This is a genomic window from Streptomyces sp. NPDC090442 (assembly GCF_044769405.1).
GTDB lineage: Bacteria > Actinomycetota > Actinomycetes > Streptomycetales > Streptomycetaceae > Streptomyces.
Genome location: NZ_JBIVXW010000037.1, coordinates 1 through 97,857 on the forward strand (window position 1 = coordinate 1; position 97,857 = coordinate 97,857).

Annotated in this window: 85 protein-coding genes and 8 tRNA genes; 29 read left to right on the top strand and 64 right to left on the bottom strand. The window is 73.2% G+C overall.

Annotation, left to right across the window (positions count from 1 at the left end):
- Positions 1–307: 307 nt before the first annotated feature.
- Genes ACIQU6_RS25015 through pgsA form a run of 3 tightly spaced genes read right to left on the bottom strand, consistent with a single transcriptional unit; the run spans position 308 to position 3,056 of the window.
- Complete coding sequence (locus ACIQU6_RS25015) at positions 308–1,468, bottom strand: glycosyltransferase family 4 protein (protein ID WP_403483908.1); 1,161 nt, start codon at positions 1,466–1,468, stop codon at positions 308–310.
- On the bottom strand, positions 1,465–2,403 hold the full coding sequence (locus ACIQU6_RS25020; protein WP_403483909.1) for a phosphatidylinositol mannoside acyltransferase: 939 nt from the start codon (positions 2,401–2,403) through the stop codon (positions 1,465–1,467). The genes ACIQU6_RS25015 and ACIQU6_RS25020 overlap by 4 nt, the downstream gene beginning before the upstream one ends.
- Positions 2,403–3,056: a phosphatidylinositol phosphate synthase gene (pgsA, locus tag ACIQU6_RS25025; RefSeq protein ID WP_403483910.1), complete on the bottom strand. Its 654-nt coding sequence runs from the start codon at positions 3,054–3,056 to the stop codon at positions 2,403–2,405. Before pgsA ends, ACIQU6_RS25020 begins: the two co-directional genes overlap by 1 nt.
- A gap of 273 nt (positions 3,057–3,329) precedes the next feature.
- Here pgsA and ACIQU6_RS25030 point away from each other — a divergent pair, with 273 nt between their 5' ends.
- Positions 3,330–5,528 carry an elongation factor G-like protein EF-G2 gene (locus tag ACIQU6_RS25030; protein WP_403483911.1) on the top strand — a complete coding sequence of 733 codons (2,199 nt, stop codon included), beginning with the start codon at positions 3,330–3,332 and terminating at the stop codon, positions 5,526–5,528.
- A gap of 183 nt (positions 5,529–5,711) precedes the next feature.
- Positions 5,712–7,370: a hypothetical protein gene (locus tag ACIQU6_RS25035; RefSeq protein ID WP_403483912.1), complete on the top strand. Its 1,659-nt coding sequence runs from the start codon at positions 5,712–5,714 to the stop codon at positions 7,368–7,370.
- A gap of 101 nt (positions 7,371–7,471) precedes the next feature.
- Here the strand turns inward: ACIQU6_RS25035 and ACIQU6_RS25040 are convergent, their stop codons facing one another.
- The 6 genes from ACIQU6_RS25040 to ACIQU6_RS25065 form a co-directional block, all read right to left on the bottom strand.
- Entirely contained in the window at positions 7,472–8,668 is a 1,197-nt protein-coding gene (locus tag ACIQU6_RS25040) for a hypothetical protein (protein ID WP_403483913.1), read from the bottom strand.
- Positions 8,668–9,468, bottom strand: coding sequence for a polysaccharide deacetylase family protein (locus tag ACIQU6_RS25045; RefSeq protein WP_403483914.1), 801 nt, complete (start codon positions 9,466–9,468; stop codon positions 8,668–8,670). The genes ACIQU6_RS25040 and ACIQU6_RS25045 overlap by 1 nt, the downstream gene beginning before the upstream one ends.
- An 89-nt stretch (positions 9,469–9,557) precedes the next feature.
- Complete coding sequence (locus ACIQU6_RS25050) at positions 9,558–10,115, bottom strand: HIT family protein (RefSeq protein ID WP_403483915.1); 558 nt, start codon at positions 10,113–10,115, stop codon at positions 9,558–9,560.
- A 72-nt stretch (positions 10,116–10,187) separates the two neighbouring features.
- Positions 10,188–12,167: a threonine--tRNA ligase gene (gene thrS, locus ACIQU6_RS25055; protein ID WP_403483916.1), complete on the bottom strand. Its 1,980-nt coding sequence runs from the start codon at positions 12,165–12,167 to the stop codon at positions 10,188–10,190.
- A gap of 96 nt (positions 12,168–12,263) precedes the next feature.
- Positions 12,264–13,493, bottom strand: a complete 1,230-nt coding sequence (locus ACIQU6_RS25060) for a hypothetical protein (RefSeq protein ID WP_403483917.1) — start codon at positions 13,491–13,493, stop codon at positions 12,264–12,266.
- Positions 13,493–14,080, bottom strand: coding sequence for a DUF4365 domain-containing protein (locus tag ACIQU6_RS25065; protein WP_403483918.1), 588 nt, complete (start codon positions 14,078–14,080; stop codon positions 13,493–13,495). Before ACIQU6_RS25065 ends, ACIQU6_RS25060 begins: the two co-directional genes overlap by 1 nt.
- Positions 14,081–14,302: 222 nt before the next feature.
- Here ACIQU6_RS25065 and ACIQU6_RS25070 point away from each other — a divergent pair, with 222 nt between their 5' ends.
- Positions 14,303–15,028: an exonuclease domain-containing protein gene (locus ACIQU6_RS25070; RefSeq protein ID WP_403483983.1), complete on the top strand. Its 726-nt coding sequence runs from the start codon at positions 14,303–14,305 to the stop codon at positions 15,026–15,028.
- 119 nt (positions 15,029–15,147) lie between these two features.
- On the opposite strand, the gene ACIQU6_RS25075 is transcribed toward ACIQU6_RS25070, so the two are convergent.
- From ACIQU6_RS25075 to ACIQU6_RS25085, 3 genes are all read right to left on the bottom strand, one after another.
- Positions 15,148–15,219 (bottom strand) — tRNA-Val (locus ACIQU6_RS25075).
- An 82-nt stretch (positions 15,220–15,301) separates the two neighbouring features.
- Entirely contained in the window at positions 15,302–15,772 is a 471-nt protein-coding gene (locus tag ACIQU6_RS25080; RefSeq protein ID WP_403483919.1) for an SRPBCC family protein, read from the bottom strand.
- 86 nt (positions 15,773–15,858) lie between these two features.
- Positions 15,859–15,930: transfer RNA gene (locus ACIQU6_RS25085), tRNA-Val, on the bottom strand.
- Positions 15,931–16,308: 378 nt separating this feature from the next.
- On the opposite strand from ACIQU6_RS25085, the gene ACIQU6_RS25090 reads away from it, so the two are divergent.
- Both ACIQU6_RS25090 and ACIQU6_RS25095 read left to right on the top strand, forming a co-directional pair.
- Positions 16,309–16,722, top strand: a complete 414-nt coding sequence (locus ACIQU6_RS25090) for an SsgA family sporulation/cell division regulator (RefSeq protein ID WP_003959770.1) — start codon at positions 16,309–16,311, stop codon at positions 16,720–16,722.
- A 225-nt stretch (positions 16,723–16,947) separates the two neighbouring features.
- On the top strand, positions 16,948–17,514 hold the full coding sequence (locus ACIQU6_RS25095; protein ID WP_403483920.1) for a CGNR zinc finger domain-containing protein: 567 nt from the start codon (positions 16,948–16,950) through the stop codon (positions 17,512–17,514).
- Positions 17,515–17,588: 74 nt separating this feature from the next.
- On the opposite strand, the gene ACIQU6_RS25100 is transcribed toward ACIQU6_RS25095, so the two are convergent.
- Positions 17,589–17,744 carry a hypothetical protein gene (locus tag ACIQU6_RS25100; protein ID WP_274916978.1) on the bottom strand — a complete coding sequence of 52 codons (156 nt, stop codon included), beginning with the start codon at positions 17,742–17,744 and terminating at the stop codon, positions 17,589–17,591.
- 68 nt (positions 17,745–17,812) lie between these two features.
- A complete protein-coding gene (locus ACIQU6_RS25105; protein WP_403483921.1) occupies positions 17,813–18,268 on the bottom strand; it encodes a hypothetical protein in 456 nt (151 codons plus the stop codon).
- 173 nt (positions 18,269–18,441) lie between these two features.
- On the opposite strand from ACIQU6_RS25105, the gene ACIQU6_RS25110 reads away from it, so the two are divergent.
- Entirely contained in the window at positions 18,442–18,993 is a 552-nt protein-coding gene (locus ACIQU6_RS25110; RefSeq protein ID WP_403483922.1) for a DsbA family protein, read from the top strand.
- Between the two features lie 50 nt (positions 18,994–19,043).
- Here the strand turns inward: ACIQU6_RS25110 and ACIQU6_RS25115 are convergent, their stop codons facing one another.
- Genes ACIQU6_RS25115 through ACIQU6_RS25125 form a run of 3 tightly spaced genes read right to left on the bottom strand, consistent with a single transcriptional unit; the run spans position 19,044 to position 21,803 of the window.
- Positions 19,044–19,874 carry a GNAT family N-acetyltransferase gene (locus ACIQU6_RS25115; protein WP_403483923.1) on the bottom strand — a complete coding sequence of 277 codons (831 nt, stop codon included), beginning with the start codon at positions 19,872–19,874 and terminating at the stop codon, positions 19,044–19,046.
- A 37-nt stretch (positions 19,875–19,911) separates the two neighbouring features.
- A complete protein-coding gene (locus ACIQU6_RS25120) occupies positions 19,912–20,736 on the bottom strand; it encodes an aminotransferase class IV (RefSeq protein WP_403483924.1) in 825 nt (274 codons plus the stop codon).
- A complete protein-coding gene (locus ACIQU6_RS25125; RefSeq protein ID WP_403483925.1) occupies positions 20,733–21,803 on the bottom strand; it encodes a chorismate-binding protein in 1,071 nt (356 codons plus the stop codon). Before ACIQU6_RS25125 ends, ACIQU6_RS25120 begins: the two co-directional genes overlap by 4 nt.
- 177 nt (positions 21,804–21,980) lie before the next feature.
- Between ACIQU6_RS25125 and ACIQU6_RS25130 the strand changes: the two genes are divergently transcribed.
- The 5 genes from ACIQU6_RS25130 (at position 21,981) to ACIQU6_RS25150 (ending at position 22,449) form a co-directional block, all read left to right on the top strand.
- Positions 21,981–22,053: transfer RNA gene (locus ACIQU6_RS25130), tRNA-Gly, on the top strand.
- Between the two features lie 41 nt (positions 22,054–22,094).
- A tRNA-Cys gene (locus ACIQU6_RS25135) sits at positions 22,095–22,168 on the top strand.
- Between the two features lies 1 nt (position 22,169).
- Positions 22,170–22,241, top strand: a tRNA-Val gene (locus ACIQU6_RS25140).
- Between the two features lie 25 nt (positions 22,242–22,266).
- Positions 22,267–22,338: transfer RNA gene (locus ACIQU6_RS25145), tRNA-Val, on the top strand.
- A gap of 39 nt (positions 22,339–22,377) precedes the next feature.
- Positions 22,378–22,449, top strand: a tRNA-Val gene (locus ACIQU6_RS25150).
- A gap of 252 nt (positions 22,450–22,701) precedes the next feature.
- Here ACIQU6_RS25150 and ACIQU6_RS25155 read toward each other — a convergent pair.
- Positions 22,702–22,911, bottom strand: coding sequence for a hypothetical protein (locus tag ACIQU6_RS25155; protein WP_403483926.1), 210 nt, complete (start codon positions 22,909–22,911; stop codon positions 22,702–22,704).
- A 609-nt stretch (positions 22,912–23,520) separates the two neighbouring features.
- Between ACIQU6_RS25155 and ACIQU6_RS25160 the strand changes: the two genes are divergently transcribed.
- On the top strand, positions 23,521–24,909 hold the full coding sequence (locus ACIQU6_RS25160; protein ID WP_403483927.1) for a serine/threonine-protein kinase: 1,389 nt from the start codon (positions 23,521–23,523) through the stop codon (positions 24,907–24,909).
- 524 nt (positions 24,910–25,433) lie between these two features.
- Here the strand turns inward: ACIQU6_RS25160 and ACIQU6_RS25165 are convergent.
- From ACIQU6_RS25165 to ACIQU6_RS25200, 8 genes are all read right to left on the bottom strand, one after another.
- Entirely contained in the window at positions 25,434–26,255 is an 822-nt protein-coding gene (locus ACIQU6_RS25165; RefSeq protein WP_403483928.1) for a TrmH family RNA methyltransferase, read from the bottom strand.
- A 76-nt stretch (positions 26,256–26,331) separates the two neighbouring features.
- On the bottom strand, positions 26,332–27,573 hold the full coding sequence (gene cobA, locus ACIQU6_RS25170) for a uroporphyrinogen-III C-methyltransferase (RefSeq protein ID WP_403483929.1): 1,242 nt from the start codon (positions 27,571–27,573) through the stop codon (positions 26,332–26,334).
- A gap of 173 nt (positions 27,574–27,746) precedes the next feature.
- Positions 27,747–32,057, bottom strand: coding sequence for a nicotinate-nucleotide--dimethylbenzimidazole phosphoribosyltransferase (gene cobT, locus ACIQU6_RS25175; protein ID WP_403483930.1), 4,311 nt, complete (start codon positions 32,055–32,057; stop codon positions 27,747–27,749).
- Positions 32,058–32,292: 235 nt separating this feature from the next.
- Positions 32,293–33,513: a precorrin-6y C5,15-methyltransferase (decarboxylating) subunit CbiE gene (gene cbiE, locus ACIQU6_RS25180; RefSeq protein ID WP_403483931.1), complete on the bottom strand. Its 1,221-nt coding sequence runs from the start codon at positions 33,511–33,513 to the stop codon at positions 32,293–32,295.
- Between the two features lie 169 nt (positions 33,514–33,682).
- On the bottom strand, positions 33,683–34,318 hold the full coding sequence (locus ACIQU6_RS25185) for a GNAT family N-acetyltransferase (protein ID WP_383418039.1): 636 nt from the start codon (positions 34,316–34,318) through the stop codon (positions 33,683–33,685).
- A 319-nt stretch (positions 34,319–34,637) separates the two neighbouring features.
- Complete coding sequence (locus ACIQU6_RS25190) at positions 34,638–35,495, bottom strand: MetQ/NlpA family ABC transporter substrate-binding protein (protein ID WP_403483932.1); 858 nt, start codon at positions 35,493–35,495, stop codon at positions 34,638–34,640.
- Positions 35,496–35,597: 102 nt separating this feature from the next.
- Positions 35,598–36,332, bottom strand: coding sequence for a methionine ABC transporter permease (locus tag ACIQU6_RS25195; protein ID WP_403483933.1), 735 nt, complete (start codon positions 36,330–36,332; stop codon positions 35,598–35,600).
- Positions 36,329–37,381: a methionine ABC transporter ATP-binding protein gene (locus ACIQU6_RS25200; RefSeq protein ID WP_403483934.1), complete on the bottom strand. Its 1,053-nt coding sequence runs from the start codon at positions 37,379–37,381 to the stop codon at positions 36,329–36,331. Before ACIQU6_RS25200 ends, ACIQU6_RS25195 begins: the two co-directional genes overlap by 4 nt.
- A gap of 662 nt (positions 37,382–38,043) precedes the next feature.
- On the opposite strand from ACIQU6_RS25200, the gene ACIQU6_RS25205 reads away from it, so the two are divergent.
- Both ACIQU6_RS25205 and ACIQU6_RS25210 read left to right on the top strand, forming a co-directional pair.
- Positions 38,044–38,412 carry a hypothetical protein gene (locus ACIQU6_RS25205; protein WP_274916798.1) on the top strand — a complete coding sequence of 123 codons (369 nt, stop codon included), beginning with the start codon at positions 38,044–38,046 and terminating at the stop codon, positions 38,410–38,412.
- Between the two features lie 67 nt (positions 38,413–38,479).
- A complete protein-coding gene (locus tag ACIQU6_RS25210) occupies positions 38,480–38,866 on the top strand; it encodes a hypothetical protein (RefSeq protein WP_274919311.1) in 387 nt (128 codons plus the stop codon).
- Positions 38,867–38,913: 47 nt separating this feature from the next.
- On the opposite strand, the gene ACIQU6_RS25215 is transcribed toward ACIQU6_RS25210, so the two are convergent.
- Together ACIQU6_RS25215 and ACIQU6_RS25220 are read right to left on the bottom strand one after the other, a co-directional pair.
- Positions 38,914–39,402 (bottom strand): GNAT family N-acetyltransferase, encoded by a 489-nt coding sequence (locus tag ACIQU6_RS25215; RefSeq protein ID WP_376569379.1) that lies wholly within the window; start codon positions 39,400–39,402, stop codon positions 38,914–38,916.
- 204 nt (positions 39,403–39,606) lie between these two features.
- Positions 39,607–40,788 (bottom strand): glycerophosphodiester phosphodiesterase, encoded by a 1,182-nt coding sequence (locus ACIQU6_RS25220; RefSeq protein ID WP_403483935.1) that lies wholly within the window; start codon positions 40,786–40,788, stop codon positions 39,607–39,609.
- A gap of 327 nt (positions 40,789–41,115) precedes the next feature.
- Here ACIQU6_RS25220 and ACIQU6_RS25225 point away from each other — a divergent pair, with 327 nt between their 5' ends.
- A complete protein-coding gene (locus tag ACIQU6_RS25225) occupies positions 41,116–41,787 on the top strand; it encodes a lysophospholipid acyltransferase family protein (RefSeq protein ID WP_403483936.1) in 672 nt (223 codons plus the stop codon).
- A gap of 82 nt (positions 41,788–41,869) precedes the next feature.
- Here ACIQU6_RS25225 and ACIQU6_RS25230 read toward each other — a convergent pair whose 3' ends face one another.
- From ACIQU6_RS25230 to ACIQU6_RS25250, 5 genes are all read right to left on the bottom strand, one after another.
- Positions 41,870–43,840 (bottom strand): bifunctional metallophosphatase/5'-nucleotidase, encoded by a 1,971-nt coding sequence (locus ACIQU6_RS25230; RefSeq protein WP_403483937.1) that lies wholly within the window; start codon positions 43,838–43,840, stop codon positions 41,870–41,872.
- A 282-nt stretch (positions 43,841–44,122) separates the two neighbouring features.
- Complete coding sequence (locus ACIQU6_RS25235) at positions 44,123–45,751, bottom strand: MFS transporter (protein ID WP_403483938.1); 1,629 nt, start codon at positions 45,749–45,751, stop codon at positions 44,123–44,125.
- Positions 45,748–46,299 (bottom strand): TetR/AcrR family transcriptional regulator, encoded by a 552-nt coding sequence (locus tag ACIQU6_RS25240; protein WP_403483939.1) that lies wholly within the window; start codon positions 46,297–46,299, stop codon positions 45,748–45,750. The genes ACIQU6_RS25235 and ACIQU6_RS25240 overlap by 4 nt, the downstream gene beginning before the upstream one ends.
- Positions 46,300–46,455: 156 nt before the next feature.
- Positions 46,456–47,886, bottom strand: a complete 1,431-nt coding sequence (gene argH / locus ACIQU6_RS25245; protein ID WP_403483940.1) for an argininosuccinate lyase — start codon at positions 47,884–47,886, stop codon at positions 46,456–46,458.
- Positions 47,887–47,979: 93 nt separating this feature from the next.
- On the bottom strand, positions 47,980–49,182 hold the full coding sequence (locus ACIQU6_RS25250) for an argininosuccinate synthase (protein ID WP_403483941.1): 1,203 nt from the start codon (positions 49,180–49,182) through the stop codon (positions 47,980–47,982).
- Between the two features lie 249 nt (positions 49,183–49,431).
- Here ACIQU6_RS25250 and ACIQU6_RS25255 point away from each other — a divergent pair.
- Positions 49,432–49,505 (top strand) — tRNA-Pro (locus tag ACIQU6_RS25255).
- Between the two features lie 152 nt (positions 49,506–49,657).
- On the opposite strand, the gene ACIQU6_RS25260 is transcribed toward ACIQU6_RS25255, so the two are convergent.
- The 7 genes from ACIQU6_RS25260 to ACIQU6_RS25290 form a co-directional block, all read right to left on the bottom strand.
- Positions 49,658–50,200: an arginine repressor gene (locus ACIQU6_RS25260; RefSeq protein WP_403483942.1), complete on the bottom strand. Its 543-nt coding sequence runs from the start codon at positions 50,198–50,200 to the stop codon at positions 49,658–49,660.
- Between the two features lie 19 nt (positions 50,201–50,219).
- Positions 50,220–51,470, bottom strand: coding sequence for an acetylornithine transaminase (locus tag ACIQU6_RS25265; RefSeq protein WP_403483943.1), 1,251 nt, complete (start codon positions 51,468–51,470; stop codon positions 50,220–50,222).
- The gene (argB, locus tag ACIQU6_RS25270) at positions 51,467–52,420 is read right to left on the bottom strand and encodes an acetylglutamate kinase (RefSeq protein WP_403483944.1); all 954 of its coding nucleotides are present in this window, start codon (positions 52,418–52,420) and stop codon (positions 51,467–51,469) included. The genes ACIQU6_RS25265 and argB overlap by 4 nt, the downstream gene beginning before the upstream one ends.
- An 85-nt stretch (positions 52,421–52,505) precedes the next feature.
- A complete protein-coding gene (gene argJ, locus ACIQU6_RS25275; RefSeq protein ID WP_403483945.1) occupies positions 52,506–53,663 on the bottom strand; it encodes a bifunctional glutamate N-acetyltransferase/amino-acid acetyltransferase ArgJ in 1,158 nt (385 codons plus the stop codon).
- Between the two features lie 127 nt (positions 53,664–53,790).
- Complete coding sequence (gene argC / locus ACIQU6_RS25280; protein ID WP_403483946.1) at positions 53,791–54,819, bottom strand: N-acetyl-gamma-glutamyl-phosphate reductase; 1,029 nt, start codon at positions 54,817–54,819, stop codon at positions 53,791–53,793.
- Between the two features lie 90 nt (positions 54,820–54,909).
- Positions 54,910–56,487 (bottom strand): N,N-dimethylformamidase beta subunit family domain-containing protein, encoded by a 1,578-nt coding sequence (locus ACIQU6_RS25285; RefSeq protein WP_403483947.1) that lies wholly within the window; start codon positions 56,485–56,487, stop codon positions 54,910–54,912.
- 210 nt (positions 56,488–56,697) lie between these two features.
- Positions 56,698–56,889, bottom strand: coding sequence for a DUF1059 domain-containing protein (locus tag ACIQU6_RS25290; RefSeq protein WP_403483948.1), 192 nt, complete (start codon positions 56,887–56,889; stop codon positions 56,698–56,700).
- 310 nt (positions 56,890–57,199) lie between these two features.
- Here ACIQU6_RS25290 and ACIQU6_RS25295 point away from each other — a divergent pair, with 310 nt between their 5' ends.
- Positions 57,200–57,973, top strand: a complete 774-nt coding sequence (locus ACIQU6_RS25295; protein WP_403483949.1) for a LuxR C-terminal-related transcriptional regulator — start codon at positions 57,200–57,202, stop codon at positions 57,971–57,973.
- Between the two features lie 35 nt (positions 57,974–58,008).
- On the opposite strand, the gene ACIQU6_RS25300 is transcribed toward ACIQU6_RS25295, so the two are convergent.
- Together ACIQU6_RS25300 and ACIQU6_RS25305 are read right to left on the bottom strand one after the other, a co-directional pair.
- Entirely contained in the window at positions 58,009–58,470 is a 462-nt protein-coding gene (locus ACIQU6_RS25300; RefSeq protein ID WP_403483950.1) for a GNAT family N-acetyltransferase, read from the bottom strand.
- Positions 58,471–58,533: 63 nt separating this feature from the next.
- Positions 58,534–60,000, bottom strand: coding sequence for a PLP-dependent aminotransferase family protein (locus tag ACIQU6_RS25305; RefSeq protein WP_403483951.1), 1,467 nt, complete (start codon positions 59,998–60,000; stop codon positions 58,534–58,536).
- Here ACIQU6_RS25305 and ACIQU6_RS25310 point away from each other — a divergent pair.
- The gene (locus ACIQU6_RS25310; RefSeq protein WP_403483952.1) at positions 59,999–60,955 is read left to right on the top strand and encodes a DMT family transporter; all 957 of its coding nucleotides are present in this window, start codon (positions 59,999–60,001) and stop codon (positions 60,953–60,955) included. The two genes, ACIQU6_RS25305 and ACIQU6_RS25310, sit on opposite strands and share 2 nt — an antisense overlap.
- Before the next feature lie 184 nt (positions 60,956–61,139).
- Positions 61,140–61,349: a DUF1918 domain-containing protein gene (locus ACIQU6_RS25315; protein WP_403483953.1), complete on the top strand. Its 210-nt coding sequence runs from the start codon at positions 61,140–61,142 to the stop codon at positions 61,347–61,349.
- A 47-nt stretch (positions 61,350–61,396) separates the two neighbouring features.
- Here ACIQU6_RS25315 and ACIQU6_RS25320 read toward each other — a convergent pair whose 3' ends face one another.
- Positions 61,397–62,617 carry a glycoside hydrolase family 10 protein gene (locus ACIQU6_RS25320; protein ID WP_403483954.1) on the bottom strand — a complete coding sequence of 407 codons (1,221 nt, stop codon included), beginning with the start codon at positions 62,615–62,617 and terminating at the stop codon, positions 61,397–61,399.
- Positions 62,618–62,776: 159 nt separating this feature from the next.
- Here ACIQU6_RS25320 and ACIQU6_RS25325 point away from each other — a divergent pair, with 159 nt between their 5' ends.
- Both ACIQU6_RS25325 and ACIQU6_RS25330 read left to right on the top strand, forming a co-directional pair.
- Positions 62,777–63,646: a 3-hydroxybutyryl-CoA dehydrogenase gene (locus ACIQU6_RS25325; RefSeq protein ID WP_403483955.1), complete on the top strand. Its 870-nt coding sequence runs from the start codon at positions 62,777–62,779 to the stop codon at positions 63,644–63,646.
- A 411-nt stretch (positions 63,647–64,057) separates the two neighbouring features.
- Entirely contained in the window at positions 64,058–64,315 is a 258-nt protein-coding gene (locus ACIQU6_RS25330; RefSeq protein ID WP_403483956.1) for a hypothetical protein, read from the top strand.
- Between the two features lie 22 nt (positions 64,316–64,337).
- Here the strand turns inward: ACIQU6_RS25330 and ACIQU6_RS25335 are convergent, their stop codons facing one another.
- From ACIQU6_RS25335 to infC, 9 genes are all read right to left on the bottom strand, one after another.
- Positions 64,338–64,868 carry an NUDIX hydrolase gene (locus tag ACIQU6_RS25335; protein ID WP_403483957.1) on the bottom strand — a complete coding sequence of 177 codons (531 nt, stop codon included), beginning with the start codon at positions 64,866–64,868 and terminating at the stop codon, positions 64,338–64,340.
- A 48-nt stretch (positions 64,869–64,916) separates the two neighbouring features.
- Entirely contained in the window at positions 64,917–66,254 is a 1,338-nt protein-coding gene (locus ACIQU6_RS25340; protein WP_403483958.1) for a transcriptional regulator, read from the bottom strand.
- A gap of 210 nt (positions 66,255–66,464) precedes the next feature.
- Positions 66,465–68,990, bottom strand: a complete 2,526-nt coding sequence (pheT, locus tag ACIQU6_RS25345) for a phenylalanine--tRNA ligase subunit beta (RefSeq protein WP_403483959.1) — start codon at positions 68,988–68,990, stop codon at positions 66,465–66,467.
- Positions 68,990–70,114, bottom strand: a complete 1,125-nt coding sequence (pheS, locus tag ACIQU6_RS25350; protein ID WP_403483960.1) for a phenylalanine--tRNA ligase subunit alpha — start codon at positions 70,112–70,114, stop codon at positions 68,990–68,992. Before pheS ends, pheT begins: the two co-directional genes overlap by 1 nt.
- A 210-nt stretch (positions 70,115–70,324) precedes the next feature.
- Complete coding sequence (locus tag ACIQU6_RS25355; RefSeq protein ID WP_403483961.1) at positions 70,325–71,449, bottom strand: ATP-binding protein; 1,125 nt, start codon at positions 71,447–71,449, stop codon at positions 70,325–70,327.
- Positions 71,450–71,523: 74 nt separating this feature from the next.
- On the bottom strand, positions 71,524–72,387 hold the full coding sequence (locus ACIQU6_RS25360) for a TrmH family RNA methyltransferase (protein ID WP_403483962.1): 864 nt from the start codon (positions 72,385–72,387) through the stop codon (positions 71,524–71,526).
- A gap of 139 nt (positions 72,388–72,526) precedes the next feature.
- Positions 72,527–72,913, bottom strand: a complete 387-nt coding sequence (gene rplT, locus ACIQU6_RS25365; protein ID WP_274916763.1) for a 50S ribosomal protein L20 — start codon at positions 72,911–72,913, stop codon at positions 72,527–72,529.
- A 107-nt stretch (positions 72,914–73,020) separates the two neighbouring features.
- The gene (gene rpmI, locus ACIQU6_RS25370; RefSeq protein ID WP_006607578.1) at positions 73,021–73,215 is read right to left on the bottom strand and encodes a 50S ribosomal protein L35; all 195 of its coding nucleotides are present in this window, start codon (positions 73,213–73,215) and stop codon (positions 73,021–73,023) included.
- Positions 73,216–73,338: 123 nt separating this feature from the next.
- On the bottom strand, positions 73,339–74,034 hold the full coding sequence (gene infC, locus ACIQU6_RS25375; protein WP_403483963.1) for a translation initiation factor IF-3: 696 nt from the start codon (positions 74,032–74,034) through the stop codon (positions 73,339–73,341).
- Between the two features lie 327 nt (positions 74,035–74,361).
- Between infC and ACIQU6_RS25380 the strand changes: the two genes are divergently transcribed.
- Positions 74,362–74,748 carry a DUF1844 domain-containing protein gene (locus tag ACIQU6_RS25380; protein ID WP_403483964.1) on the top strand — a complete coding sequence of 129 codons (387 nt, stop codon included), beginning with the start codon at positions 74,362–74,364 and terminating at the stop codon, positions 74,746–74,748.
- A 67-nt stretch (positions 74,749–74,815) separates the two neighbouring features.
- On the opposite strand, the gene ACIQU6_RS25385 is transcribed toward ACIQU6_RS25380, so the two are convergent.
- From ACIQU6_RS25385 to ACIQU6_RS25400, 4 genes are all read right to left on the bottom strand, one after another.
- Complete coding sequence (locus tag ACIQU6_RS25385) at positions 74,816–75,580, bottom strand: MIP family channel protein (RefSeq protein WP_403483965.1); 765 nt, start codon at positions 75,578–75,580, stop codon at positions 74,816–74,818.
- A 102-nt stretch (positions 75,581–75,682) separates the two neighbouring features.
- Positions 75,683–76,414, bottom strand: a complete 732-nt coding sequence (locus tag ACIQU6_RS25390) for an SseB family protein (RefSeq protein WP_403483966.1) — start codon at positions 76,412–76,414, stop codon at positions 75,683–75,685.
- A 64-nt stretch (positions 76,415–76,478) separates the two neighbouring features.
- A complete protein-coding gene (gene mycP / locus ACIQU6_RS25395; RefSeq protein ID WP_403483967.1) occupies positions 76,479–77,648 on the bottom strand; it encodes a type VII secretion-associated serine protease mycosin in 1,170 nt (389 codons plus the stop codon).
- On the bottom strand, positions 77,645–78,955 hold the full coding sequence (locus ACIQU6_RS25400) for a hypothetical protein (RefSeq protein ID WP_403483968.1): 1,311 nt from the start codon (positions 78,953–78,955) through the stop codon (positions 77,645–77,647). The genes mycP and ACIQU6_RS25400 overlap by 4 nt, the downstream gene beginning before the upstream one ends.
- 214 nt (positions 78,956–79,169) lie before the next feature.
- Between ACIQU6_RS25400 and ACIQU6_RS25405 the strand changes: the two genes are divergently transcribed.
- Positions 79,170–80,426 (top strand): amino acid deaminase/aldolase, encoded by a 1,257-nt coding sequence (locus tag ACIQU6_RS25405; RefSeq protein WP_403483969.1) that lies wholly within the window; start codon positions 79,170–79,172, stop codon positions 80,424–80,426.
- A 34-nt stretch (positions 80,427–80,460) separates the two neighbouring features.
- Here the strand turns inward: ACIQU6_RS25405 and ACIQU6_RS25410 are convergent, their stop codons facing one another.
- The 4 genes from ACIQU6_RS25410 to ACIQU6_RS25425 form a co-directional block, all read right to left on the bottom strand.
- Complete coding sequence (locus ACIQU6_RS25410) at positions 80,461–81,750, bottom strand: haloacid dehalogenase-like hydrolase (protein ID WP_403483970.1); 1,290 nt, start codon at positions 81,748–81,750, stop codon at positions 80,461–80,463.
- Between the two features lie 77 nt (positions 81,751–81,827).
- Positions 81,828–82,628: a 3-oxoacyl-ACP reductase gene (locus ACIQU6_RS25415; protein ID WP_403483971.1), complete on the bottom strand. Its 801-nt coding sequence runs from the start codon at positions 82,626–82,628 to the stop codon at positions 81,828–81,830.
- Positions 82,629–82,672: 44 nt separating this feature from the next.
- Positions 82,673–84,046, bottom strand: a complete 1,374-nt coding sequence (locus ACIQU6_RS25420) for an aldehyde dehydrogenase family protein (RefSeq protein ID WP_403483972.1) — start codon at positions 84,044–84,046, stop codon at positions 82,673–82,675.
- Positions 84,047–84,055: 9 nt separating this feature from the next.
- On the bottom strand, positions 84,056–85,423 hold the full coding sequence (locus ACIQU6_RS25425; RefSeq protein ID WP_403483973.1) for a glutamine synthetase family protein: 1,368 nt from the start codon (positions 85,421–85,423) through the stop codon (positions 84,056–84,058).
- Between the two features lie 73 nt (positions 85,424–85,496).
- Here ACIQU6_RS25425 and ACIQU6_RS25430 point away from each other — a divergent pair, with 73 nt between their 5' ends.
- The 3 genes from ACIQU6_RS25430 to ACIQU6_RS25440 all read left to right on the top strand — a co-directional run bounded on the left by ACIQU6_RS25430 (position 85,497) and on the right by ACIQU6_RS25440 (position 88,625).
- Positions 85,497–86,228: a FadR/GntR family transcriptional regulator gene (locus ACIQU6_RS25430; RefSeq protein WP_403483974.1), complete on the top strand. Its 732-nt coding sequence runs from the start codon at positions 85,497–85,499 to the stop codon at positions 86,226–86,228.
- Positions 86,229–86,351: 123 nt separating this feature from the next.
- On the top strand, positions 86,352–87,830 hold the full coding sequence (eat, locus tag ACIQU6_RS25435; RefSeq protein WP_403483975.1) for an ethanolamine permease: 1,479 nt from the start codon (positions 86,352–86,354) through the stop codon (positions 87,828–87,830).
- 75 nt (positions 87,831–87,905) lie between these two features.
- Positions 87,906–88,625 (top strand): gamma-glutamyl-gamma-aminobutyrate hydrolase family protein, encoded by a 720-nt coding sequence (locus ACIQU6_RS25440; protein WP_403483976.1) that lies wholly within the window; start codon positions 87,906–87,908, stop codon positions 88,623–88,625.
- A gap of 19 nt (positions 88,626–88,644) precedes the next feature.
- On the opposite strand, the gene ACIQU6_RS25445 is transcribed toward ACIQU6_RS25440, so the two are convergent.
- Entirely contained in the window at positions 88,645–89,595 is a 951-nt protein-coding gene (locus ACIQU6_RS25445; protein ID WP_403483977.1) for a LysR family transcriptional regulator, read from the bottom strand.
- Between the two features lie 70 nt (positions 89,596–89,665).
- Between ACIQU6_RS25445 and ACIQU6_RS25450 the strand changes: the two genes are divergently transcribed.
- Positions 89,666–90,808 (top strand): TDT family transporter, encoded by a 1,143-nt coding sequence (locus ACIQU6_RS25450; RefSeq protein WP_403483978.1) that lies wholly within the window; start codon positions 89,666–89,668, stop codon positions 90,806–90,808.
- Position 90,809: 1 nt separating this feature from the next.
- Here ACIQU6_RS25450 and ACIQU6_RS25455 read toward each other — a convergent pair whose 3' ends face one another.
- The 3 genes from ACIQU6_RS25455 to ACIQU6_RS25465 all read right to left on the bottom strand — a co-directional run bounded on the left by ACIQU6_RS25455 (position 90,810) and on the right by ACIQU6_RS25465 (position 95,559).
- Positions 90,810–91,553 carry a helical backbone metal receptor gene (locus tag ACIQU6_RS25455; protein WP_403483979.1) on the bottom strand — a complete coding sequence of 248 codons (744 nt, stop codon included), beginning with the start codon at positions 91,551–91,553 and terminating at the stop codon, positions 90,810–90,812.
- Between the two features lie 270 nt (positions 91,554–91,823).
- On the bottom strand, positions 91,824–94,424 hold the full coding sequence (locus tag ACIQU6_RS25460) for an ABC transporter permease/substrate binding protein (RefSeq protein WP_403483980.1): 2,601 nt from the start codon (positions 94,422–94,424) through the stop codon (positions 91,824–91,826).
- Complete coding sequence (locus ACIQU6_RS25465) at positions 94,417–95,559, bottom strand: glycine betaine/L-proline ABC transporter ATP-binding protein (RefSeq protein WP_403483981.1); 1,143 nt, start codon at positions 95,557–95,559, stop codon at positions 94,417–94,419. The genes ACIQU6_RS25460 and ACIQU6_RS25465 overlap by 8 nt, the downstream gene beginning before the upstream one ends.
- 227 nt (positions 95,560–95,786) lie before the next feature.
- On the opposite strand from ACIQU6_RS25465, the gene ACIQU6_RS25470 reads away from it, so the two are divergent.
- Both ACIQU6_RS25470 and ACIQU6_RS25475 read left to right on the top strand, forming a co-directional pair.
- Complete coding sequence (locus ACIQU6_RS25470) at positions 95,787–96,701, top strand: 5'-3' exonuclease H3TH domain-containing protein (RefSeq protein WP_403483984.1); 915 nt, start codon at positions 95,787–95,789, stop codon at positions 96,699–96,701.
- Positions 96,702–96,781: 80 nt separating this feature from the next.
- Complete coding sequence (locus tag ACIQU6_RS25475) at positions 96,782–97,630, top strand: siderophore-interacting protein (protein ID WP_403483982.1); 849 nt, start codon at positions 96,782–96,784, stop codon at positions 97,628–97,630.
- Positions 97,631–97,857: the final 227 nt, after the last annotated feature.

Here is a 97,857-nt window from a genome sequence, read left to right on the forward strand (position 1 = left end):
CCTTGTTGACCCCCGGGCCGTCCGTCCCACCCCCGGTCTGCCCCCCCCTCCACGGGGTGGGGAGGGGCGGGTGGGGTGGGGGTGCCAGACGTAAAGCGAAGCAGTCTGGCACCCCCACCCCGCAGGCCCGTCACCGCACCCCAACAGCACCGCGCAGCGGATCGGCCCCGCGCAGCGGACCGGCAGCGGACAACTCGACCCGCCCCGCGCAGCGGACCGGCCCCGCGCAAGCGGACCGGCGCCGCAGGCGCAAAGAACAACAACCCGCGCGGCGGGAGAGCCAACAACGTGGGAAGCAACCCAGACGCTAGTCCCGCGTCAGCCAGCGCCGCGCCCTCGCGCCCACGCGCTCGTCCGTGGCCACCGCCGACGCGCCGGCGGCCACCGTTTCGTAGACGGCGAGGATGTCCGCGCCGACGGTCGTCCAGTCGAAGCGGCGGACGTGCTTCGTGCCGCGGGTGCTGAGCTCGGCCAGCCTTTCGGGGCGGTTGAGGAGGCGGATCGCGGCGGCGGCGAGCGCCTCGGCGTCCTCGTTGGCGAAGAGTTCGCCGGCCTCGCCCTGGTCCAGGACCTGGGCGAACGCGTCGAGGTCGCTGGCCAGTACGGGGGCGCCGGCGGACATCGCCTCCACGAGGATGATGCCGAAGGACTCGCCGCCCGTGTTGGGCGCGACGTAGACGTCCACGCTGCGCAGCAGGCGCGCCTTGTCCTCGTCGGAGACCATGCCGAGGAACTCGACCCGGGAGCGCAGTTCGGCGGGCAGGTCGGCGACCGCCTCCTCCTGGTCGCCGCGGCCGGCGACCAACAGGCGGGCGTCGGGGACCGCGTCGAGGATCGCGGGCAGCGCCTTCATCAGGATCGGCAGGCCCTTGCGGGGCTCGTCGATCCGGCCGATGAAGCCGATGGTGCGGCCCTGCCACTCCGGGCGCGGTTCGGCCCGGCCGAAGAAGTCGACGTCCACGCCGTTGGGGATGACCACCGCGTCACCGCCGAGGTGCTCGACCAGGGTGCGGCGGGCGTACTCGCTGACCGCGATCCGGGCGCTGATCTTCTCCAGCGCGGGCTGCAGGATCGGATACGCGGCGATCATGGCCCGGGAGCGCGGGTTGGAGGTGTGGAACGTCGCCACGATCGGCCCCTGGGCGGCCCAGCAGGCGAGCAGGCCGAGGGACGGGGACGCCGGCTCGTGGATGTGGATGACGTCGAAGGCGCCGTTCTGCAGCCAGCGGCGGACCCGGGCGGCGGAGAGGAAGCCGAAGTTCAGGCGGGCCACCGAGCCGTTGTACGGGACGGGGACGGCGCGGCCGGCGGGGACGACGTAGGAGGGCAGCGGGGTCTCGTCGTCGGCGGGGGCCAGGACGGAGACGTCGTGGCCGAGGCGGATCAGGTGCTCGGCCAGGTCGCGGATGTGGAACTGGACGCCGCCGGGGACGTCCCAGGAGTACGGGCAGACGATGCCGATCTTCACGCGGGCTCCGTTCCGGGGGTGCCGCCGCGGGGCTCCAGGTCGGCGAGCCACAGGCGCTGGAGCATGTGCCAGTCCTCGGGGTGGTCGGCGATGCCGGAGGCGAAGGCGTCGGCGAGCGCCTGCGTCATGTGGGCGGCCTTCTCGGCGCGGGTGCCGTTCTCCGGTACGTCGATCTCCGGGTGGACCCGGCCGCGCATGACGGGGCTCTCGTCGTACCAGAGGGTGACGGGGAGCAGCATCGCGCCGGTCTGGAGGGCGAGCATCGCGGGCCCGGCCGGCATCTTCGTCTGCTCGCCGAAGAACTTCACCGGTATCCCGGAGCTGGACAGGTCGCGGTCGGCGACCAGGCAGACCAGGCCGCCGGCGCGCAGCCGCCGGGCCAGGGTGCCGAACGCGGCGCCGCCGGTGTGCGGCAGCACCTCCATGCCCAGCCCCTCGCGGTAGGCGACGAACCGGTCGTAGAGCGACTCCGGCTTCAGGCGCTCGGCGACGGTGGTGAACGGGGTGTTGAGCTTGGTGGTGACCCAGACGCCGGCCAGGTCGTAGTTGCCCATGTGGGGCAGCGCGAGGATCACCCCGCGGTCGCTCTTGAGGCCCTCCTCCAGGTAGTGCACGTCCTGGGGAGCGAAACCGGCCTTTATCCGCTCGGGGCTCCACGCCGGCAGCCGGAAGGACTCCATCCAGTACCGCATGTACGAGCGCATCCCGGCCCGGGAGAGCTCGGTCAGCCGCTCCGCGGAGGCGTCCGGCACGACCCGGGCGAGGTTGGACTCCAGGCGCTGGACGCCCTTGCCGCGCCGCCGCCAGGCCAGGTCGGCGATCTGCCGCCCGAGTTGCACCGCGACGCCCTCGGGCAGCCGCTTGACGGTGCTCCAGCCCAGGCCGTAGAGCCCGTCCGTCAGCTTGTCGATGTCGATCAGGTTTCCGCGGCCCATCAGCCGTTCCCCCCTTGCGCGAGGGCGTCGGCCTCGGCCGACTCCCGTCGTACCGTCACCACGCGCTGGCCGAGGGTGACGGCGCTGCCCGCGGCGACCACCCACAGGGCGATCGGCAGCAGGATCTGCACACCCGGCACGCCGAACGCGTGCAGCCCGGACAGGCCGCAGGCGACCAGCGAGATCACCAGCCGCTCGGCCCGCTCCACCAGGCCGTTGACGGCCACCGGCAGCCCGATGGCCTCGCCGCGCGCCTTGGTGTACGAGACGACCTGGCCGCTGGCGAGGCAGAAGATGGCGACCGCGCAGAGCGCGAGGTTGTCGCCGCGCCCGGCGTACCAGAGCGCCAGCCCGCCGAAGATCGCGGAGTCCGCGACCCGGTCGAGGGTGGAGTCGAGGAAAGCGCCCCACCTGCTGGAGCGGCCCAGTTGCCGCGCCATGTTCCCGTCGACCAGGTCGGAGAAGACGAACAGCGTGATCACGACCGTGCCCCAGAAGAACTCGCCCTGGGGGTAGAAGATCAGGGCGCCGGCCACCACACCGCCGGTCCCGACGAGGGTGACCGCGTCCGGGCTGACCCCGAGACGGATGAGCAGGGCGGCGAACGGTGTGAGAACACGCGTGAAGAACGCACGCGCGTACTTGTTCAGCATGACCTTCCCGGAAGTCGATATGGGCCGCGCGGTCAAGGGGCCACCGGCTGGCCCATCGTAGCCAGGACGCCGCGGGGCACCGCGAAGGCATCGCGGCGCGGGGTGCTTCCCCGGGGCTCGGGCCGGTCGTCGCGCGCCGACCGGCGCGCCCGCGGGGCCAGGATGGCCGGGCGGCGCCTAGGGAGCGGCCGGCCCGCGCGCCATGTATGGACGCATCCTGAACCCGGTGGAAAGCTCGAATCACCGCAAAGTGTCGACCTGGAGGCGAGACACATGAGCGAGAAGTCGAGTACACACCCAGGAGCCGCCGGAAGGGCACCGGCGGCCGACCGGCCCGCATCCCTGCGCAACGTGGTGCTGGTCGGCCACAGCGGCTCGGGGAAGACCACCCTGGTCGAGGCGCTCGCGCTGGCGTCCGGCGCGGTCAACCGGGCGGGCCGGGTCGAGGACGGCGGCTGCCTGTCCGACTACGACGAGATCGAACACCGCCAGCAGCGCTCGGTACAGCTCTCCCTCGTCCCGGTCGACTGGGGCGGAGTCAAGATCAACTTGTTGGACACCCCCGGATACGCCGATTTCGTCGGGGAACTCAGGGCCGGCCTGCGCGCCGCGGACGCGGCCCTCTTCGTCGTCTCGGCGGCGGACGGGGTGGCCGGCGCGACCCGGATGGTGTGGGACGAGTGCGCGGCAGTCGGGATGCCGCGCGCCCTGGTCGTCACGCACCTGGAGGCCGCCCGCGCCGACTTCGACGAGATGACCCGGCGCTGCGCGGTCACCCTCGCCGGCGAGGACCCGGACGCCGTCCTCCCGCTCTACCTCCCGCTGTACGGCACCCCCGGCGCCGACGGGCACGCGCCCGTCAACGGCCTGATCGGCCTGCTCTCCCAACGGGTCTTCGACTACTCCTCGGGCGAACGCACCGAGCGCGCGCCCACCGACGAGGAACTCCCGCTGATCGAGACGGCGCGCAACCGCCTCATCGAGGGGATCATCGCCGAGAGCGAGGACGAGTCCCTCATGGACCGCTACCTCGCCGGCGAGGAGATCGACGTCAAGACCCTCATCGGCGACCTGGAGACCGCGGTGGCCCGGGGCTCCTTCCACCCCGTCCTGGCCGCCGCCCCGGCCGTCGACGGCGCCAAGCAGGGGCTGGGCACGGTGGAACTGCTGGAGTTGATCACCGGCGGCTTCCCCACCCCGTCGGAGCGCGAGGCCCCCGCCGTCACCGGCCCGGACGGCTCGCCGCGAGCGGGCCTGGGCTGCGACCCCGAGGGCCCGCTCGCCGCCGAGGTGGTCAAGACCTCGTCGGACCCGTACGTCGGCCGGCTCTCCCTGGTCCGGGTCTTCTCCGGCACCCTCCGCCCGGACGAGACGGTGCACGTCTCCGGCCACGGTCTGACCGACCGCGGCCACGAGGACCACGACGTCGACGAGCGGGTCGGCGCGCTCTCCGCGCCCTTCGGCAAGCAGCAGCGCCCGCTGCCCCAGGCCATCGCCGGTGACCTGGCCTGCGTGGCCAAGCTGACCCGTGCCGAGACCGGCGACACCCTCTCCGCCAAGGACTCCCCGCTGCTGATGGAGCCGTGGGAGATGCCCGACCCGCTGCTGCCGATCGCCATCCGGGCGCACAGCAAGGCCGACGAGGACAAGCTCTCCCAAGGGCTGGCCCGTCTGGTGGCCGAGGACCCGACGATGCGGCTGGAGCACAACCAGGACACCCACCAGGTGGTCCTGTGGTGCATGGGCGAGGCGCACGCCGACGTGGCGCTGGAGCGGCTGCGTTCCCGTTACGGCGTCCAAGTCGACACCGTGGACCACAAGGTCGCGCTGCGGGAGACGTTCGGCGGCGCCGCCGCGGGCCGCGGCCGGCACGTCAAACAGTCCGGTGGGCACGGCCAGTTCGCGATCTGCGAGATCCAGGTCGAGCCGCTGCCGGGCGGCTCCGGCATCGAGTTCGTGGACAAGGTCGTCGGCGGTGCGGTGCCCCGGCAGTTCATCCCGTCCGTGGAGAAGGGGGTGCGGGCCCAGGCTGCCCGCGGGATCGCCGCCGGCTATCCGCTCGTCGACATCCGGGTCACCCTGCTCGACGGCAAGTCCCACTCGGTCGACTCCTCCGACGCCGCGTTCCAGACGGCGGGGGCACTGGCGCTGCGGGAGGCCGCCGCGCAGACCACGATCGCGCTCCTGGAACCGGTCGCCGACGTCCGCGTCCTCGTGCCGGACGAGTATGTCGGCCCGGTGCTCAGCGACCTCTCCGGTCGCCGCGGGCGGGTCGTGGGCACCGAACAGTCCGGCGCCGGGCGCACGTTGGTCCGCGCCGAGGTGCCGGAGATCGAGGTCGACCGCTACGCCGTCGACCTGCGCTCGCTCTCGCACGGCACCGGCCGGTTCAGCCGCGGCTATCTGCGGCACGAGCCGATGCCCGGGCAGCTCGCCGCCAAGATGCGCGAACGGGTCGAGGTCGGCGCATAGTTAACGCTCGGTCAGCCGCCGTCCACAGGGGCCCTGTTGGGCCGGGGCGGCGGCTGTACGCTGGGACTCCTCGCTGCGCCGGGCGCCGTGCGCCACCGTGCGAACCGGCCGGCGCGGCAGGTGTGCGCGCAAGCGCAGTCGGGTAGAGCGCATCAGCGGGTACGCGCGGTGATGGGGGCGGTAGTGGCAGACGGCTTTGACTTCAGTCCGGGGGCGCAGGTCCCCATTTCGGGGGGCGCGGGACAGACCGCGGCGACCCAGGCGCTGGCCTCGGCCGCCTACCGGGACAGCCCGCTGTCGGACATTTCCAAGGCGGACTCCGACTCCGGCGCCTCCGACATCAAGAAGCCCAAACTGTCCCTGTTCGCACCCAATTTGGGCGAGGCGTTCTCGCGCGCCGTCCAGGTGCGGATGCTCGGCGGCGGCCGCGGCCCGCTGATCCAGTCCTTCGGGACGGAGCCCCAGACGATCGTCGAGCACTGCCTGTCGGCCACCCGCATCCGCAAGCAGCGCGACACCCAGCTGACGGTCCTGATGGTGGTGTGCGGGCTGCTGTTCCTGCCCGGGGTGCTGCTCTGGCTGGGGGCCTTCCAGCTCCGCAAGATGTTCTCCAAGGACGGCGAGGGCAACGGCATCTCCCTGTTGGGCGGCACGCTGTTGGCGCTGCTGGCCGCCGCCGGCCTGTTCTTCATGATCAAGCTGCCGTGGAACGGTTTCTGGCCGCTGTACGCCCGCGGCATGCTCGTCGCCCCGGTGGTCGGCTGGTGGCTGGCCAAGCAGATCTGCGAGCGGACCGCGGTGACCCTGCGGGAGGCGTGGAAGGGCCTGTTGGAGGGCGGCGGGGTCGCCGCGAAGATCCCCGAGGCGGTCCCGCAGGACCCCAACCACACCTCCGCCGAGACCCTGCGGCACAACCTCGCCAAGGTCTCCGCGGAGCAGCGCAGCAACGTCGTCTTCTACGCCGGCCCCAAGGGCATACTCGGGATGGGCACCCGCTGGGGAAGCTGGCAGTTGGCCGAGGAGCTCCGGCCGGCCCAAGAGGGCACCGAGATCCACCCGTTCCGCAGTTGGGACGTCATCCGCGCGATCCACGACCGGCTGCGCCTGCTGGAGCGCAGCCCGCTGCACACCGGCGGGTTCCAACAGCCGCCGTCCGTCCGCCACTGGATCGTCTCCCCGATCGGCGAGAACGCCAAGGGCGTCTCCCGCCCCGACGGCAGCCACGTCGACGGCTACGAGATCCGCGGGCACGAGATAGAGCGGATCTGCAACGAGCAGCAGTTCGGCAGCGGCGACCGGCACTACCTCGGCGTCCAATTCGTGCTGTGGGACGGCCAGTTGGTGCTCACGCTGCTGATCACCGTCACCGTCCTGCACGAGACGCTGCGCATCGAGGTCAGCGGCCACGCCCTGGGCCCGGTCAACTCCCTCTTCATGGGCAAGCCGTCGCCCAAGACCAAGCAGGTCGCCAAGGTCGTCCGGTTCTGGGAGACCAGGACCCAGACGCTGCCGCTGATCGAACCGTCCGAGGTGGTCCGGCTCGCCGCCCGCGCCCCGCTGACGTGGTTCCCCCCGGTACTGGACTTCCTCGGCGGCAAGTTGGGCCTCCCGGAGCCGTTCGGACTGCGCCACGTCTGGGCCGACAAGCCCTGGCGCCACCGCTTCATGGCCGATGACGCGCTGCGCGCCGCGACCCCGGTCCTGCGGGCCGTGCACACCGCCGCGATGGGCGTCCTGCGGGAGAACGGCGTCGACACCGAGCGCTTCGACAACCGCTCGCTGGTGCTCAGCGGCATGGTCCAGGGCGCGGAGCCGAAGAAGGCCGACGAGTACAACGCGTAGGAGGGTCCCGCACGCACGGACGGGCGCGCGCACGGCGGCAAAGCCGGGCGCGCGCCCGTCCGTTGTCCGTCCCGCTCCGTCGGCGGGCCGCCGCCGGGCGGTTAGCGGAAGATCCCGGTGTGCCCCAACGAGTACCGCCCCGGCTGCGGGTACACCGCCAGCCCGTGCGGCCCCTCCCCCACCCGGATCTTCGCCAACGTCTTCCCCGTCGCGGTGTCGAGCGCATAGACCTCGGAGTTGTACCGCCCCGAGAGCCACAGCACCTTGCCGTCCGACGAGACCCCGCCCATGTCGGGGCTGCCGCCGCCCTTGATGTGCCACTTGTCGACCAGGTCACCGGACGTGAAGTCCAGCAGCGAGATGGAGCCCTCGCCCCGGTTGGAGACGTACATGGTGCGGGAGTCGCGGCTGACGTAGAGGCCGTGCGCGCCCTTGCCGGTCGGCAGCAGCTTGGGCTTGCCGAAGGTGTCGCCGTTCAGGATCCACACGCCGTCGGCCATCATGTCGGCGACGTACCACGTCCTGCCGTCCGGCGAGATCTTCACGTCCTGCGGCATCGCGCCCTCGAACGGCAGCTTCTGCTTGCCGACCACCTCCATCTTCGCGGTGTCGACCTTGAGCAGTTCCCCGGAGAACTCGCAGGAGACGATGAAGTACTTGCCGTCGGGCGAGAAGTCGGCGTGGTTGACGCCCGCGCAGTCGACCGGCAGGGTCTTGCGGATCTCCATGGTGTGCGGGTCCCGGAACACCAACTGCCGGTCCATGGACGCCATCACCACCGCGTACTTCCCGTCGGGCGTGAAGTAGAGGTTGTACGGGTCGTGGACCTTCACCGGCTTGCCGGCCTTGCCGGTGGCCGGGTCGATCGGGGTGAGGTCGTGCCCCCGGTTGTTGTTGACCCACAGCGTCTTCATGTCCCAGGACGGCACCACGTGTTGCGGCTGCACGCCCACCGGGATCGTCTCGATGACCTTGTACGTCTTGGGGTCGATGACGCTGACCGTGTCGGAACCGGTGTTGGGCACGTACACCCGCGACGGGAAGTCCTTGACCTGCGGCGCCAGTTGGTTGGGCCGGTCCGCGGCGTACAGGTCGTGCGCGTTCAGCACCGGCGGCATGCCGGGCAGTCCCTGGACGACGGCCTTGTGGGGCGCGGCCGACGCGGGCCGCGCGGCGGGGGCGGACTCCCCGCCGCCGCTGCACCCCGCCGCCAGGGCGCAGGCGGCGACCAGCAGCGCGGCGCGACGGGTGGGGCGGGGGCCGGTCGGGCGGGGATGGGTACGGTTCCGGTCAGCCATCAGGTCACTAGCTCCGTTGTCGTCACCGCGCGCAGACCGCGCCGGCGGAGGCCGTCGAGGATCGGGGGCAGCGCGGCCACCGTGCCGGCGTGCCCGAGGTGGAGGCTGACGACCGAGCCCGGCCGGACGCCGTCGAGGACCGTGCGCTGGACGGCCCGGGCCCCGGGATCGTTCGCGTCGAGGGAGTCCACGTCGTACGACAGGACGTGCGGGTAGCCCGCCTTCCGGGCGAGCCGGATCACCTGCGGGGTGGCCCGTTGGGTCTGCGAGGGGCGGAACCAGCTGCCGATGCTGCCGGTGAGCCTGCGCAACCGGTCGGCGCACTGGCTGATCTCGGCGTACGCGGCATCCGCGGGCAGCGCACAGATGTTGCGGTGGTGCATGGTGTGGTTGCCCAGCTCGTGGCCGCCGTCGAGGATCCGGCGGGCCATCTCGGGCTGCTCGTCGAGCCAGTCGCCGACGGCGAGGACGGTGACCCGGGCGCCGGCCCGCTCGGCCTCGCCCAGCAGCGCCCGCCCCAGCTTCGGGTCGCCGCGGCCGTGGAAGGTGAGGGCCACCGCGTGGCCCGCGCGCGACCCGTGCTCGATCTCCGCGGGGAGGCCGGGCGCCCGGGTCGGCGGCCGGGCGGCGGGGTGCGGGGCGGCGGGCCGGCCCGTCCCCTGGGGGGCCGGCCCGCCGGGGGCCCGTGCGGAGGCGGAGTCGTCCGCCGACCGCTTCGGGTCACAGCCCGTCGTGAGTGCGCCGACGGCCGCGGCCGAGGCGGCCGCACGCAGCACGGAACGACGATCTAGGGAAGTCACCACCCCATTAGAGGCGGAAGAATTCCCGATCGGGGCGATTTGTACGGTTTATCAGGGTGCGTGTCGCCCCGTTCACCGGGGTGCGACGCCTACGCCGGCCAGGCCGCGGCGAGCATCGCCCGGGTGTCGGCGAGGAGCTGCGGCAACACCTTGGTGTGCCCGACCACCGGCATGAAGTTGGTGTCGCCACCCCAGCGGGGAACGACGTGCTGGTGGAGGTGGGCGGCGATCCCGGCGCCCGCGACCGAGCCCTGGTTCATACCGATGTTGAAGCCGTGCGCCCCGGACGCGGTGCGCAGCGCCGTCATCGCGCGCTTGGTGAAGTCCGCCAGCTCCGCCGTCTCCGCCTCGTCGAGGTCGGTGTAGTCGGCGACGTGCCGGAACGGGACGACCATGAGGTGCCCGCCGTTGTACGGGTAGAGGTTCAGCACCGCGTAGACCCGCTCCCCGCGGGCGATCACCAGACCGTCCTCGTCCGACTTCGCGGGAATGCTGCAGAACGGACAGCCGTCCCCGGCCCCCGGGCCGCTCGGCTTGTTCTCCCCCTGGATGTACGCCATCCGATGGGGAGTCCACAGGCGCTGGAACGCGTCCTGCGTCCCGACTCCGATCTGCTGTTCCGGCTCACTCGTCATGTGGCGAAGCATATTCTCCCGGGCCGGCCGGAGATGCGGCGAGGGGCGGTCCCCATGGAACCGCCCCTCGTCACGTCATGCGCGTCAGATCTGCGCGCGGCGCTCCACCACGTCCAGGAGCTTGGCCAGCGCCTCCTCCTTGGGGATGCCGTTCTCCTGCGAACCGTCGCGGTAGCGGAACGACACCGCACCGGCGGCCAGGTCGTCGTCACCGGCCAGGATCATGAACGGCACCTTGGCCTTCTGCGCGTTCCGGATCTTCTTCTGCATCCGGTCCGAGGAGGCGTCCACCTCAAGCCGCAGCCCCTTGGCCTTCGCCTCCTTGGCGAAGTCCTCCAGGTACGGGACGTGCGCGTCGCCGATCGGGATGCAGGTGGCCTGCACCGGGGCCAGCCACGCCGGGAAGGCGCCCGCGTAGTGCTCCAGCAGCACCGCGAAGAACCGCTCGATCGAACCGAACAGCGCGCGGTGGATCATGACCGGCCGCTGCTTGGAGCCGTCCGCCGCGGTGTATTCGAGGTCGAAGCGCTCCGGCAGGTTGAAGTCGAGCTGGATCGTCGACATCTGCCAGGTGCGGCCGATCGCGTCCTTGGTCTGGACGGAGATCTTCGGGCCGTAGAAGGCGGCGCCGCCCGGGTCCGGGACCAGCGGGAGGCCCTGCTTGTCCGCGACCTGACGGAGGGTCTCGGTGGCCTCCTCCCAGACCTCGTCCGAGCCGACGAACTTCTTCGGGTCCTTGGTGGACAGCTCCAGGTAGAAGTCGTCCAGGCCGTAGTCGCGCAGCAGGTTGAGCACGAAGGTGAGCGTCCGGTCCAGCTCGTCGGCCATCTGCTCGCGGGTGCAGTAGATGTGCGCGTCGTCCTGCGTGAAGCCGCGGGCCCGGGTCAGGCCGTGCACCACGCCGGACTTCTCGTAGCGGTACACCGTCCCGAACTCGAAGAGGCGCAGCGGCAGTTCACGGTACGAGCGGCCGCGCGCATCGAAGATCAGGTTGTGCATCGGGCAGTTCATGGGCTTGAGGTAGTAGTCCACGCCCTCGTCGAGCTGCATGGGCGGGTACATGCCGTCGGCGTACCAGTCCAGGTGGCCCGAGGTCTCGAAGAGCTTCCCCTTCGTCGCGTGCGGGGTGTAGACGAACTCGTAGCCCTCTTCCTCGTGGCGGCGCCGCGAGTAGTCCTCCATCACCCGGCGGACGATGCCGCCCTTGGGGTGGAAGACGGCGAGGCCGGAGCCGATCTGCTCCGGGACGGAGAAGAGGTCCAGCTCGGCACCGAGCTTGCGGTGGTCGCGCTTCTCGGCCTCGGCGAGGAAGTCCAGGTACGCCTTCAGCTCGTCCTTGGTCGGCCAGGCGGTGCCGTAGATGCGCTGGAGCTGCGGGTTCTTCTCGCTGCCGCGCCAGTAGGCGGCGGCCGACCGCATCAGCTTGAAGACCGGGATGTGCCGGGTGCTGGGCAGGTGCGGCCCGCGGCACAGGTCCTTCCAGCACAGCTCGCCGGTCTTGGCGTCAAGGTTGTCGTAGATGGTCAGCTCGCCGGCGCCGACCTCGGCGGAGGCACCCTCGGCGGCGTCCGCGGCGGAACCCTTGAGGCCGATCAGCTCCAGCTTGTACGGCTCGTCCGCCAGCTCCTCGCGGGCCGCCTCGTCCGACACCGCGCGGCGGGCGAACTTCTGGCCCCGCTTCTGGATCTCCTGCATCTTCTTCTCGATGCGCTTGAGATCGTCCGGGTGGAAGGGCTTCTCGACGTCGAAGTCGTAGTAGAAGCCGTCCTTGATCGGCGGGCCGATGCCGAGCTTGGCCTCGGGGAAGAGCTCCTGCACCGCCTGCGCCATCACGTGCGCGGCGGAGTGCCGCAGGATGTTCAGGCCGTCCTCGGAGGTGATCTCGACCGGCTCGACCTCGTCGCCGTCGGCCAGTGCGTAGGTGAGGTCCCGCAGCTCGCCGGCCACCCGCGCGGCCACGATGCTGCGCTCACCCTGGAAGAGGTCGGCGGCCGTAGTGCCCGTGGTCACCACGCGTTCTTCCCGCTCGGAATCGCGTTGGACGGTCACACGGACGTCTGACACCGGTCTCTCCTGACTCTTTACTCACTCAGCGTTTGCTGCGCCCCCGAATCGTACCGAGCCACCGGACCGCACCGCGAAACGGTTAACGCGGCCCGCTCAGGCGTCCGCCGGCGACCCCTCGCACGCCGCGTCCGGGTCGTCGAAGACCGCGCCCCCGGAATCCGCGGTGTCCACCGGGTCGGCGGGGTCGTCCAGGAGCGCCTTCAGCAGCCGGTCCCGGTCGGCCGGGTCGACCGGGACCGGCGTGACGTCCCGGGCCCCGGTGATCCGCCGGAAGCCGCCCCGGCTCTCCAGCCGGCCGCAGACCCGGACCGGCAGCCCGGCCAGGTGCGCGTGCCCGGCGATCCGGTAGTCCTCCTCCCCCAGGGCGGCCCGCACCTGCCGCACGTCCGCGCCGGAGATCACCCGCAGCCGCACCGCCCCCTGGCCGTCCGGCCGCTCCCGGCGCAGCCGTACGACGGTGCCGGTGACCCGCACCGGCAGCGACGGCTCGGCCTGGACGTAGCGCTGCGCGGCCTGTTGGAGGGCGGGCAGGTCGCCGGGCGAGAACTCGACGGGCTCGGGGCGGGCCGCGAACCCGGGCGGGGTGCCCGCCCCCGGCGACCACGCCAGGGCGATCCGCACCCCCTCCGCGCCCCGCACCAGCGCGATCAACGACTGCGCCAACTCGTGGCAGACGCCCAGCCCGACGGCGGCGTCGAACGCCTCCATGCCGCCGGTGGCCCGCTGGTAGTCGGTGGCGTCCCGGGCCGCGTGCAGCGCCCGTTGGAGCGCGGCGACCGCGCCCCGCCCGGCCGGTACGGGGACGAAGGCGGCCAGGTGCCGACCGGCGGGCGCCGGGCCGATCAGCACCTGCCCGAGGAAGCCCTCGGCGCGGCGCTGGTGGCGGGCGCCGTAGAAGCCGGCCCGGGAGTAACTGGCCAGTGCGCCGGCGGTCAGCATCGCCCGCGCCGCGCCGCGCAGTTGCTCCTGCGCCGCCCCGCGCGCCCCGCCGGTGCCGCCGTCGGGGATCTCGCGCTCCCAGCGGACCTCGTCGCTGGGCACCGCGAGCCCGACCAGCACCTCGCGGGCCGAGGGTGTGCCGCTGCGCGCCAGCGCGGCCAGCGCCTCGGCGAGCAGTTCGGCACTGTCCGGAAAGCGGCGGTCGTGCGGCACCAGGAGGCTGGTGCCGCCCACCCCACCCGGCGGTGTCCAGCGGGAATACGGGCCGGCGCCGCCGCCCCGGCGCCGCCAACCGTGCCGGGCCAACAGGGCGCCCAGCACTGCCGGGTCGAGCCGCGCGGGGTCCGGCGGCCGCGCGCCGTAGTCATCGGTCAGCCGGTCCATCAGGGTCTCCCTCCCGCCCCGACCCGCGTCATGATCTCGCGCAGCGCACGGTCGTCGAAGATCCGCGTGGTCGGGACCCGCACGGTGGTCCTGCGCCGGCCGGTCACCGGATGGCCGGCGAGGTTGATCCAGTAGCAGCAGTGCCGCAGTTCGAGGTGGTCGTGGCCGGCCCGCAGCCAGTCGTCCGGGTCCCGCGGGACCAGCATCACGACGAGGATCTTGTGCACCGCCACCGGGGTGCGGGCCAGCTTCACCAGGTGGTCGTTGTCGAGCGTGAAGGCAAAGGTGGGCCCCGGCGGGCGGGGGGCGATCTGGTAGGTGCACTTGAGCTGCACCTTGACGGTCACCTCGTCGTCGACGGTGTGACCGGGCGCGGCATGGCTGACGTGCCAGTCGATGCCGTTGTCCGGGAAGGGCTGCGCCAGCGAGCATCCGGAGGCGGCGGCGACCGCGTGCAGATAGCCCACTTGGAGCGTCTCCATGCAGGCCGTCGTGGCGAGTCCGCCGCGCTGCGGCGTGGTGGGGGGCGGGGGGTATCTGTCGCTGGTAGGGAACAGCCCGCCCGGTTCGGGCTGCGCGAGGGTCATCGCGGGTGCCTTCCGGGCTGTGCCGATCGTTGCGGGCGGGCGGCGGGGCCGGGGCCGGCGGGCTGCACCGCCGGACCGCGCGGTGCGCGCCACCCGTCACCTTGGTTGTCTCCGCGTCAAGAGGGCCGCAAACAAGGGCGGTTCGAGCCGACTGCCAGTCGGGTATCACCAGCACGGGTGACGTGCACCGTCATCCCCCGTACGACCGCGAGGAGTTGGATGATGCCGCGCTGGTATGACGGTCCGCTGGCCGCCTTTGACACCGAGACGACGGGCATCGACGTCGAGCGCGATCGCATCGTCTCCGCCGCCCTGGTGGTACAGGAGACCCCGCGCGCCGCGCCGCGCGTCACCCGCTGGCTGATCAACCCCGGGGTGGAGATACCGGAGGCCGCGCAGGCCGTGCACGGCCTGACGGCCGACCACCTCGCGCTGCACGGCCGTTGGCCTGCGCCGGTGTTGGAGGAGGTGGCCCGCGCGCTGGCCGCCCAGGCGGTGGCCGGCCGCCCCCTGGTGGTGATGAACGCCCCGTTCGATCTCACCCTCATGGAACGGGAGTTGAAGCGCCACCGCGCCAGCTCCCTGGCCACCTACCTGGGGGCGCAACCGCTGCACGTCCTCGACCCCCGCGTCCTGGACAAGCACCTCGACCGCTACCGCAAGGGCCGCCGCACCCTCACCGACCTGTGCGCGCACTACGAGATCGAGCTGACCGACGCCCACGAGGCGGCCGCGGACGCCATGGCCGCGCTCCGGGTGGTCCGGGAGGTGGGCCGCCGCTTCGCCGACCGACTGGCGGGGCTGGAACCGGCCGAACTGCACACCCGGCAGGCGGTTTGGTACGCGGCCCAGGCCCGCGGGCTCCAGGCGTGGTTCGCCCGCACCGGCTCCCCCGAGGCCGTCGACCCGCACTGGCCGCTCCGCCCCGAACTCCCCGCCGCCGCCTGACCCCGCCTCACCCAAGACCACGACACCACGACCGGAACGACCACCGCGCCGCCCACGCACGCACCGCCCCAACGCAGGGAGCCGGGCCGCCTGTTGGCGGCCCGGCTCCCTGATCCCGGTGGGCGATACTGGGTTCGAACCAGTGACCTCTTCGGTGTGAACGAAGCGCTCTCCCACTGAGCTAATCGCCCGAGTTTCCGCGGGGTTTCCCCTGCGAACGACCTGAACAATACAGGCCGCCGCGCCCTTCCATCAAATCCCTGTTCCGTCCCCTCACCCGCGGGCCAGCCAGGCCGCCAACCCACGCCGCCCGGCCCGCATCATCAGCGCGTGATTGATCCGGAACAGCGGCCGCCCCAGCCACGCCCACCGCCGCAGCGCCGGCTTGCGGACCTCCACGTCCTGCTCGAAGACCGCCCGGGTGCCGCTCTCCCCCGGCACGACCGTCCACCGCGCCCAGCCGTCCAGGTCCCCGCCCATCGCTATCTCCAACACCCCGGCCCCCGGATCCCGCACGGTCTCCCGCACCACCACGGCCAGTTCGTACGGCAGGAAGGACCGGAACCGCGCAGCACCACCGCCACCCTCCAGCGGAGCCACCGCCCGCACCTGCGGCCACCACCCGGGATAACTCTCGGCCCGCCCCAACACCGCATAGACCACGGTGGGCGGCGCACTCAGCAGCCAGACGTTACGGAAGCGGTAGCGGTGCAGACGACGCGGACGACCGGGCGGGGCGGACATGATCCCAGTGTGCTCCCCGCCGCTCGCACAGCGCCCAACAAACGCGGCGGCCCGGAGACTTGGAGTCTCCGGGCCGCCGTCCCGGGTGGGCGATACTGGGTTCGAACCAGTGACCTCTTCGGTGTGAACGAAGCGCTCTCCCACTGAGCTAATCGCCCGGGCGCATCGCCAACATTACCGCACGTCGGAGGCGTCTCCGACCACCCCGACCGCCCCGACGATCTTCGAGCGGCCACCCCGGGCGAGCACCACTCGCCCCGCACGAGGAAACACCCCCGTCGCACCCGGCACGCCGAGCCACCCAAGATCACCACGCGACGACCCGACACCCGTTACTCTGCGTATCCAAATCGTCAACGCGCCGCCAAGATCACCTGGCCGAAACACCGCCCAGGACGATCACGCAATCCGCCGTAAGAGGTACCAGAAGCCACCCAAAACCGTCAGAGGGGTTTACAACGGCACCGTAGGTGGCATGTCGATTTCGCCGACGTGCGAATCCCCGAGCGCACACTGAGCGAAAGGCCCTGGCGCTTATGAACACCACGGTCAGCTGCGAGCTGCACCTGCGCCTCGTTGTGTCGAGCGAGTCCTCACTGCCTGTACCCGCGGGCCTGCGGTATGACACGGCCGATCCGTATGCCGTGCATGCCACCTTCCATACCGGAGCCGAGGAAACGGTTGAGTGGGTCTTCGCCCGCGACCTCCTCGCCGAGGGCCTGCACCGGCCCACGGGCACTGGAGACGTCCGCGTCTGGCCGTCCCGGAGCCACGGGCAGGGCGTCGTCTGCATCGCCCTGAGCTCCCCGGAGGGGGAAGCCCTCCTGGAGGCCCCCGCGCGGGCGCTGGAATCGTTCCTGAAGCGGACCGACGCCGCCGTACCGCCCGGTACGGAGCATCGGCATTTCGATCTCGACACCGAGCTCTCCCACATCCTGGCGGAGAGCTGAGACGCAGCACGCACACCCATCGCATCCGCCCGCTCACCATTGCGACCGTCCAACTCGGGGAGACGGCGCAGGACCGACAAGTTCACACGGCACACTTTCGGCGCCGTCGCCGCGGAGCACCGCGGGGACGGCGCCGAAGCCCGTTCCAGGCGCTAGAGTCGGCGACCATTCGCCAACGACACCGGGGCGGCACCGGCCGACCCCACCCGGCCAGGGAGCGGAACCGTGCTGATCACCCATGACACCCGGTGCGCGCTGGACGCGGTCGTCGATCTGCTGAACACCGCGCCCGAAGGCGACTCCCCCGGCGCCCCGGACAGCCTGACCGACCTCGCGGCCCTGCAGGACTTCGTCCGGCGCAACGCGATCAGTGACGTGGGCGCGCTGGGGCCGGACGACCTGGCGGCCGTGCGGGCCGTGCGGGCGCGGTTCGCCGGGGTCTTCGCCGCCGACGACGACCGCACCGCGGCCGCGCGGCTGAACACGCTGGTCGCCTCGGCGGGCACCACCCCGCGGCTGACCGACCACGACGGCTACGACTGGCACGTCCACTACTTCGCGCCGGGCGCCTCCGTCGCCGACCATCTGGCCGCGGACGGCGGGATGGCGCTGTCCTTCATCCTCGTCGCCGGGGAGCGCGAGCGGCTGCGGCACTGCGAGGCCCCGGACTGCCGGCACGCCTTCGTCGACCTCTCCCGCAACCGCTCGCGGCGCTACTGCGACAGCCGGACCTGCGGGAACCGGCTGCACGTCGCGGCGTACCGCGCCCGGCGGCGGGAGGCGGCGAGCTGAGCGACCGCGGCGCGGCCGCCCGCCCTTCGGCAACGGGGTCCGTCCGACCCGCTCCGACACGCGCCCGTCGGCGTTCAGAGGATGTAGAGGTCGTGTACCGCGCCTAGGAGGAGCAGTAGGCCGATGATGGCGAGGAAGAGCATCAACGGCGGCTGGGACAGCGCGAAAAGACAACCGCGCGGTTCGGCGGACGGGGCGTCGTCTTGGGCGAGGGCGCACTCATCGTTCATCTCGTGCGCATCATCGCGCAGATGATCGTCCCGGAATCCCCAAAAGCCCTGTCAGCAGCGGGAGTTCATCAAATCCCGTGCTTTTTCAGGATCGCTTCGATGTCCGAGAAGTCATCCTTGGGGGCAACGTCCGTGCCCGGGGCCGCGGCGGCCTTCTGGGCCTTGGGGGCCTTCCGGCCGGAGCCGAGGGAGGGCGCGGAGGCGGCCGGCGCCACCGCCGGAGCCCCGGAATCCGTCGCGGCCCGGCGCTCCTTGCGGCCCGGTATCCCGCGCCGCCGCTCCGCCAGCCTGCCGATCGCGAACAGCACCGCGGAGAGCGCGAGCACCCCGAACCCGGCCCAGACCGTGGGCTTGAGGACGATGCTGGTGACCCAGTCGATGACGCCCGTCATCACCAGGCCGATCGGGATCAGGGCGAAGGCGGCGATCCGGGTCGCGGCCAGGAAGCGCTTTCGGTAGGCGGTCAGCGCGGCAATACCCAGGCCCGCTGCCGATACCGCGGCACAGACTGTCGAGGTCAGCATCCGGTCCTCCTGCCGGTCGAGGGGGCGAGCGGTCGTTCCGCGCTCACCTCCATCCTGCCCTCTCGGACCCCTCGCAGGCCATGTTCCGACCACGACCTCAGGGAGATCTCGGGGTCTCCCTCCTCCGCAGGTCCGGGTTCCTGGCCAGCGCGGCGGGCTGGAACACTGGCCCCATGAACGACGCCGCCGTCTCCGGCCCCCACCATCCCGCCAGCCCCGCCAGCCCCGTCCTCGACGTGTGGTGCGACCTGCAGTGCCCGGACTGCGCCACCGCCCTGACCGACGTACGGGCGCTGCGCGAGCGCTTCGGCGACCGCCTGGAGATCCGGCTGCGCCACTTCCCGCTGGCCAAGCACAAGCACGCCTACGCGGCCGCCCAGGCCGCCGAGGAGGCCGTAGAGCAGGGTCGGGGCTGGCCGTACATCGAGGCGGTGCTGGCGCGGACCGAGGAGGTGGGCAGGCGCGGCGAGCAGGCGCTGCTGGACGCCGCCGGGGAACTCGGACTGGACGCCGAGGAGATCGACACCGCGCTGATCGACGGGCGGCACCTGCTGGTGGTCGACGCCGACCAGGCCGAGGGCAAGGCCATCGGGGTCACCGGCACCCCGACGTATGTGGTCGGCGGCGAGCGGTTGGACGGCGGCAAGAGCCAGGAGGGCCTGCGGGCCCGGATCGAGGAGCTCGTCGAGCGGCTGCTGGGCGAGCAGGACGACGCGGTGGGCTGACGCGCCGCGCGACGGCGCCGAAGCGGCCCGGAAGGGGCGCTCCGGGCCGGTCAGAGGATCGGCTTCCAGAGCCGGTAGGCGGACGTCCGGTAGCCCAGTGCGCGGTACAGGCCGAGCGCCGGGACGTTGTCCGGGGTGACGTTGAGCGCCAGGGAGGAGCGTCCCGCGGCCTGGGTCTCGCGTTCGGCGACGAGCATCAGGCTGCGGCCGTGCCCCTCCCCGCGGCGCTCGGGCACGACCCGCACGTCCATGACGTAGCCACCGGGCTGCCCGGGGAGCCGGAGGGCGAGCCAGAGGGTGCCGACGTCGACGCCCTCGTGGACGAGGACCCGTAGTACCTGGCCGGCGGTGGCCGCACCCTCGGGGAGCAGGGCGTCGTGCCTGCCCGGGGAGATCTCCTCGGCGCGCTCACGGGGCATCCCCTGGGCGGTCTCCTGCCGGACGTGCTCGGCGATCGCGGCGTCCCGCCAGGCCGCGAACTCGGCGTCGGCCAACGGGCGATCGGCGCTGCCGTCCGGGAGCGGGCCCGGGCGGGTCAGGGGCCGGGACATGATGCGGCTGCGTTCGGTGTAATTGAGGGCGGCCGAGAGGCGTACCGCGGCCTCCGCCTCGGCGGGCACGGTCAGTTCGATCTGCCGGCAGCCCCAGCCGCGCAGCACCTCCTCGGCGGCCAGCGCGGCGACCGTGGCGCGGCCGCGGTGCCGGTCGGGGGCGTCGACCGTCAGGGCCTCGATCCGCCCGGCGGTCGGCCCGAAGCGGGCGTCCGTGGCCAGCTGGATCCCGCCGACCCGGCGGCTGTTGACGCAGATGTCGTAGGGGCGGGACCGGCGGCCGTCGTCGTGCCGTACCTCGGGGCCCGCGGGGCGCAGAGTAGTCGTCACGAGGACTTTCTACTCGCCCGCCCGCGGCCCGTCATCATCAGCGCGGGTCGAAGTCCGCGGCCGATTCCCGTTCGAAGATCCGCATCGCCTCGGCGGTCACCGGGCCCGGCCCGTCGGCGAGTTGGCGGCCGTCGATCCGGGTCACGGCCTGGACGTCGCGCAACGTGGAGGTCAGGAAGATCTCCTCGGCGCTCTCCAGGGCCGCGAGCGGCAGGTCGGTCTCCTTGGCGCCGGCCCAGGCGATGGTCAGGGCGCGGGTGATGCCGGCCAGGCAGCCGGAGGCCAGCGGCGGGGTGTGCAGTTCGCCGTTGAGGACGACGAAGACGTTGGAGCCGGTGCCCTCGCAGAGCGCGCCGGCCGTATTGGCGAACAGCGCCTCGGAGGCGCCCTGTTCACGGGCGCGGGCGAGGGCGACGACGTTCTCGCCGTACGAGGTGGTCTTCAGGCCGGCGAGGGCGCCGTGCTCGTTGCGCGTCCAGGGGACGGTGACCGCGGCGGTGGTGTCGGGCCGCCGGCCGGTCTCCGAGAGCGCGACGACCAGGGTGGGGCCGGCCTCGCCGCGGTCCGAGCCGAGCGGGGAGACGCCCCCGGTGTAGGTGATCCGCAGTCGGCCCAGGGGCATCGGGTTGGCCTCCAGGACGGCGGTGCAGCCGCGTTGGACCTCGTCGAGGTCGGGGGCGGGCAGCCCGAGGCCGCGGGCTGAGGTCGCCAGGCGCTCCAGGTGGCGGGTGAGGGCGAAGGCCCGGCCCCGCTCGGCCTTGATCGTCTCGAAGACCCCGTCGCCGACCGTCAGGCCGTGATCGAAGACCGAGACCCGGGCGCCCTCGGCGTCCCGCAGTGCTCCGTCCAACCAGATCTTCATCGCTTCCGTCCTCCGCTCACTTCGTGCTCACCGGACGCTACCGCGAGCAGTCGGCGCGCCTTCAACTCGGTCTCCGCCCACTCCCGCTCGGGGTCCGAGTCCCAGATGATCCCGGCCCCGGCGCCGAACCGGAGCACCGGGCCCTCGGGGGTGGCGCGGTCGATCCAGAACGTGCGGATGCCGACGTTGAGCCAGCCGGTCCCGCGGTCGGCGTCCACCCAGCCGATGCCGCCGCAGTACGGGCCGCGCGGGGCGGTCTCCAACTCGTCGATGATCCGCAGCGCACTGGACTTGGGGGCTCCGGTGACCGACCCGGGCGGGAAGGTGGCGTCGAGGAGATCGGCCCACGCCGTCTTCTCGTGGGACTCGGCCAGTTCGCCCCGCACCGTGGAGACGAGGTGGACGAGGCCCGGGTGTTCCTCCACCGCGCACAGCGCGGGGACGGTGACCGAACCCGTGCCGCACACCCGCCCCAGGTCGTTGCGGACCAGGTCCACGATCATCACGTTCTCCGCCCGGTCCTTCCCCGAGAGGTCCGCCTCGGTGCGTCCGGTGCCCTTGATGGGGCCGGACTCGACGGTGCGGCCGTCCCGGCGCAGGAAGAGCTCCGGCGAGGCGGTGGCGATCTCGACGCCGTGATCGGGCAGGCGAATCGTTCCGGCATACGGCGCGGGGTTCCCGCGCGCCAAGACGGCGGAGAGTGCGTCCACGTCGGAGCGCTCGGGGTCGGGCAGCGCCGCGGTCAACACCCGGCAGAGATTGACCTGGTAGACCGTGCCGGCCGCGATGTGGGCACGGACGCGGCGGACGCCGTCCGTATAGGCGGCGCGGTCCATGGAGCTGCGCCAGTCCGTCGGGAAGGGGCCGCGCCAGGCGTCGGGCGCGGGGGCGTCCGCGGCGGTGGCCGGCCGCACGTCGGCGAAGCGGGCGCAGACCACGCCCCCCTCGAAGTCGGCGGTCACCGCCCACCAACCCGCGGAATCCAGTGCCGCGGGATCGCTGGTGACATCGCGCAGGTCGGTGGCTATCAGCCCGCCGAAGCGGGCCATCGGAGCGAAATCGTGCACGTCAGTGAGTCTATGGCGGGGCACCGTCGATCGCCCGGGTCGAGCGAGCACCGCAGCACGCTGCACAAACGCGTTTTTGTACTGGCCCAGGAATCCGCTAGAGTTCAACACGTCGCCGGGACGCGAAAGCGCCCCGGAGGACAGGGAGCTCCCCGACCTGGTCTGGGAGAGCCACCCGCGGACGTAGCTCAGTTGGTAGAGCACCACCTTGCCAAGGTGGATGTCGCGAGTTCGAGTCTCGTCGTCCGCTCGATGTGGGGGATCACCATCCCGAGCCCCCCGCACACTCCTGGTGGAGTGGCCGAGAGGCGAGGCAACGGCCTGCAAAGCCGTCTACACGGGTTCAAATCCCGTCTCCACCTCCAAGGACGATTAGCTCAGCGGGAGAGCGCTTCCCTGACACGGAAGAGGTCACTGGTTCAATCCCAGTATCGTCCACTGACCTGGCAACATGCAGGTCCCCGCGCGATTAGCTCAGCGGGAGAGCGCTTCCCTGACACGGAAGAGGTCACTGGTTCAATCCCAGTATCGCGCACGCAGTACCCGCGGTGATCCACGAAATCCGCGGTCCCGAGGACGATTAGCTCAGCGGGAGAGCGCTTCCCTGACACGGAAGAGGTCACTGGTTCAATCCCAGTATCGTCCACCGGAAATCCAAGGGCCGGAGCGAGAAGCTCCGGCCCTTGGTGTGTGTCGGGGCCCGCCTCGGTGGTCAACTTCCGCGGGCGGGCAGGGAGTTCGGAGAGCGTGCGGGCGTCCGGTGGCTGCCCGGAAAGCCCGATGGCCGGGCATCTCCCCAGATGCCCGGCCACTCGTGCCGTCCGCCGCACCCCCGTCCCCACGGGGTTTCGGTCGGAAGTCCCCGTCCCGGGCCGCTCTCCCGGGACCGGGGCGCCGCTCAGCGCCCCAGCATTCCGACCACGGACGACGCCTGTGTGACGACGGCCTCCCAGCCGCCGAAGACCACGGCCAGGAGGAACGCCAACGGCAGCACCATGGCGACCGCGACGAGGGGATGGCGGGTGCCCGAGTGCCGGGTGCCGCCGAACACGGTGGTGGCCCTGCGGCCCCGCGTCCGGAGGGCCGTCCGCCCCGTGCTGTGCGCCATCGAACCCGCTCCTGTCCTGATCCAGGGCGGCGGGCGTCTGACCTCGGGGGACGAGTGCTGCGCCCGCCGCTTGACCTCAAGCCTAGGCGCGCGGGAAAGGCCGGGCGTCATGCCGTCGTACCGCTTGCCTGGCCTCCAGGAGGATGACGGGGTGGGGAACCGCGTACTCCCCTGGGTGGAGAGCACGCAGCGGAACCCCGGGAGATCCCTGAGAGGGGCGTGCGACGCGGGGACAGGGCACACGGCGGGCGGGGAGGATTACCGGTTGCGCGGGCGCCGAAACGGTGACTTCGATCACTCGGGGCGCTCCCCCGTGCGCCGCCGCACCGACAGCGGCGCGAAATCCGCGGCGCCCGCCGGGTCCGTCGCGCCGTCACCTTTCTTACCGTCAAACTCCGTTGAGAAAGGGATCATTGGGGCCGAGCGCGGGTAGCGAGGCGGGAGGGCGGAGCGATTTCCTTCCGTGCGGCGGGGATCGCGGCGGCGACCGGTAATCCGGTTACCGACGCATGCGCGGCCTCTCAGCACAGCGAGCCGTCAATCCGTAAGCTGTGCCACGTCAGACGGTTGAGCGGAGTGGGGCCTCCCCACCGCAGGCAGGGGACGGACATGGCGATGATGCGGCTCCGGCGCGAGGACCCGCGTGTCGTCGGATCGTTCCGGCTGCACCGCCGGCTCGGCGCGGGCGGAATGGGCGTGGTCTACCTCGGCTCGGACAAGCGCGGGCAGCGGGTCGCGTTGAAGGTGATCCGGCCGGATCTGGCGGAGGATCAGGAGTTCCGGTCGCGGTTCGCCCGCGAGGTCTCGGCCGCCCGACGGATCCGCGGCGGCTGCACGGCCCGGCTGGTGGCGGCCGATCTGGACGCCGACCGCCCGTGGTTCGCGACCCAGTACGTCCCCGGGCCCTCGCTGCACGACAAGGTGAACGAGGAGGGGCCGCTCTCCCCCGCGCAGGTCGCCGCCGTCGGCGCGGCGCTGTCCGAAGGGCTGCTGGCCGTCCATGACGCGGGCGTGGTGCACCGGGACCTGAAGCCGTCCAACATCCTGCTGTCGCCCAAGGGGCCGCGGATCATCGACTTCGGGATCGCCTGGGCGACCGGGGCCAGCACACTGACGCACGTCGGGACGGCGGTCGGCTCGCCCGGCTTCCTGGCGCCGGAGCAGGTGCGCGGCGCCGCGGTGACGCCGGCCACCGACATCTTCTCGCTGGGCGCCACGCTGGCGTACGCCTGCACCGCGGACTCGCCGTTCGGGCAAGGCAGTTCGGAGGTCATGCTCTACCGCGTCGTCCATGAGGAGGCGCACCTGGCCGGGGTGCCCGACGCGTTGGCGCCGCTGCTCGCGGCGTGCCTCGCCAAGGACCCGGCGGACCGACCCAGCACGCTGTCGCTGTCGCTGCGGCTGAAGGAGATCGCGGCCCGTGAGGCGCACGGGCTGTCGGGCGGGGCGTGGGAGAACGGGCCCGGGAGCGGGGACGGTTGGGGCCGTGCCGAGCGGCGGCCGTCGGAGCGTCCGACCGGGCAGCGGGCAGAGGAGTACGCGCGGCAGCGGACCGAGCGGGGTACGGGGGGCGCGTCGGGGGCGCGGCCGCGGCCGGCCCGCCCGGCGGCGGCGGCGCGGGACGCGGCCGTGCGGGATTCGGCGGCGCGGGCGCAGGGCCCGGCGTCGGGGACGAATCCGCGGACCGGTGGGCGTAACGGGGGGCGGGGTCCGGCCTCCCGTCCTACGGGGCGAAACGGTTCACGTCCTGCGGTGCGCACCGGCTCCGGGGGTCGGCGGCCGGGGCCGGACCGGCGGCTGCTGCGGCAGCGGGTCGTGGTGTTCGTGGTGGTGACGTTGCTGGTGGCGCTGGGGATCGCGGCCGCCCAGGGGTGCCAGGGGCCGACTCGGGGGCTGGGCGGGGAGCGGCCGGTGAGCGTTGCGTCGTACGAGGTGTCGTATGAGGTTGGGGGCCCGGATGCGGGTGCGGGTGCGGGAGTTGCTGGGGAGTTGGGCTGAGGCTGTGGGGTCTGCGGCGGACTCGCACACGTTCGCCTGCCGTCCCTGATGCGGGATCAGGGGTGGTTCACTCCGTGGTGTTGGTTGGTGGTGGGGGTGGCTGAGGGGGCGTCCCCTAGGGGGTGCGCGGGCCCCCTGCGGGGCCACAACGGGGTTGGGGGCGGGGATTATTCCGCGGGAGGGCCGGTGCGGGGGCCGCTGCGAGGGGGGCCGGCGCGTCGGGCTGTTCCGCGGAGGGGGCGGGGCGAGGCGTTTCACGGGTGAGGTGGCGGGGGCGAGCATCCGCGGGCCGGTGGGGCGGCGAGCACTCCACGGGTGGGAGCAACAAGCGATCCGCAGGTAGGGGCGGCGAGCACTCCACGGGTAGGGGCGGCGAGCGTTCCGCAGGTAGGGGCGGCGAGCACTCCACGGGTAGGGACAGTGAGCGTTCCGTGGGCGGCTGGGACGACCGGGTTCCGCGGGTGGATGGGGTTAGGCGTTCCGCGGGTGGATGGGGCTGGGCGTTCCGCGGGTGGGGGTGGGGGCTACTTCGTTGGGGGTGTCGGTGCGGTGACCGCGTAGAAGGAGACCGCGGCGGCGGCGCCTACGTTGAGGGAGTCGATGCCGTGGGCCATGGGGATGCGGACCCATGCGTCGGCGGCGCGGAGGGCACCCGTGGTCAGGCCGCCGCCCTCCGCGCCGAGCATGAGGGCGACGCGTTCGAGGGTGTGCGGGGCCACCTCGTTGAGGTCGGTGGCGCCCTCGGCCGGGGTCAGGGCGAGGAGGCGGAAACCGGCCTCCCGTACGGCGGACAGGTCACGCGGCCAGCTCTCCAACCGGGCGTAGGGGACGGAGAACACCGCGCCCATGGAGACCTTCACCGAGCGGCGGTAGAGGGGGTCGGCGCAGTCCGGGGAGAGGAGGACCGCGTCCATTCCCAGGGCCGCGGCGCTGCGGAAGATGGCGCCGATGTTGGTGTGGTCGTTGACCGCCTCCATGACCGCGATCCGGCGGGTGCCGGCGAGGAGTTCGGCGGCGCTGGGCAGCGGCTTGCGCTGCATGGAGGCGAGGGCGCCGCGGTGCACGTGATAGCCCGTCACGCGCTCGGCGAGGTCCGGGCTGACGGCGTAGACCGGGGCCGGGACCTCGTCGATGACGTCGCGCATCACGTCGACCCACTTGGACGACAGGAGCATCGAGCGCATCTCGTAACCGGCGTGCCGGGCACGGCGGATGACCTTCTCGCCCTCGGCGATGAAGAGTCCTTCGGCCGGTTCGCGCCGGCGGCGCAGCTCGACGTCGGTGAGGTCGGTGTAGTCGCGCAGCCGCGGGTCGTCCGGGTCCTCGACGGTGATGATTTCTGCCACGGGGAGAGGGTGCCTTGTCGGTGTCGGGGGGCGAAGGGGCGGGCGCGCGCGGTTAAAGGGGCCGGGCGCGTGGGGGCTATTGGGCTGCGGGGGCGGGCGGGGTGAGGCCGACCACGTCGCCGACGACGATGACGGCGGGCGGGCGGACGCCCTCGGCCCGTACGGTCTCGCCGAGGGTGGCGAGGGTGGCGTCCACGCGGCGCTGGGCGGCGGTGGTGCCCTCCTGGACGACGGCGGCGGGGGTGTCGGCGGGGCGGCCGCACGCTATGAGCTTGGCGGCGATGGCGCCGCTGTTCTCCACGCCCATGAGGATGACGAGGGTGCCGCGGAGCTTGGCGAGCGCCGGCCAGTCGACCAGGGAGCGCGCGTCGTCGGGGGCGACGTGGCCGCTGACGACGGTGAACTCGTGGGCCACCCCGCGGTGGGTGACGGGGATGCCGGCGGCGCCGGGGACGGAGATGGTGCTGGAGATGCCGGGGACGACGGTGCAGGGGATGCCGGCCTCGGCGAGCGCCTGGGCCTCCTCCATGCCGCGGCCGAAGACGAACGGGTCGCCACCCTTGAGGCGGACCACGGCCTTGCCGGCCTTGGCGTGCTCGATGAGGGCGTTGTTGATGGCCTCCTGGGCCATGAAGCGGCCGTACGGGATCTTCGCGGCGTCGATCACCTCGACGTGCGGCGGGAGTTCGGCGAGCAGGTCGCGCGGGCCGAGCCGGTCGGCGATGACGACGTCGGCCTCGGCGAGCAGGCGGCGGCCGCGGACGGTGATCAGGTCGGGGTCGCCGGGGCCGCCGCCGACCAGCGCCACGCTGGGGGTGTGCGGGCGGCGGTGGCGCGGGGCGGCGATGCTGCCGTCGCGCAGGCCCTCGACGATGGCGTCGCGGACGGCGGCGGAGCGGCGCGGGTCGCGGCCGGTGAGGACGGCCACGGTGACGCCCTCGCTGCGGCCGGTGGCCGGGGTCCAGGCGGTGGCGGCCTCGGCGTCGTCGGAGCGGACCGCCCAGACGCGGCGTTCCTCGGCCTCCCGGGAGGCGGCGGCGTTGGCCTCGGGGTCGTCGGTGGAGATCAGCGCGTACCAGGCGCCGTCGAGGTCGCCGGGACGGTAGCGGCGGCGCTCCCAGCGCAGTTCGCCGGCGTCGGCCATGGCCTCGACGGAGGCGGTGGCGGACGGGGAGATCAGCAGCACGTCGGCGCCGGCGGCGAGGAGCGCGGGGAGGCGGCGCTGGGCGACCTGGCCGGCGCCGAGGACGACCACGCGACGGCCGGAGAGCCGCAGTCCGACGGGGTAGGCGACGTGTTCGGCGACGGGCTCGGCCATGGTGGTGTGGCTCCTCGTGGAGTGGTGCGAGTTCGACGACCGTGTCAGTCGCTGCGGCGCCGGAGCGGCTGAGAGGGGGACGGCCGAGGGAGACGTACGGCCCCGGCCCACAGCCTATGGGGCTGCGGGCCGGGGGTCATGCGGGGGCGGCCGCCTACCGGCCGGCCCCGGTGTCAGCTCTTTTCGGTGACCCCGGCGGCGTCGAAGGTGGCGACCTCGTGCATGGCGCGGGCGGCGCTCTGCACGACGGGGAGCGCCAACAGGGCGCCGGTGCCCTCGCCGAGCCGCAGGTCGAGGTCGACCAGCGGGCGCAGGCCGAGCTTGTTGAGCGCGGCGACGTGGCCGGGCTCGGCGCTGCGGTGGCCGGCGATGCAGGCGGCCAGGGCCTCGGGGGCGATGGCCCGGGCGACCAGGGCGGCGGCGCCGGCGCTGACGCCGTCGAGGATCACCGGGGTGCGCAGCGAGGCGCCGCCGAGGATCAGGCCGACCATGGCCGCGTGCTCCAGGCCGCCGAGGGCGGCGAGGATGCCGATCGGGTCGGCCGGGTCCGGCTGGTGGAGCTCCAGGGCGCGGCGGACCACCTCGACCTTGCGGGCGTGCGTCTCGTCGTTGATGCCGGTGCCGCGGCCGGTGACCTCGGCCGGGTCGACGCCGGTGTAGACGGCGATCAGGGCGGCCGACGCGGTGGTGTTGGCGATGCCCATCTCGCCGGTCAGCAGCGCCTTGTTGCCGGCCGCGACGAGGTCCCGGGCGGTCTCGATGCCGACCTCGATGGCCTTGAGGGCGTCCTCCTGGGTCATCGCCGGGCCCTGGGTGAAGTCGGCGGTGCCGGGGCGGACCTTGCGGGGCAACAGGCCGGGGGTGGCCGGGAGTTCGCCGGCGACGCCGACGTCGACGACGCAGACCTCGGCGCCGACCTGGTTGGCGAAGGCGTTGCAGACCGCGCCGCCGCCCAGGAAGTTGGCGACCATCTGGCCGGTGACCTCCTGGGGCCAGGGGGTCACGCCCTGGGCGTGCACGCCGTGGTCACCGGCGAAGATCGCGACCGCGGCCGGCTCCGGGATGGGCGGCGGGCACTTGCGGGACAGGCCGCAGAGCTGCGCGGAGATGATCTCCAGCATGCCGAGCGCACCGGCCGGCTTGGTCATCCGCTTCTGCCGCTCCCACGCCTCGCCGAGCGCCTTGGCGTCCAGCGGGCGGATGCCGGCGAGGGTCTCCTGGAGGAGGTCGTGCGGGTCCTCGCCCGGGAGGGCGCGGCGGCCGTAGGTCTCCTCGTGGACGACCCAGGACAGCGGGCGGCGCTTGGACCAGCCGGCCTGGAGGAGCTCGGGGTCGTCCGGGAACTCGTCGACGTAGCCGACGCAGAGGTAGGCGACGACTTCGAGGTGTTCGGGCAGGCCCAGTTCGCGGACCATCTCCCGCTCGTCGAAGAAGCTGACCCAGCCGACGCCCAGGCCCTCGGCGCGGGCGGCGAGCCAGAGGTTCTCGACGGCGAGCGCGGAGGAGTACGGGGCCATCTGCGGCTGGGTGTGCCGGCCGAGGGTGTGCCGGCCGCCGCGGGTGGAGTCGGCGGTGACGACGATGTTCACCGGCGTTTCGAGGATCGCCTCGATCTTCAGCTCGCGGAACTGCTTGGCGCGGGCCTTGGGCAGCGACTGGGCGTACGCCTCGCGCTGCCGCATGGCGAGCTCGTGCATCTTGGCGCGGGTCTCGTCGGACCGGATGACGACGAAGTCCCAGGGCTGGGAGTGGCCGACGCTGGGCGCGGTGTGGGCCGCCTCCAGGACGCGCAGCAGGACCTCGTTGGGGATCGGGTCGGGGCGGAAGCCGTTGCGGATGTCGCGGCGCTCGCGGATGACGCGGTGCACGGCGGCGCGCTCGGAGTCGTCGTAGGCGGCCGCGGGGGCGGTCGCCGGCTCGGGCTCCGCGGTGGGGGCCTGGGACTCGGCGGGGTGCGCGTCGTCGCCGTCGGCGTGCTCGACGAACTGGGCGTCGTCCTGTGCGTGCGGGCGGTCGTCGGCCTCGGCCGGGACGAGTTGGTCGGGGGCGGGGGCCTGGGCCTCGGCGGCGGGCTCCTGCGGGGTGGCTTCTTCGGCGGCCGGGGCGGGGTCCGGCTCGTCGGTGGCCTGGGCCGGGATCTGGGGGGTGGCGGCCGGCGCCTCGGGGGCGGCGGTCTCGTCGACGGCGGGCCGGGCGGGGGTCTCGGTGGGGGCCTCGGGCTGCGCGGCGTCGGCGGCCTCGGGGTGCGCGGTCGGCTGCGCCTCGGCCGGGGCGGCCGGCGGCTGCGCGGGCTCCGCGGCGGGCTGTCGGGCCTCGGCCTCCGCGGCCACGGCGGGCTGCGACTGGCCGGTGGCGTCCTGGGGTTGTTCCTCGGGCGCCTCTATGACGGGCTGTTGGGCGGCCGGCTGGTCGTCGGCCGGGGTGGCGTCCGCGGGGGCCGGCTCGGCCTCGGTCTCGGTGGACTGCTGGGCGTCGGCGGGCTGTTGGGCCTCGGCGACGGGCTGCTCGGGCTGCTGGGCCGGCTGTTCCGGGGTGGCGGCGGGCTCGGTGGCCTCGACGGTGGCCTCGGGGTCCGGTGCTTGAGCGGGCTCGGGAGTGGGCTGCGGGGCCGGGGCCGCTTCGGGTTGCGGCTGCTCCGGGGCGGGGGCCGGGGCCTGGTCCGCCGGGGCGTCGGCCGGCTGTTGGGCGGCGGGCTGCTCGGCCGGCTGTTGGGCGGCGGGCTGCTCGGCCGGCTCCGCGGGGGCCGGGGCGGGCTCGGCGACCGGCGGCTGGCCGGCGGCGGGCGCCTCCACCGCCTCGGGCTGCTGCGGCGCGGCCGGGACGGTGTCCTGGGCGGCCGGGGCGGTGGCGTCGGCGGCGGGCTGCTCGGGGGCCGGGGTCGGCTGGGGCTGGGCCTGCGCGGGGGCGGGCTCGACGGCGTCGGCCTGCTGGGCGGCGTCGATCGCGGGCTCCGCGTCCGCGACCGGGGCCGGGGCCACCGCCGGGGCCGGGGCCTCGGTCGGGGGCGACGGCTGCCCGACGGGCGCCTGTGCGGCGGCCGGAGCGGCGGCGGCCTCGGGGGTGCCGGCCTCCGCCGGAGCCTCGGCCGGAACGTCCTGGGTGGCGACACCGGTCGCGTCCACCACGATGGGAGCGGCGACGGCCTCGACCGCCTCAGGGGCGACGGCCTCCGCCACCGGCTCCTGCCGCTCCCCCGGCATCTCCCGCGGCTGCTCCGCAGCACCCTGCCGGGGCTGTTCCGCCTGCACGGCCTCGGCCTGCGGCATCTGCTCCGCCGCCGCCTGCGCCACCGCGACCCGCTCGGCCGGCAGTTGCTCGGCGGGGGGCTGCTCAACGGACGGCTGCTCGGCCGGCTGGTGCGCGGCCGGCGGCTGCTCGGTGGGCAGCGCGCCGTCCTGGACGTCGGGCTGCACGGGCGGCTGGGCGTCCTGCGGGACGCCCGCCTGGACCTCCCCCTGGACGTCCTGCGGCACCGCTGCGACCGGCGGCTGGGCCGGCGAACCGGGGCCCTCCGGCGCCTGGTTCACGGGCGGCTGAGCCTCCTGCGCCGGCCCCTGCGGCACGGCCGTCTCCACCGCGGCCTGGGCGGGCGCCTCCGGCCACGGCTGCGCCTGGACCGGCACGTGGGCAGGGATCTGGCCCAACTGCGGCCCGGGCAGCGGGCCTTGACCCGCGGCCCCGTAGGACTGCTCGGCGTACGCCTGGCCCACGTAGGGCGGCTGGCCGGGCGCCGGCAGCGGGGCGGCCGGCGGGGTCTGGTGGGCGGCGTCCGCGGGTGCGACGGGCTGGCCGGGCGCCGACTCGGCTGCGACGGGCTGCCCGGCGGCGGGCTGCGGCTCCACGGGCTGGCCCTCGGTGGGCTGCGGGAGCGGCTGGGCGGTTTCGACGGGGGCGTCGAGGTACTCGGGGCCGGGGGCCGGGGCGGCCTGCCGGGCGGCCGGCTGGGGCGCGTCCGCGGGGCCGCGGTCGGCCAGCGAGCGGACCACGCCGCCGGTCGCGTCCGGGACCGGCGGGCCCATGTGGAGCGGGCGGCGGGGCGCGGCGGTGCCGCGGGCGCGGGCCGGCTGCTGGGGCGCGGCGGGCGGCGGGATGCGGACGGCGCCGAGGTCGACGGAACCGGAGTCCCGGCCTCCGGTCTCGTGGTCGCCGACCGGGGCGGCCACCGGTTCGTAGGCGGCAACCGGGGCGCCGGTGGCGGGGTCGTACGGTGCGGCCGGCTGCGGCGGCACGGCCTGCGGCTGCGGGAGTTGCTGGGCGGGCTGCGGCACCTGCTGGGCGCCCTGCTCGCTCCAGGCGCCCTGGGCGCCTGGCATCAGCAGGTCGTCCTCCTCGACGGCGCCGTCACCGGGGCCGAGGTAGGGGTAGTCGCCGGGGTGCTGGGCGGAGCCGGGGTCGGCAGGGGTGGGCACGGCCTGCGGCTGCCCGCGGTGTCCGCCTGTGCTCTCCGGCTGTCCCTGGCCCGGGACCTGGCCGGTGTCGGTCATGCGTACCCCTCGCCCACTGCTAGTGCTCCTTCCAACCGCTCGTGCGACGCGCCGACCGGTGCGCACCGACGCCCCGATAGCGAGAACGAGCGAGCACGCCTCCCGGCACGTCCGCCCTCAAGAGCTTCATTTTCGTCCAAAACCACGGCAAATTCGGGATATTGGCGTACGAAGCCGAACGCGGAACGGCGGCGCAACGATCCGCCAGCCTACCCCGCGCGGGTGGTCTTCCTGGTCACGGGTGAGGAACGCGATAGCCGCTGAGCAAAAACACCACAGCGCGTTCACGTTCGACCCAAACGGAAGTGTCCAGTTCTACCGACTGGAGAAGGGCGCACTCGACTTCGTAGCCGCCGTCGGCGAGCGCGCGGCCCACTTCCTCGGCCTCGTCGCGGGTGGCGGCGTGGGTGACGATCCGTTCGGGGCGGCGGGCCGCGCAGGCGGTGACCACGGCCACTCCCCCGGCGCCGATCCGCACCACGTCGGGCTCGGGGAGGTCTTCCAGGATCTGCGGTGCGCGGCCGTGCACGGCCTGGAGTTGGACGCCGTGCCGGCGGGCCAGGGCGGCGGCGCGGCCGCAGGCGTCCGGGTCGGTGTCGACCGCGATGACCGCGGCGCCGAACCGTGCGGCCTCCACCGCCGCGGCCCCGCTGCCGGAGCCGATGTCCCAGACCAGGTCGCCCATCCGCGGCCCGAGGCGGGCGAGTTGTGCGGTGCGCAGCGGGACGGACTCGCCCTCGCCGAGCACGCCTCCGTAGGCGCGGGCCGGAAGTCCCCAGCCGCGCGGGCCCGTCGGGTAACCGACCTCGTGGCCGGCGAGCCAGCCGGTGCCCTGGGCGGCGGCGCCGGCGGGCGAACCGCCCACGACGATCACGACGTTGGGGTCGCGCCACACGTGGTCGGCGACCTTGTCGGATGTGAGGACGGTCACCCGTTCCCGTTCGGTGCCGAGGTCCTCGCAGATGACGAAGGTGCGGTGCACGCCGTCCAGGAGGAGGGCGAGTTCGGCGGGGCCGGCGCCGGGCGAGGTGAGCACCGCGACCTTGGGGTGGGCACGGCAGACGTTGACCGCGCGGCGCAGGTCGCGGCTGTGGGCGACGACGATCTGGGCGTCGTCCCAGGGCATGCCGGCCCGGGCGAAGGCGGCGGCGACGGCGGAGACGGCCGGCACCACCTCGACCTCCAGGCCGTATTCGGGGGCGCGCAGGGTGCGGACGACGCCGAAGAAGCCGGGGTCGCCATCGGCGAGGACGACGGCGGTGCCGCGGTGCTGGGCGATGCGGCGGGCGGCCAGGGTGACGCTGCCGAGCCGGATCCGTTCGGCGGCCGGCGGGACCTCGGGCAGCGCGAGGTGGTGGGCGGCGCCGGCGACCAGGGTCGCGGCGCCGAGGGCGGCGCGGGCGACCGCGGTCAGCGGAGAGCCGTCCCATCCGATCACCGTGACCCGGTCGGCCATGCTGGTCTGTCTCCTGGGGGCTGGTGGGGTTTCCGGGCGGGCGGCCGGCGGGCGCGTCGGCCGGCCGGCGGGGCTGCGGGGTGCCGGTCCGCGCTGGTCGGGGCGGGCCCGGCCGGTGTCCGGCAGGCCGAGGGTACCGCGGGGGTGGCGGGCGGGAGGTGGCGCGGGGTCAGTTCCACTCGGGATAGGCGAAGCCGTTGGCGTCGACCATCTGGGGCGGGAGCCCGTCGAGGTCCTCGGGGAGCAGGCTCCAGACGATCTGGTCCGTGCGGAGGTCGGTCCAGGTGCCGTCCTCGGCGCGGTTCCGGGCTATGCAGGCGTTGCGCAGCACGCCCTCGCTGATGCAGCCGATCTTCTGGGCGACCTGTTGGGAGGCGGTGTTGCCGGCGGCGGTGCGCAGTTCCAGGCGCTCGAACTTCTGGTCCTGGAAGAGCCAGCGGGCGGTGGCGAGGGCGGCCTCGGAGGCGTATCCCTCGCCGCGGGCCCAGGAGGCGACGATGTAGGAGAGTTCGGTGGAGCGGACGCGCCAGTTGGTGCGGCTGAGTTGGATGATGCCGACCAGGCGCTGGGTGAGGAACTCGGTGACCGCAAGGTCCAGGCCGCGGCCCGCGATGCGCTCGGTGGGGGCGTATCTGGTGATCCAGGCGCGGGCGGCGTCCTCGGAGTACGGCTGGGGCACCGCGGTCCAGGCGGCGATGAGTTCGTCGTCCATCATCGCGGCCAGGGCGGGGGCGTCGTCCTCGTCGAGCGGGCGCAGCACCAACCGGTCCGTGCTGAGGGAGATGTCCGGGAAGGTGGATGTCATGCCGATGCTCCAACGCCGTTGACTGGGTGCTCCCGAACGTCGCGCGGGCCGTGCGCGCCGCGCGGCCGGGGCCGTCCTGACCGTCTTTGAATGCACCAGCATGCAGCATCGGCCGGCGGGCGTGCCACGCGCGGGCGGGCGGGAGCGCGGGGGTGGGCGGCCGGGGCCCGCCCACCCCCGAAGGCAAGGGGGCGACCCGTCCGCCCCGTAGGCGACGGAACTCCCGCCGCCCGGTGGGCAGATGGCCGCCCCCGTCCCGCGGTCGAGGGAGCGCCCGCCCGTCCCACGGGCAGAGCGGCGCGCCCCCGCTACCAGGGCGTCAGCTCTTGACCGGGCCGAAGGCCGGAATGACCGAGCCGTCCTTGTACTTGTCCTCGATGAACTTCTTGACCTCGTCCGAGTTGAGGAGCTTGGCCAGCTTCTCCACCCGGGGGTCGTTCTCGTTGCCCTTCTTGACGGCGAGGAAGTTGGCGTAGGGGTTGCCCTTCGCCTTCTCCAGGGCGAGGGCGTCCTTGGAGGGCTTGAGGTGGGCGCCGACCGCGAAGTTGCCGTTGATGACGGCGGCGTCGACGTCGGCCAGGCGCGGCGCGGTCTGCGCGGCCTCCAGCTCGGTGATCTTGATGCCCTTGTTGTCCTTGACGTCGGTCAGCTTGGCGTCGGAGCCGACGCCGGGCTTGAGGGTGATGACGCCGTTGTCGGCGAGCAGCTTGAGCGCGCGGCCCTCGTTGGACGGGTCGTTGGGGACCGAGACGGTGTCGCCGGCCTTGAGCTCGGAGAGCTTGTGGATCTTGTTGGAGTAGACGCCCAGCGGCTCGATCTCGACGTTGACGACCGGGACGATGTGGGTGCCGTTCTCCTTGTTGAAGGTGTCCAGGAACGGCTTGTGCTGGAAGAAGTTGGCGTCGACCTGGCCGTCGTCGGTGACCTTGTTGGGCATCTTGTAGTCGTTGAAGGTCTTCACGACCAACTTGAGGCCGACCTGCGGCGCCAGCTTGTCCTTGACGTAGTCGAGGATCGTGGCGTGCGGGGTGGGGCTGGCGGCGACGACGAGGGGGGCGTTCTTGTCGTTCTTGTCGCTGCTCGCGGTGGCGTCGGAGGGGGCGCTGCACGCGCTCGCGCCGAGGGCGACGGCGGAGGCGGCGGCTATCGCCACGGTGATCTTGATGGTGTTACGCACGAAGAGTGCCTCTTTCTTGTGCACACGGGGTCCGTGTGGGCTGCGCCCGGCAAAGGGTCCGGGCTTGCGGGGTGACGCGGATGGTACGGGTGGTGCGCGGGGTCAGGCAGCCTCGGTGACCGGCGCGGGCTCCTCGGTGCGGACCCGGCGCAGGCCGACCCGCAGGGAGGAGGCGTGGGCGCCGCGGCGGGCGAGCCGGCGGACGACCAGGTCGCCGAGGAGCTGGGCGACGGTGACGATGACGATCAGCTCGACCACGGTGATGATCATGAGCGAGGTCTCGTACTGCTGGTAGCCGTAGGTGTAGGCGAGGTTGCCCAGTCCACCGCCGCCGACCGCGCCGGCGATCGCCGAGTAGCCGATCAGCGTGATGACGGTGGTGGTGATGGCGGCGACCAGGGCCGGCAGCGCCTGCGGGAGCAGCACCTTGAAGATGACGGTCCAGGTGCCGCCGCCCATCGCCTGGGCGGCCTCGACCAGCCCGTGGTCGACCTCCCGCAGCGCGGCCTCGACGAGGCGGGCGAAGAACGGGATGGCCGCGATGGCCAGCGGGACCACGGCGCCGGTCGGACCGATGGAGACGCCGACGACGAGCCGGGTGAAGGGGATCAGCACCACGATCAGGATCAGGAACGGGAAGGACCGCCCGATGTTCACGATCGCGCCGAGGGCCTTGTTGACCACGACGTTCTGGAGCAGGCCGCCGCGGACGGTCAGGTGCAGCAGGACGCCGACGGGGATGCCGACGAGGACCGCGTAGAACGTGGACCACCACACCATGAAGAGGGTGTCGAGGGTGGCGTCGGACAGCAGCGGCTGCATGTCGTTCCAGCTCACTGGGCACCTTCCTTCCGGAGCGGGGTGGTGGGCGTCGGGGCGGTGTCCTCGCCGACGACGTCCACCTGGAGGCCCTGCTCGCGCAGGAAGCCGATGGGCACGACGTTGTCCTCGAAGCGGCCGGGCAGCTCGATGCGCATCCGGCCGACCTGGTTGCCGCCGACGGTGTCCATGGCGGCGCCGAGGATGGAGACGTCGACGTTGTAGGTGCGGGCCAGCTCGGAGATGACCGGGCGGGTGGCGGCCGAGCCGTGGAAGGTGACGTCGACGACGGTGCGGTCCTCGGCGGAGGGCTCGCCGCCGACCGGGAACAGCTCCCGGGCGAGCTCGGAGCCGGGGGTGGCGAGGAGATCGGAAACGGTGCCCTGCTCGACGATCCGGCCGCCCTTCATCAGCGCGGCGGAGTCGCAGATGGTCTTGACGACGTCCATCTCGTGCGTGATGAGGACGACGGTCAGGCCGAGCTGCCGGTTGAGGTCGCGCAGCAGCGTCAGGATGGAGCGGGTGGTCTCCGGGTCGAGGGCGCTGGTGGCCTCGTCGGAGAGCAGCACCTTGGGGTCGCCGGCCAGTGCGCGGGCGATGCCGACGCGCTGCTTCTGGCCACCGGAGAGCTGGGCGGGGTAGGCGTGGGCCTTGTCGGCGAGGCCGACCAGGTCCAGCAGTTCCAGGGCCTTGCGGGCGCGGTCGCGGCGGGAGACCTTGAGGATCTCCAGCGGCAGCTCGACGTTGTCCTGGACGGTGCGCGAGGACAGCAGGTTGAAGTGCTGGAAGACCATGCCGATGTGGCTGCGCGCGACGCGCAGTGCGGCGCCCGCGCGCAGTCCCCGTCCGCCGAGGGCGGTGAGGTCCTGGCCGGCCACGGTGACCGTGCCGGAGGTGGGGCGCTCCAGGAGGTTGAGGCAGCGGATGAGGGTGGACTTACCGGCGCCGCTCTGACCGATGACGCCGTACACCTCGCCCTCGCGGACGTGTAGGTCGACGCCGTCCAGGGCGGTGACCTCGCGGCCTCCGGATCGGTAGACCTTGGTCAGGCCCGTTGTGGTGATCACAGGGAATTCCGTCACTGTCGAGTGCTCGGCGGCTGGCCCGCCGGGCACGGGGCATTCTGGCGAGTGCGGCAGGGGGAAACGGGGAGCGGCGGTGGGCGCGGGGCCCGGCTCCGGGTTCCGGTGACGCGGGGCGGCCGAAGGGCGCGTGCTGCGTCGTCCGGCTCAAGGCGGAAGGCTCGCTTCGGGGCGCGAGGCGTACGGCGGGGGCCCTCAGCGGTCACACATTCGACACATGCAACGAGCACCGGGCATGAGGAATGCCTCGGTCGCGGGGGTGCGGCGGCTCGTCGTGGTCATGGCGGCCAGTAAACCAGACGGCGGCTTGGCCGAATCAAGCCCGTCCGCATAGCGGACAGTGCCGCTCGCCCCGTGGACCGGGCCGCCGGAGCCGGACGATCTCGGTGCGGTCGCCGGTGGCCTGGGCGGATGCCGGCGGGGGCGCGGGGCCCGGTGGTCGGACCCGCGGGCGGGGGCGGTGCGGGCTGTGGCCAACACCACGGCCGGCGGGCCGGTCGCCCGCCGGGACGACGGGCCGGCACCGGGCGGCCAGCGGACCGGCGGGCCACGGCGGGGCCGGACGCGGCGGGCCGCCCGGCGCCGATTAGCATCGGGCCCATGCCCCACAACCCCACGGCGCGCGGCCGCCTCGCCCGGAGGCCGCGGTGATCGACGCGCTGACGCTCGCGGTCGGTGTGACCGCTCTCGCGCTGGCCGCCTGGTGCGGCTTCGCCGCGTACCGCAACGAGCCCACCAAGGACTGGCACTTCATCGGCATGGCCGTGGTGTCCCTGCTGTGCATCGTCCAACTGGTCATCTCCCTCGTGCAGTTGGCGCGCGGGCAGCACCCGGACAAGGGCACCGCGCTGTTCCTGGCGTATCTGCTCGGGGCGGCCGCGTGCGTGCCGGCGACCGGGTTCATGTCGCTCTCCGAGCGGACCCGGTGGGGCTCGGCCACCGTCGCCGCGGGCTCCGTGGTGCTGGCGGTTCTGGAAGTACGACTCTTCGACATCTGGGGAGGCGGCAGTGCCTGAGGCTGCCCCGACGACCACTGCGGCACAGGCCGCGCAGCAGACCGCGGAGCGGGATCCGGGCACGAGGCTGGGCGCCGGCCCGGGGCGGCTGCTGGTCACCGTCTACGGCGTCTTCACCGTGGCCGCCGCGTCCCGCTCGCTCTACCAACTGATCGCCCAGTTCGACCGCGCCCCGCTGGCGTACGTGCTGTCGGCGGTCTCCGCGCTGATCTACGGCTTCATCACCTTCTCGCTGGTGCGCGGCGGCGAGGTGGCCCGGCGGGCGGCGATCGTCTGCTGCGCGCTGGAGATCCTCGGGGTGCTGGGCATCGGCACCTGGACGCTGGTGGATCCGGCGGCGTTCGCGGACTCCACGGTCTGGTCGTACTACGGCATGGACTACCTCTTCATCCCGGTCGCCCTGCCGGTCACCGGTCTGATGTGGCTGCGCCGGGCCCGCACCGCGAAGGTCTGATTACGCAGGTCTCCGGGCCCGCCCGTGGTGCGGGCCCGGTGACGGCGTCACGGCGCGGCGGTGAGCGCCTTCTCCAGCGTGATCAGGCTGAGCCGGCGGGTCAGTTGCTCGGTGCCGACGGGGGCGTAGCCGTGGTCGCGGTAGAGGCGGAGGTTGGCCTCGCTGCGGTGGCCGGTGAACAGGCGGTAGCGCTTGGCGGACCGCTCCGTCGCGAGCCGTTGCTCGACGGCGGCCAGCAGTCGGCCGCCGAGCCCGTGCCGCTGGAGGCGGGGGTGCACGATCAACTTGCCGATCTTCGCGGTGCCGTCGGCGTCGACCGTGCCGCGCACCGAGCCGACCACCTCCTGGCCGAGTCTGGCCACCATGACGCAGCCGTCGGCGAGTTCGGCGCGCAGCGAGTCCAGGGTCTGGGTCAGGGGCTCGATCCCGTAGTCGTCGTAGAGCGCGGCCTCGGACTGGTAACAGAGGTATTGGAGTTTGAGGATCTGCTCGGCGTCGTCGTCGGTCGCCGTCGAGATCGTCACGCTCGTGCCCATGCGCGTGTGCCTCCCCATTTTCGGTTCGCTGTCCGCTTCCGGACTCCCCGGACTGCGGCCGCGGCAATCTCCGCGGGGAGCATTCTGTGCGGGCATATGGGACAAGCGGAACGGACCGGCGCCAAGCTCCCCTGTGACATTCCCAACTCAGATGAGTGGGCGGGTGGATGGGGGCCGGGCGCCGGTCCGGGGGCGTCGGGCGCGTCAGTGCCGGCGGAACTCCTCGGCGGCGACCAGAGCGGTGTCCGGGTTGTCCGAGAACAGGCCGTCGATGCCGGTGGCGAAGAGCGCCTTGAAGTACGCGAGCGCATTGCCGTAGTCGCCCGGGTTCTTGCCGATCTGGAAGTCCAGCGGCAGGAAGCTGTTCTCGTTCCGCACGGTGTACGGGTGGACGACCAGGCCCGCCGCGTGCGCGTCGCGGACCAGGGTGGTGGGCTTGCCCAACTTGCCCTTGTCGTCCTGCGCGATGATCTGCGGCAGCCAGGGGCCGATGCCCTGGGCGAAGCCGGAGATCCACCTGAGCCCCGCGGGCTTGAGCAGGTCGGCGGTGGTGCGCGGGTCACCGGCCTCGACGAAGTCCCAGGGCCGGACGGACGGCTCGTCGAGCAGCACGACCTTCGGGCACTTCACGCCCAGTTCGCCGAGCCGCTTGAGGCTGCTGGGCTCGAAGGACTGCAGGAAGTTCGGGGCGTGGGCGGTGTGCCGGCCGTACCGGCGCAGCAGCTTGGCGAGCCGCTCCTCCAGGCCCAGGCCCAGCTTGCGGAAGTAGGTGGGGTGCTTGGTCTCGATGTGCAGCCAGACCGGGCGGCCGCGCTCGCGCCCCTTCTTCTCGGCCCAGCGCAGGGCCTCTTCGAAGGTGGGTATCTCCCAGACGCCGTTGTAGAGGGTGTTGTGCTGGCGGACGTCCGGTATGCGCTCCTTGGCGCGCAGCGTCTTGATCTCGGCGAGCGTGAAGTCCTCGGTGAACCAGCCGGTGATCTTCTTGCCGTCGATGGTCTTGGTCGTCCGGCGGCCGGCGAACTCGTGGTGGTCCGCGACGTCGGTGGTGCCGCTGATGTCGGGCTCGTGCCGCAGGATCAGATGCCCGTCCTTGGTGGGGACGAGGTCACCGGCCTCGATGACGTCCGCGCCCATGTCGAGGGCGAGTTGGTAGGAGCCGAAGGTGTGCTCGGGGCGGTAGCCGCTGGCGCCGCGGTGGCCGACGACCAGCGGGAACGGCAGCTTCTTGGGCCGCCCCGCGGGCGTCGACCGGGCCGCCTGCGCCGCGGCGGGCTCCGTCCGGCCGGCCGCGTTCGCCTGCCCCGCACCGCCCAGTACGGCCGCCCCCGCGCCCAAGGCGGCGGCTCCCAGTACCGTCCGCCGCCCCGGCTCGTGCCGCTTCTCCATGCCCGCGCTCCTTGCTGTCCGTTGCGCCCCTGCCGGGCCCGGTGGCATCCCGGCCCGGCAGGGTTCCGTGCTTGTCTCTCGGCCTCTCGGCTGCCCAGGCAGGCGTGGTTGACACCCCTCCCGGAAAGCTCCTTGATCGTAAGCACGGACGGGTGATGTCGGGGAGACGTCCGGGAGGACTGTGGGGAACATGGACGTAACGCACGTCAACTCTGCGTATCGGCCCGGTGAACCCGATGTGCGCGCGGGAGTAACTCGCGAGTATGGTCCTGGGCTGCAGAGTGCTGTGCCCCCTCGAACCTGACCAGCCGCGACCCGGAGGACCCGTTGTCCCGCATTGTGCTGAAGGCGATTCTCGGACTCGTGATGCGCGTCCTGTTCCGTCCGAAAGTCGAGGGCCTGGAGCGTATCCCCGGGACCGGGCCGGTCATTCTGGCCGGCAACCACGTCACGTTCATCGACTCGATGTTCCTGACGCTGGTGGTCAAGCGGCCGGTGTACTTCATCGGCAAGGACGAGTACGTCACCGGCAAGGGCCTCAAGGGCCGGCTGATGGCCTGGTTCTTCACCTCCGCCGGGATGATCCCGGTGGACCGGGACGGCGGGCACGGCGGGGTCGCCGCGCTGATGACCGGCCGCCGCATCCTGGACGAGGGCCACGCCTTCGGCATCTACCCGGAGGGCACCCGCTCCCCCGACGGCCGCCTCTACCGCGGCCGGACCGGCATCGCCCGGCTCGCGCTGATGACCGGCGCCCCGGTCGTCCCGTTCGCGATGATCGGCACGGACAAGGTGCAGCCCGGCGGCAAGGGCCGCCCGCACATCGCCCCGGTGACCGTGCGCTTCGGCGAGCCGCTGGACTTCTCCCGCTACGAGGGCATGGACCGGGACCGCTACGTCCTGCGGGCCGTCACCGACGAGGTGATGAGCGACGTGATGGAGCTGTCCGGTCAGGAGTACGTCGACGTCTACGCCACGAAGATGCGCACGGCCGCCTGAGCCCCGCCCACGCACTCGCGCCGAGGGCCCCGTCCGCTCAACGGACGGGGCCCTCGGCGTCGTTGCGACTACCGACGGGCGGTCAGCACGGCACCCGGAAGCCGCCGAGCACCCGCAGTCCCTCGGCGTCGCCGATCAGCGCGGCGCGCAGGGCCGCCTCCACCCGCGGCACCAGATTGCCGTCGGCGGCGAGGAGTTGCTGGTGCACGGCGACGGAACCGATGCGGGCGCCGGGGAGATGGGCGTTCTTCGCCGTGACGCGGTCCGGCTCGGCCGGCGACAGCCGCCGCTTGGCACGGACATAGGCGACGAAGCTCTCGAAGTCCCGGGTGTGCCGGACCGGTTCGGTGAAGCCGGTGAAGGCGCTGAAGCCGTCCTGGTTGGTCAGGGTGTAGGAGGGCGCGGCCAGACGGTAGCGGCGGGTTGGTTCGAGCGGCTCGTCGTCGATCAGGACCTCGGCGGGGTCGATCCGTCGCCCGGCCGGGGCGGTGGCGTCGAAGCGGTAGCGGACGTTGCCGGAGACGGCCAGCGGGGCGAAGGAGAGGCCGTCGTCGGCGGTCGACGCCCACTGCTGCTCCAGGGCCTCGTGGATCTGCCGGCCGGTGACCGTGACGGTGACGATCGGGTCGCCGAAGCCGACCGCGTTCCACGCCTGTCCGAAGGTGACCGCGCCGTCGGACGCCTCGTCGCGCACCAGGTCCCCGGAGATGATCGCGGCACCGACCCGCGGGGCCACCGCGATCACCGCGAGTTCGGCCGGAACGTTGCGGTACCCGCCGCGGTCGTCCATCGGGCCGTGCGGCTGACCGCCCGCCCAGAGCGCCCAGTCGGCGACGAGGTTGCCCATGGTGGACTCCCCCACCGCGTTGCGGCGTTGGGTGAAGGAGGCGGTCTGGGTGCCGATCCGGGTGCGGGCGCGGCGGGCGCCGTAGCCGGCCCAGTAGTCGGCGATCTCCTTCAGCTCCCGATCGGGCGCGATGTCACGGGTGTTGGGGTGGTTGACGGAGGTGGTCAGGGATCTGATGACCTTTCCGCTCACCGGGTCGAGCCGGAGGTTGATCTCGTTGATGATCTGGCCGTAGCAGCCGGCCTCGACGAACGGGCGGGGCACGCCCTTGGGGTCCGGCAGCATCATGGTGAAGGCGCAGTGCCAGTGGCCGGTGACGATGGCGTCGATGTCCGGCGAGACCCGCAGCGCCAGTTCGTAGGCCGGCCCGGAGGGGTTGCTGCCGCTCTCGAAGTTGCCGCCGGCGACCGCGCCGTCGTGCATGCTGAGCACGATCGCGTTGACGCCGCGCTTCTTGAGCGCCCTGGCGCAGCGGTTGGCGGTCTCCAGCTCGTCCAGGGTGCGCAGTCCCGGCTGGTAGGAGCCGGGGAAGGACTCGGTGCCGATGGCGGTCAGGTGGATGAAGCCGATCGGCAGCCGCCGGCCGCGGCCGGCGTCCACGTGCACGATGTTGTACGGCGGCAGCACCCGCTCGCCGGTGTCCCGGCGGACCATGTTGGCGCTGTAGTAGGGGAAGTTGGCGCCGCGGAAGCGGTGGCCGGTGGAGTCGGTGAAGGAGGCGTCGCGGCCGACGGCGGGGAAGGCGCGGCCGCGCTCCATGTGGTCGCGGAGGAAGACCGTGGACTTGTCGAACTCGTGGTTGCCGGCCGAGGCGAAGTCCAGCCGCATGGCGTTGAGCGCCTCGATGGTGGGTTCGTCGGCGAAGGAGGCGGCGTCGAACTCCCAGCCGGAGAAGAGGTCGCCGGGGGCGAAGAAGAGGGAGTTGCGCCGCCCGGCGCGCAACCGCGCCAGGTGGGCGGCCATGTAGGCGACGCCGCCGACGGTGTAGCGCTTGCCGCCGGCGCCGGTGATGACGGAGTTGGCGCCCGGGGCGCTCTGCAGATAGCCGTGCAGATCGGTGATGTTGAGCAGTTGGACGTCGACGTACTCGTGTGCCGTGGCGGCGTCGCGGGCGTGGCCGGTGGCGTAGGCGTTGGTGCCGATCGCGCTCGCGGTGGCCATCGCCCCCGCGGCGGTTACGAAGGACCGTCGTCCGATGTCGCGCACTGCGTCACTCTCCTGAGCGGGTCCGACCGTTGGGGGACGACGGGAGAGTCAAACGCGCCGCGCGGGACAACCGGCCACCAGGACGCGTACCGGGCGTGAACGGCCGGGGACAGTCGCCCCCGGGGGCGTGTCCCGTGGATCATGGCCGGTGCGCGCGGTCACGATCCACGGGACACGCCTGAACGGGGGCGCGGTGCGCGGTGGTGTCCCTCGTTCGCCCGCCGGGGTGGGCCCTTACGGGTGCTCGGAGGGGGGTGGCGCGGGGAGGCGCGCCGGGGTGCGTCAGCGGCGTTCGGAGCCGCGGGCAACGGGTCCCGAGCCGGCCACCGGTGCGGTCTCGGGGGCCGTCGCCGGCTGCGCGACGGGGGCGCTGTCCGCCAGTTCCTGGCCGCGGAGCAGGAACCACGCGGCGACCGCGGCGCCGAGCAGCACCACCGCGCCGATGCCGGCCGCGGTGTCCACGCCGCTCACGAAGGCGTCCTGAGCGGCCTTCAGCAGGGCGGCGCTCTGGTCGGCGGGGAGTTGGGAGGCGGCGTCCACGGCGCCGCCGAGCGACGAGCGGGCCGCGTCGACGACGTGTCCGGGCACCCCGACGGGGGCGGCGAAGCCCTGGTAGATGCTGGTGACGATGGAGCCGAGCAAGGCGATGCCGAGCGCGGCGCCGAGCTCGTAGGCGGTCTCGGAGACCGCGGAGGCGGAGCCGGCTTCCTCCTTGGGCACACTGGAGAGGATCACGTCGGCGGTGACGGTGAAGGCGAAGCCGGCGCCGATGCCGACGACGAAGAGGATGACGCACAGCGCGAGGGTGCCGGTGTCGCCGTGCAGGGCCATGCAGCCGGCGAGCGAGAGCCCGACCACCGCGAGGCCGCCGGCCACCACCAGCCGCACCGACAGCCGGCGGGCGACCCAGCCGGCGGCCAGCCCGGCGCCCACCGCGCCGACCGCGGCCGGGAGTTCGACCAGGCCGGCGTTGAGCGGCGAGCGCATCTGCACCATCTGGAGGAACTGGGAGAGGAAGAAGACCAGTCCGGACAGGCCGAGGATGGTCAGCAGGTCGGCCAGGACCGCGCCGGAGAAGCCCCGGTGTTGGAAGAGCTTCATGTTCAGCAGCGGCGAGTCGAGGGTGAGCTGGCGGCGGACGAACCACACCAGGGCGAGCAGGCCGATGACGGCGGCCGGCCCGATGTCCCAGCGGAGGCCGTGCACCGCCGCTTCCTTGATGGCGTAGACGACGCCGACGATGCCCACCAACGACAGCAGCACGCTGGGGACGTCCCACGGTCCGGGGTCGGGGTTGCGGGACTCGGGGATGACCTTGGCGCCGACGACGACCAGCAGCAGCATCACCGGAAGGTTGATCAGGAAGACCGAGCCCCACCAGAAGTGGCCCAGCAGGAAGCCGCCGAGGACCGGCCCGACCGCGGTGCCGGCCGAGGCCATCGCGCCCCAGATGCCGATCGCCAGGCTGCGTTCCCTGGGGTCGTGGAAGAGGTTGCGGATCAGGGCGAGGGTGGACGGCATCAACGTCGCGCCGGCCACGCCCTGGAGGGCCCGGGCGACGATCATCATCTCCGGGGTGCTGGCGTAGGCGGCGAGCACCGACATCGCGCCGAACGCCATCGAGCCGATCAGCAGCAGCTTCTTGCGGCCGATCCGGTCGCCGAGGCTGCCCATGGAGACCAGCAGTCCGGCGATGACGAAGGAGTAGATGTCGCCGATCCACAGCAACTGGGTGCCGGACGGCTTCAGATCCTCGCTCAGGAAGGGGGTGGCGAGGCCGAGGACGGTGGCGTCGACGCCGACCAGCAGCACCGCCAGGACGAGGACCGAGAGCGCGAGCCAGCGGCCCGGACGGGGTTGGTCGTCGACATGGGCCGCACCGGCCCGGGGTGGCGCTATGCGCTCGCTCATTTCTCCATGCTCCGTCGGATGCCGCCGAGCAGCAGCTCGGCGATCGAGTGGTTGAGGTCGCCGCGGGCCAGGCGTCCTTCGTGGACCGACCAGGCGCCCGCGCCGAGGAGGCCGTAGAACGCCTCGGTCAGCCAGACCGCGCTGAGGTCGACGCGGAAGTCGCCCTCTTCCTGGCCGCGCCGGAACAGCGCGGCGAGCCGGGCGTCGAGCCGGGCCCAGCCGGCGTTGACCGTCCCGCCCTCGAAGAGTTGGTTCTCGGTGAAGAGGAAGGCCAGTACGGCGGCGACCGGTTCGGCCTCGCCGACCAGCCGGCGCAGCGCCTCGACGGCGCTGCCGTCGTCGAGGCGGGCGGTGTCCATCGCCCGCGCGAACATCTCGATGCCGTGCTCCTCCAGGGCACGGATCAGCGCGTCGCGGCCGGCGAAGTGCCGGTGCAGGGTCGCCCGGCTGATGCCCGCGGCGCGCGCGATCTCGTCCATCGACGTCGTGGAGCGGTGGGTGAGCAGCGCGGCGGCCTCGGTGAGTACGCGTTCTCGGTCCACAGCCATGAGACGTAGGCTAACCGAATGAGACGTGAATGTCTCATCGAGGGGGCGGCACCTCGCGCTCCCGCCGTGGGGCGGGCCCACCACGCACGAGGGCGGCCCCCACCCGCATCGGGTGGAGGCCGCCCTCGACCGCCGGGCGTGACCCCGGCGTCGACGTCACTTCCGGGCCGCGGCCCACTCCTGCTGTCCGGCCAGGTCCGCCCGCACCTCGGCGAGCTGCACCGCCACCGCCGACGGCGCGGTGCCGCCGCGGCCGTTGCGGGAGGCCAGCGCGCCGGGGACGTTCAGCACGCCGCGGACCTCGGGCGTCAGATGCGGCGAGATCTTGGCGAACTGCTCGTCGGTGAGCTGGTCCAGCTCGATGCCCTGCGCCTCGCACTCCTTGACGCACTCGCCGGCCACCTCGTGCGCCACCCGGAACGGCACGCCCTGCTTCACCAGCCACTCCGCGATGTCGGTGGCCAGCGAGAAACCGGCCGGCGCCAGCTCCGCCATCCGCTCCCGGTTGACGGTGAGGGTGGCCATCATCCCGGTGAACGCCGGGAGCAGCACCTCCAGTTGGTCGCAGGAGTCGAAGACCGGCTCCTTGTCCTCCTGGAGGTCGCGGTTGTAGGCGAGCGGGAGGGCCTTCAGCGTCGCCAGCAGACCGGTCAGATTGCCGATCAGCCGGCCCGACTTGCCGCGCGCCAGCTCCGCGATGTCCGGGTTCTTCTTCTGCGGCATGATCGACGAGCCGGTGGAGAAGGCGTCGTGCAGGGTCACGAAGGAGAACTCCTTGGTGTTCCAGACGATCACCTCCTCGGCGATCCGGGACAGGTTGACGCCGATCATCGCGGTGATGAAGGCGAACTCCGCGACGAAGTCCCGGGAGGCGGTGCCGTCGATGGAGTTGCCCACCGAACCGCGCTCGAAGCCGAGGTCCGCGGCGACCGCCTCCGGGTCCAGGCCCAGGCTGCTGCCGGCCAACGCCCCCGATCCGTACGGCGAGACGGCGGTCCGCTCGTCCCACTGCCGCATCCGCTCCGCGTCCCGGGAGAGCGCCTGGACGTGGGCGAGCACGTGGTGGGCGAAGAGCACCGGCTGGGCGTGCTGGAGGTGGGTGCGGCCGGGCATCGCGACGTCCGGGTGCGCCTCGGCGAGGCCGACCAGCGCCTCCTGGAGGTCGGCGAGCAGCCCGCCGACGATCCGGGCGTGGTCGCGCAGGTACATCCGGAACAGCGTGGCCACCTGGTCGTTGCGGGACCGGCCGGCCCGCAGCTTGCCGCCGAGGTCCGGGCCGAGCCGCTCCAACAGCCCCCGCTCCAGGGCGGTGTGCACGTCCTCGTCGGCGACGGTGCCCACGAACTCGCCCGAGGCGACGTCGCCTTCGAGCCGGTCCAGCCCGTCGAGCATCCGCGCCAGCTCGTCCTCGGTGAGCAGGCCCGCCGTGTGGAGCACCCGGGCGTGGGCGCGCGATCCGGCGATGTCGTAGGGGGCCAGGCGCCAGTCGAAGTGCACCGAGGCGGACAGCTTGGCCAGGGCCTCGGCCGGTCCGTCCGCGAACCGTCCGCCCCAGAGCCGGACGTCACCGGTGTTGCCGTTGCTCACTTGTGCTGCTCCTTGCTGGAGGGGGTGGTGGCCGGCTGCTCGCCGGTGGGGGTGCGCCCGCGCCCGGGCCACGGGGCCCGGCGCGCGGTCACGTCAGGCTCTGCCTGCCAGGTCGCGCTGCCCGGCAATCCTGCTCGACATGCCGAAGAGTTCGATGAACCCCTTGGAGAGCGACTGGTCGAACGTGTCACCGGTGTCGTAGGTGGCGAGGTCGACGTCGTAGAGGGACTGCTCCGAGCGGCGCCCCGTGACCACCGCGCGGCCGCCGTGCAGGGTCATCCGCACCTCGCCGGAGACGGACCGGTTGGCCTCCTCGACGAAGCCGTCCAGCGCCCGCCTGAGCGGCGAGAACCACAGGCCGTCATAGACCAGTTCGCCCCAGCGCTGCTCAACTCCCCGCTTGTAGCGGGCGAGTTCGCGCTCGACGGTGACGTTCTCCAGTTCCTGGTGCGCGGTGATCAGCGCGATCGCGCCCGGCGCCTCGTAGACCTCGCGGGACTTGATGCCGACCAGCCGGTCCTCGACCAGGTCGATCCGGCCGACGCCCTGGGCACCGGCCCGCTCGTTGAGCCGCTGGATCGCCTGGAGGACGGTGACCGGCTCGCCGTCGAGGGCGACCGGCGCGCCGCGCTCGAAGGAGACCACGACCTCGTCGGCCTCGCGGGCGACGGCCGGGTCCCTGGTGTACGCGTAGACGTCCTCGGTCGGCGCGCGCCAGATGTCCTCCAGGAAGCCGGTCTCCACGGCCCGCCCGAAGACGTTCTGGTCGATGGAGAACGGCGACTTCCTGGTGGTGGCGATCGGCAGGCCGGCCTTCTCGGCGAAGGCGATGGCCTGGTCCCGGGTCATCGCGTAGTCCCGGACCGGGGCGAGGCAGGTGAGGTCGGGGGCGAGGGCGGAGACCCCCGCCTCGAACCGGACCTGATCATTCCCCTTGCCGGTGCACCCGTGGGCGACCGCGCTCGCGCCGTACCGCCGGGCGGCGGCGACCAGGTGCTTGACGATGGCCGGCCGGGACAGCGCGGAGACCAGCGGATAGCGGTCCATGTAGAGGGCGTTGGCCTTGATCGCCGGAAGACAGTAGGCGTCGGCGAACTCGTCCTTGGCGTCGACGACCTCGGCCTCGACGGCGCCACAGGCGAGCGCCCGCTTGCGGACGGCGTCCAGGTCCTCGCCGCCCTGGCCGACGTCGACCGCGACGGCGACGACCTCGGCACCGGTCTCCTCGGCGAGCCAGCCAATACAGACGGAGGTGTCCAGTCCGCCCGAGTAGGCGAGTACGACGCGCTCGGTCATGGGTCCCTCCTTGTGCGCATGCCCCGATAGGCATAAGTATGCACTCGACCGTATGCTTCGTCAATGGAGGAGAAAAGCGCAGGTCAACGGGGCGACAAGAGGGGGCGCGGGGCGTTCTGGAGGGCGCGTCGGGCCTCGCCGGGGAGCCCGGGGCCACCCCGAAAGGACCCCGCTTTGGATTCATCGGCCGGGACAGGGTATTTTTCTGTCTGCACGCCCCGACCGGGAACGCCCGGTCGGTACGAGCACCGGGACGTGGCGCAGCTTGGTAGCGCACTTGACTGGGGGTCAAGGGGTCGCAGGTTCAAATCCTGTCGTCCCGACGGTGCAGAACACGGGCCGGAGGCCGTTCCTCGCAGGGATGCGAGGAACGGCCTCCGGTCGTTTTCGCGTGCGGGGCGGGACGTTCCGCCGCGCGCTGCGGAACGCCCCGCGGGCGCCGGGGTCGGTCCGGACCTGACCCACCGGTCAGGGGCTAGCGCGCCCCCTGCGCGAGCTGGAGGAGATGGTCGGCGAGCTGCTGGCCGCCCGACGGATCGCGGCTGATCAGCATGAGGGTGTCGTCGCCGGCGATGGTGCCGAGGATGTCGTGGAGCTCCGCCTGGTCGATGGCGGAGGCCAGGAACTGGGCGGCCCCCGGCGGGGTGCGCAGGACGACGAGGTTGGCCGACGCCTCGGCGGAGATGAGGAGTTCGCCGGAGAGGCGGCGCATCCGCTCCTCCTTGGCGGACTCCCCCAGCGGCGCCCGCGGCTTGCGGTCGCCGCCCTCGCTCGGCACCGCGTAGATCAGCTCGCCGCCGGTGTTGCGGATCTTGACCGCGCCCAGCTCGTCCAGGTCGCGGGAGAGCGTCGCCTGGGTGACGGAGAGGCCGTCGTCGGCGAGCAGCTTGGCGAGCTGGCTCTGGGAGCGGACCGGTTGCCGGTTGAGGATGTCCACGATCCGGCGGTGGCGGGCGGTGCGGGTCTGCGGCACGGCCGGGCCGTTGTTCGGCGGCTCGGTCTCCTGCGGCTCGGTCATCGTTGGCTCAGTCTCCGGATCATCGTTCCCCGTTGGCCGCTTGCTCGGCCGTCGACAGGACGCCGGGGAGCTTCTGGAGGAAGGTCTCCACCTGCTCGTCGGAGACGATCAGGGGCGGGGCGAGCCGGACGACGTCCGGCGCGACCGCGTTGACCAGAAGGCCCGCGTCCTGGGCCGCCTGTTGCACCTGGGATGCGTGGGGCCCGGTCAAGACGATACCGAGGAGCAGGCCGACTCCGCGGACCTGGCCGACGAAGGGGTGCCCCAGAGCCTCGATCCCGGAGCGCAACCGCTCGCCGGTCCGCCGCACGTGGTCGAGCAGGCCGTCCGCCTCGATGGTGTCCAGGACGGCGAGGGCGCCGGCGCAGACGACCGGGTTACCGCTGAACGTCGAGCCGTGCGAGCCGGGGGTGAGCAGCTCGGCGGCCGGGCCGAAGGCGAGCGTGGCGCCGATCGGGAGGCCGCCGCCGAGGCCCTTGGCGAGGGTGATGACGTCGGCCTCGACGCCCTCGGCCTGCGAGGCCAGCCAGTGCCCGGTGCGGCCGATGCCGGTCTGGATCTCGTCGAGGACCAGCAGGGTGCCGGTGGCGGCGGTGATCTCGCGGGCGGCCCCGAGGTAGCCGGGGGGCGGGACGACCACGCCGTTCTCGCCCTGGACGGGTTCGAGGATGACGAAGGCGGTGTCGGTGGTGACGGCGGCCCGCAGGGCGTCCGCGTCCCCGTACGGGACGAAGGTGACGTCGCCGGGCAGCGGGCGGAACGGGTCCTGCTTGGCGGGCTGGCCGGTGAGCGCCAGGGCACCCATGGTGCGGCCGTGGAAGCCGCCGGCGGTGGAGACGATGTGGGTGCGGCCGGTCAGCCGGCCGATCTTGAAGGCCGCCTCGTTGGCCTCCGCGCCGGAGTTGGAGAAGTAGACCCGGCCGGGCCGGCCGGCGAGCGTGAGCAGGCGCTCGGCGAGGGTGACGGTGGGCTGCGCGACGAAGAAGTTCGACACATGGCCGAGGGTGGCGATCTGGTCGGTGACGGCGCGGACCACCGCCGGGTGGGCGTGGCCCAGCGCGTTGACCGCGATCCCGCCGAGGAAGTCGAGGTAGGCGTTGCCGTCGGCGTCCCAGACGGTGGCGCCCTCGCCCCGGACGAGCGGGAGGCGGGGGGTGCCGAAGTTGTCCATCATGGCGCCCTGCCAGCGCCGGGTGAGCCCTTCGTTGGTGGCCGGTCCGTGGTCGGTCGTGGTGTCCCCGGTGGCCGGGGTCGCTGCCGCGGTGTTCATTCCGTCCCCTGTGCGGTGTGGTGTGCGGTGGCCTCGGCGCCGTCGGAGCACGGATCGGGATCCGGGACGACCATGGTGCCGATGCCCTCGTCGGTGAAGATCTCCAGCAGGATCGAGTGTTGCACCCGGCCGTCGATCACCCGGGCGGTGCGCACCCCGCTGCGCACCGCGTGCAGACAGCCCCGCATCTTCGGGACCATGCCGCTGGCCAACTCGGGCAGCAGCGTCTCCAGTTGGCTCACGGTGAGCCGGGGGATCACCTCGTCGCTGTGCGGCCAGTCCTCGTAGAGGCCCTCGACGTCGGTGAGGACCATCAGCGTCTCCGCGCCGAGCGCCGCGGCCAGTGCGGAGGCGGCGGTGTCGGCGTTGACGTTGAAGACGCCGGAGGGCTCGCCCGCGTCGCTGGAGCGGGCGATGGACGAGATGACCGGGATCCGGCCGTCGTCCAGCAGCGTCCGCACGGCACCCGGGTCGATCTCGGTGATCTCGCCGACCCGGCCGATGTCGACCCGCTCGCCGTCGACGTCGGCGTAGTGCTTGGTGGCGGACATCAGGTGGGCGTCCTCGCCGGTCATGCCAACGGCGAGCGGGCCGTGCTCGTTGAGCAGGCCGACCAGCTCGCGCTGGACCTGGCCGACGAGCACCATCCGGACGACGTCCATGGCCTCGGGCGAGGTGACCCGCAGGCCGCCCTTGAACTCCGACGCTATGCCGAGGAGTTCGAGCTGGGCGCTGATCTGCGGGCCGCCGCCGTGCACCACGACCGGGCGCAGTCCGGCGTGCCGCAGGAAGACCACGTCCTGGGCGAAGGCGCGCTTGAGCTCCTCGTCCACCATCGCGTTGCCGCCGAACTTGATCACCACGGTCTTGCCGTGGTGCCGGGTCAGCCAGGGCAGCGCCTCGACGAGGGTGCGGGCCTTGGGGAGCGCGGTGTGCTTACGGGTCGTCATGCGACGGTCTCGTTCCGCTCGGTGAGGGAGGCGTGGGGTGCGTGGGGCGTCCGCGGGTGCGCGGCGGGGTCGGCCGTGGGGCCGGTCACGAGGAGTACGCGCTGTTCTCGTGGACGTAGTCGGCGGTGAGGTCGTTGGACCAGATCACCGCGGACTCGGTGCCGGCGGCGAGGTCGGCGGTGATCCGCACCTCGCGGTAGCGCATGTCCACCAGCTCGCGGTCCTCGCCCACCGAACCGTTCTTGCACACCCAGACGTCGTTGATCGCGACGTTGAGCCGGTCCGGGTCGAAGGCGGCGGCGGTGGTGCCGATGGCGGAGAGTACCCGGCCCCAGTTGGGGTCCTCGCCGTGCAGGGCGCACTTGAGGAGGTTGTTGCGGGCGATGGAGCGGCCGACCTCGACCGCGTCGTCCTCGCTGGCGGCGTTGATCACCTCGATGCGGATGTCCTTGCTGGCGCCCTCGGCGTCGCCGATCAGCTGCCGGGCCAGGTCGTCGCAGACCTCGCGGACCGCCGCGGCGAAGGAGTCCGGGTCCGGGACGACGCCGGAGGCGCCGGAGGCCAGCAGCAGCACGGTGTCGTTGGTGGACATGCAGCCGTCGGAGTCGACCCGGTCGAAGGTGGTGCGGGTGGCGCCGCGCAGCGCGGCGTCCAACTGCTCGGCGGGGACGTCGGCGTCGGTGGTCAGCACCGCGAGCATGGTGGCGAGGCCGGGCGCGAGCATGCCGGCGCCCTTGGCCATGCCGCCGACGGTGACGCCCTCGGGGGTGGTGACCTGGGCGGTCTTGTGGACGCTGTCGGTGGTCTTGATGGCGATGGCGGCCTTCTCGCCGCCGTGGCCGGTGAGTTCGGCGGCGGCCTTCTCCACGCCGGGCAGCAGCTTGTCCATGGGCAGCCGCACCCCGATCAGGCCGGTGGAGGCCACCGCGACCTCGCCGGCGCTGTGCCCGTCCAGCACCTCGGCGACCTTCTCGGCGGTCGCATGGGTGTCCTGGAAGCCGAGCGGACCCGTACAGGCGTTGGCGCCACCGGAGTTGAGGATCACCGCGGAGACCCGGCCGCCCTTGAGGACCTGCTCGGACCAGAGGACCGGCGCGGCCTTGACGCGGTTGGCGGTGAACACGCCGGCGGCGGCCAGCCGCGGCCCGCTGTTCACCACGAGGGCGAGATCGGGGTTCCCGTTCTCCTTGATCCCGGCGGCGATGCCCGCCGCGAGGAAGCCCTTGGCTGCCGTCACACTCACTGGTTCTCCTCGTTCGCCCCGCCGCAGCAGCGGCTCGTGTCGTTGTCGGCCGCGTGGTGCGGCGACGCCCCTTCGGTCGTGGACCGCGGCCCGGCGGCCGCGCGTGCTCCGCCGGGAAGCCCCCGGCTCACGGCGCGACCCCGGTCGCGGACAGGCCCAGGTCCTCGGGGAGGCCGAGGGCGATGTTCATGCTCTGGACCGCGCCGCCGGCGGTCCCCTTGGTCAGGTTGTCGATCGCGCTGATCGCGATGATCCGGCCGGCCGCCGGGTCGAGCGCCACCTGGATCTGCGCGGCGTTGGAGCCGTACACGGCCGCGGTCGCGGGCCACCGGCCCTCGGGCAGCAGCCGGACGAACGGCTCGCCGGCCAGCGCCTTCTCGTACGCGGCGCGGACCGACTCGGCGGTCACCCCGGGCCGGGCCTTGGCCGAGCAGGTGGCGAGGATGCCGCGCGGCATCGGTGCCAGGGTCGGGGTGAAGGAGACCGACACCGGCTCGCCGGCCGCCGCGCCGAGGTTCTGCGCGATCTCCGGGGTGTGCCGGTGGCCGCCGCCGACGCCGTACGGGCTCATCGAGCCCATCACCTCGGAGCCGAGCAGGTGCGGCTTGAGGGCCTTGCCGGCGCCGGAGGTGCCGGACGCCGCGACGATCACCGCCTCCGGCTCGGCGAGGCCGGCCGCGTAGGCGGGGAAGAGCGCGAGCGAGACGGCGGTGGGGTAGCAGCCCGGGACCGCGATCCGCCGGGCCCCGGCCAGTGCCGCCCGGCCGCCGGGCAGCTCCGGCAGGCCGTACGGCCAGGTGCCGGCGTGCGGCGAGCCGTAGAACGCCTCCCAGGCGGCGGCGTCCCCGAGCCGGAAGTCGGCGCCGCAGTCCACCACCAGTACGTCGGGGCCGAGTTGCTCGGCGACCTCGGCGGACCGACCGTGCGGCAGCGCCAGGAACACCACGTCGTGGCCGGCCAGCGCCTCGGCCGAGGTGGGCGCGAGTTCCCGGTCGGCGAGCGGGGCGAGGTGCGGCTGCAGGTCGCCCAGGCGCTGCCCGGCGTTGGAGTGCCCGGTCACCGCCCCGATCTCGACCCGGGGATGCCCCAGGAGCAGGCGCAGGACCTCGCCTCCCGCGTATCCGCTCGCTCCGGCGACTGCTGCTCGTACCGTCATGGCCGCTCGACCCTCCTCTTCGATGGCATGACTATACGAAAGGTGGCAGTTTTATGCAATGGTCGCCTTGGGGCTCGCGTCGGTGCCCGCTCATCCCCCGTACACGCGGTCGGCGTTGCGCTCCGGCGCCGGGCGGTGGCGGGCCGCCGGGCCCGCGGCGAAGGCGCGCAGCAGGTTCTCGGTGGTGCGGGTGACGAAGGCGCCGGTGCGGCGGTCGAGGCCGTGGTTGCGGCCATTGTCCCGGGTGCCGGCCATGAGGGCCTCGACCCAGCGCATGGTGCCGGTGGCGAAGACCCCGGCTCCGCTGGGCACGGTGTAGTAGGCGGAGTCGGCGTGGCTGGCGCGGCCGCGGCAGACCAGCGGGGAGTGCGCGACGATCTCCAGGTCGGCGGGGGTGGGGGCCTCCGGCGTGACCCGGTCGTACTCCACCCCGACCAGGTGCGCGAAGGCGTCCCCGGGCCTGACCCCGGTGCCCTCGAAGAGCCAGTGGTCGGCGCCGTGGACGACGTAGGGCGCGTCCGTCGGGTAGCCCTCGTAGAAGACGCCGGTGAGGGAGGACTCGGGGTCGGCGGCGGGCGGGGCGCGGAAGTCGTGGGTGGGCGGGGCCTGGTGGGCGGCGAAGGCGGGGTCGTCGCGGTAGGCGGTCTTGTAGCACGTCACGGTGGGCGGCCCGCCGTTCGGGCCGGCGTCCAGGCGGACCCGGCGGAAGCAGGCGTTGGCGCCGAGGAAGGCGACGTTGGTGCCGGCGTCGCGGGCCCGGGTGACGTGCGCGCGCTGCTGCGGCGTCCAGTACTCGTCGTGGCCCGGGGAGAGCACGGCGGTGGCGCCGCGCAGCGCGTCGGCGTCGCGGTGGACGTCGAGCGAGGTGGTGTAGGCCAGCGGCAGCCCGAGGCGTTCGGCCAGCACCACCAGGGCGCGCTCGTAGACCAGGAACTTCTCGGCGCCCGAGGCGTCGTAGGGGCGGTCGAAGGCGACGGCGAGGGAGCGGCCGGCGTAGTCGCCGTCCCGACCGCGGTAGAGGCTGTGGTCGCCCCAGGCGTTGTACGCCTGCCAGGTCGTCACCGCGTGCATCAGCACGGTGCGGCCCGCGGCGGCGGGCGAGCGGACCACGAGCGGGACGTAGCGCTGGTGGCCGTGGTCGGCGTCCAGGCGCAGCAGGTAGGCGCCGGGCGGCCAGCCGTCGGTGCGGACGGCGGTGGCACGCGGCCAACCGGCCCGTACCGTACGGGTCTTGGGCAGCAGGTGCGGGGCGGGGGCGCGGCGTCCGGCGAGGCGGTCCGAGCGCCACACCAGGCGGGCCTGGGCGCCGCCGTACCAGCCGACCCGGTAGGCGGAGATCCGGAAGCCGGGCGCGGTGGTGGAGACGTGCAGGCCGAACTCCTCGCCGGGGAGCACGCTGACGCGGTCCGGGTAGCCCTCGATCGCGTCCGACGGGCCGGTGGCGCGCAGTCGCCAGTCGGGGCTGCCGGGGCGGTCGCGCTCGGCGGCGAGCGGGTCCGCGGGGCGGCCGCCGCGCGGACCGTCGCGGGAGGTGTCGCAGCCGGTCAGGCCGGTGGCCAGGGCCGCGAGCCCGGTGGCCGCGCCGAGGAAGTGCCGGCGGTCCAGGCCGGGCCGCGGGCGGTCCCCCGGGCCGTCCGCCCCCGCGTCGTGCGCCGCGCCGTCCGCCATCGGCTCGCTCCCGTCCGTGCGTCCCCGGTGGTGCCCGACGGCCTCGTCGCGGCGGTGTCGCCGGGCGGGCGCCGGGTGCCCGTTCCAGGACGATCCTGCGCCGGGCGGCGCGGCCCGACGACCGCAGCGGGCCCGAACGCGGGTACCGGGAGCGCGCGTGCCCGGCCGCCCCTGGGAACGACCGGGCACGACCACCGCTCCACCGGTGGCTCAGGCGGGCTGTGGCATCTCGTTCCTGAGGGCCTTACGGAGTTGCTCGCGCAGTTCGGGGCTGTCCGTGTGGCCGTGCACGGCGATCGCGTGCGCAGTGGCGGCGCGGAGCACTTCCTCCTCCTCGCCGGCGATGACGAGGGTGCACTGCTTCTCGCTCGGGTGGTCCCGGCAGTCGATCATCTTGCGCATGCCCCACCACCTCCTCGTCCTCCCAGTCTCGGCCGGCGGCGACGGGCCCGCCCGGCGGGTACGGGGAACCGCGTATGGCGCTGCCGCGGCCCCAACTGGTGCAGTAGAAGGGAGCAGACGACGGTCACGGCGGTCTCCGCCCGTCAGGGCGGGAAGCGCGTCCATGCCGTCGGGCGCCTCGCGCGCCCGACGCCCCCGGCCGGTCTTCCCCCGGCCGGCCGGGCGGCCCCGCTCCGGACGGCTCCCGGGCGCCTCGGGAGCCGCCCCGAGCGGCCTTGACCACTGCCGGGGGGCTCGGCACGCTGGACGTATGAGCACGGCCGCCGAGGCCGGGGTGCGGCGCATCCTCCCCGTCGTGGACCTCCTCATCGACGCCGTGGACGAGGACGTCCTGGTTCCGGCGCTGCTGCCGTTGCTGCTCGACGCGCTCCCCGGCGACAGCGTCATCTGGTCGCCCCGCCCGGACCCGGCCCACCCGTTGCGCACCCTCCCCGAGGACCTGCTGAGCCGGGACGTGCTGGACGCCTTCGACCGCGGGTGGTGGTGCGACTCCTTCGTGCGGCACACCCGGCTCGGCAGCGGCACCCCGCTGCGCCGCTCCGCCCTGCAGACCGCCGGCGAGTTCCACGCCCTGCCCGTCTACCCCGACGTCTACCGACCGTTCGGCGCCGAGCGGCAGTTGGCGATGTCCTTCCCCGCCGGGTACGCCGCGGGCGGGCCGCGCCGGGTCGCGGTGGTGGTCAGCCGGGGCCGCCGGGACCGCGACTTCAGCGACGCCGACGTGGCCGCCGCCGGCCTGCTGCGCGCCCGCCTGGTCCGGGCCCTGGGCCGCCTCGCCCCACCGCCCCCGGAGCCGGCCCGGGACCTGGTCACCCGCCGCGAGTCGGCGGTGCTCGGCCTGCTCGCCGACGGCCTGACGAACCAACAGATCGCGCACCGGCTGGAGATCAGCCCGCGCACCGTCGACAAGCACCTGGAGCACGCCTACGCCAAGCTGCGGGTCGGCGGCCGGGTCGCGGCGGCCAACGCCTGGCTGATGCGGACGGGCGGGCCGGCCGACCGCCCCCCGGACGCCGGGGCGTGAGCCCCATGTGCCCGGCGGCCGCGGCGACTTGACTGTCAGGCGGTCTCCGGGGCGACGGGCCCCGGGTCGAGCAGCCCGAGCGTCATCCACTGCTCGGGCGCGACCAGCGGCCGGAAGCCGACCTTCTCGTAGACGCCGTGCGCGTCCTTGGTGGCGAGGGTGATCCGGGCCAGCCCGTGCGGCTCCAGTTCCGCGGCGACGGCCTCCACCAGGGCGGCGCCCAGGCCCTTGCCGCGGTCGTCGGGGCAGATGTAGACGTCGCAGAGCCAGGCGAAGGTGACGTAGTCGGTGACGATCCGGGCGTAGCCGACCTGGCGGCCCGAAGCGGCCTCGTACAGGCCGAAGTTGAGCGATCCGGCGACGGCCCGGTCGTGGTGCTCGCGGGTCCGGCCCAGGGCCCAGTAGGAGTCGGTGGCCAGCCAGCGGTGGACCAGGGCCACGTCGAGCCGGTCGGGGTCGGTGGAGATCTCGTAGCCGTCGAGGGCGCGCGCGTTCATGCCGGGAGACTGGCAGATGGGGCGCGCGGAGTCGAACGGGTACCCGGGGCCGCCCCGACCCGCTCAGCCGACCGGGACGCCCAACTCCTCGCAGGCGGTGCGGAGCCTGCGGACGCCCTCGTCCAGTTCGCCGGGGCCGGCCGCGGAGGCGAAGCTCAGCCGCAGGTGGGCGGCGGGCGGCTCGGCGGGGAAGTAGGGGCGGCCGGCCGCCACCGCGACGCCGGCGCGCAGCCCGGCGCCGGTCAGCGCCGCCTCGTCGGTGCCGTCCGGCAGCCGCAGCCAGATGTGGCAGCCGCCGCGGGCGGTGAGGCTGCCGGGCTCCGCGGCGACCAGCGCCGGCACCTCGCGCTCCAGCGCGGTCCGCATCGCCTGCCGACGGGTCGCCAACTCCCCGGCCACCAGCCGGAGATGACGACCCCAGGCGGGCGAGCCGACGAGCTCCAGCGCGGCCTCCTGGAGCGGCCCGGGCACGAAGAAGCTGTCGACGACCTGGATCGCGCGCAGCCGGTCGAGCACCGGGCCGCGGGCCGCGAGGGCGCCCACCCGCAGGCTCGGGGAGGTGATCTTGGTGAGCGAGCGGACGTGCACGACGGTGCCGTCCGGGTCGTCGGCGAGCAGCGTCGGCGGCAGCGCGGGCGCGTCGGCGTGGCCCAGGAAGCGGGCGAAGTCGTCCTCGACGACGAACGCGCCGGCGGCCCGGGCGATCCGCAGCACCTCCCGGCGGCGCTCGGCGGCCAGCGCCGCGCCGGAGGGGTTCTGGAACAGCGGCTGGCAGACGAACAGCCGGGCACCGCTGGCCCGGAAGGCGTCGGCGAGCAGATCGGTGCGCACGCCGTCGGCGTCCATCGGGACCGGGACGGGGCGGAGGCCGGAGGCCCGGGCGACCGCCAACATGCCGGGGTAGGTGGGCGATTCGAGCAGGACCGGGGCGCCGGGCGCGGCCAGCGCGCGCAGCGCGGCGGTCAGCGCGCTCTGCCCGCCGGCGGTGATCAGGACGTCGCTGGCGGCGAGCGGTCCGCCGGGCCCGCCGATCTCCCGGGCGAACCACTCGCGCAGCTCCGGCACCCCGTCCAGGGGCGGTCGCCCCCAGGCGCCGGGCCGCCGTCCGGCCCGGGCCAGCGCGGCGGCCAGGGCGCGTTCGGGCTGGATGGAGGGGTGCAGATAGCCGCCGTTGAACTCGATGACGCCGGGCGCGGGAGCGGCGAGGGTGGCCAGCACCCCGGTGGCGTCGACGCTGCGCGGCACCTGGTCGCCGGCCGGCTCGGCGCTCAGCGCGATCTCCTGCCAGGAGGTGTCGACCCGGCGGGGCGCCGCGCCGCGCGGCTGGGCGCGGAACGCCCCGGCGCCGGGGCGGGTGACGACCAGCCCCTCGGCGACGAGCACGGCCAGCGCCCGGGAGACGGTCACCGGGCTGACCCGGTGCCGCTCGACCAGCGCCCGACTCGACGGCAGCTTCTCACCCGGAGAGTAGCGCTCCAGCTCTTTCCGCAGGCTCGCGGCCAGTTCGGCTCCACTGCTACGCTCATACATGAGAGCCAATGATAGCGCTATCGTCCCGGCGTCGATAGCAGTCGCCACCCCGGCCCCCGGCCCCGCCGCACCCCTCCCGGCGCCGCCGGGCCGCGCGTCCGGCTCCGGCGCCCTGCTCGCCGTCCTCGGCGTCGCCTCCTTCTCGCTGACCTTCCCGGCGACCGCCTGGGCCCTTGAGGGGATGGGGCCCTGGACGGTGGTGATGCTGCGCAACGTGCTGGCCGCGGCGCTGGCCGGCGCCTGCCTGCTGGCCTGCCGGACCCGGGTGCCCGCGCGCCGCCACTGGTTCGGCATCGCCGTGGTCGCGGCCGGCGTCGTGCTGGGCTTCCCGATCCTGACCACCCTCGCCCTGCAGACCTCCACCACCTCGCACGCCGCCGTGGTCGTCGGCCTGCTGCCGCTGACCACCGCCGCGTACTCCGCGGTCCGCACCGGGTCCCGCCCGTCCCGGACGTTCTGGATCGCGGCCCTGGTCGGCGCGGCGCTCGTGATCGCCTTCGCGGTGCTGCAGAGCGGCGGCACGCCCAGCACCGGCGACCTCTACCTCTTCGCGGCGCTGGTGCTGTGCGCGGCCGGCTACGGCGAGGGCGGGCGGCTGGCCCGCCAGATGCCGGGCTGGCAGGTGATCGGCTGGGCGGTGGTGCTGTCGCTGCCGGTGACCGTGCTCGGCGGGGCGCTGTCGCTGTACGCCGAGCCGGCGCCGCGGTGGACGGGCCACTCGGTGGCCGGACTGGTGTGGCTGGCGCTCGGCTCGACGTTCCTGGGGATGATGGTCTGGTACCGCGGGATGGCCGCCATCGGCATCTCCCGGGCCAGCCAGCTCCAGCTCGCCCAGCCGCTGCTGACCCTGGTCTGGTCGGTGGCGCTGCTCGGCGAGCACCTGCCGCCGGCCGCCCCGCTGACCGCGCTCGCGGTGCTGGCCTGCATCGTGGTCACCCAGCGGGCACGTAGCTGACGGCCGGGTGCCGGGCCGCCCTCACCGGGTGCGCCCCGGCACCCCGGACCTAAACTGGCGAACGACGGCAGGTAGTGCCGTCCGGGCCGCTCGCGGGCCCGCAAACCGTTGGCCGCCCCACCGCCCGGCCGCCGTGCGCGTCGGCCGCCCCGGTCGGCGGCCGCCCGAAGCGGGAGGAGCCCAGATGCACGCGAAGACGGGCGACCGGCTGCTGGTGCACGGCAGGACCGTCGGTCACGGCGACCACATCGTCGAGATCGTGGAAGTGCTGGGGACCAACGGCGAACCGCCCTTCCGCGTCCGCGCCGAGGACGGCCACGAAACGATCATGTGGCCCGGTCCGGACTGCGTCGTCCAGCACCCCAAGTCCACCGAACCCCACACCATCCGCTAGCGGACCGCGCGGTGGTGGCGGGCCGCCCGCCACCGCCGCTTCGGTGCTCACGGCCGGGCCGGGCCGCCGTAGTGGTCCTTCACCACCCGGGCCAGCGCGCCCAACGGGTCCTTCACCACGTCCTTGGTCGAGAAGTAGACGTGCCCGCCGACCTGCGGATAGCGGGCGGCGAAGGTGAGGTGCCGGGAGAGTTCGGCCGGGTCCTGCCAGGCCGCGGGCTGCGCGGTCCGGCCCGCCTTGTAGAGCGCCTCGCCGATGTAGAGCGCCACCCGTGTGCCCGCCACCGTCCTGGCCCACCACGTCACCAGCTCCGCGTAGTCGGCGGCGGCGAAGCCCAGCGGCCAGTAGACCTGCGGCACGATCGAGTCGACCCAACCCTCCCGCACCCAGCGCCGGGTGTCGGCGTAGAGGTCGTCGTACGCCTGCACCCCGGCCTCGGTCCGGGAGCCGTGCGGATCGGTCGCGCTGTTGCGCCAGACCGCGAACGGGCTGACGCCGAACGGTACTTGGCGGCCGACCCCGGCGAGCCGCTGGTGCATCTCCCGGATCAGCAGGTTGACGTTGTCCCGCCGCCAGTCGCCGCGGCCCGCGAACTCCCCGCCGTACTCCTCGTAGGCCGCGTCGTCGCCGAACGCCTGACCGGCGACCGGATACGGGTAGAAGTAGTCGTCGAAGTGCACCCCGTCGAGCGGGTAGCGGCGGACCGCGTCCAGCATCGCGTCCTGGACGAAGCGGCGGACCTCGGGCAGCCCGGGGTTGTAGTAGAGCTTGCCGGCGTACGGCACCACCCAGCTCGGGTGCCGGCGGGCGGGGTGACCGGGGACCAACCGGCCGAGGTCGGTGTGGTTGGCGATCCGGTACGGGTTGAACCACCCGTGCAGCGCCAGGCCGCGCCGGTGCGCCTCCCGGACCGCGAAGTCCAGCGGGTCCCAGCCCGGATCGCGGCCCTGCACTCCGGTCAGGACCTGCGACCAGGGCTCGTACGGCGACGGCCACAGCGCGTCCGCGGTCGGCCGCACCTGGAAGAACACCGCGTTCAACCGCCGCCGGACCGCGGCGTCCAGGAGTCCGACCAGTTCCCGCTGCTGGGTGGCCCGGTCCAGGCCGGCCCGGGACGGCCAGTCCAGGTTGGCCACCGTCGCCAGCCACATCCCGCGCAGCTCCCGACCGGCCGGGGCGCCCCGGCCCGCCCCGGCACCCGCGCCGAGCAGCCAGGAGGCCGCCCCCAGCGCCGCCGCACCGAACCCGCGGCGTGAGATACCTCGCATGAAAAGCCCCCATCTCGTCCGATTCGTCCCGAGTAGCAGCCTCAGAATGCCCGCCCCTGCGCCCTCCTTCCGGCACCGCGCGGAGTAACGTCAAGGGCGAGGCGGCCGCCTAACCCTTACGGCGGACCGCCGGTCCTGTAGATCAGCGAAAGGCACGAGGTGACGGACTCATTCGCCGACATTGCACGCGTCGGAGTGGTCGGCTGTGGCCAGATGGGCGCTGGCATCGCCGAGGTGTGCGCCCGCGCCGGGCTGGACGTCAAGGTCGCGGAGACCACCGGTGAGGCACTGGAGTTGGGGCGCACCCGCCTGACCAACTCGCTCGACAAGGCCGCCGAGCGCGGCAAGATGACGGTCGCCGAGCGCGATGCGACGCTCGGCCGGCTCAGCTTCACCACCGACCTCGGCGAGTTCGCCGACCGTGACCTCGTCATCGAGGCGGTGGTCGAGAACGAGCAGGTCAAGACCGAGATCTTCCAGGTCCTCGACCAGGTCGTGGTCCGCTCGGACGCCATCTTGGCCTCCAACACCTCGTCCATCCCGCTGGTGAAGCTGGCGGTGGCGACCTCCCGGCCCGACCACGTCATCGGCATCCACTTCTTCAACCCGGCACCGGTGCAGAAGCTGGTCGAGCTGATCCCCGCGCTCACCACCAGCGAGGAGACCCTCAAGCGCGCCGAGTCCCTGACCCAGGACGTGCTCGGCAAGCACGCCATCCGCGCCCAGGACCGCTCCGGCTTCGTGGTGAACGCGCTGCTCATCCCCTATCTGCTCTCCGCGGTCCGGATGTTCGAGTCGGGCATCGCCAGCCGCGAGGACATCGACAACGGCATGGAGTTGGGCTGCGCCCACCCGATGGGCCCGCTCAAGCTCTCCGACCTGATCGGCCTGGACACCGTCGCCTCGGTCGCCGCCTCGATGTACGACGAGTACAAGGAACCGCTGTACGCCGCTCCCCCGCTGCTCCAGCGGATGGTCGACGCGGGCCGGCTGGGGCGGAAGACCGGGTCGGGGTTCTACTCCTACTGAGCCTGACTCCCCCGGCGAGGCCGCCGCTTCGCCGGGGGATGTTGCGTGGGCCGGCCGCCCGGGCGGAAAGAGGGGGGCCCTCCGCCCGGGCGGGATACGAGGGCCGTCCGCCCGCCGCTCGGGGGAAAGTTCGGCGGGCGGACCCGGCCGGCGGGCGCCCGACCGCCGGCGTTCGTCCCCGTAAGAAGAGTGAACTCCCTTCCGGCCGTTGATGACAGAGTGTGAATGCGCCAACTCGGCGCGCGCGCTTCGCACCCCGTGCGAAACGCTCACCGAGCGTCACTTCGCACGGGGTGTGAACCACTGACCCGCATCTCCCCGCCGCACACGCTCCCGCCTTCTCCCCCAGCGCAGTTGACTGGTTCCGGTAACCACCCGACCGCCACCAGGAGAAGGAAAGAGGAGCGGAACGTGACCGCCCATCGGGATCCCGATCTGATCGCCGCCGACTTAGCGGAGCTGCGACGCCTACTCGACGTACGCACCGCCACGGTCGACGGCCAACTCAGGCTCCAGGCCCAGCGCTGCGAGCAGACCACCCGCGACGCGGACGAACTCCAGGCCCGCGTCACGCGGTTGGAGAGTCGACGCTGGCCACTGCCCTCGCTCGCCGCCCTGGCCGGGCTCGTCGCGGGGGCCGCCGCCCTGTGGCAGGCGTACGGGCGCTAGGGCCGGAGCGCCCCGACCGGCATCAGCCGAGCCGGATGTGGTGGAGCATCAGCAGGGCCGCGGCCATGTTCGCGGCCGGCACCTCCCCCCTCGCCACCATGTCGGGCACCAGCTTGAGGTCGACCCACTCCCGCCGGTCCGACTCGAAGTCGTCCTGCGGAACGCCCAGGTACTCGGCCTCTTCGGACCAGTAGATGTGGTGCCGCGCGTCGGTGAGGCCGTTGGACGGCTCCACCGAGAGGAGGTGATGGAGGGACCCGGGTCGCCACCCGGTCTCCTCCTCCATCTCGCGCGCGGCCGCGATGACCGGGTCCTCCCCGTCCTCCACGACGCCGGCGGCCAGCTCCCAGCCCCAGCTGTCGGTGATGAAGCGGTGCCGCCACAACAGCAGCACCTCATTGGCCTCGTTGACCGCGGTGGCCACCGCGACCGGCCGCATCCGGATCAGGTAGTGATCCAGATGACGGCCGTCGGGGAGTTCCACGTCGGCCAGGTTGACCCGGAACCAGGGATTCGCGTAGACCGGCTTTTCGCTGAGGTTGTTCCAACGCACGTAACTGCCACCTTCCGCTTGAGGGCCGGCAAGGTGACACGAGCCCGGTCACAGCGGAACGCGCAGCACCTCGTCGATGAGATCGGCAGCCTCGTCCGTCGCGGAGCTCCCGGTCTCCGCCAGATGCTCGCGCACGGCCCGCAGCCGGTCCCGCAGGCGCTGCGACTCCATGCCCCGAGCCTGCTCCGTCATCTCCGCGGCATTGGCCACGGCCCGGTCCGCATCCCCTTGGCGCAGCTCGATATGGGTGAGCATGGCCAGCCGGTGAACCCGGCCGCGGTCGTGTGCGGGGGTGTCCACGGCGGCGTCCGCCTGCTCCCGGGCGGACCGCAGGTCCCCCAGGCTGAGCAGCGCCTCCGCCACTTGTACGTTCACCAGGCCCGGCTGCACATAGCCGGTCTCGGCGGGCTCCAGCCCGGGGCGGATCCGGTCCGCCGCCGACTCGGCCCGTCGGATGCAGTCCAGCGCGCCGGAGCCGTCGCCCAGCCGCGCGTACGCCTTGGCCTGCATCGCGTGCAGATCGGCCGACAGCGCCGGGGTGAGCTGCCCGCCGGCGGTGCGCAGCGCGGCCTCCGCGAAGGCGACCGCCTGGCGGTACTCCCGTACGAAGAGGGACTGGTTGACCAGCAGCGCGATGATGTACGCGCCGAGACCGCGGTCCCCGCTGGCCTTGGCTAACCGCAGCGCCTGATGGAAGTAGCGCTGGGCCAGCCCGAGAGCGTCCGAGTCGTACGCGCAGATGCCCGCGACGGCGACCAACCCACCGGTGGCCCGGTGCAGTTGACGCCCCGTCGCATCGCTGTAGCTGCCCCGCAGCAGCGGCGCCGCCTCGGCGTTGAGGAATCCGACGATGCGTGTTCTGGTAGCGATACCACCCGCCTTCCGGTACATCTGCTCGTAGTGGGTCCGCGCCGCCCGGAGCATCTCGATGTCGGCCATGCCGACCCGGGTCAGCCCCTCGCGCGAGACGTCGAAGTCCTCCGGCGGGTTCTCCCACTCCCAGACCGGAATGATCGCCGACGTTCCGGTGAGCGCGGGCGCCGCGACCACGTGCGGCCGCTGCTGTTCGTCGGACCGCCACAGCGCGGTGGCCCGCTCGACGAACCCCGACAGCAGGGTGTCCGGAGTCCGGCGCGCCCCCGGGCCGCTGAACCCGATGTCGCCCAGGCCCACCGGCCGGCGCAGCCGTTCGCCGAGCACCTCGCAGATCAGGTCCGGCACCTGCCCGCGCGGGCGCTGCCCCTTGAGCCAGCGCGCCACGGCGGTGTGCTCGTAGCGCAGCGCGAGCCCGCGCCGCCGCCCGAGTTCGTTGATCCGGGCCGCCAGCCCGGCGTGTGAGATGCCGGCCTCGTCCAGGATCGCGTCGAGCAACGTGTTGGGCTCCATGGCTCGCCCCCCAGGGACGTAAGGACTCCTTAAGTCCAGCGTAATCAGGGGGAGTTCACACGGGGTGTGAAGCGGCCACGAGCGGGGCGCGGGCCCGTCCGGGGTCGGGTATGGGCGGGTTGCGGGTGGGTTGGGGATGGCCGGAAAGCGACGGGCCCCCGTCCACGGAGCGTGGACGGGGGCCCGTTCGGGGCCTCGATGGGCCGGACGTCAGCCGCGCAGGGCCGCGCCCACCCGCTCGACCGCGACGGCGACCGCCGCGTCCCGGGCCGCCGTGGCCTCCTCGGCCGTCAGCGTCCGGTCGGACGCCCGGAACCGCAGCGCGTACGCCAGGGACTTCCTGCCCTCGCCCACCTGCTCGCCGGTGAACACGTCGAACAGCCGCACCGACTCCAGCAGTTCGCCGGCGCCGGCCCGGAGGGCGGCCTCGACGTCCGCCGCCGCCACCGACGCGTCGACGATCAGCGCGACGTCCTGCGTGGCGACCGGGAAGGTGGAGATCCGCGGCGCCTGCTGGGCGCCGGCCGAGGCCCGCTCCAGCCGGTCCAGGTCGATCTCCATCGCGCTGGTGCGCTCGGGCAGCCCCAGCGCCTTGACGACCCGCGGGTGCAGCTCACCGGCGTTGCCGACGAGGATCTCCTCGCCGTCGACCACCGCGAGCAGCGCCGCGCACCGGCCGGGGTGCCACGGGGCGTGCTGGTCCTGACGGACCATCAGCTCGACGCCCGCCTCACGGGCCACGGTCCGGCCCGCCTCGATGGCGTCCGCCCAACCGGTCGGATAGCCCTCGCCCCACCAGCCGGCCTGCTCGCGCGCGCCGGCCAGCACCACGGCGGCCCGCCGCGGCTGCTGCGGCAGCGAGGCGTCCAGCGAGGCGATCTCGTCGTCGGTCGGCCGGCGGTCGACCACCAGCCGGCGGGCCGGCTGCTCCTGACCGGTGGCCCGGAACACCGGACCGGTCTCGAAGAGCGCCAGGTCGTGGTTGCCCCGGCCGACGTTGCGGCGCAACGCGCCCAACAGCCCGGGGACCAGGGTGGTGCGGAGGTCCGGCTCCTCGTCCGAGAGCGGGTTCACCAGCGTGACCGCGTCCCGTCGCGGGTCGTCCGCCTCGATGCCGAGCTGGTCCAGGACGGCCGAGCCGGTGAACGGGTAGTTCAGCGCCTCGACGTAGCCGGCGCCGGCCAGCGCCCGGCCGACCCGGCGGTGCAGCCGCTGACGCTCGGTCAACCCGCGGCCGGCCGGCGGCAGCGGCAGCGTGGAGGGCAGGTTCTCGTAGCCCTCCAGCCGGATGACCTCCTCGGCCAGGTCGTTGGGGTCGCTGAGGTCGGGGCGCCAGGACGGCACCGTGACCACCAGCTCGTCCTGGCCGTAGACGTCGCAGCCGACCTGCTGGAGGCGGCGGACGACGGTCTCCCGGCCGTACGGGACACCCGCGACCTTGTCCGGGTGGTCCGCGGGGATGCTGACGGTGCGCGGCCCGCGCGGCGAGACGATCTCGGTGACGCCGTCCTCGACGGTGCCGCCGGCGAGCAGCACCAGCAGGTCCACGGTGCGCTGCGCCGCCGCGGACGCCGCCTCCGGGTCCACCCCGCGCTCGAAGCGCTTGGCGGCCTCGGAGGAGAGCCGGTGGCGGCGGGCGGTGCGGGCGATGGAGATCGCGTCGAAGTGCGCGGCCTCGATCACCACGTCGGTGGTGCCGTGCAGTTGGCCGGACTCCGGGTCCGCGGCCGGCGCCTCGATCTCGGTGTTGGCGCCGCCCATCACGCCCGCCAGCCCGATGGGGCCGCGGTTGTCGGTGATGACCAGGTCCTCGCCGTCCAGCACCCGCTTGGTGCCGTCGAGGGTGACCAGCTCCTCGCCGGGCGTGGCACGGCGGACGCCGATCGGGCCGTCGACGGTCGACCGGTCGTAGGCGTGCAGCGGCTGACCCAGCTCCAGCATCACGTAGTTGGTGACGTCCACGGCCAGCGAGACCGGGCGCATACCGGCCTTCTGCAGCCGGCGCTGCATCCAGATCGGGGTGCGGGCCTCGGGGGCCAGACCGCCGACCGTACGGGCGGTGAAGCGGTCGCAGCCGATCGGGTCGGCGACCTGGACCGGGTAGCCGCCGGCGTTCGGCGGCGCCACGTCCAGCAGCGCCGGGTCGCGCAGCGGCAGGCCGAAGGCGGTGGCCGCCTCGCGGGCCACACCGCGCATCGACAGGCAGTAGCCGCGGTCCGGGGTGACGGCGATGTCCAGCACCTCGTCGCGGAGCTCCAGCAGCTCGATCGCGTCGAGGCCCACCTCGGTCTCCGGCGGCAGCACGATGATGCCGTGCGTGCCGTCGTCGCCCATGCCCAGCTCGTCGCCGGAGCAGATCATGCCGTGCGACTTCTTGCCGTACGTCTTACGGGCGGCGATCTTGAAGTCACCGGGCAGCACGGCGCCGGGGAGGACGACCACGACCTTGTCGCCGACCGCGAAGTTCCGCGCACCGCAGACGATCTCCTGCGGCTCGCCGGTGCCGTTGGCCCGGCCGACGTCCACCGTGCAGAAGCGGATCGGCTTCTTGAAGCCCTCCAGCTCCTCGATGGTCAGCACCTGGCCGACGACCAGCGGGCCGGTGAGGTCTGCGCCGAGCTGCTCGACGGTCTCGACTTCCAGGCCGACCGCGATGAGCTTCTCCTGTACGTCGCGGCCGGTCGTCGTCGCCGGCAGGTCGACGTATTCCCGCAGCCAAGAAAGCGGGACCCGCATCAGATCTCCATCCCGAACGGCCGGGTGAACCGGACGTCGCCCTCGAACATGTCGCGCATGTCTTCCACGTTGTGCCGGAACATCAGCATCCGGTCGATTCCGAACCCGAAGGCGAAACCGCTGTACTTCTCGGGGTCCACACCACAGGCGACCAGCACCTTGGGGTTGACCATGCCGCAGCCGCCCAGCTCGATCCAGCCCTCGCTGGAGCAGGTGCGGCACGGCCGGTCCGGGTTGCCCACGGACGCGCCGCGGCAGACGTAGCAGACCATGTCCATCTCGGCGGACGGCTCGGTGAACGGGAAGTAGTTCGGCCGCAGCCGGGTCTTCATGTCCGGGCCGAACAGCGCCTGGACCATGTGGTCCAGGGTGCCCTTGAGGTCCGCCATGGTCAGGCCCTCGTCGACGGCGAGCAGCTCGATCTGGTGGAAGACCGGGGAGTGCGTGGCGTCCAGCTCGTCGGTGCGGTAGACCCGCCCCGGGCAGACGACGTAGACCGGCGGCTCCCGGTCGACCAGCGTGCGGGCCTGCACCGGCGAGGTGTGGGTGCGCAGCACCACGCCCGACTCGTCGCCCTGCGTGCCGTTGCCCTGCACGAAGAAGGTGTCCTGCATCTGGCGCGCGGGGTGGTCCGGCACGAAGTTGAGCGCGTCGAAGTTGAACCACTCGGCCTCGACCTCGGGGCCCTCGGCGACCTCGTAGCCCATCGCGACGAAGACGTCCGCGACCCGCTCCATGAAGGTGGTCAGCGGGTGCCGGGCGCCGGCCGGGACCCGGTCGTACGGCAGCGAGACGTCCACTGCCTCCTCGACCAGGACGCGCGCGTCGCGCTCCGCCTCCAGCTCTTCCTGACGGGCCTTGAGCGCCTGGTTGACCCGCCCGCGGGCCTGGCCGACGCGCTTGCCGGCGTCCGCCTTGGCCTGCGGCGGGAGGGCGCCGATCTCGCGGTTGGCGAGCGCCAGCGGCGAGGTGCCCCCGGCGTGCGCGGCCTTCGCCTGAGCGAGCGCGTCGAGGTCACCCGCGGCGGCGATGGCGGCCAGCGCCTCGTCGACCCGTCGGGCGATCTCTTCCGGTTTCAGGGCTTCGACCTCGACAGGGTCGTACGACTTATTGGGTGCGGACATCTCTTCCCGTGCTTCCGGTGGTGTGGCTTGGCGCGGCTCGCTTCGCCTCGGCTCTGCGCCCGCGTGTCCGCGATGCCTGTGCGCCAAAGGTGCCAAAGGTCAAGTCTAAGGGGCGGGCCGCCGGCGGCCCGCCCGCCCCTCGGTCGGGGCACCCGCCGCGCCCACCCGTCGCCCGGCCACCACCCCTGTCCGACGCTTCGCGGCCCCTCTTCATGCCAGGAAGGCCGGCGCCGCGACGGGCAGGCTGAATCGGAACTGGGCGCCGCCGGCCGGGGCCCGGCCGACCGTGATCGTGCCGCCGTGGGCCTCGACGATGCCCTTGACGATGTAGAGGCCGAGCCCGGTGCCGCCGCGCTTGCTGCCCCGCCAGAAACGGGTGAAGACGCGGCTCATGGACTCCTCCGGGATGCCGGGACCCTCGTCGCTCACGGTGACGCTCGTCCCCTTTCCCCCGCTGGTGTCCTTCACCGGCCCGACCTCGATGGTGACCGTTCCGTCGCCGTGGCGCACCGCGTTTTCCAGGAGGTTGCCGAGCACCTGGTCCACCTTGTCCGGGTCCGCCCACAGGTCGGGCAGCGGCTCCATCATCCGGATCAGGAAGCGGTCCGGCCGCTGGCCCGCGGTGGTCTGCGCCTGCACGTGCCGCCGCACCGCGGCGATCATGTCGACCCGCTGCCGACGGACCTCCAGCCGCCCGGAGTCGATCCGGGAGATGTCCAGCAGCTCGGCGATGAGCCGGGTGACGCGGTTGGCGTCGGCGTCCACCGTCTCCAGCATCAGCCGCTTCTGGTCGTCGGTGAAGCGTTCCCACTTCTGGAGGAGGGTGGCGGTGAAGCCCTTGACGGAGGTCAGCGGCGAGCGCAGCTCATGGGCGACGGTGGCGATCAGCTCGGCGTGGCTCAGCTCGGTGCGCCGCCGCGCCTCGGTGCCGCGCAGCGCGATCACCAGCCGCCGCACCGGCCCGGCCGGCCGACTGCGGACGTAGCGCGCGGAGACCAGCACCTCCCGCCCGCCCAACAGCAGGTTCCGCTCCGGCTGCCCGCGGCGGATGGCCAACCCCCCGTACGGGTCCGTCAACTGCCACCAACGGCGGCCCTCCAGGTCCTGGAGGGGCAGGGCGTCCCCCACCGGGCGACCCAGCGCGTCCGGCGCGGCGATCCCGGTGATCCGGGCGGCGGCGGCGTTGAAGCAGATCACCCGGCCGTCCTCGTCGGCGACGACCAGACCGTCGGGGAGGTCGTCGGGCCCCACTCCGAGCGGCCCCGCGACCGCGCCGGACGCCTCGGGCCCGCCGTCGGCGGCGGTCGCCGCACTGGCCGAAGTCCTCGCCGTCATCGCCGTGTTACCCCCTTCCGGGCCGGAGCTGGTCACACTACTAGCTCGGCCCGGCCCCACCGTCGGGATCGCGACTACGCCCCTCCCGCGGGTGACGTCGCGCGGCAGCCGCCGGTCGTGCGCTGGGCGCGCGCGGAGGCGTAGAGGCACACCGCGGCGGCGGTCGCGAGGTTGAGGCTCTCGGCCTTGCCGTGGATCGGCACCCGCACCACCGCGTCGGCCAGCGCGCGGGTCTCCACGGGCAGCCCCCACGCCTCGTTGCCGAAGAGCCAGGCGGTCGGCCCACCCATCGAGCCGGCGTCCAACTCCGCGTCCAGATCGCGGTCGCCGGCCCCGTCCGCGGCCAGCACCCGCACCCCGGCGCCGGTCAGCCCGGACACCACCTGCTCGACCGGCACGCCCACCGCGACCGGCAGGTGGAACAGCGAACCCACCGACGCCCGCACCGACTTGGGGTTGTAGAGGTCCACCGAGGCGTCGGTCAGCACCACCGCGTCGGCGCCCGCGGCGTCCGCGCAGCGCAGCACCGTACCGGCGTTGCCGGGGTCGCGGACGTTGGCCAGCACCGCGACCAGCTGCGGGCGGGCGGCCAGGATCTCCTCGAACGGCGAGTCCAGGAACCGGCAGACGCCCACCAACCCCTGCGGGGTGACGGTCTGCGAGACGTCCGCGACGGTCCGGTCGTCGGCGAAGTGCACCGGCACCCCGGCACCGCGGGCCGCCTCGACGATCTCGGCGTGCCGCTCGGCGGCCTCGACGGTGGCGAACAGCTCGATGAGGGTGGGCGATCCGCCGGCGCGGTGCGCGACGGCCTCGCGGACGGCCTGCGGGCCCTCGGCGATGAACCGGCGTTCCTTGCCCCGGAAGTGGCGCCGGGCCAGCCGCCGGGCGGCGGCGACTCGCGGGGAACGCGGGGAGATCAGCTCGGGGGTGCCCATGGGCGGCGGCTCGCTTCTTTCGTTCGGTGCGGGGACCCGGCGCGGACCGGGGCCGGAAACGCGGCGGACCCGCAGGCCGGGGCCCGCGGGTCCGCAATCCCGACGTCGTGCCGACGTCAGTACGCTGTCAGGCTGAGCCTCAGGCGGCAGCCTTCGGGGCGTTGACGTCGCTCGGCAGCGCCTTCTGCGCGACCTCGACCAGCGCGGCGAACGCGTTGCCGTCGTTCACGGCCAGGTCGGCGAGGATCTTGCGGTCCACCTCGACGTTGGCGGCCTTCAGACCCTGGATGAAGCGGTTGTAGGTCATGCCGTTGGCGCGGGCAGCGGCGTTGATGCGCTGGATCCACAGCTGACGGAAGTCGCCCTTGCGCTTCTTGCGGTCGTTGTAGTTGTAGACGAAGGAGTGGGTGACCTGCTCCTTGGCCTTGCGGTAGAGGCGGGAGCGCTGGCCGCGGTAACCGCTGGCCTGCTCCAGGATCGCCCGGCGCTTCTTCTGGGCGTTGACTGCCCGCTTGACGCGTGCCACTTGTTAACTCCTTGTAGCGGGGCCGTGGTTGATCGTCACACGACCCGAATCGACGTTAGGTCCCGGTCCGGTCGGCGCGCTCCGCTCACGTGGCGGAGCGCCCCGGCTCACTTGCCGAGAAGCTTCTTGATCTTCGCGGCGTCGCCCGGGGCCATCTCGGCGTTGCCGGTGAGGCGACGCGTCACGCGGGACGACTTGTGCTCGAGCAGGTGGCGCTTGCCTGCGCGCTCGCGCAGCACCTTGCCGGAGCCAGTGATCTTGAAGCGCTTGCTGGCACCGCTGTGCGTCTTGTTCTTCGGCATGCGCCGTACTCTCCTCGTCAGTGGCGCTCCCACCGGCGGGGACCGGCATGCGGGAGCGTCAGATGTGTCGATTGTTCCGGGGCTGGCGCCCCGGCCTGGATCCGGGACAGCTCACCCAAGAGCTCACGCCTCGGCGTGCTCCTCAGCGGGCTCCTCAGCGGGCTCCGCGGGAGCCACACCCTGGCGCTCCGCCTTGCGGGCAGCCTGCGCCTCGCGGGCCTCGGCCATCGCCTCGGTCTTCTTCTTGTGCGGACCGAGGACCATGATCATGTTCCGGCCGTCCTGCTTCGGGTTCGACTCGATGAAGCCGAGGTCCTGGACGTCCTCCGCGAGCCGCTGGAGCAGTCGGAAGCCCAGCTCGGGGCGGGACTGCTCGCGACCACGGAACATGATCGTGATCTTGACCTTGTCACCCTGCTTGAGGAACCGGACGACGTGACCCTTCTTGGTGTCGTAGTCGTGCGGGTCGATCTTCGGCCGGAGCTTCATCTCCTTGATGACCGTGTGCGCCTGGTTCTTGCGCGCCTCACGGGCCTTCATGGCCGACTCGTACTTGAACTTTCCGTAGTCCATGAGCTTGCAGACCGGCGGACGGGCGTTCGCCGCCACCTCGACCAGGTCGAGGTCGTACTCCTGCGCAAGCTCCAGGGCCTTGGCAAGCGGCACAATGCCGACCTGCTCGCCACTGGGACCGACGAGTCGCACCTCGGGGACGCGAATCCGGTCGTTGATGCGGGGCTCGGCGCTGATGGATCCTCCTCGGTAGCACCACGCGACGGCCTGGCGGACTGCCGCGTAACGTCTGTTCGGTGTGACCAACCGCGCCGGCACACGAAAAATGCCCCGGACGGGACACAGGCGGGGCTCCACGAGATCAGGAGCACCGTCGCGAAGTCTCCGCGGGGCGCAGCCAGACCGTTGACCCGCCAACCTGAGATCGGTCGGGTGGGAGATCGGAGCCTCCACTTGTGGGCCGGTCACATACGTGTCCGGCCGGTCGGAACACCAGAATACACGAGTCAAGAGGGCGACCCCACTCCCGTGCACGGGGCCGCCCCGGGCCCGGGCGCTCCCGGGCGCGGGGCCGTCGGGCGGGGGTCCTAGTCTGGAGTGCGACCCCTCCAGCAGGAAGTGAAACCCCAGCACATGAGCGAGCAGATCCCCCAGCAGCCGGCCGCCGCGGAGACCGCCGGCCAGGCGCCCGACTTCGACAGCATGACCCGGGACATCGCGGAGGTGCCGGCGGTCGAGGTGATCACCACGGTCGCGGTGCACCTGATGAGCTCGGCGGCGGTCAACCTCGGTCTCGCCGAGGAGGGCGCGGACCACAAGGACCTGGACGAGGCCCGCAAGCTGATCCACGCGCTGGCCGGACTGGTCACCGCGAGCGCCACCGAGATCGGCTCGTACCACGCGGCGCCGCTGCGGGACGGTCTGAAGTCGCTCCAACTCGCCTTCCGCGAGGCGTCGGTGGTCCCGGACGAGCCCGGCCAGGGCCCCGGCGAGAAGTACACCGGCCCCGTCTACGGCTGACGCACCGCGACGACGAGCCCCGGCCGCATCCCGGCCGGGGCTCGTCGTCGTATGTGGGGGCCGTGACTCAGACGCGGTCGCCGGAGGCCGGCTCGTCCGGCTTGGTCGACTCGCCGGCGGCCCGGCCGGCGGTCCCGACGTGCTCCTCTTGCGGGTGGGTGATCTGGTGCACCACCGCCGCCAGCGCGCCGCCGATCAGTGGCGCGAGGATGAACAACCACACCTGGGTGATGGCCGCGCCGCCCGCGAAGATCGCCGGGCCCAGGGTCCGCGCCGGGTTCACCGAGGTGCCGTCCAACGGGATGCCGAAGAGGTGGACCAGGCCCAGGGCGAGACCGATGGCCAGGCCGGCGAAGCCCGTCACCGCCGTGTTGTGGGTGACGCCCAGGACGACGAAGACGAAGAAGAAGGTCATCACGATCTCGGCGACGAACGCGCCACCGAGGTTGATGTGCACCGCCGAGCGGTCGCCCCAGCCGTTGGTGCCGAAGGCCCCGTGGGTCTGCAGGCCCGGTACCTGCTTGGCGACCAGGAAGAGCAGGGCGGCGCCGACGATGCCGCCGAGGATCTGCGCGATCCAGTACTCGACGGCGGTGCGGACCGTGATGCGCTTGGCCAGCAGCGCGCCGAGCGTCACCGCGGGGTTGATGTGGCAGCCCGAGATCGGGCCGAGGGCGTAGGCAAGTGCCAGCATGACGAATCCGAAGGCCAGGGCGATGCCGAAGGTGCCGATGTATTCGCCGGCCAGCACTGCCGCGCCGACGGCGAAGAACACCAGGAGCAGCGTGCCGAGGAATTCGGATGCGACCGTGCGGGTCTCCGTGGTCTCCATGGGCTCTCCTCGCGTGGATCTTGAGCTCTCCTCGCATTGTGCGGCCCGCGGGACGAAGCCGCCCGTTGGCGGCGGGCGGCGCCGGAGTCGTGTCCCGGTGGATCAGCGTCGGTAGAGGGGCTCCTCCGGGGCGTCGGAGCCGGGCGGGAGAAGGGCCAGGTCGAGGCCGCGGACCAGCCGGGCGCGGAGCGTCTCGTCGCCGGCGAGCGCCTGGGCGAGCCGCTGGGCGACCGCGGCGGGGTCGGTGCCGGGTGCGAGGCCGAGGGCGAGGGTGCCGTCGGTCTCCGCGGACGGGGTCAGGTGCGCGAGGCGGACCGCGGGCTCGGCGTCGAGGAGGGCGCGCAGCGCCTCGGTGACGGCGGGGTCGGCGAGCGGGTCGGCGCTGGTCCGGCCCTCGGCGAGGGCCCGCAGGGCGGCGCCGGTCAACTGGTAGGTGACCGGTCCGGCCAGGTCGATCACGACGGTGTCGGCCTGCTCGTGGGAGGCGGCCAGCAGGGCCTGCCGCATGGGGACCGCGACCGGCCGGGCGTCCGCCCGCCAGCGCTGGAGCGTCTCCATGGACGTGAACGCGGGGAGGGCGCGGCGCCCGTCCGGCGCGCTGAGCGTCGGCACCGCCATGTCGCTGGTCTTCTCCCGCCGCAACCCGTCGGGCCCGGTCTCGACCTCCCCGAGCACCGCCACCACCGGCACCAGCACACGGGCCGTCGCCAGCGCGGTCAGCAAGGGGCCTTCGGCGCCGCGGTCCGCGTCGTACGCCGCGAGCGCCGCCGCCAGCACGGGATCGGCCGACCCGTCGTCGTCCGCGAAGCCAGGATTCGGAATGTTCTTCTCCACCCGCCGAGCGTATCCACGCCCACGAAGACCACCCCCCACCGCCCCCCAGCGGGAGGGGGAAGTCTCAACCGCCCTTCACGGAACGACGCCAGAGGAAGAACGCCACTCCTACCAGCCCCGCCCCCATGGCTCCCAGTGCCCACGGGACCCCGTTGACGGGGGCGTCGTCGTCGGGATCGGCGGCCGGCCCGGGGCCGAAGTACCGGTGGGGATAGGCAACGGGGGCCGGCTTCTGGGGTGTGGGGGCGAGTCGCTCCGCCGCCGTCAGCGCGGCGGCCGGATCGATGAGCCCCGCGCCGTACTCGTCGTCCCGCCCGCCCTCGGGGTGGTGCTGCGCGGTGCTGGTGAGCAGATCGCGGATCTGGTTCGGGCTGAGACCGCGGTGCGCGGAGCGGATCAGCGCGACGGCCCCGGAGACGAAGGCGGCCGCGGGGCTGGTGCCCCAGCCGGAGACGTAGCCGGTGCCGTGGTCGGCCATGAGGATGTCGTAGCCGGGGGCGCTGACCGTGGCGTACCAGTGGCGGGTGGAGAAGGGCGCGCGGGCGTCCAGATGGGTGACGGCGGTGGCGGCGATGACGCCGGGGTAGGCCGCGGGGTAGGAGACGTGGTTGCCCTTGAGGCCGCCGTTGCCGGCGGAGGCGACGACGGGGATGCCCTTGCCCAGGGCGTATTGGATGGCGGCGTCCTCGCGGGAGTCGGGGTGGGCGGTCTCGCTGTCGTCGCCGAGGGACATGTTGATCACGTCGGCGCCGTGGTCGGCGGCCCAGCGGATGCCGTCGGCGAGGGCGCCGGCCTTCTGGTCGCGGGCGCGGCGGCGCTCGGGGTCGTGGTCCTCCAGGATCACGCGGACGGGCAGGATCCTGGCCTCGGGGGCGACGCCGAGGACGCCGTCGGAGCGGCCGGCGCCGTGGCCGTGGCCGGCGATGACGCTGGCCATGCCGGTGCCGTGCTGGGCGTAGGTGTCGTCGCCGGGGCGGGCGCCGAAGCCGATGAGGTCCTTCTGGGGCAGCACCTGGCCCTTGAGGTCGGGGTGGTCGGCGTCCACGCCGGTGTCCAGGACGGCGACGGTGACGCCGGCGCCCTTGGTGGTCTCCCAGGCGTCCTGGGCGTGGATGGCCGCCAGGCCCCATTCCTGGGCGCGGAGGGTGTCGGCGCGGGCGGGCAGGGACGGCAGGACGGCCAGCGCGGCGGAGGTCAGGGCGACGGCCGCGGTGCGCAGCACGGACGTGGTCATGGGGCTTGCTCCGTGGGCTGCGCGGGGAGGCCGGACGCGGCGCGGAAGGTCGTACTGATCTTGTCCGCGAGGCCCTTGGCGTCGTGGCCGAGGCCGGCCTCCGCGGGGGCGGTGGCGGTGCCGGGTTGGACGGCGGCGTCGGCGGGCTGCGGGTCGGCGACCTCGCGGCCGTCGGCGAAGCCGGAGACCGCGTAGACCACGACCGGGACGTCGGTGAGGACCCGGACCGTCCAACTGGCGCGCTGGGCGGGGCCGAAGTCCTCGGCGGCGGTGCCCTTGGCGGCCAGCGGCAGCGGCATCAGGGCGCTGCGGGTGGCCAGGTCGTTGGTGCTGAAGCGGGCGTTGAGGTCCATCATTCCGGACCGGTCGGCCTTGGTGGTCTGGGCGCCGACGGTGATGACGCCGGTGCGGGTGGCGTCGACGTAGGTGGCGCGGAGCAGACGGGCGCAGCCGGCCGGGGCGAGTTCCTTGGCGAGCGGGCCCTCGGCGGCGGGGGTGCAGCCGGCGTCGGGGGCGACCGCGATCCGGATCCAGGTGCGGTCGGCGCCGCCGGGGCCGGCGGCCAGGCCCTCGACGGTGCGCGGGAAGAGGGTGTCGACGGGGGTGTTGCGCCAGGCGTCCTGGCCCCTGGCGAAGACGACCTCGGGCGTCGGGGTGCCCTTGGCGGGGGTGTCGGTGAGCCAACTGCCGGCCGCGGCGCCGGCGATCAGGCCGATGCCGAGGACCAGGGAGACGGCCGCGGCCACGACCCGGTTGCCGGGCAGGCGGTCGGCCAGCGGGCGACGCGGTTCCGCTTCGACTCCGGTGGGGCGGGCGGGAGTTGACGGCCGGCCGGGGGCGGGCGGGGGCTCGGCGGGCGGGGGTGGCGCGGGGTGCGCGGCGCGGTCGTGGGTCTCGTCCCACAGGGCGGCGCTGTGGGCGAGGTGGAAGGCGGCGGTGTCGCGGAACGAGCGGGGGGCGCCGGCGGGCGGCGGCGGGGCGGCGGGCGGCTCCGTACGGGGGCGGGGCGGGGTGGCCCGGGGGGTGGCCGGCGGGTTCGTCGGCCGGGGTGGGGTGGGGGCCGGAGCGGGGGCCGCGTGCGGCTTGGGCGCGGGGGCGGCGGGCGCCGGGGGCGGCTCGGGGGCCGGGGTGGTCTCGGCGGGGAGCGGCCGGCGCGTGGCGGGGGGCTCGGCGGGTTCGGCGGGGACCGGGCGCAGGACGGTGGTCCTGGGGTCCTCGTCGGGGGCGGGCCCGGCGGGGCGGTGCGGCGGGCGCGGGGGTATGGGTGGGATGCGCGGCGCATCGGCGTAATCGGCGTCGGCGCTCACCAGCGCTCCCCCTCGCACGGTGTGCCCCGGACCCGACAAGCAATCGGGGCAGGGTGGTTCGTATCCGGACAACACGCCGCTGACCTGCTGGTTGCGGTGTCGAGCCACTTTAAGGGCTGGCCGGGTCGCCGCTCCAACCCCCGCGCGCTCCCGCGTCACTTCCGACGCGGTTCGTCCCCTTACCAGGGGTAGCGCGGTCTGGCAGGCTGCGGCCATGTCCCCGCTCTTCACCGATGCGCATGCCGCCACCACCCCGGCTCCCCGGGCGCCCGGCTCCGGCCAGACCCCGCTCGACCGGGCCACCGCCTCCCTCGACGCGCCGCTGGCCGTGGTCGATCTGGCCGCCTTCGACGCCAACGCCGCCGATCTGGTGCGCCGTTCGAAGGGGAAGCCGATCCGGGTGGCGAGCAAGTCGGTGCGCTGCCGGGCGCTGTTGGAGCGGGTGCTGGCGCGCGACGGCTTCGCCGGGATCATGAGCTTCACGCTCGCCGAGTCGCTGTGGCTGGCCCGGTCCGGCTTCCCGGACGTGCTGCTGGCGTACCCGTCGGCGGACCGGGCCGGCTTCGCCGAGCTGGTCGGCGATCCCGAGTCGGCGGCGGCGGTGACGGTGATGGCCGACGACCCGGCGCACCTGGATCTGATCGACGCGGCCCGTCCGGGCGGTCCGGGCAGCGGCGCGGAGGTCCGCATCTGTCTGGAACTGGACACCTCCTACCGGCTGTTGGGCGGGCGGGTGCGGGTCGGGGCCCGGCGGTCGCCGGTGCGGGACCCGGAGCAACTCGCCGCGCTGGCCCGGACGGTGGTGCGCCGCCCCGGTTTCCGGCTGGTGGGGCTGATGGCCTACGAGGGGCATGTGGCGGGGGTGGGCGACGAGGTCGCGGGGCGGCCGGTGCGTTCGCGGACGATACGGGTGATGCAGGCGGCGGCGCGGCGGGAGTTGGCGCAGCGGCGGTGGGCGGCCGTGCGGGCGGTGCGGCAGGTGGCGCCGCGGCTGGAGTTCGTCAACGGCGGCGGGACGGGGAGCGTGCAGCACACCGCGGCGGAGGCGGCGGTCACCGAGATCGCGGCGGGCTCGGGGCTGTACGTGCCGCGGTTGTTCGACAACTTCCGGTCGTTCCACGGGCGTCCGGCGGCGCTGTTCGCCCAGCCGGTGGTGCGACGCCCCGGGCCCGGGGTCGTCACGGTGCTGGGGGGCGGCTATCCGGCGTCGGGGGTGGCCGGCGCGGACCGGCTGCCGGAGCCGTATCTGCCGGCCGGGCTGCGCTACGACCCGCAGGAGGGGCCGGGCGAGGTGCAGACGCCGCTGCTGGGGACGGCGGCGGACGGGCTGGCGGTCGGCGACAAGGTCTGGTTCCGGCACGCCAAGGCGGGCGAACTGTGCGAGCGGTTCGCGCAGTTGCACCTGGTCGAGGGCGAGCGGGTGGTGGCGACGGTACCGACGTACCGGGGCGAGGGCCGCACCTTCCTGTGACGGCGCGGGCCTCGCCCGTGGTCCGGCGGTGCGCTCAACCGTGGATGCGGTCCCGCTGGTCGGCGACGACGGTGCCGTCGGGGCGGCGGACCGGGCCGAGGGAGCCGTCGGTGTTGGTGTAACCCCTGGTGGCGCAGGGGTAGGCGCCGGACTTGCCGGGCAGCGGGTCGATGAACATCGGGTTGACCACCCAGCGGCCGTCGGCGTCGTCGTAGCCGCGGCACATCAGCTCGTCCTTGTTGCGGTTGATGGCCAGGTGGGCGCCGGTGGCGTCGCCGACGAAGGTGACGTCGGTGGTGGCGTCGCCGCCGCCCAGCGCGATGCGGTGCGCGGGGTCCTGCTTGCGCCACGCCTCGGCGCCCTTGATGCCGTAGATCTCCTGGTTGATGAAGCAGCGCTTGCCGTCGATGTACGGGATGGCCTCGCCGGGGCCGTCCTTGACGTCGCCGCAGCCGGCGAGGCGGGTGGTGAACCTGCCGTGGTGCAGGCGGCTGCGGATGCCGATGGTGTGCGCGGCGTCCAGCCCGACGCCGCCGGACCATGCCTCGGCGAGGGTCTCGGAGGACGCGGAGACGATGTAGACGTCGAAGCCGGCGGCCTTCAGCGTGCGGATCAGGTCCTTCTGCTGCGGGTAGTAGCGGATGTAGCCGGCCATCTTGTGGGTGCCGACGGTCTGTTGGGCGCCGATCGGCGCGGCGAGGTTCTCGGCGCGGGCCCGCTGGGCGTACCGGGTGAGGGTGGCGGGCTTCAGGCCGGCGAAGAGCTGGGGGACCCAGGCGTACTGGGGGACCGTGCGGCGGTGGTTCCAGGTGCCGGCGAAGGCGGCGGCGCCGCTCATGGTCTTCCCCTCGCCGCGGATCTCCATGATCTCGTCGGCGCAGGCGGCGCGGGTGGACGTGGGCAGCGGGCGGCCGGCGGGGCCGGTGCCGCAGGCGCGGGTCAGCGCGCGGTCGGCGGCGGCGGTCAGCCAGGGGCTGGTGTCCCGCCAGCTCTTGGGCCGGAGCACCTTGTCGTGCCGGAGCATCCAGGCCAGGGTCGCGTCGGTGATGTCGTTCTTGACGACGGTGTTGTCCCAGTCGAAGGCGGCGACGGGACGGGGGCCGCCGTGCCGGCCCGAGCAGGTGCCGCGCTCGTCGATCATCTTCTGGAGCTTGGCGCGGTTGTCGCCGTACCAGGGCAGCTTCTTGGAGAGCTGCGGGCAGTCGGCGCGGGCCGGGACCTTGGCGGGGGTGGCGGCGGTGGCGGGCGCGGTGGCCGTGAGGGCGGCGAGCGCGGCGGCACCGGCCAGGCCCAGGGCCAGCAGCCGGCGGGGGCGGGCGGTCATGTGTCCTCCGTGGTCAAGGGGGAAGCACGGCGGGACCGGCGCCCGCGGGCGCCGGTCCCGATATTGATCATGGAAGCCTACAGGGGGGTCACATAGGCGCCGGCGATGCCTCCGTCGACGAGGAATTCGGCGGCGTTGACGAACGAGGAGTCGTCGCTGGCGAGGAAGGCGACCGCGGAGGCGATCTCCTCGGGCTCGGCGAACCGGCCGACCGGCACGTGCACCAGGCGGCGCGCGGCCCGCTCCGGGTCCTTGGCGAACAGCTCCTTCAGCAGCGGGGTGTTGACCGGCCCCGGGCAGAGCGCGTTGACCCGGATGCCCTCGCGGGCGAACTGCACGCCCAGTTCGCGGGACATCGCCAGCACGCCGCCCTTGGACGCGGTGTAGCTGATCTGCGAGGTGGCGGCGCCCATCACGGCCACGAAGGAGGCGGTGTTGATGATGGAGCCGCCGCGCCCGGTCCGCTCGAACTGCCGCTGCATGTAGGGCAGCGCGTGCTTGCAGCAGAGGTAGACCGAGGTGAGGTTGACCTCCTGGACGCGCTTCCAGGCGTCGATGCCGGTGGTCAGGATGGAGTCGTCGTCGGGCGGCGAGATGCCGGCGTTGTTGAAGGCGATGTCCACCGAACCGTAAGTGTCGTAGGCGGTCTTGTAGAGCGCCTCGACCTGCTCCGCGTCGGTGACGTCGACCTGGACGAAGGTGCCGGCGACCTCCTCGGCCGCGGCCTTGCCGGCCTTCTCGTCGATGTCGGCGCAGACGACGTGGGCGCCCTCGGAGGCCAACCGGCGGGCGGTGGCCAGGCCGATGCCGCTGCCGGCTCCGGTGATCACGGCGGTACGGCCGACGAGGCGGCGGCACACGGCGGTCTGGTCGGTCACGTGGCTCTCCTAGTGGGTGGTGACGGTGCGGGGTGCGGTGCGGATCACGAGCCGGCCGGCTCGGTGGCGAGGAAGACGTTCTTGGTCTCGGTGAAGGGCGTCAACGCGTCCGGGCCCAGCTCGCGGCCGAGGCCGGACTGCTTGAAGCCGCCGAACGGGGTCCAATAGCGCACCGCGCTGTGCGAGTTGACCGAGAGGTTGCCGGCGGCGACGGCGCGCGCCATGCGCAGCGCGCGACCGACGTCGCGGGTCCACAGGGAGCCGGCCAGGCCGTAGTCGGTGGCGTTGGCGAGCCGGACGGCGTCGGCCTCGTCGTCGAAGGGGATGGCGACGGCCACGGGTCCGAAGATCTCCTCGACGGCGGTGCGGTCCTCGGGGCGGCCCTCCAGGACGGTGGCCGGGTACCAGAAGCCCTTGCCGGTGGGGGCCGTGCCGCGGATGGCGGCCGGGGCGTCCTCGGGGACGTAGGAGCGCACCCGGTCGCGCTGGGCGGCGGAGATCAGCGGGCCCATCTGGGTCGCGGGGTCGGTCGGGTCGCCGGCGGTGAACGCCTTGACCGCGGGCTCCAGCAGGCTCAGGAAGCGGTCGTAGACGCTGCGTTGGACCAGGATGCGGCTGCGGGCGCAGCAGTCCTGGCCGGTGTTGTCGAGGAACGAGCCGGGGGCGGCGGCCGCGGCGGCCTCCAGGTCGGCGTCGGCGAAGACGATGTTGGGGCTCTTGCCGCCGAGTTCGAGGGTGAGCCGCTTGGTCTGCGCGGCGCACTGCGTGGCGATGGTGCGGCCGGTGGCGGTGGAGCCGGTGAAGACGACCTTGGCGACGCCGGGGTGGTCGACCAGCGCGCTGCCGGTGACCGCGCCCTCGCCGGGCAGGACCTGGAAGAGGTGCTCGGGGAGCCCGGCCTCCAGGGCGAGTTCGGCGAGCCGGAGGGCGGTGAGCGGGGTGGTCTCGGCGGGCTTGAGGAGGACGGCGTTGCCGGCCGCGAGGGCGGGGGCGGTGCCCCAGGCGGCGATCGGCATCGGGAAGTTCCAGGGGGCGATGACGGCGACCACGCCGAGCGGTTCCTGGAGGGTGAGGTTCAGCCCGCCCGGCACCGGGATCTGATACCCCGTCAGGCGCTCCACTCCCCCGGCGGCGTAGTGCAGCAGGTCGCGGACGTTGCCCGCCTCCCAGCGGGCGTTGCCCAGGGGGTGGCCGGCCTCGCGCAGCTCCAGTTGGGCCAGCGGTTCGATCTGGGCGTCGACGGCGTCGGCGAACCGGCGCAGCAGCCGGGCCCGGTCGCCGGGGGCCAGTGCGGCCCAGACTTCCTGGGCGGCGGCGGCCCGGCGGACGGCCGCGTCGACCTCGGCGGGCGGGGTGGTGGGGACGGTGGCCACCACCTCCTCGGTCGCCGGGTTGAGGATGGTCAGCTCTTGCAGCACGGGCGTTCCTTACATGCGCTCGAAGGAGCGGAAGCGCTCCCAGTCCGTGACGGCGGCGTCGTAGGCGTCCTGTTCGACGCGGGCCATGTGGCGGTAGTGGTCGACGACCTCGTCGCCGAAGGCGGCGCGGGCGACCGTGCTGCGCTCCCACAGCTCGGCGGCCTCGCGGAGGGTGGCCGGGACGTGCGCGGCGTCTTTGGTGTAGGCGTTCCCCGTGGTGGCGTCCGGGAGTTCGAGCTCCTGGTCTATGCCGTGCAGGCCGGCCGCGATCATGCCGGCGACCGCGAGGTAGGGGTTGACGTCGCCGCCGGGCAGGCGGTTCTCCAGGCGGTGCCCGCGACCGTGGCCGACGACGCGGAGGGCGCAGGTGCGGTTGTCCGGGCCCCAGGCGACGGCGGTGGGGGCGAAGGAGCCGGGGCGGAACCGCTTGTAGGAGTTGATGTTGGGGGCGTAGAGCAGCGTGAAGTCGCGCAGCGCGGCGAGTTGGCCGGCGAGGAAGTGCCGCATGGTGCGCGACATGCCGTGGGGGCCGGCGTCGTCGGCCAGCACCGGGCGGCCCTGCTCGTCCTGGAGCGAGAGGTGGATGTGGCAGGAATTGCCCTCGCGCTCGTCGTACTTGGGCATGAAGGTGAGCGCCATGCCCTCCTGGGCGGCGATCTCCTTGGCGCCGGTCTTGTAGACGCTGTGCTGGTCGCAGGTGGTGAGCGCCTCGTCGTAGACGAACACGATCTCGTGCTGGCCGAGGTTGCACTCGCCCTTGGCGGACTCGACGGTCATGCCGGCCGCGCCCATCTCGTTGCGGATCCGGCGCAGCAGGGGCTCGACGCGGCCGGTGCCGAGGACGGAGTAGTCGCCGTTCCACTGGTTGGCCGGGGTCATCCCGCGGTAGCCGCGGGACCAGGCGTCCTCGTAGCTGTCCTTGAAGACCATGAACTCCAGCTCGGTGCCGACGTGGGCGGTCCAGCCGCGCTCGGCGAGCCGGTCGAGCTGGCGGCGCAGGATCTGCCGGGGCGAGGCGACGACCGGGGTGCCGTCGTGCCAGGCGAGGTCGGCGGTGATCAGGGCGGTGCCGGGGTTCCAGGGGGTACGGCGGAGGGTGGCGGGGTCGCCGTGCATCGCGAAGTCGCCGTAGCCGCGCTCCCAGGAGGACATCGCGTAGCCGTCGACGGTGTTCAGGTCGACGTCGACGGCGAGGAGGTAGTTGCAGCCCTCTGTGCCGTGGTCGAGGACGGTGTCGAGGAAGTAGCGGGCGGCGAACCGCTTGCCCTGGAGCCTGCCTTGCATGTCGGTGAAGGCGAGGACGACAGTGTCGATCTCCCCGTTGTCGACGAGGGCGGTGAGCTCCTCGACGGAGAGCGGGGGCCTGCGGTCTGCCACGGTGGTGCCTCCTGTCGCTGCATCCGGAGCCCATAAGGTAGGCACACGAACCATTGATTGGGAAGGGGTTCCGATGGACGCTGCGGCCGATCGGCTGGCGCCGGTGCTGCGGCCGGTCCGGGCGGGCAACGGCTTCGAGGAGGCGCTGGAGCAGATACTCCAGATCGTCCGGCTCGGGCTGGTGCCGCAGGGCGAACGCCTGCCGGCCGAGCGGGAGTTGGCGGAGCGGCTGCAGATCAGCCGGGTCACCCTGCGCGAGGTCCTCAAGGTGCTCCAGGACGAGGGGCTGGTGGAGAGCCGGCGCGGCCGGTACGGCGGCACGTTCGTGCGGATGCGCACCGACAGCCCGGGCGAGGCCGAGCTGCGGCGCCGGGTCGACCGGACCGACGTCGAGGACATCCTGCGCTTCCGGGAGGTGTTGGAGGTCGGCGCGGCCGGGCTGTGCGCGGCGCACGGGCTGTCGGACGAGCAGGCGGGGCGGCTGCGGGCGGCGCTGGCCGCCACCGAGGACGCGCCGCTGGCCGACTACCGGCGGCGGGACACCCTGCTGCACCTGACGCTGGCGGAGCTGTCCGGGTCGCCGTCACTGGCCGCCCAGTACGCCGGAGTCCGGGCCGGCGTCAACGACCTGCTGGACTGCATCCCGCTGCTGGTGCGGAACTTGGAGCACTCGCAGACCCAGCACGCCGCGCTGGTGGAGGCGGTGCTGGAGGGCGACGCGGACGGCGCGCGCGAGGTGATGCGGGAGCACTGCTGCGGCACCGCGGCCCTGCTGCGCGGCTTCCTGTCCTCGCCGGCGCCGTGACGCCCCTTTTGCGCCCGATGTCGCCGGTCTTTCCCGCACGGGTCTTGCGCAGAGCCACCGGGGCGACAAAGGTATGCGGCTAAACCTTTACTCCGGTTGTCCCCCGCGAGGCAGGAGCGGCTCATGGCCGACAGCACCCATGCCGACAGCACCCGCGCGCCGTCCGCCGCGTCCCCCGACGGCGGGCCCCCGGGCGGCGACGCCTATCTGGAGCGGCGGACGCTGCGCCGCGGCAGCGCCGGCCCGCTGCTGCTGACCGGACTCGGCGTCGCCTACGTCGTCTCCGGCGACTTCTCGGGCTGGAACAACGGGCTGGCGCACGGCGGCTTCGGCGGCCTGGCGATCGCCGCGGTCCTGATGGGGCTGATGTACACCTGCCTGGTCTTCGCGCTGGCCGAGTTGGCCTCGATCCTGCCCACCGCGGGCGGCGGGTACGGCTTCGCCCGGCGGGCGCTGGGCACCTGGGGCGGCTTCCTGACCGGCACCGCGATCCTGATCGAGTACGTGCTGGCGCCGGCCGCGATCTCGATCTTCATCGGCGACTACGTCGAATCGCTGGGCCTGTTCGGACTGCACTCCAGTTGGCCCGTCTACCTCGCCTGTTTCGTGCTCTTCATCGGGATCCACCTGTGGGGCGTGGGCGAGGCGCTGCGGTTCAGCCTGGTGGTCACCGCGATCGCGGTCGCCGCGCTGCTGGTCTTCGCGCTCGCCGCGCTCAGCGACTTCCACGTCGACGCGCTCAACGACATCCCGGTCAAGTCCGATGCCTTCGGGGCGAGTTCGTGGCTGCCGTTCGGGGTGCTGGGGATCTGGGCGGCGTTCCCGTTCGGGATGTGGTTCTTCCTGGGCGTGGAGGGCGTCCCGCTGGCGGCCGAGGAGACCAGGGACCCGGCGCGTACGCTGCCGCGGGCGATGGCGGCCGCGATGGGCGTGCTGCTGCTCCTCGCGCTGATCACCTTCACCGCGGCCACCGGCGCGCGTGGCTCGGCCGCGATCCAGTCCGTCGGCGACCCGCTGGTCCAGGCGCTCCAGCCGCACGGCACCCCGACCACGGTCAGCCGGATCGTCAACTACGCCGGCCTGGCCGGCCTGGTGGCGTCCTTCTTCTCCCTCATCTTCGCCGGCTCCCGGCAGCTCTTCGCGCTCTCCCGGGCCGGCTACCTGCCCCGCTTCCTCTCCCTGACCAGCCGCCGCAAGGCGCCCTACCTCGGCCTGCTGGTCCCCGGCGCGCTGGGCTTCGGACTGGCCGCGGCCACCGGCGACGGCGCCCGGATGCTCAACGTCGCGGTCTTCGGCGCCACCATCTCCTATGCCCTGATGGCCCTTTCCCACCTCGTGCTGCGCCGCCGCGAGCCCGGCCTGCACCGCCCGTACCGCACCCCGGGCGGCATGCTGACCTCCGGCGTGGCCTTCGTGCTGGCCTGCTCGGCGCTGGTGGCGACCTTCCTCGTCGACAAGGAGGCCGCACTGATCGCGCTCGCCGTCTACGGCCTCGCCCTGGCCTACTTCGCCCTCTACTCCCGCCACCGACTGGTGGCGGCCGCGCCCGAGGAGGAGTTCGCGGCCCTGGCCGCCGCCGAGGCCGAACTCGAACGCGGCTAGGGCCGGTTCACCCCGCCCCGCAGGCGACCCCCAGCACCACCCGCAGCGCCCCACACCGTACGGAGGAGCCCCCTGATGCCCACGCCGCCCCAGCCGCAGCCCCCGCTGATCGGCATCAGCACCTACCAGGAAGAGGCCCGGTGGGGAGTGTGGGCGCTGCCCGCGGCCCTGCTGCCGGCCGGCTATCCGCGCCTGGTGCAGCGCTCGGGCGGGCTGCCCGCCATGCTGCCGCCCGGCGCCCCGGAGACCGCCGCGGCGACCGTCGCCCGGCTGGACGGGCTGGTGATCGCCGGCGGCGCGGACGTCTCCCCGGCCCGCTACGGGGCCGAGCCGCACCCCCGCACCGGGCCGCCCGCCCTGGACCGGGACGCCTGGGAACTGGCCCTGATCGAGGCGGCGTTGGCGGCCCGGGTGCCGCTGTTGGGTATCTGCCGGGGCCTGCAACTGCTGAACGTGGCGCTCGGCGGCACCCTCGTCCAGCACCTCGAAGGGCACGTCGGCCCGCCCGGGGTCTTCGGCCGGCACGAGATCGCGGCGGTGCCCGGCACGCTGCTGAGCGCGGCACTGCCCGAGCCGGTGGCCGTGCCGACCTACCACCACCAGGCCGTGGACCGCCTGGGCCGCGGGCTGGTGGTCTCGGCGTACGCGGAGGACGGCACCATCGAGGCGCTGGAGCTCCCGAACGCGCCGGCCCTCACCCTGGCCGTCCAGTGGCATCCGGAGGCCGGCGACGACACCCGTGTGATGGAGGCCCTGGTGACGGCGGCCCGGGGGACGACCACGGCCGGGGTGTGAGCGCCGGCGGGGCGGCCGTTCAGGCCCCCCGCCGCGTCAGCCCCAACAGATCGCGCGCCGGCCCCACCGGCCGCTGGCCCGTGGGCCACACCGCCCGCAGCTCGCGGGCGAGTTCGAGCCCGCGCACCGGGACGGCCACCAGCCGGCCGGCGGTCAGCTCCTCCCGCACCGCCAGCTCGCTCAGCACGGACGGGGCCGCCTCGCTGACCACCGCGGACTTCACCGCGGTGGTCGAGGCGAGCTCCAGCAGCGGCGCGGCCAGCCCCCCGGTCCCGGCCAGCGCCGCGTCCAGCACCTGCCGGGTGCCCGAGCCGCGCTCCCGCAGGATCAGCGGCGTCGCGGCCAGTTCGGCGGCGGTCAGCCCGGTGCGGCGCCGGGCCCACGGGTGGGACGGGGCTGCCACCACGACCAGCCGGTCGCGCCCGACGACCACCTCGTCCAGCCCCGCCGGGACGTCCAGCCCCTCCACGAAGCCGAGGTCGGCCTCGCCGGCCAGCAGCCGCTCGGCGACCACGCGGGAGTTCCCCGCCAGCAGCGACACCGCCGTCCCCGGGCGCTGCGCGCGCAGCGCGATCAGCCAACCGGGCAGCAGGTACTCGGCGATGGTCATGCTGGCCGCGACCCGCAACCGGGAATCGCGCCGCCCGCGCAGCGCCTGGGTGCCCGCGTCGAACGCCTCGGCGGCCTCCACCACCCGTCGCGCCCAGTCGGTGACCAGCGCCCCCGCGTCGGTCAACCGCGAACCGCGCGGCGACCGTTCGACCAGCGCCACCCCCAACTGCCGCTCCATGGACCGGATCCGACTGCTCGCGGCGGGCTGGGTGATGCCCATCACCCGCGCCGCCCGGCCCAGGCTGCCGAGCCGGGCGACGGCGAGCAGCAGCTCCAGCGCCCCGAGGTCCGGCACCCGGTGGTGCAGCGGAACCCCGTCATCCGGCGCCCCGGCCCACTCCTTCGTCTCGCCACTCATAACCCCACCTTATGCCCTCATAGAGACAAGATCCCTGGTCGGCGCGGACCGGACCGGCGACCGTTGTGCCATGTCCTCAGTAGCCCAGGCCCCGCCCAGGAACCCCGCCACCGGCACCCCCGCTCCGTCCCCCGGCCCCGCCTCGGTGCGCCATCTCGGCCCCAACTGGTACGCCGCCGTGATGGGCACCGCGATCGTCGCCAACGCCGGCGCGACGCTGCCGCTCACCGCCCCCGGCCTCCGCGCCGCCTACCAGGTGGTCTGGGCGCTGTCCGCGCTGCTGCTGCTCACCCTGCTGACCGCGCGCGCCGTCCACTGGGCCCGCCACCGCGACCAGGCCCGCCGCCACCTGCTCGACCCGACCGTCGCCCCGTTCTACGGATGCCTGGCGATGGCGCTGCTGGCGGTCGGCGGCGGCACCCTCGCGGTCGGCCGGGACGTCATCGGGACCCCCGCCGCGGTGGCCGCCGACGCCGTGCTGTGGACCGCGGGAACCCTGGTCGGGCTGGCCACCGCCGCCGGCATCCCGTACCTGATGGTGGCCCGGCACAGGATCACCGAGGGCAGCGCCTCCCCGGTCTGGCTGCTGCCCCTGGTCGCCCCCATGGTGTCGGCCGCCCTGGGCCCGGCCCTGATCCCCCACCTGCCCGCCGGCCAGCCGCAGAAGGCGCTCCTCCTGGCCTGCTACGCGCTCTTCGGGATGTCCCTCCTGATGACCCTGGCCGTCCTCCCCATGATCCTGGGCCGCCTCTTCCACCACGGCCCGCTGCCCCTGGCCCTCACCCCGACCCTCTTCCTCGTCCTCGGCCCGCTGGGCCAGTCCACCACCGCCGTGAACAACCTCGCCGACGCCGCCGTCGGCGTCGTCCCCCCGTCCACCGCGCACGCCATGGCCGCCTTCGCGGTGCTCTACGGGGTCCCGGTGCTGGGCTTCGCCCTCCTCTGGCTGGCCCTCGCCACGGCCCTGGTGGTCCGCGCCGCCCGCCGCGGCATGGGCTTCGCGATGACCTGGTGGGGCTTCACCTTCCCCGTCGGCACCTGCGTCACCGGCGCCGCCGGCCTGGCCCGCCACACCGGCCTGACCGCCTACACCTGGCTCGCGGTGGCCCTCTTCGCCGCCCTCGTCGCGGCCGTCGCGGTGACCGGCACCCGCACCGCCCACGGCCTGGCCCGCGGCCGCCTGCTCGCCCCGCCCAAGCCGACCACGGCCTGACTCACGAACCGGACCGCCGCACCCACGCCGACTCGGCCAGCGCCGCCGCCAACACCTGCGGCGCCCGCACCAACGACGGCCCGTACCACGTCAGATGACGCCCACTGACCAACGCCGCGGGCACCCTCAAAAACGCCTCGGGCCCGTCGTCCTCGGCAAACCGGTAGGGCTCGTCCGGCAACACCACCAGATCCGCCCCGACGGCGTTGAGCTCGCCCAACGCGATCCGCGGATACCGCTCCTCGTGCTCCGCGTACACGTTGTGCACCCCGAGCCGCCGCAACAGGTCCCCGGCGAACGTGTCCCGCCCCACCACCATCCACGGCCGCCGCCACACCGGCACCACCGCGGTCCGCTCCGCCACCGGAACCGGCACCGCCCGCCAGGCGTCCTCCGCCGCGTCCAACCAGGCCGGCCGCGCCAGCCCGCACCCCTCCACCAACACCCGCGCCAACTCGGCGAACGCCTGCTCCAACGACCGCACCTCGGTCACCAGGACCCGCAACCCCGCGGCCCGCAACGCCTCCAGGTCGACCGTCCGGTTCTCCTCCTCGTTGGCGATCACCACATCCGGACCCAACCCCACGATCCGCCCGACATCGGGATTCTTGGTCCCCCCGACCCGCACGACATCCAGCCCCACCGGATGACTGCACCAGTCCGTGGCCCCCACCACCACCCCGGGCGCACTCACCGCCACCGCCTCCGTCAACGAAGGCACCAAAGACACCACACGCAGCCCCATGCCCCCACGGTAGGCCCAACCTCGCCCCACCTCACCCTCATTGGGGCACCGAACCACCCACCGCACCCCCGACCCACCGGAATCCCACCCACCAAACGGGAGGGGACGGGCCGCAGGGGCCGGCGTGCAGGACGTCGAGCGAAGCAGTCCTGCACACCGGCCCCGGAGGCCCGTCCCCGCACCCAGGAGCCCCGCGCAGCGGCACCGCGCCGCAGGCGCAGACCACACCCCCCGGCGGGGCGGCCGACAACGTGGGCGGAAACCAGCGCCCTACTTCACGGGCGCCATCCGATCAACGATCCCCGGATGCCCGTCGATCCACTTCTGGACGCCCTTGTCCTCGTTCCCCTTCCCCGCGTCCTGGATGTCCTGCTCCAGGCTGCCGAGCTCGTCGGGCGTCATCTTCCAGTTCTTCAGCCAGCCGTAGAACTCCGGGAACTTCTTCGGGAAGCTCTTGTGGCCGAGCGACTTGATCTGGTTGTTGGCGCCCCACGTGCCCTTGGGGTCGGCCAGCTTGGTGAGCTGGTACTTGCTGTAGGCCCAGTGCGGCGACCACAGCACGACCGCGACCGGCTCGCGGTTGTGGTAGGCCCGGTCCAGCTCGGCGAGCATCGCGCTGGTGCCGGCCGAGGTGACCTCGAAGTCCGACAGGCCGTAGGCGGGCAGCACGGTGCTCTTCAGCCGCTGCATCTCACCGGTGCCCGGCTCGATGCCGATGATCTTGCCCTTGAACTCGTCCTTGTGCGCCCGCAGATCGTCCATGGACTTGACGTCCTTGACGTACGACGGGACCGCGATCTCCAGCGAGGTCTTGTCGTACCAGGCCCCGACGTCGACCAGATCGTCCTTGTACTTGTCCCAGTACTGTTTCTGGGCGACCGGCAGCCAGGCGTCGGTCTCCACGTCGATCTGGCCGGTGGACAGGCCGGTCCACATCGGTCCGACGTCGAGGTTGCGCAGGTTGGGCTGGTAGCCGCGCTTCTCCAGGACGTTCTTCCACAGGTAGGCGGTGGCGATGCCCTCGTCCCACGCCGGGTAGCCGATGTTGGGGGACTTGCCGGCGTCCGCGCCCTTGGCGTAGGTGGCGTGCGCGGACGGCGCGATCTTCTCGACGAGGCCGGGGTTCTTCTTCAGCCAGCTCCGGACGCCGTCCTGCTCGTGCCCCTCACCGGCCGACTTGATGTCGTTCTCCAGGCTGGTGAGCTGCTTCTCGTCGAGGTGGAAGTTCTTCATCCACTTCGCGACCTCGGGCATGTCCTTGGCGAAGCCCTTGCGGCCCAGCATGTGCAGGCCGTCGCCGGAACCGAAGGCGCCCTTGGGGTCCTTGAGCTTGGTGAGCTGGTACTTGTCGTACGCCCAGTGCGGGGACCACAGGGTGACCGCGATCGGCTTCTTGTTGTGGACGGCCCGGTCGAGCTCGCTGAGCATGGAGGCGGTGCTGGACTCCTGCACCTTGTACTCGCCGCCCAGCCCGTAGGCGCCCAGGACCTTGTCCTTGAGGATCTTCATCTCGCCGGCGCCCGGCTCGATGCCGGTGATCTTGCCGCCGAACTCGGCACTCCTGCCCTTGAGATCGTCGAGGGTCTTGACGTCCTTGACGTAGGACGGGACCGCGATCTCCAGCGAGGTCTTGTCGTACCAGGTGCCGAGGTCCTCCAGCTGGTCCTTGTACTTCTTCCAGTACTCGGCGTGGGTGACCGGCAGCCAGGCGTTGGTCTGCACGTCGATGTCGCCGCGGGCCTGCCCGGCGAAGAGCGGACCGGCCTCCAGGGCCTGGACCTTGGGCTTGTAGCCGCGCTGCTCCAGGATCTCCTTCCAGAGGTACGTGGTGGCCTTGCCCTCGTCCCAGTTGACGTAGCCGAGGGTGATCGGCTTGCCGTTGCCGCCGGACGCGCCGGAGCCGTTGTTGTTCAGGTAGCTCATCCCGCCGGCCAGCAGCGCCAGCACGACGACGCCGACCATGGCGACCGAGGTCGCGGGCCGCCACTGGAGGAACTTCCAACCGCCCAGCGCCGCCTGCGCCTTGGCCAGCGCCCGCCGGCCGAGCGGCGAGACCCGCTGGTTGAGGGCGCCGGTCATCCGGTCCAGGTACATGGCGAGGATGACCACCGCGAGGCCGGCCTCGGCGCCCAGGGCGACGTTGACCGAGCTGATGGCGTTGTAGACGGACGCGCCGAGGCCGCCGCCACCGACCATGCCGGCGATCACGACCATGGAGAGCGCGAGCATGATGACCTGGTTGATACCGGCCATGATCGTCGGCAGCGCGAGCGGGAGCTGGACCCGGAGCAGGGTGCGCCGCGGGTGGGTGCCGAACGCCTCGGCCGCCTCGACCAGTTCCCCGTCGACCTGCCGGATGCCGAGCTCGGTCATCCGCACCGCGGGCGGCATGGAGAAGACGATGGTGGCGACGATGCCGGGGACGACACCGAGGCCGAAGAAGAGGATGCCGGGGATGAGGTAGACCATCGCCGGCATGGTCTGCATCAGGTCCAGCACCGGGCGCAGGATGCCGCCGACGACCCGGCTGCGGGCCGCCCAGATGCCCAGCGGCACCGCGACCACGACGGTGATCAGGCAGGCCACCAGGACCAGCGAGAGCGACTCGACGGTCGGGCCCCACTGTTGGATGGAGTCGATCAGCGCGAAGCCGAGGAAGGTGAGGACCGCGGCCGGCAGTCCGCGCAGCCACCAGGCGAGCACCGCCAGGATGCCGGCGAGGACCAGCGGTTGGGGCGCCGCGAGGACGGTGTGGATGGCGTTGTAGAGGCCGTTCAGCACCGTGGTGATGAGCTGGAACAGCCAGTCGAGGTTGTCCCGCAGCCAGTTGACGGCGTCGTTGGCCCAGCTACCGATCTGGATCCTAGGCATCGGCGGTCACCGTGCCCTCGGCCTTGTCGGCGGCGGCCGGTACGGGCACGGTCGGCGCCGGGGCCGGGAGGCTCGGCTCGCCCAGGACGGCGAGCAGCCGCTCCGCGGTGACCGCGCCGGCGAGTTCGCCGCGCTCGTCGGTGACCGCGACCGGTACGGCGCTGGTCGAGCAGGCGGTGAAGAGGTCGGCGAGCGGGGTGTCCACGCCGACGGTGGCGGGCGCGGCGGCCCGGAAGGCGGCGGCGGTGGCCAACTCGGTCCCGCCCGGGGCGGCGTCGCCCAGCACGGAGTCGACGTCCGTCATCACCGCGCCGGCGGTCAGCACCCGACTGCGGTCGACGTCCTGGATGAAGGAGGCGACGTAGTCGTTGGCGGGCCGGACCAGGATGTCCTCGGCGCTGCCGGTCTGGACGATCCGGCCGTCGCGCATCACGGCGATCTGGTCGCCGAGCCGCATCGCCTCGTTGAGGTCGTGGGTGATGAAGACGATGGTCTTCTTCAGCGTCTTCTGCAGCTCCAGAAGCTGGTCCTGCATGTCGCGGCGGATCAGCGGGTCGAGCGCGCTGAAGGACTCGTCCATCAGCAGCAGATCGGCGTCGGTGGCCAGCGCGCGGGCCAGGCCGACGCGCTGCTGCATGCCGCCGGAGAGCTCGTCCGGCCAGGACTTCTCCCAGCCCTTCAACCCGGCGAGCTCCAGCGCCTCGGTGGCGCGCCACTCCCGCTCGGCGCGCGCCACGCCCTGGACCTCCAGGCCGTAGGCGGCGTTCTCCAGCACGCTGCGGTGCGGGAAGAGCGCGAAGTGCTGGAAGACCATGGATATCTTCCGGGAGCGGACGGCGCGCAGTTCCTTGGGCGTGAGCGAGGTGAGGTCCTGGCCGTCGAAGCGGACGCTGCCCGCGGTCGGCTCCAGCAGGCCGTTGAGCATGCGCAGCAGCGTGGACTTGCCGGATCCGGACAGACCCATGACGACGAAGATCTGGCCCTCGTCCACCTCGATGGAGGCGTCGATCACCGCGGCGGTGGTGCCATCGGCCCGCAACTCCTCGCGGCCGGCACCCGCCTGGAGTTTGCGCACCGCATCCTCGGGTCGTCTGCCGAACACCTTGTACAAGTGCTCGGCTTGCAGCCTGGACACATATACCTCTCTTGTCGCACGAGAAACGACCCGCCGCCCCCGCTGGCAGGTCGTGGTGCGGGACGAGTTCGGCTCGTCTTCACCGGCGAGATGTTGAAACCGCAACCGGGTCCGCTCCGGCTGCGCGCCTGCCCGGCTTTATCCGGCTCAAACGCAACGGTGAGTTAGCTCACACCGGGGCGACGTTTGGGGCATACGGCATCATGCGGTGTGTGACTCGACGCCTGATGCTCCTCGACACCGCCTCTCTGTACTTCCGTGCCTATTTCGGGGTACCGGAATCGGTCAAGGCCCCGGACGGCACCCCGGTGAACGCGGTGCGCGGACTGCTGGACTTCATCGCCCGGCTCGTCCAGGACCACCACCCCGACGACCTGGTCGCGTGCATGGACGCCGACTGGCGCCCCCAGTGGCGGGTCGACCTGATCCCCTCCTACAAGGCGCACCGGGTCGCCGAGGAGGCCCCCGCGGGGTCGACCGGACCCGACGAGGAGGAGATCCCGGACACCCTCTCCCCGCAGGTCCCGGTGATCGAGGAGGTGCTGGACGCGCTCGGCATCGCCCGGATCGGCGCGGCCGGCTACGAGGCCGACGACGTCATCGGCACCCTCACGGCACGGGCGAAGGGCCCGGTCGACATCGTCACCGGCGACCGCGACCTCTTCCAACTCGTCGACGACGCCCGCGGCATCCGCGTGCTGTACCCGCTCAAGGGCGTCGGCACCCTGCAACTCACCGACGGGGCGCTGCTGCGCGAGAAGTACGGGGTGGACGGCCCCGGTTACGCGGACCTGGCGCTGCTGCGCGGCGACCCCAGCGACGGCCTGCCGGGCGTGCCGGGCGTCGGCGAGAAGACCGCCGCGAAGCTGCTGGACGCCTACGGCGACCTGGCCGGCATCATCGCCGCCGCCGAGGACCCGGCCTCGAAGATCACCCCGGCCCAACGCAAGCGGCTCACCGAGGCGCGGCCCTACCTCGCCGTCGCGCCCAAGGTCGTCCAGGTGGCCACCGACGTCCCGATCCCGGACGGCGAGATCGCGCTGCCCGTCGAACCGGCCGATCCGGAGCGGCTGGAGGCGCTGGCCGCCCAGTGGGGGCTGGGTGGCGCACTGCAGCGCTTGTTGGGCGCGCTCCGGCCGTGAGCTGTTAGGTTAGGTATACCTAACAGGCAGGGTCGCCCCTCGGGCGCGCCCCGCCCCGACCACGTCAGGGGAGACAAGCCGTGGCAGCTCAGCGACCGGCCCGCAGCACGCCCACACTGCACCGCGCCCGGGTGCGGCGCACCGAACGGCTTACCCCGCACATGGTGCGCGTGGTCCTGGGCGGCGAGGGCCTGGCGGCGTTCGACGCCGGCGAATTCACCGACCACTACGTCAAGTTGGTCTTCCCGCTGCCGGACGTCAGCTATCCCGAACCGTTCGACATGGCGCACATCCGGGCCGAACTGCCGCGCGCCCAGTGGCCCCGGACGCGCACCTACACCGTGCGCGCCTGGGACCCGCAGGCCCGCGAGCTGACCGTGGACTTCGTCGTGCACGGCGACAGCGGGCTGGCCGGCCCGTGGGCGGCGGCCGCCCGGCCGGGCGACGAGATCATGTTCCTCGGCCCGGGCGGCGCCTACGCCCCCGACCCGACCGCCGACTGGCACCTGCTGGCCGGCGACGAGAGCGCCCTGCCGGCCATCGCCGCCGCGCTGCACCGGATGCCGGCGGGCGCGGTGGTGCACGCCTTCGTCGAGGTCGCCGGCCCCGAGGAGCGGCAGGAGGTCGCCACCCCGCCCGGCACGGAGATCACCTGGGTGTACCGCGACGCCGCCCCGGTCGGCCACCAACTCGTCCGCGCCGTACGGGACTTGACCTTCCCACCGGGCCGGCTCCAGGCGTTCGTGCACGGCGAGGCGGGCTTCGTCAAGGAGCTGCGCCGGCTGCTCCGCGTCGAACACGCCATCCCGCGCGAGGCGTTGTCGATCTCCGGCTACTGGCGCGCCGGCCACGACGAGGACGGCTGGCAGGCCGGCAAGCGCGACTGGAACGCCCAGGTCGAGGCCGAACAGGAGCCTGCGGCGGCCTGAGCCCACGTTGTCGGCTGCCCCGCCGTGGAGCTTGCTGTTTGCGCCTGCGGCGCGGAGCCGCTGCGCGGAGCTCTGCCCACGTTGTTGACTTTCCCACCGTGGCGCCTGCGGCGGGCGGGTCCGCTGCGCGGTGCTGTCGGCCGCGGTGACGGGCCTCCGGGGGTGGTAGGCCAGACTGCTTCGCTTTACGTCTGGCCTACCACCCCCTCCGACCCGCCCCCTCCCGT

Excerpts from the sequence above, each read along its gene's own strand:
- argC (WP_403483946.1), bottom strand. The coding sequence starts at position 54,819 with ATGACGGTACGAGCAGCAGTCGCCGGAGCGAGCGGATACGCGGGAGGC.
- ACIQU6_RS25300 (WP_403483950.1), bottom strand. The coding sequence starts at position 58,470 with ATGAACGCGCGCGCCCTCGACGGCTACGAGATCTCCACCGACCCCGAC.
- argB (WP_403483944.1), bottom strand. The coding sequence starts at position 52,420 with ATGACGACCCGTAAGCACACCGCGCTCCCCAAGGCCCGCACCCTCGTC.
- ACIQU6_RS25040 (WP_403483913.1), bottom strand. The coding sequence starts at position 8,668 with ATGGCTGACCGGAACCGTACCCATCCCCGCCCGACCGGCCCCCGCCCC.
- ACIQU6_RS25060 (WP_403483917.1), bottom strand. The coding sequence starts at position 13,493 with ATGGACCGGCTGACCGATGACTACGGCGCGCGGCCGCCGGACCCCGCG.
- ACIQU6_RS25360 (WP_403483962.1), bottom strand. The coding sequence starts at position 72,387 with ATGGGCACCCCCGAGCTGATCTCCCCGCGTTCCCCGCGAGTCGCCGCC.
- ACIQU6_RS25405 (WP_403483969.1), top strand. The coding sequence starts at position 79,170 with ATGTCCCCGCTCTTCACCGATGCGCATGCCGCCACCACCCCGGCTCCC.
- ACIQU6_RS25315 (WP_403483953.1), top strand. The coding sequence starts at position 61,140 with ATGCACGCGAAGACGGGCGACCGGCTGCTGGTGCACGGCAGGACCGTC.
- cobT (WP_403483930.1), bottom strand. The coding sequence starts at position 32,057 with ATGACCGACACCGGCCAGGTCCCGGGCCAGGGACAGCCGGAGAGCACA.
- cobA (WP_403483929.1), bottom strand. The coding sequence starts at position 27,573 with ATGGCCGAGCCCGTCGCCGAACACGTCGCCTACCCCGTCGGACTGCGG.
- ACIQU6_RS25290 (WP_403483948.1), bottom strand. The coding sequence starts at position 56,889 with ATGCGCAAGATGATCGACTGCCGGGACCACCCGAGCGAGAAGCAGTGC.
- ACIQU6_RS25220 (WP_403483935.1), bottom strand. The coding sequence starts at position 40,788 with ATGGAGAAGCGGCACGAGCCGGGGCGGCGGACGGTACTGGGAGCCGCC.
- ACIQU6_RS25030 (WP_403483911.1), top strand. The coding sequence starts at position 3,330 with ATGAGCGAGAAGTCGAGTACACACCCAGGAGCCGCCGGAAGGGCACCG.
- eat (WP_403483975.1), top strand. The coding sequence starts at position 86,352 with ATGGCCGACAGCACCCATGCCGACAGCACCCGCGCGCCGTCCGCCGCG.
- pheS (WP_403483960.1), bottom strand. The coding sequence starts at position 70,114 with ATGTCCGCACCCAATAAGTCGTACGACCCTGTCGAGGTCGAAGCCCTG.
- pgsA (WP_403483910.1), bottom strand. The coding sequence starts at position 3,056 with ATGCTGAACAAGTACGCGCGTGCGTTCTTCACGCGTGTTCTCACACCG.
- ACIQU6_RS25215 (WP_376569379.1), bottom strand. The coding sequence starts at position 39,402 with ATGGGCACGAGCGTGACGATCTCGACGGCGACCGACGACGACGCCGAG.
- ACIQU6_RS25440 (WP_403483976.1), top strand. The coding sequence starts at position 87,906 with ATGCCCACGCCGCCCCAGCCGCAGCCCCCGCTGATCGGCATCAGCACC.
- ACIQU6_RS25430 (WP_403483974.1), top strand. The coding sequence starts at position 85,497 with ATGGACGCTGCGGCCGATCGGCTGGCGCCGGTGCTGCGGCCGGTCCGG.
- ACIQU6_RS25155 (WP_403483926.1), bottom strand. The coding sequence starts at position 22,911 with ATGGCGCACAGCACGGGGCGGACGGCCCTCCGGACGCGGGGCCGCAGG.
- ACIQU6_RS25110 (WP_403483922.1), top strand. The coding sequence starts at position 18,442 with ATGAACGACGCCGCCGTCTCCGGCCCCCACCATCCCGCCAGCCCCGCC.
- ACIQU6_RS25080 (WP_403483919.1), bottom strand. The coding sequence starts at position 15,772 with ATGTCCGCCCCGCCCGGTCGTCCGCGTCGTCTGCACCGCTACCGCTTC.
- ACIQU6_RS25295 (WP_403483949.1), top strand. The coding sequence starts at position 57,200 with ATGAGCACGGCCGCCGAGGCCGGGGTGCGGCGCATCCTCCCCGTCGTG.
- ACIQU6_RS25265 (WP_403483943.1), bottom strand. The coding sequence starts at position 51,470 with ATGAACACCGCGGCAGCGACCCCGGCCACCGGGGACACCACGACCGAC.
- ACIQU6_RS25445 (WP_403483977.1), bottom strand. The coding sequence starts at position 89,595 with ATGAGTGGCGAGACGAAGGAGTGGGCCGGGGCGCCGGATGACGGGGTT.
- ACIQU6_RS25285 (WP_403483947.1), bottom strand. The coding sequence starts at position 56,487 with ATGGCGGACGGCGCGGCGCACGACGCGGGGGCGGACGGCCCGGGGGAC.
- ACIQU6_RS25105 (WP_403483921.1), bottom strand. The coding sequence starts at position 18,268 with ATGCTGACCTCGACAGTCTGTGCCGCGGTATCGGCAGCGGGCCTGGGT.
- ACIQU6_RS25240 (WP_403483939.1), bottom strand. The coding sequence starts at position 46,299 with ATGGCTGTGGACCGAGAACGCGTACTCACCGAGGCCGCCGCGCTGCTC.
- ACIQU6_RS25340 (WP_403483958.1), bottom strand. The coding sequence starts at position 66,254 with ATGGAGCCCAACACGTTGCTCGACGCGATCCTGGACGAGGCCGGCATC.
- ACIQU6_RS25260 (WP_403483942.1), bottom strand. The coding sequence starts at position 50,200 with ATGACCGAGCCGCAGGAGACCGAGCCGCCGAACAACGGCCCGGCCGTG.
- ACIQU6_RS25090 (WP_003959770.1), top strand. The coding sequence starts at position 16,309 with ATGAACACCACGGTCAGCTGCGAGCTGCACCTGCGCCTCGTTGTGTCG.
- mycP (WP_403483967.1), bottom strand. The coding sequence starts at position 77,648 with ATGACCACGTCCGTGCTGCGCACCGCGGCCGTCGCCCTGACCTCCGCC.
- ACIQU6_RS25120 (WP_403483924.1), bottom strand. The coding sequence starts at position 20,736 with ATGAAGATCTGGTTGGACGGAGCACTGCGGGACGCCGAGGGCGCCCGG.
- ACIQU6_RS25305 (WP_403483951.1), bottom strand. The coding sequence starts at position 60,000 with ATGTATGAGCGTAGCAGTGGAGCCGAACTGGCCGCGAGCCTGCGGAAA.
- rpmI (WP_006607578.1), bottom strand. The coding sequence starts at position 73,215 with ATGCCGAAGAACAAGACGCACAGCGGTGCCAGCAAGCGCTTCAAGATC.
- ACIQU6_RS25320 (WP_403483954.1), bottom strand. The coding sequence starts at position 62,617 with ATGCGAGGTATCTCACGCCGCGGGTTCGGTGCGGCGGCGCTGGGGGCG.
- ACIQU6_RS25020 (WP_403483909.1), bottom strand. The coding sequence starts at position 2,403 with ATGGGCCGCGGAAACCTGATCGACATCGACAAGCTGACGGACGGGCTC.
- ACIQU6_RS25470 (WP_403483984.1), top strand. The coding sequence starts at position 95,787 with ATGCTCCTCGACACCGCCTCTCTGTACTTCCGTGCCTATTTCGGGGTA.
- pheT (WP_403483959.1), bottom strand. The coding sequence starts at position 68,990 with ATGCGGGTCCCGCTTTCTTGGCTGCGGGAATACGTCGACCTGCCGGCG.
- ACIQU6_RS25380 (WP_403483964.1), top strand. The coding sequence starts at position 74,362 with ATGAGCGAGCAGATCCCCCAGCAGCCGGCCGCCGCGGAGACCGCCGGC.
- ACIQU6_RS25185 (WP_383418039.1), bottom strand. The coding sequence starts at position 34,318 with ATGACATCCACCTTCCCGGACATCTCCCTCAGCACGGACCGGTTGGTG.
- ACIQU6_RS25410 (WP_403483970.1), bottom strand. The coding sequence starts at position 81,750 with ATGACCGCCCGCCCCCGCCGGCTGCTGGCCCTGGGCCTGGCCGGTGCC.
- cbiE (WP_403483931.1), bottom strand. The coding sequence starts at position 33,513 with ATGGCCGACCGGGTCACGGTGATCGGATGGGACGGCTCTCCGCTGACC.
- ACIQU6_RS25450 (WP_403483978.1), top strand. The coding sequence starts at position 89,666 with ATGTCCTCAGTAGCCCAGGCCCCGCCCAGGAACCCCGCCACCGGCACC.
- ACIQU6_RS25455 (WP_403483979.1), bottom strand. The coding sequence starts at position 91,553 with ATGGGGCTGCGTGTGGTGTCTTTGGTGCCTTCGTTGACGGAGGCGGTG.
- ACIQU6_RS25235 (WP_403483938.1), bottom strand. The coding sequence starts at position 45,751 with ATGAGCGAGCGCATAGCGCCACCCCGGGCCGGTGCGGCCCATGTCGAC.
- ACIQU6_RS25050 (WP_403483915.1), bottom strand. The coding sequence starts at position 10,115 with ATGCTTCGCCACATGACGAGTGAGCCGGAACAGCAGATCGGAGTCGGG.
- ACIQU6_RS25310 (WP_403483952.1), top strand. The coding sequence starts at position 59,999 with ATGAGAGCCAATGATAGCGCTATCGTCCCGGCGTCGATAGCAGTCGCC.
- ACIQU6_RS25070 (WP_403483983.1), top strand. The coding sequence starts at position 14,303 with ATGCCGCGCTGGTATGACGGTCCGCTGGCCGCCTTTGACACCGAGACG.
- ACIQU6_RS25100 (WP_274916978.1), bottom strand. The coding sequence starts at position 17,744 with ATGAACGATGAGTGCGCCCTCGCCCAAGACGACGCCCCGTCCGCCGAA.
- ACIQU6_RS25065 (WP_403483918.1), bottom strand. The coding sequence starts at position 14,080 with ATGACCCTCGCGCAGCCCGAACCGGGCGGGCTGTTCCCTACCAGCGAC.
- ACIQU6_RS25250 (WP_403483941.1), bottom strand. The coding sequence starts at position 49,182 with ATGACCGAGCGCGTCGTACTCGCCTACTCGGGCGGACTGGACACCTCC.
- ACIQU6_RS25160 (WP_403483927.1), top strand. The coding sequence starts at position 23,521 with ATGGCGATGATGCGGCTCCGGCGCGAGGACCCGCGTGTCGTCGGATCG.
- ACIQU6_RS25385 (WP_403483965.1), bottom strand. The coding sequence starts at position 75,580 with ATGGAGACCACGGAGACCCGCACGGTCGCATCCGAATTCCTCGGCACG.
- ACIQU6_RS25460 (WP_403483980.1), bottom strand. The coding sequence starts at position 94,424 with ATGCCTAGGATCCAGATCGGTAGCTGGGCCAACGACGCCGTCAACTGG.
- ACIQU6_RS25355 (WP_403483961.1), bottom strand. The coding sequence starts at position 71,449 with ATGACGGCGAGGACTTCGGCCAGTGCGGCGACCGCCGCCGACGGCGGG.